Below are 114,281 nucleotides of genomic sequence, written 5' to 3' on the forward strand. Positions count from 1 at the left end.
GCAACGGGCGTCAGGACCACACGGTTTTGCCGTACGCCCGTCCACGCCATCGTCAGGCGTGAACCAGCGTCCACCGCATCCCGCCGCGCGTTCGTGACGTGCGCACGCCCCTCTTGTCGGGCGGGACGCGACGATTCAAACCGCTGATTTGCCCGACGAGGAAAGTGGAATTTTGCCCGACGGGTTAATTTGTCGCAGATCTCGCCGTCATTCCCCGATGCGCAATTGCGCATCTGAGGGATCGCGAAGCGAGAGAATCCATCGTGCGACAGTGCATGCGGCCTGATGGATTCCGGGCTCGCGCTGCGCGCGCCCCGGAATGACGAGGAGAGCCACGCATCATTCCGCCGACGACTCCCGCGGCGCTTCGCGCGGGATGATGATCTGGATTTTCGTGCCGGCGCCGGGTTTGGTTTCCAGATGAATCCGGCCGCCCAGACGATTGGTCACGATGTTGTGGACGATGTGCAGCCCGAGGCCGGTGTTGCCCTGGTCGCGCCGGGTCGTGAAGAACGGGTCGAACACCTGGCGCTTGACCTCCGGGCTCATGCCGCAGCCGTTGTCTGAAAACAGCACCTCGACATTGCCCTTGCCCGATGCCTGCGCCGCAATATGGACCGATCCCCCGCCACCGTCCGGGAAGGCGTGTGCCGCGGAATTGAGAACCAGGTTGGTGAGCACCTGGCCGTAAGGTCCGGGATAGCTGTTCATGACAAGATCGGGCTCGCATTCGACGGCGACCGTCAGGTTCTGACCTCGCAGCCCGAACCGTAATCCCCGGACGACCTGCTCGGTCACCTCGCCGAGATCGAAGCGCCTGCGGTCCGAAACGTTGCGATCGGCCGCAACCTGCTTGAACGACTGGATCAGCTCGACCGCGTTGCCAAGATTGAACATGATCTGCGACGCCGCCTCGCGGCTGGCCGCAATGAATTCCGAGAGCGTCGAGCGGCGCACGTCGCCCTTGGCGAAGTCGGCTTCAAATCGTTTGGTCTTGTTGATCAATGCCGAGGCCACGGTGAGGCTGGTGCCGACGGGCGTGTTGATCTCGTGCGCGACGCCCGCCACCAGCCGTCCCAGCGCGGCCAATTTCTCGGTCTGTACCAGACTGCCCTGCGCGGCGCGCAAATCGTCAAGCGATTGCGACAGCTGCCGGCTGCGTTCCTGCAACTCGGTGAACAGCCGCGTGTTCTCGATGGCGATGACCGCCTGACCGGCAAAGGTCTTCAGGAGCTCGACCTGCGCCTTGGGAAATAATTGCGGCTCCAGCCGCATCACCGCGATCGCGCCGATCGCGACCTCGTCGCGCAGCATCGGCACGATCAGGATGCTGCGATAGCCCGATGTCTTCTGCAGTTCGCTGTAGCCGCCGGAGACCAGCACATCCCGCTCATGCACGACGCGCCGCTCGCGGATCGCCACCGAGATCAGATTCTTGCTGGTGAGCGGCGCCGGGTAGGCTTTGTGCACCGCCGCCACCGATGCCGCGGAAAACTGATCGTGCGCGACCAGGTGGACGTGGTCCCCGTCCCGGCGGTAGACGGCGCTCAGCACGCTCTGGCAGAGCCGCGCTGCGTTCCTGACGATCCGGTCGAACACCGGCGCAAGATCGGTCGGCGCGTCGGCGATAAGGCTCAGGACCTCGGATGTCGCGGCCTGGCGCTCTCTGGCTTGCTGAAGTTCGAGGGCAAGTGTTTCGACTTCGGTTTGCGCCGGATTTTCGACGTCCGTTTTCGCTGACCTTAAGGCGCGCGCTACCTTTGGCGCAGTGCTGCGCTTTCGCGGCTTCGCCGTACGGCTTTGCGGCTTTTTTGATCCGCCGCCTGCTCCAGAACGTGGTGTCATTGCCTGCCCCGGGCCTCAAGATAAGCCATCGGATCGGCTTAGGCTAGTAACGGGAAACGGGGGGCGGTGGCTGCGCCGGATGAGACCTCACCGCGACATGGCTGGACTTGCCGCTGCATTGCCTTGCCGTGAATGACCCGTCGCAGGAACGAAATCAAACGAACTTGTACAGGTTTGCCTTGGCCGCTAGCTTTGGATCATGACGTGCTCCGTTCTTCTGGACCTCGACGGCACCTTGATCGATTCGTATCCCGGCATATTGGCAAGCTGCCTTGCGGCGCTGCGCGCCCTTGGACATGAACCGGGTGAAACCCTCGATATAAGACGCATCATCGGGCCGCCCCTCGAAGAGATCATGCAAACCCTGCTGCAGTCCTACGGAGACGACAGGGTCGGTGAAGCCGTCATTGCCTATCGTCAGCACTACGGTGAAAGCGGGTTTCTCGGCAGCGTGCCCTATCCGGGAATCGGCAAATCCCTTGCAGAGATGAAGCGATGCGGATTGCGGATCTATCTCGCGACCTCGAAGCGGGAGATTTTCGCGAGGCCCATTCTGGAGCATCTGGGGTTTGCCACCTACTTCGATGGCATCCATGGCTCAGTGCCGAGCGGCGAGCTGGATCACAAGCCCGAGCTGCTCGCCCATATTCTGTCCAGGCATGGTCTGTCGCCGTCTCACAGCCTGATGGTCGGAGATCGCCGGCATGATATTTCCGGCGCCCATGCTGTCGGAATGCGCGGTCTTGGCGTGCTCTGGGGTTATGGCACAAGGGACGAACTTGAGACGGCCGGCGCAGACCAGTTGGTGGATTGCCCCGTCGATCTCGCCGGTACGGTCCTCTCGATGGTCAATGGGAAGCAATCCCCGGGCTAGGGCCGCACCAGCAACCGCGGTGCAGGATGCCAGGATGATCGATGTAGTCTGGCTATGGATGCCCGCATCTCGTCAGGTCGTCCCGGCACGTCGGCTTTGTGCGCGATAGCGGACGTAGCTTAATTGGCTGCGTCCCGCTAGCCGCATGACGGCCACCACCGTTGCGTTTCCAATTCATGAATTGCGCGCAAAGTATCGAGGCTGCAGGGTTAAAGAACCGGTAAATACTCTATCTTAGGTTTAGGCGGCAAATTGCAGCGAGGCCAGCATGTCCGCCGACGGAATTCGACACCAGGCGCAGCCTGACAGCGACAGACTGTCGGACGAAGACATAACTCTTTACAGAGACCTCCTGCGCGACCGCGCCATGGTTCAGGGCTACGCAGATCGGCCGTTCGAGGGGCTGTCGTGGGACTACTTTCTTGCGGACGTCGAGTTGGAAGCGCGCGCGGCGCGCATCAAGATGCGCGATCAGACTGTAGGGTCAATCTGCGACACGATACAGGTGCTGCCTCCAACCGCCATCGTCCGCCTGCGGGCGGCTCGCTACGCTTACTTCTCGCCCTTGGCTCCCGAGAACGAGGCTCAGGTCGATGAAGTCTTGCAACTGCTGGACGCCGCTACTGTAAAGCTGATGAGGCAGCGGCGGCATGCCGTTCATGCCGTCCAAGCCATCGAAGCCAAGCAGGAAGAAGCCAGAAAGGAAACGGCGGCACGGGAAGCGGCGCTTCTAGCGGAATGGTACGCGTGTCCATATTCCAAGCTCAGTTCAGAGCCTGAAGACTTCCTCCGCTGGATCAAGGTTCAGACCCCCGACACCTGGCACGTCATTGTAGAGAGCTGGGACTACAACGGCGGCGATCGTGATGACGTGATCGAGTGGATTTTCGACCAGCCGAACTGCGACCTCGGCACAGCCGCTCAATTCTTCTTCACCGCCGGGCTCGCCAATGAAGAGCCTGAGAAGCTCAGTCCGCTCTATCGTCGCAGTTGGCACCTCATGAAGCGCATCGCGGACAACTGGCAAATCGGATTTTATGTGCGCAATGAACTGCAACACTCGGTGGAGCCTTCCGACATGACGCACTACGATGAGCTGGTTGCTCGCCGGGAGGCAGAGGGTCGTCCGCTTCGGTGGAAGGTGCCGGGTCCGAAAGCGCGCCGATTTGGCGCGCGACGACCAGTCTCGGCGTACTGGTATGAGCACGGCCATTTAAAGCTGGGTTTTGCCGCCTGGAAACGACAGCGCGAGCGCTCGGGGTGTGGCAAGGACTTTCCTTGTTGTTGCGCGGCATAGTCGCCACGCGTGATGCTGCTGAATGGAAGTCCGCCTGGGGTATCTGATGGATTGCAACCGCGGCCCGGCGAGTAACTAGCCTTTGCTCGGTGACCAGCCATAAGCCTTGGCGCAGGCACCGCCCATCAACATCGCGCGCTCGGTATCGCTGAGGCGATCCGTCTTGAGGAAGGGCGTGACGGCCTGCTCGTAATTGACGACGGCGAAGGCGCGGGTCCAGTCGGTGCCCCACAGGCAGCGGTCAAAACCCCAGGCGTCGAACACGCGGGCCAGCGGGTTCCAGATGTCAGAGAATGGATGCGGCTCCTTGGACAGCGTGCAGGCGCCGCTGACCTTGATCACCACGTTCTTGCGTTTGGCGAGCGCCAGCACCTTGGGCAGTTCGGCCCAAGGGGACCAGGGCTGCGCGGGCGCCGGCGGCGTGCGCGGCTGCAGGATGCCGAGATGGTCGAGGATGAAGCGCGTGTCGGGATGACGATCGACCAGCGCCGTGCCGGCGTCGAGATTATCCCAGCACAGCAGGTTGACCGGAAAGTCATGTTGAACGGCCGCGCGCGCAATGCGGTCGATGCCGGGGTGACCGGGCTCGCGCTTGTTCTCCCTGGTCAGCATGATCCGGATGCCGACCGCGCCCGGCGTCTTCTTCCAGTCGGCGACGACGTCGGCGACGTTGGGATCATCGGGGTCGACCGGCTTGACGATGGCGAGCCGGTTGGGATGAGCACGCGCCACTTCGACGGCATAGCTGGCGTCGTAGCGGTACATCGAAAAGGCCGAGATGAAGATCGCGCCGTCGACGCCGACCTTGTCCATCGCCGCCACCATCTCGTCACCGGTGACGTGATCGGGCCAGTTCGGCACCGTGGCCCAGGGCCGCTTCGCCGTGTTCGCCTCATAGGCATGAACCTGGGAATCGATAATCGCCATCGGGCAGTTCCTCCGTTTTGGCGATTTTGGACAGCGCAGCAGGTGCGTGTCCAGTGGGCCAAAGCGCGGGGAAGCGTTGCGCGGATTGCAGCCGGCGTCAGCGCTCCCGCGCCACCGCCTGCCAGCCGATGTCGCGGCGGCAGAAGCCTTCCGGCCAGTTGATGCGGCCGACGGCCGCATAGGCGCGGCTCTGCGCCTCGGTCACCGTCTTGCCCATGGCGCAGACGTTGAGCACGCGGCCGCCGCTGGCGAGAATTTTTCCGTCCTTCTCGACCGTGCCGGCGTGGAAGATTTCGACGCCCTCGATCTTCGCAGCGTCGTCGAGACCAGAGATCACCGAGCCCTTGCCATAGCTGCCGGGATAACCTTTGGTCGCCATGATCACGGTCAGCGCCACATCGTCGAACCAGCGCAGGCTGAAATTCTTCAATTGGCCGTCGGCGCTGGCGATCAGCGCCGGCAAGATATCCGACATCATCCGCATCACCAGCACCTGGGTTTCGGGGTCGCCGAAGCGGGCGTTGTATTCGACGAGTTTCGGGCCGTCTTTCGTCACCATCACGCCGGCAAAGAGCACGCCCTTGTAGGGCGATCCCATCGCTTTCATCGCGCGCAGCGTCGGATGGATCATCTCGTCCATGACGCGCGCGCACATCGCGTCCGTCATGACCGGCGCCGGCGAATAGGCGCCCATGCCGCCGGTGTTCGGGCCCTGGTCACCATCGAAGGCGCGCTTGTGGTCCTGTGCGGTCGCCAGCGGCAGCGCGTGCTCGCCGTCGCACAGCGCGAAGAACGAGGCTTCCTCGCCGACCATGAATTCCTCGACCACGACCTCGGCGCCCGCCTCGCCAAGACCGCCGCCGAACATCATGTCCACCGCATCAAGCGCTTCCTGCTCCGTCATCGCGACGACGACGCCCTTGCCGGCCGCGAGGCCGTCGGCCTTGATCACGATCGGCGCGCCCTGCTTGCGGATATAGGCTTTTGCCTTTTCGGCGTCGGTGAAATGCTCATAGGCCGCGGTCGGAATGTTGTTGTCGCGGCACAGCGTCTTGGTGAAGCTCTTCGAGCTCTCGAGCCGGCCTGCGGCCTGGGTCGGGCCGAACGCCTTGAAGCCGGCGGCGTTGAGATCGTCGACGATCCCGGCGGCGATCGGCGCATCCGGGCCGACCACGACGAAGCCCACCTTGTTGGCCTTGCAGAAATCGACCACGGCCGGGTGGTCGGTGATGTCGATCGCGACGCATTCGGCGTCCTGGGCGATGCCGGCATTGCCCGGCGCGCACCACAATTTGGTGAGCAGCGGGGACGCGGCGATCTTCCATGCCAGAGCATGTTCGCGGCCGCCGGAACCGAGCAGGAGGATGTTCATGTGTTTGGCCAGATGTGGGAACCGATGGCCAGTCGGTCGCACGAATCTCCCGCCGTCTGCAAGGGGATATCAACAGGCCTCGGTCGTCATTCCCCGATGCGCAATTGCGCATCTGAGGGCGCGCGCAGCGCGAGCCCGGAATCCATACTCCCGATGGTGGTTATGGATTCCGGGCCTGCGCCAAGCGGCGCATCCCGGAATGACGGACAGAGTTGGGCCTACCTTCCCGACCCCGCGATGATCTCCCGGAGCGTCGCGACGTGGCGGGCGAAGGCGCCGCGCCCGGCGGCGGTCGATGTCACCGTGGTCTGCGGCTTCTTGCCGACGAAGGCTTTGGTCACGGCGACGTAACCGGCCTTCGCCAGCGTCTCGATGTGGGCGCCCAGATTGCCGTCGGTGGCGCCGGTGAGCTTCTTCAGCTGGGTGAAATCAAGCCCCTGCCCGTCCGGCAGCGCGGTGAGCGCCGCCATGATCCGCAGCCGCAGCGGCTGGTGGATGACCTCGTCGAGCTCGGCCATGTCAGCTCCGCCGCATCCAGAGTCCGCCGACAATGAGTCCGCCGCCGTGCGCCACCGCCATCCACAGCAGGAAGGCCGCATCGATGTAGTAGTAGCCGATCAGCGTCAAGGCCGTCGTGCAGATCGCGATCGCGATGAACGCGTAACCGAACCACAGCCCGGCGATCGCATAGAACAGCATGCCATAGAGGGCCCAGAACACGATGGTTTGGCGCGGCCCGAAGTTGCCGAGCACGACCGAGCAGAAGATACCGAAGGCACCGATCAGCAGGAAGGTGATCAACGAGCGGATCGGAAAGGGCTTGCCGCCAGAGCGCATGTTCGTGAATACGCCAATGGCGATGGAGACGACGAGACCCGTGAGATTGGTTGCCGTCCAGATCGTGTAGCCCTGGCGCGGCCAAGTATAGTTGGCGATGTAGGCTGCAAACAACAGCACGCCCCACATGGCGACGATGAGGCCGGAAATCCGGTAGATCCGCGATTGGCGAACGCGCTGGACGACGTCGTTGATGTCGGCGAGCGCTTCCGAGGCTTGTTGGCTGTCGATCATGATCTCAGGTCTCACCGGGTTGCGATATCTTCGGATATCACGGAAACCGCCGCCGCCGTGCTGACGACATCCATGTGATTGGTGTTCTCGAGGATGCGGACATCGATGTTCGCCTTTGGCGAGCGACGGACCGTTTCCTCATACTTGCCCGACTGCATCAGTTCGTCATTGGCGCCGGCAATCAGCGTCAGCGGGCCCTTGGCCGCGTCGAGATCGACGCGATAGTCGCGATGCGTTCCGAAGTTGGCGAGCAGACGGAAGGAATATTCCGCCGTCAGGATGCGTGTCGTATTGGGCGGCACCGCAAAGGCAATCACCGGAAGCTGTTCGCAGCATGGCAGGCCAGCCGCATGCAGCAGGCTCAAGGCGATGATGCGCGGCATATTGGGACTGGCCCAGCCGGCGGCGTTCTCCCGGCTGGAGGCCGCCTTGGTGCCAAGATACGGCGACAGCAGCACTGTGCGCGTGAACAGGTTCTGGATCGGCGAACCCGCCACCCGCAATGCGAACGCGCCGCCCGACGAATGCCCGACCAATGTCAGCGGTGCGGATGGGATTGTCGTTCGGATGAATCCAACGAGGTCGGCCATGTCGTCTTCGAGTTGACCGATATAGCCGATGTCGCCGCGCGTGCCGGACGAACCGTGGCCGCGAATATCAGGCACGAAGCTTTCGACCCCGTGCGCCGCAAGGCTCTTGGCGAGCGGATGCACCGCGAGGCTGGAACCGGATGAGCCGTGGACCAGAATAGCCACGCGGCCTGTTGTCGGCTCGCGCGGAGCATAGCGGCGATACGCGAGCCGCGATCCGTCCCGGGCCTGGAACGTGAGAACGGGGGGAATGCCCTCGCGATCGCCGGCGCGTACCGTTTCGGAAATGAAGGCCAGGGTCGGCGGCTTTGTCACCGGCCGGGCAATCATGCCGACCAGCAGCAGCGAGACCAGGCCCGCGGCGGCGAGGCCCCAGACAACCAGCTTGAAAAATCTCGACATGATCGCAGCCGCCATGATGGGAACGCCCTCTGTTTACCTCATTACAGATTACTCTGTAATACAGAGTACTCTGATATGCAAGTCCTGATTTGCGGGGATGGCCGAAATCCCTACCTTGCGTGGAAGCTCCAAAAGCCTGATTCGATTGGACGAGATGCCCGCGACCGAACCCCTGCTCAACGCGCCCGAATACACCGTCTCGGAACTGTCCTCGTCGCTGAAGCGGACGGTGGAGGACGCCTATGGCCATGTCCGGGTCCGCGGCGAAATTTCGGGCTTCCGCGGGCCGCATTCCTCCGGGCACTGCTATTTCGCGCTGAAGGACGAGAGCGCCAAGATCGAGGCGGTGATCTGGAAGGGCGTGCATTCCCGAATGCGCTTCAAGCCGCAGGAAGGGCTCGAGATCATCGCGACCGGCAAGCTCACCACCTATCCGGGCTCGTCGAAATACCAGATCGTCATCGAGGCCATCGAGCCCGCCGGCATCGGCGCGCTGATGGCGCTGGTGGAAGAGCGCAAGAAGAAGCTCGGCGCCGAGGGCCTGTTCGACGAGGCGCGCAAGCAATTGCTGCCGTGGCTGCCGGAAGTGATCGGCATCGTGACGTCACCGACCGGTGCGGTGATTCGCGACATCCTGCACCGGCTGGAAGACCGCTTTCCGCGCCGCGTGCTGGTGTGGCCGGTGAAAGTCCAGGGCGAAGGCTCGGCCGAGCAGGTCGCGGCCGCGATCCGCGGTTTCAACGCGCTGCCCGAAGGCGGCAAAATTCCGCGGCCGGATCTGCTGATCGTCGCGCGCGGCGGCGGCTCATTGGAAGACCTCTGGTCGTTCAACGAGGAGATCGTGGTTCGCGCCGCCGCCGAAAGCATGATCCCGCTGATCTCGGCGGTCGGGCACGAGACCGACATCACGCTGATCGATTTCGCCGCCGACAAGCGCGCGCCGACGCCGACGGCGGCCGCCGAAATGGCGGTGCCGGTGCGCAGCGAATTGCTGGTCGAGGTCGCAGGGTTGGCGCGCCGCACCATGGTGTGCTGGCTGCGCGGCCAGGAAAGCCGCCGCAACGAATTGCGCGCCGCGGCCCGCGCCCTGCCCGCGGCCAGCGAATTATTGGCGATCCCGCGGCAGCGGCTGGACAGCGCAGGTAGCGCCCTGCCCCGCGGCTTGAAAGCCAACACCAACGCGCATCATCGCCGCTTCTCGCAGCTCAGCGCCGGCTTGACGCTAAAGGTGCTGCGCGGACAGGTCGCGCAGGCCGGGCACCGTCTCACCGTATCCGGCGAGCGCATCAGGCTTTCCGCGCGCGCGCTGCTGCGCAACCGCAGGGATCGCTTTGCCGGGCTTGAAGTCAGGCTGAAAGCCTCAAAACTTTCCAACGCGCAGGCGCAGCGAAACGCGATCGCGCGCGACCGCGAACGCACGCATCGCCTCGCCGAGCGCGCGCGCCGCGCGCTGCTGACCGCGATGACACGGCTCAACGCCCGCGTCGTCCATAGCGGCCAGTTGCTGTCGGCGCTGTCCTATCGCGGCGTGCTCGCGCGCGGGTTTGCTCTGGTGCGTGACGAACACGGTCACGCCGTGCATGCCGCCGCCTCGATCGGCCCGGGAGCGCCCCTGTCGATCGAGTTCGCCGATGGACGCGTCGCGGCAACGGCCGATGCCGACCGGCCGGCGGCGACATCAGCGCCGACCAGCCAGCCGACCCTTGCCCGGCGAGAAACCAAGACACTTGCGCCCAAGCGCGTGGTCAAGCCGGTCGATCAGGGCAGTTTGTTTTAGCCGAAAATCTCGCCGTCATGCCCGGGCTTGTCCCGGGCATCCACGACTTAGCGGTATCAAGAAAGAAGACGTGGATGGCCGGGACAAGCCCGGCCATGACGATGAATGTTGTCTGCGGCCTTCACCTTGCCAGCCATTCCGCCACGCGCTTTTGCGAATCGATGCGCGCCTCCGCGTCACCGCCGATGTGGCCGCGTTCCGGCTGGCCGGCGTCGCCGCCGCCGAGCGCGCGGAGCGGCAGGTTGGCGCGGTCGAAATCGTGCGGCGCGCCTGGATAGATTTCGATCCGCGCCAGCGCGCTGCGGCCGCGGGCGCCCTCCACCATCTGGCGGCAGGCCGATGGCGAACTGACATCGTCCTTGGCGCCGATCAGCAGCAGCGTCGGCATCCGCGCGCTCCAGCCGAGGCCAGCGGAAATCCGGCAGTCAGGATAGAACGCGACCGCCGAGCGGAAATCCGGCCCGTCGTGGCGCCAGGCTTGCGGACGCACCGCCCACAACAGGGCGCTGGCCCCGTTCGCCCATCCCATCAGGCTGACGCGATCCTGCGCGACCCAGGCCTGCTGCGCCAGCCATCGCCGCGTCGCCACGATATCGGCCACCCGCTCGCGGCGCGCCAGCACGCGGCGCTCCTTGTCGCGGCATTGCGGGCCGAGTTCGCGCGAGCCGTAACTGTCCGGCAGCACGACCGCGTGTCCCGCCTTCAATAGCTGTTCGACCCAGTCGCGGTAGCGCGGCAGCACCGGCTCGGAATGCCCGCCGAGCCCGCCGCAGCCATGCAGCGCGATCACGGTGGGAAACGGCCCGTCGCCGTCAGGCTTGTAGAGCTGGGCGTGCAAGTTGAGCTTTGGCGCGGGGATATCGACCTGTTTGGGGGCCGGCAGTGGCGCGGCGGAAGCGGCGTTCGGCACGGCCGCGCAGGCCGCGGCAAACAGCGTCAGGAATAGCAGCGTCGCAGACACCTTTCTTGCTGACAGAGGTCGCATCCGTGTTCGCCGGGTGGTTATGGCGCTTGGGGCAAAGCGTACCATAATCAGGAGGTTATCATGCGCAATCGGCGGAAATTCATCACAATCAAGTGGTTTTTTGCAGGTGGCTTTCGGGAGCGGACAGCCCAACCTATCTGTGATAGATCGAATTTGGAAAATACACTTTAGTCGGCCCTGTGAGTTGGCCGACCTGCCGGAGAGTTTACGGTGCTGAATAAATTCGGTCCCTCGGGACATGGCGAAGCGCAGGTGCAATATCTGGATGGCGATTTCCGCGTGGTCTCGCCGGGAACCTATGTGCGCTGCGCCATATCGGATGTGCGGATCCCGCTCGACGAGCTGAAATACTGGAGCGTCGATCTGCAGGAAGCCTATTCGGTGCCGACCGCGGTCTTGCAGCGGCATTTTCCCGGCGCGCTGAAGACTGAAGGTTAGGATCGTAGGGTGGGCAAAGGCGCACAGCGCCGTGCCCACCATCTATCGACACTGTTGTGCTTGAGTGGTGGGCACGCTTCGCTTTGCCCACCCTACGCGTTCAGCGGAATTTCTTCTCGCGCGCCTTGAACAGACGATCGGCGACGAACTTCCGCAAACCCGCGCCATCCTCAAACGCCAGCGTCACCGCGAACGGCACGATCGCTGTCGCCCAATCCGGCAATCCGCCGCCGACTCTCAGCCGCGCCAGATCCTTTTCCGTCGTCACCAGCGTCAGCGCGTCGCGGCCGGCCTCGGCGATCAGGCCGTCGATCTCGGCCCTGGAGAATGCGTGGTGATCGGCGAAGGCGTGCTGCCGGACCACGTCAACGCCGCTTGCCGTCAGCGTGCCGAAGAACCGTGCGGGATCGCCGATGCCGGCGAAGGCCAGCACGCGCTTGCCGCGCAGCGAAGCCACCGAATCCTGGTTCGGCACAAGGCGCGCGCGCAGCACCGGCCTGTCCTGCGCGGCGATATCGGCCGCGACGGCATCCGCTGCCTTGCCGTTGCCGACGATGATGAGCGCATCGGTGCGCGCCAGTTGCGGCTTTAGCGGCGCGCGCAACGGGCCGGCGGGAAACACCTGTCCGTTGCCGAGGCCGCGGCCGGCATCGATCACGATCAGCGAGGCGTCCTTGGCGACCGAGGGATTCTGGAAACCGTCATCCATCAGGATCACGGACGCCGCCAGCGAACGCGCCAATGGAACGCCGTCGGCGCGTTGCCGCGCGACCACCACCGGCAGCGTCGCCGCCAGCATCAGCGGCTCGTCGCCGACATCGGCGGCGGCATGCCGTTCCGGATCGACCCGCACCGGGCCGCGTAGTTCTCCGCCATAGCCGCGGCTGAGCACGACGGGCGTTTCGCCGAGCTCGCGGAGCAGTTTCGCCAGCGCCAGCACCGTTGGCGTCTTGCCGGCGCCGCCGACGTGGTAGTTGCCGATACAAATGACGGGGACGCCGGCATCCAGCCCCCCGCGCTGCATCCGTCTCGCGGCGATGGCGCCGTAGAGCGCGGCGAGCGGTGACAACAGGTTCGATGTAAGGGAAGGCGGGCCGTGCCAGAAGCGCGGCTCACGCATTCGCGGCTCCCATTTCGAGCCGCAGCTGCAACAAATACGGCTCCAGCGCGATCATCGTGCGATCGAGCGCACCGCCGAGCTGTTCGACCACGCGCTCGGAGGTGGCAAGCGATACTTCGCGCGCCCTGGGATCGGCGAGCAGCTGACCGAGCTGCTTGACCAGGGCTTCCTGGGTGTCGGCCTTTCGCGCGCCGCCGGCCCGATCGAGCGCCTCATAGACGTCGCTGAAATTGAACACGTGCGGGCCATGGACGATCGAGGCGCCGAGCTTGATCGCCTCGATCGGATTTTGCCCGCCATGCTCGACCAGCGATCCGCCCATGAACACGATTGGCGACAACCGGTAGAACAACCCGAGCTCGCCCATGGTGTCGGCGACATAGATGTCGGTCGCAGCGACAGGCAATTCCTCGCGCGAACGCAATGAAGCATGCAGGCCAGTCGCCTCGACCATGCGCGCGATCGCCTCGCCGCGGTCGGGATGCCGCGGCACGATCACGGTGAGCAGGTTCGGAAAGAATCCGGCGAGCGTCTTGTGCGCCTCCGCCAGCATCTCGTCCTCGCCGGGATGGGTGGAGGCGGCGATGACGACCGGACGGCCGCGCGTCATCGACATCAGCCGCTCCAGCTTGGCTTGATCCGCCGGAGGTGCGGGAACGTCGAGCTTCAGATTGCCTGTCGTCACGACGTTAGGACAGCCAAGCGTCGAAAACCTGTCGGCATCGGTTTCCGACTGCGCGAGGCACAGCTCGAACCGGCCGAGCAGCGCCGAGATGGTGCCGGAGACCCGCCGCCAGCGCGGAAACGAGCGAGGCGACATGCGGCCGTTGATCAGCACCATCGGCACCCGCCGCGCCGCGCTCGACAGGATCAAATTCGGCCACAGATCGGACTCGATGAACAGCGCCAGCGACGGACGCCAATGGTCGAGAAACCGCGCGACATAGCGCGGCGAGTCGTAGGGGACATATTGATGAATGACGTCGGGCGGAAACCGCTTGGCGACAACCGCCGCCGAGGTCACCGTGCCCGAGGTGAGGAGGATGCGCAGGTTCAGCGCCCGCAGCTGCTCGACCAGAGCAGCCGAGGCCAGCACCTCGCCGACGCTGGCGCCGTGAATCCATACCAGCGGCCCGACCGGGCGAACATCGCCGCTCACGCCGCGGCGCTCGCTGACGCGCGCCGGATCTTCCTTGCCGAGCTTCAGCCGCCGGTTGATGAACGCAGGCGCCAGCGGCACCATCGCGGACGACAGGCTCCGGTAGACGCGCAACGGCAGCGGCAGCGGCAGCGAATTAACCAAGGGCGGCCTCCGGACGTCCGACAGCCGCATAGGCGCGGCGAGTCGCTTCGTTCAGATAAGTCTCTACCTGTTGGCGCAGCTTTTCCATGGTTTCTGCGTCGGCGTCGGGCGGCACGAAAACCGCATCGATGCCTACCACGGCACCCCTGCCGAATGGCAAATTGATGGTGGAGGAGTCCCAGTTTTTCAACCGGATGAACCGGCTGGTCACCATCGCAAAGGGAAGAATCGGCCGCCCGGACTCCCGCGCCAGCATGATGAGGCCGAGCCCCACCACCCGCGCCCGCTTCGGCACGTCGGCGGTGGTCGCGACATTCCACCCCTGCTCCAGCGCCTGCACCATCTCCCGGAACGCGCCGACGCCGCCCTTGCGGTGGAACGCGCCGCCATGGTCGCCGGAACCTCTGATGGTTCCGATGCCGAGCCGTTCGGCCGCAATGGCGTTGAACTCGCCGTCGCGATGCCGCGAGATCAGGACCTTGGCGCGATGGCTCTCCTTGGTCTTGATGAACGGCGTGATGAAATGCTGGCCGTGCCAGAAGGCGAGGATCGCCGGCATGACGGGCTCGACCTTGTCGTAGACGTCAGCCGGTTCGTAGCTGAAGCGGTTGGTCAGCCAGACCAGCCGCAGATATTCGGCCGCAAGCACACCGAGCACGCGCTGAAGCCAGCTGCTGCGTAGCAAATCGCGAAGGAATCGTTTCAACGGGCAGGCTTCGCGTCTTGCTTGGTATCTTGCTTGGTGTCTTGCCCCGGATCGAGCAGCCGGTGGAGGTGGACCACGAAATAGCGCATATGGGCGTTGTCTACGGTCTGCTGCGCCTTCGCCTTCCAGGCCGCATGGGCCGTGGCGTAATTCGGGTACACGCCGACGATATCGACCTGGTCGAGATCCTTGAAGGTGATGTGTTCGAGATCGGTCAACTCGCCGCCGATGACGAGATGAAGCAGTTGCGGCGGGGCACTATCTGGCATGATGGTTGTTCCTAACGAGGTGCCCGGCAAGCAAGGTTGTTGAGGCGTATCGCATGATGAGTGGCGTGACGAACCGTGACGCAGGTCCGGCGTGTTCAGGGCAGCGGTCGGATTCGAAAATGCTCGACAATGCGTGCATGCCGATCACGTCCCGCAGCCACCAGCACCCCGTGCGTCACCTCCCGGCGATTATACTCAATCGTGTCCCCCGAGAGCGCTGTCATCCTACCATCGGCTTCGTGCACGATCAAATTCGCCGCCGCAAGGTCCCAATCGCGGCTCTGACCGCCCGCAAAAGCGGCGTCCAGGCCGCCGTCGGCGACCCGGCACAGCCGAAGCGCCAACGAGCCGATTCGCGGAAACAGTGTGATCTCATCGGATGACGGGCTCAGCCGCTGCACCAGCGGCTTGGGACCGGCCATGCGGGAAAAATCCAGATCCGTGCCTGCGGTCGCCAGCACGCGCTTGCCGTTGCGCGTGGCGCCCTGCCCGCGCATCGCGAAGAAGAATTCGTCGGTCGCCGGGGCGAACACCGCCGCCAGCACCGGCGTCGCATCGGCCACCAGCGCGATGCTCACGCACCAGTCCTCGCGGCCGGCCAGATAGGCGCGGGTGCCGTCGATGGGATCGACGATCCAGACCAGTTTCTTGCCGAGGCGCGTGTCGTCGTCGACGCTTTCTTCCGACAGCCAGCCATAATCAGGCGTTGCCGTGCGAAGCCGGCTTTCGACGAGATCGTTGACGGCGATGTCGGCTTCCGACACCGGCGACGAGGCGCCCTTGATCCAGTTCTTCAACTCAGTGCGAAACAACGACAGCGCCAGCGCCCCCGCCTCGCGCACCGTCTCCGTCAGCAGCGCGGCGTCGCGCGCCGTTGTCGTGCCCAGCGCATCAGCGTCCGCCAAGCGTCAAACCCTCGATGCGCACCGTCGGCGCATTGACGCCATAGCGGAATTCCAGATCGTTGGCTGCCGTCAGCGATTGGAAGATCGGCAAGAGATGGCCCGCGATCGTCACCTCGCTGACGGGATAGGTGATCTCGCCGTTCTCGATCCAGAAGCCGGACGCGCCGCGGCTGTAATCGCCGGTGACGCCGTTGACGCCGGAGCCGATCAGATCGGTGACGTAAAAGCCCTGCTTGATATCAGAGATCAGTTCGGCCGGCGTCGGCTCGCCCGCCTCCATGTGCAGATTGTACGATCCCGGCGACGGCGACGACGACACGCCGCGATGCGCATGGCCGGTCGTGACCAGTCCGAGTTCGCGCGCGGTCGCGGTGTCCAGCAGCCACGAGGTCAGCACGCCCTCGTCGATGATCGCGAGCTTCTTCACCGTGACGCCTTCGGCATCGAAGGTCTGCGAACGCAATCCGCGCACCCGCAGCGGATCGTCGATGATGCGGATGTTCCTGGCGAACAGTTGCTCGCCCATGCGGTCTTTCAGGAAACTGGTCTTGCGCGCGATCGAGGCGCCGTTGACGGCGCCGACGAGATGGCCGACCAGCGATCCCGAGACCCGCGGATCGAACACGACCGGCACCTTGCAGGTCTCGACCTTGCGCGGATTGGCGCGCGCCACCGTACGTTCGCCCGCCTTGCGGCCGACGCTTTCGGGCGCGGCGAGATCGGAGGCATGCGGCGCCGACGTGTAGTCGTAGTCGCGCTCCATCCCGGTGCCCTCGCCGGATATCGCGGTCATCGAGATGCCCTGGCTCGATCGCAAATACGAGCCGTGGAACCCGGTCGAAGTCACCAGCACCATGCCGCCGATGCCGCTCGATGCCGACGCGCCGCCGGATCGCGTCACGCCCTTGACCGCAAGCGCCGCGGCCTCCGCTTCTACGGCGCGGCGTTCGAGTTCGGAGGTCGAGGGAACCGTACGATCGAGCAGGTCGAGGTCGGCGAACTCGCGTGCAAGGAGTGAAGGATCGGCGAGACCGACATATTTGTCGTCGGGTGCAACCTTCGCCATCGCGACCGCGCGCTCGGCGAGTTTCGAAATGCCATCACCGCTGACGTCGTTGGTCGAGACCACGGCCTGGCGCTGTCCGACCAGCACGCGCAATCCGACATCGTCGCCTTCCGAGCGCTCGGATTCCTCGACGCGGCCATCGCGCACTTCGACGCCTTGTGAGACGCCGCGCACCGCGACCGCATCAGCCGCATCGGCGCCGGCGCGCCTGGCGGCCTCGACCAGCTGCTGCGCCAGTGTCGAGAGCGCCGACTGGTCGAACAGGTCGGAGGTCGCGGAAGATGAAGGCTTGGATGGTGAAGAGTTCACAAACAAAATCCCTGACATTGAAGCGAGTTGGGACGCAAATCAGCCGACCCATCAGATGTGCCTGATTCACGGGGATTTCAAGCATTTTGACGCCTCAAAAGCCAATCATTTTCGGCTTCAAAGCAAGGACTCGTCAATCATGCGCGCCAAGCTCTTGTCAATCATGCGGGCAGAAGCAACGCCGGTGACCTCGGGTTAACCAGCCTTTTTAAGCCAAAACGGAAACCGCTCGGCTAAGGTCTCACGCATCGACCGGGAACATAATTCCGGCGGGGAGACTAAAAGCCGTGAGGCGTCAAACAGCAACAAGCGGGATCAATCCCGCCGGGTCGGGCCGCGTATTGCGGCTCGACCCTCTTTCCCTTCCGCTCCGCTTCGATGCGCAGGACACCCGCGCCGACGGCGGTGTGCGGCAGATCGAACTTCATCGCGAACGCGTCGTGCTGCGCCGTGCCGTCAAGGGCATGCAGATGGCCGTCAATGTTCGCGTCAGCGATTTTCTCGGCGTGGCTTTGCGCGGTCTCGACGACGCGCAGATGCTGGTGCTGGTGCATCGCGATCCCTCGCTGAACATTCCGCTTGGCGTCAGCTCCGATGCCGAGGAGCTTTCTTCCGCCTGGCAGATGTGGAGCGATATCTTCGCGCTTCCGCTATTGCCGGAGGACAAGGCCCGCGAACCCGCTCCGCGCCGCCGCCGCCACAACGCGATCCGCGCCCGCCGCCCGAAATTTTTGGTGCGCAGGCGCTCGGGTGACCTGCTCAACCCGGCGAATATGCATCGGGGCGAGCGCGAGATCATCGCACGGGATTGAGGTCGTTCGATCTTGTAGGGTGGGCAAAGCGCAAGCGTGCCCACCATTTTCATTGAGACTCGGAGATGGATGGTGGGCACGGCGCAAGAGCGCCTTTGCCCACCCTACGAACGACGCTTCAGCGCATCACCGCATCGACCAGCAGTCCCGCAAACAGCAGCAGGCCCGCATCGCGGTTGGAGTGGAAGATGCGCTTGCACAGCGTGGGATCGCTGATGTCCAGGCGCCGGATTTGCCAGACCAGATGAACAGCGAACGCGACCAAGCCGATCCATGCCGGCCATCGCGCCCCGCCCAGCACCATCGCGACGCCGATCAGCACCACCGCCAGTGAATAGAACACGACCAGCGCCCGATGCGTCGCCGCGCCGAACAGACGCGCGGTCGATTTGACGCCGATCAGCGCGTCGTCCTCGGCGTCCTGATGCGCGTAGATGGTGTCGTAGCCGATCACCCAGGCGATCGAACCGGCATAGAGCACGAGCGCGGTGAGGTCGATGCGTCCGAGCGTGACCGCAAATCCCATCAAGGCGCCCCATGAGAAGGCGAGGCCGAGCACGACCTGCGGCCACCAGGTGATGCGCTTCATGAAGGGATAGACCGCGACGATGATCAGCGACGCGATGCCGGTCATGATCGCGAAGCGGTTGAACTGCAGCAATACGGCGAGCCCGATCAGCGCCTGCAGCACCAGCCACGCAAGTGCCTGCGGCACGCTCACCTGCCCGGCCGGAATCGGCCGCGACCGCGTCCGTTCGACCTTGGCATCGAGGTCGCGATCGGTGATGTCGTTCCAGGTGCACCCCGCCCCGCGCATCACGAAGGCGCCGATGAAGAACAGCACGATCACGAACAGCAATTGACTGGCGTCGCGCCCGATGCCGGCGGCCAGCGCCGCCGACCACCAGCACGGCATCAGCAACAGCCAGGAGCCGATCGGCCGGTCGAAACGGGAAAGGCGTAGATAGGGCCGCGACCAGGACGGCGCGCGCGTATCGACCCAGTTGCCGGTGGCGTCGGCAACGCGGGCCGTGACGTCGCTCATCGGGAGGCGGTCATCGGGTGAGAACGTTGCCGTTCAGCGTATCGAACGTGCTGCCGCCCTTTCGAACGGTTTGCGCCTCGGGCAGCGCCGCCGAAGAGCCGAGCGCTTCGCTCAGGCTCGGCGCGGCCGCGCGCTGCGCCTGTGCTCCCTGCTGGGCGACCGTGCAGACCTGCTTTTGCATTTTCTCGGTGTTCTTGTGGCCGTTCTTGAGCTGCTCGGCGATCTGCGGCGGAATTCCGCATTTCGCGGAATTGGTCTCGACATATTTGATCATCTTGAGTTCAGCCTGGCTGTAACTGCCGATCAGCTTGCAGGCCTCGTCCGGCGACGCCTTGCGATCGCTGGCGGCCTTGATCAGCTTGCCGCGCTTCTCGGCGTCCTCGCGCAAGGGAACGAAGCCCTTCATGCAGGCATCCGCCGCGCCGCTGGCTTGTGGCGGCGGACCACGGTCGAATGCCGAGCCCCCGCCCGGGGCGGCTCCCGCCGACGGGAACGGTGAAGGACCACCCACCGATGCCGCTGGCGCCGCGCCGTTCACCGGCGGGAACGGCGACGCGCTGCTTGCGGTTGCGGGTGCAGCCTGTCCGTTGGGCAGTGGCGCCGGAAATGGGGTCTGCGCAAGGGCCTGCCCCGCGTGAATGGTCACGACGGCAATCGTCAGGGGCACAATGAGACGGCGGATCATCAAAGGTGTTTCTCCGGCAAAGGTCCAGCAGGGCCCGGGCGACTTCCGATCGAAGCACAATTCCGACGGGGCTTTTTACGATTCCTGCCGGCCCTTAACAACCCGTGGATTTAGGCGGCAGCGCGGCGCTGGGCCGCACCGAATCATTAAATTGTCCCCGGATTCTAACCCTTTAGGCTAAAACCGGCGCGAAACGGAACAATCACAGATGCCTGAACTCGATTTTCGTGCCCCTCGCCTGTTCGTCGATGCCCCCTTGAGCCCGGGCGAAAAGGTCCCGCTGGAGCGCAACCAGAGCAATTATCTCGGCAATGTGCTGCGGCTATCGGCCGGCGAATCAATCCTGGTGTTCAACGGCCGCGACGGCGAATGGCAGGCGCAGATTATCGGGCGCAAGCGGCCCGACAGCCTTGAGATCCTCATCCAGAACCGGCCGCAGGATCGGCTCCCGGACATCGCCTACGTCTTTGCGCCGTTAAAACATGCCCGGCTCGACTACATGGTGCAGAAGGCGGTCGAGATGGGCGCCTCGAAGCTGCAGCCGGTGTTGACGCGTTTCACCCAGGTCTCGCGGGTCAATGGCGAGCGGATGCGCGCCAATGTCATCGAGGCCGCCGAGCAATGCGGTATCCTGAGCCTGGCCGATGTTGCCGAGCCGATGCCGCTCGATCGCTATTTGAGCCAGCGCCAGCCGGAGCGCCTCCTGGTTTTCTGCGACGAGGCGGCGGAAACCACCTCGCCGCTGCAGGCGCTGCAAGGCGGGTTAACGGCTGACGGCATCGACATCCTGATCGGTCCCGAAGGCGGATTTGCCGAGGAAGAGCGCGCGCTGCTGCTGCGCCAGCCGCGAACGCTGCGGCTTTCGCTCGGCCCCCGAATTTTGCGCGCCGATACGGCCGGCGTCGCGGCGCTGGCGCTGGTGCAGGCCGCGCTCGGCGACTGGGCCGGGCCGGGATAGGCAGCCGAGGCCGTTAAGCCTCATTGAACCCCGCGTTAAGCGACGACACCAATCTCTGTCGAAACCCTGCCCGGGCCATGCTAAGGCCTCCGCCAACAAACGCTTGATACCTCTTGGAACCCGTTTTTCGGGATATTTGGACGCGAAATGACCGTAACCGCCGCCATCGATGGTGCCGCCGGGTCCGCCACATGGGCGGACGCGCTGCTTTTGTCGTTTGCGCAGGCCGGCTACGTCCAGGCTGAACCGGCGATCCTGCAGCCGGCCGAGCCGTTCCTCGACCTTTCCGGCGAGGACATCCGCAAGAGCCTCTATCTGACATCAGACGCCAGCGGCGAGGAGCTCTGCCTTCGTCCCGATCTCACTATTCCGGTGGCGCGGGACTATCTGGCCTCGGGCCGCGCCGGCCAGCCCGCCGGCTTCAGCTATCTCGGGCCGGTGTTCCGTTATCGCGACGGCCAGCCGAGCCAGTTCCTGCAGGCCGGCATCGAATCCTTCGGCCGGCAGGATCGGGCCGCGGCGGATGCGGAAATGCTGGCGCTGGCGCTGGAGGCGACTTCGGCGTTCGGCCTGAGCGATGTCGAAATCCGCACCGGCGACGTCGCGCTGTTCACCGCGCTGATCGATGCGCTCGAGCTTTATCCGGTCTGGAAGCGGCGGCTGATCAAGGATTTCAACCGCAAGGTCAGCCTCACCCAGGACATCGAGCAGCTGACACTCGTGACCGCGCCCGGCCGCAACGAATATGAAGGCGTGCTGGCAGCCCTTGCCGGCTCCGACCGCAAGGCCGCGCTGGCACTGGTCACCGACCTGATGTCGATCGCCGGCACCACCAATGTCGGCGGCCGCACGGTTGCCGAAATCGCCGACCGCTTTCTCGAACAATCGACGCTCAAGAGCGGCGCGCTGCCGCGCGACGCGCTCACGACCATCAAGCGCTTTCTTGCCATCGCGGGCGATCCCGATGACGCGGTGGCGCAACTGCGCGCGCTGGCCGAGGACACCAAACTCAATTTGACGGCGGCGATCGATCAGCTCGAAAGCCGGGTCGGCTTCATGGCCGCGCGCGGCATCGACACCAGCCTGACGCGCTTTTCGACCGCCTTCGGACGCGGCCTCGACTACTACACCGGCTTCGAATTCGAACTGCACGCCAAAGGTCGCGCCAAGGACAACGGCGTCGAGCCGCTGGTGGCGGGCGGGCGCTATGACGGGCTGATGACCCAGCTCGGCTCGGCGGCGCCGATCCCGGCGGTCGGCTTCTCGGTCTGGATCGAAGCCCTGACGCAACTCCGCAAACCGGTCGGGAGCGCATCATGACCGCGCCCTTCGTTCTCGCCGTTCCCTCCAAGGGCCGCCTGCAGGAAGAAGCCCAGGCGTTCTTCTCGCGCGCCGGCCTCAGCCTCGCCAAGCCGCGCGGCGCGCGCGATTATCGCGGCACCATCACCGGGCTCGACAATGTCGAGATCGCCTATCTCTCGGCGAGCGAGATTGCCTCGCAGCTCGCCCGCGGCATGGTGCATCTCGGCGTGACCGGCGAAGATCTGCTGCGCGAAAGCATCGTCGACGCCGACAAGCGCGTGCTGTTGATCGACAATCTCGGCTTCGGCAGCGCCAATGTCGTGGTCGCGGTACCGCAGGCCTGGATCGACGTCCGCACCATGGCCGATCTCGACGACGTCACGACGGGTTTCCGCGCGCAGCATAACCGGCGCATGCGGGTCGCGACCAAATACATCAACCTGACCCGGAACTTCTTTGCCACCCATGGCGTGGTCGACTACCGCATCGTCGAGAGCGCCGGCGCCACCGAAGGCGCGCCCGCGGTCGGCACCGCCGAGATGATCGTCGATATCACGACTACGGGTGCGACCCTCGTCGCCAACGGCCTCAAGGTGCTCGACGACGGCGTGATCCTGCGCAGCCAGGCCAACCTCGTCGCCTCAAAGGATGCCGACTGGTCGAGCGGGGCGCGCGAGACCGCGCGCGTCATCCTCGATCACATCGCCGCACGTGCCCGCGCCAGCAAATATCGCGAAGTCCGCACCCGCTTTGCCGGCTGCAACGACAGGCTGCTGACCGAGGCGCATAACCGCTTCGGTGTCGTCGCCCCGTTCGGCGGCCCGACCTCGTCGGGCATGCTGACGCTGCACTGCCCGCCGTCGAAGCTCTACGCGCTCGGCAGCTTCCTGCGCGAGCACGGCGCCGACACGGTTTCGGTGGCTGCCCTCGACTATGTGCTCGACCGGGAAAACCCGCTGTTCGCCCGGCTCGAGGCGTTCTTGCGGCAATAAGGCGGATTTGGTTTCATTCATCGTAGCGACAGCTTGCGACGAGTAACATATGCTGTTGTCCATGATGGAACCTGATCGATGATGACGCTTGGCTCTGACGTTTCCGGCCTGTCCACCACCGCGGCGAGCGCCGCGGCGCGGGGGCTGTCGATTGTCGTGCCGGTCTATAACGAGGCCGCCGGGCTCGCGTTGCTGCACGAGCGGCTGATCGGCCTCGCCAGGACATTGCGGCAGCGTTACGGCCTCGCCAGCGAAGTGGTGTATGTCGACGACGGCAGCGCCGATACCACGCTCAGCATCGCGCGCACCCTGAAGGCCGACGCGCTCGACGTTCAGGTGGTGTCGCTGTCGCGCAATTTCGGCAAGGAAGCCGCCTTGATGGCGGGGCTCGACCATGCGCGGCGCGGCGCGGTGCTGTTCATGGACGGCGATGGCCAGCATCCGCCGACCCTGGTCGAGAAGCTGGTCGGCCACTGGATCGATGACGGCTACGACGTCGTCTATACGGCAAAAGCGCATCGCGACAATGAACCGTTTCTGCGGCGTCTTGCCGTGCACGGCTTCTACGCGCTGATCAATTACGGCGCACGGCAAAAAATCCCCGAAGATGCCGGCGACTTCCGCCTGTTGTCGCCGCGCGCCGCGGCAGCGCTCAAGCAGTTGCCCGAGCGCAATCGCTTCTTCAAGGGTCTGGCGAGCTGGATCGGCTTCCGCCAGATCCGCGTCGATTATGAGCCGGCGCCGCGCGCGCACGGCGTCACCACCTTCAGCGCCGGCCGGCTGGTGGGCCTGTCGATCGAAGGGCTGACCTCGTTCTCGGTAGCGCCGTTGCGCTTTGCCAGCCTGTTCGGCGTGCTGCTCGCAGTCGGCGCCTTTCTGTTCGGCCTGACTATTCTCTGGGAAGTCTTGACTACGGGCAAGCAGGTCCCCGGCTATCCCTCGCTCGTGATTGGCCTGATGACGATCGGCGGCGTGCAGTTGATCATGATCGGCATCGTCGGCGAATACATCGGCAAGATCCTGTCGGAGCTGAAAGCGCGTCCGATCTATTTCGTCGCCGAACACTCCGAGAAGCACGCGGACGAAACGACCACCGCAAGCGCCTCTGAACGGACCAGCCCCGAACGGACCGCCGCGGAATGAACGATGCCGCGCCGCCGCGCCGTATCTGGCTGTGCGCCGACGATTACGGGATCAGCGAGGGCGTCAATCGCGCCATTCGCGAGTTGATCGGCCAGGGCCGGCTTAATGCGACATCGGTGATGGTGGTCGGCCCGGCGATCGGCCGCGGCGAGGTCACGGCGCTGCAGGCCGCCGCCGCCGGCAGCCCGCGCTGCGCCATCGGCCTGCATGCGACGCTGACCGCGCCGTTCCGGCCGCTGACGATGCACTTCAGACCGACCGATGGCGGCATGTTTCTGCCGCTGCCGGCGATGCTGCGATCGGGCCTGTTGCGGCGGCTCGACCCTGAAATGATCCATGCCGAATTGATCGATCAGCTGGCGGCGTTTCAGGATCTGTTCGGCCGCCCGCCGGATTTCGTCGACGGCCATCAGCATGCGCAGCTCTTCCCGCAGGTGCGCGATGCGTTTCTGCGCGCGGTGAAGCAGGCCGCGCCCGCCGCCTGGGTTCGCCAGGGCGGACGCCTGCAGCCGCTGGCCAAACGGCTCGGCGCGCCCAAGGCGCTGCTGCTCGATGTGCTCAGCTCGCGGTTTCGCAAGCTCGCCACCCGGGCCGGTATCCCGTTCAATCCGGCCTTTGCCGGCGCCTATGATTTTTCGAAGACGCCCGATTTCGGCGTCCTGATGGGACAGTTCCTGCAGGGCATGCCGGAGGGCGGGCTCGTGATGTGTCATCCGGGCTTCGTCGACGAAACCCTCATCAGCCTCGATCCCCTGACCACCCAGCGCGAAAGCGAGCACGCGTTTCTCGCCGGCGCGCAAATGCCGCCGCTGTTGGCGCGGAACAATGTTACACTGGGTTGATATTGCTCAATAAACCGTCCGGTCGTTTTGTCGCATACAGAAATTTAATCTGCCCTCCCACTACTTGCGACACAAACCCCGCCCTACATCTGCCCCGCGCTTCGAGGCACTCGATGCGATGGAGAACGCCATGACACCGCAAGAACGCCAACTGATTGACGATCTTTTCGACCGCCTTGCCAAGCTGGAAAACACCCCGCGCGATCCCGAAGCCATGTCCGCGATCATGCAGGGCCTGCGTGGTGCGCCCAATGCCGTCTATGCGCTGGTGCAGACGGCGCTGGTGCAGGACGAGGCGCTGAAGCGCGCCAACGACCGCATCCAGCAACTGGAAGCCGGGCACGCGGGCGAACAGAATCAACCCGGCGGTTTCCTCGATTCGATGCGCGACACCATCTTCGGGCAAAGCCAGCCGCGCGGCTCGGTGCCCAACGTCCGCTCGCCCGGCATGGGCGGCCGCCCGGTATGGAACAGCGGCGAGGTGGTGCAGCAGACGCAAGGACAACAAGGACCCGGACAACAGGGTCCCGGACAATACGGCCAGCCCGGCTACGGACAGCAGCCGGCCTATGGTCAACCGTATGGTGGCGCGCAACAGCCGCCGCCGCTCGGCGGCGGAGGCGGCGGCTCGTTCCTCGGAACGGCAGCGGCAGCGGCGGCCGGCGTGGTCGGTGGATCGATGCTGCTCGGCGGCATCCGCTCGATGATGGGCGGCGGCGGCAACCAGCAGGCGGCCTTCGGCGGCGATTCCGGTGGTCATCGCGGCAGCGTGGAAGACCGGCGGCCGGGCGGCAGCGATCAATCCGGCGGCGATTTGGCGCGGGAGGCCGGTGCCAACGACATCGGCTCGTCGGGCAGTTCGCGCACCGGGCTGTTCGACGACAACAACAGCGGTGACAGCTCACGCAGCGGATACTCCGACAACGCATCGAACGACGACAATTATGACGACATGGATGACGGCTTCGATGGTGACGGCGGCGGCGACGACGATTAAGCCCCGGACGACATAACGGCAAAAAGGAAAACGGCCGCTCGATCGAGCGGCCGTTTTTTTGAGACCTGGTTTTGCTCAGATCACAACGACCTTGGCGCCGACGCCGACGCGGCCGTAGAGATCGATCACGTCTTCATTGCGCATCCGGATGCAGCCGGACGAAACGTTGGTGCCGATGGTCCAGGGCTCGTTGGAGCCGTGGATGCGATAGAGCGTCGATCCCAGATACATCGCGCGGGCGCCGAGCGGATTCTGCGGACCGCCTTCCATGTGCCGCGGCAGATCGGGACGCCGTGCCAGCATTTCCGGCGGCGGGGTCCAGGCCGGCCATTCCTTCTTCGCCGAGATCGTCTTGACGCCGGACCAGGTGAAGCCGGGACGGCCGACGCCGATGCCGTAGCGCAGCGCCTTGCCGTCGCCCTGCACCAGGAACAGGAACTTGTTGGGCGTATCGACGACGATGGTGCCGACACCTTCCTTGCCGTGATAGTCGACAACCTGCTTGTTGTACTTTGGATCGACCGGGCGCTGTGCCGGCTCGATCGCTTCTTCCTGCTGCTGACGCATCGATTGCTGCGGATCCATCGGCGGCAGGGTGCCGCGCCGTCCGCCATATCCGTAACCCGGCTGCTGCTGGTAATCCGGCTGCTGCTGATAGCGGCCGCCCTGCACCGGCCCATCGCCGAACAGGAATTCAATGAAGCCGCCGCCCATTTGCGAACGTTCGGCATAAGCGATGCGAACCGGCGCAGGTTGCGCGGGCTGATTGGCGTAGATCACGGTGGGCTCGGCGAGCGGGGAGGCGTCGATCGCCAACGCAGAATCGGAGAAGCCAAGGCACGACACGCCCGCAAGGAGCGCGAGAGACATTTTTCTGAACATCGACGTACTCTGTACTGTTTCGTCACTGTTAGATCTTGGCGACGCCTGAGCGGCGCCATTGCACGTGGTCAATAAAGGGTCAAAACCACATCGGTTTGGTAAACGGAAACGGCGTTTCGATTCACCACGTCGCCGATTGCGCGCTGATTTGTCCGGTAGCGTTTATTTTGAGTGAACGCCGCGCACACATGGTTAATCGCTGGTGTGCGCCCCGCGGAAGACTACGCCGCGATGTGTTCCCCGCGTGAACCTCACGTTAAATCGCATCTGTCTAAAACAGGTCACGGAGTAAGGGGTGGGAATAGACATGTCGGTTAATCGCAAACGTTTTCGTATCGAACAAGCCATTTTGGGCGATGTGCCAATGCCGGTGTCCGCGGTTGCCGAAGGCGGCGACATCGGCCCGATGCATCGCGAGATCATGAGCGAGCTGCGCTCGATCCGCGCCCAGATGGCCGCGGGCGGTCAAGGCCGTTCCGTCGTGACTGAATCGGCGGAAGCGTCGGTGGCGCGCGAGGTTGCCGAAGCCCAGGCGCTGCTGGAAACCTATCGTGCCCAGATCGAGCAGTGCGAAAAGCTCAAGGTCGAACTCGACCTCATTCACGACGCCATCAACCGCACCAAGCGCGAAATCGCAACGCTGCACGGCAAGAGCTTTGACGGCGGCGAAATGGCCAAGGTCAATGGTGAACTCGGCGCCGTCGTCGGCGGTACCGAGCAGGCCACGCAGCAGATTCTCGAAGCCACCGAGGCGATCGACCAGGCGGCGACCGCGCTGTCCAAGAACACTTCGCCGGACCAGCAGAAGCTGCTCAGCGAGGAAATCCAGGAACGCGTCATCGCGATCTTCGAAGCCTGCAATTTCCAGGATCTCACCGGTCAGCGCATCAGCAAGGTGATGACCACGATGAAGTTCATCGAGAACCACATCAACGTCATGATGGACATCTGGGGTGGCGTCGACGCGCTCAAGGCGCACGCGACCCCGATCGTCGACAGCCGTGAAGGCGACGCCAAGCTGCTCAACGGTCCGAAGCTCGACGGCGACGTCGGCCATGCCTCGCAGGACGACATCGACGCGCTGTTCGATTGATCGGGCTGGTTAACGCAGACCAAATAAAAACGCCGGCTAGACGCCGGCGTTTTTTGTTGGTCGCCCCTTGCTCCGCTGTCATCGTCCGCCCGAGTGCGCAATTGCGCACGGGGGGCGGACGATCCAGTATTCCAGAGACGTCAGCAATTTAGCCGAGAGGTCGCGGCGTACTGGATGCCCCGCCTTCGCGGGGCATGACGGCAAGGGAATGAAGTTCGGCTCAGGCGCGCGGCGCGCAGCGGACATAGACCATGTTGCCGTAACGGACCCCGGCATCCTTGTCGACAAAGCGGGTCACCAGCACGCGGCCGTCGAACGAGACGACCTCGCGGTCCTGCTCGCCCGGGGTCGGTCCGGCCGGGCCGATATAATTCTTGCCGCTCGGCGAGCCCTTGAGGCGCAGTTCCTGCGGGGTCGCCTGGTCGGCCAGATGCATGACCACGCCCCCGGAGGTGCCGGCGGTGATCACATAAGGCTGCCTGCACTGATCGCGGGCCATCTTTTCAGTGCGGGCCCGGTCGTTCGGATTCTGGTACGAGGCGAGACCCCAGCGGCCGACGATCTCGTCGGAGCGGATGGTCGCCGGCATGTCGGGAGCCACGCCCGGCTCGGGCGGAGGCGCGGAACTTGACGACAGCGACGGCAGGCTCATGCTGCTGCATGCTCCCAGGAGTATTGTGAGCGCTGAGGCGATCGCCAGATTGGCAACCACGCGCGCAGTACCGGACCCGATCATCGCATTCCCCCAAACAAGTTTTTTGGCCGCACCCGTCCTGCAGCCAACCGTAAAACACGTGCCGGAGCAATGACGTCCATCAAATTACGCCGCCGCTCCGATTTGGTTTCTCAGGGAGCATCCTATATTGGCCTCACCAAGGCCTTAACCTTTTTTGGGCCTTAACCCCCTTGCTTGACAGGATCGGCGCCAAGCCATATTCCCCGGGCCACACATTAGCACTCAAATGCGACGATTGCTAAGGCAAGTAAGGAGTTTGGCCGTCCCGCCCGGGACGGTGTCGAAAACCCGGCATTAGCAGCCATTTTGATGGCAATCAGACCCGAAACCAAACCTTCCAAAGAGGAAACCTCATGGCCAAATCCAAATTCCGCCCCCTGCACGACCGCGTCGTGGTCAAGCGTATCGACGCCGAAGAGAAGACCAAGGGCGGCATCATCATTCCCGACAGCGCCAAGGAAAAGCCCTCGCAGGGCGAAATCACGGCCGTCGGCCCGGGCGGCCGGGACGAAGCCGGCAAGCTGATCCCGATCGACCTCAAGGTCGGCGACCGCGTGCTGTTCGGCAAATGGTCGGGCACCGAGGTCAAGCTCGACGGTGAGGAACTCCTCATCATGAAGGAATCCGACATCATGGGCGTGCTGGTTTAAGCACCGCCCAACTGCCGCCCAACCCTCATTTGTCATGCCCGGGCTTGACCCGGGCATCCATCCGCTTCGGAAGAGTCTTGCCAGGATGATGGATTGCCGGGTCAAGCCCGGCAATGACGGCAAGGGAAACGCGGCGAGCGACCCGTCCAATCATTCAGGAGTTCATAAAATGGCTGCCAAAGACGTTAAATTCGCCGGAGACGCCCGCGATCGCATGCTGCGCGGCGTCGACATCCTCGCCAACGCCGTGAAGGTGACGCTCGGCCCGAAGGGCCGCAATGTCGTGATCGACAAGAGCTTCGGCGCCCCGCGCATCACCAAGGACGGCGTTACCGTCGCCAAGGAGATCGAACTCGAGGACAAGTTCGAGAACATGGGCGCGCAGATGCTGCGCGAAGTCGCCTCCAAGACCAACGACACCGCCGGTGACGGCACCACCACCGCGACCGTGCTCGCCCAGGCGATCGTGCGCGAAGGCGCCAAGTCGGTTGCCGCCGGCATGAACCCGATGGATCTGAAGCGCGGCATCGACATCGCGGTGCTGGCCGTGGTCAAGGACATCGAAAAGCGCGCCAAGCCGGTCGCCTCCTCCGCCGAAGTCGCCCAGGTCGGCACCATCTCGGCCAATGGCGATGCCGCCATCGGCAAGATGATCGCACAGGCGATGCAGAAGGTCGGCAATGAAGGCGTCATCACCGTCGAGGAAAACAAGTCGCTCGAGACCGAAGTCGACATCGTCGAGGGCATGAAGTTCGACCGCGGCTATCTGTCGCCCTACTTCATCACCAACGCCGAAAAGATGACCGCCGAGCTCGAGGACGTCTACGTGCTGCTGCACGAGAAGAAGCTCTCCGGCCTGCAGGCGATGCTGCCGGTGCTGGAAGCCGTGGTGCAGTCCGGCCGTCCGCTCTTGATCATCGCGGAAGACGTCGAGGGCGAGGCGCTGGCGACGCTGGTGGTCAACCGCCTGCGCGGCGGACTGAAGGTCGCCGCCGTCAAGGCGCCGGGCTTCGGCGATCGCCGCAAGGCGATGCTGGAAGACATCGCGATCCTGACCGGCGGTCAGCTGATCTCCGATGAGCTCGGCATGAAGCTGGAAAGCGTCACCGTCAACATGCTCGGCCGCGCCAAGAAGGTGGTGATCGACAAGGAGAACACCACCATCGTCAACGGCGCCGGCAAGAAGCCGGCGATCGAAGCCCGCGTCAACCAGATCAAGGCGCAGATCGAGGAAACTACCTCGGACTACGACCGCGAGAAGCTGCAGGAGCGCCTTGCCAAGCTCGCCGGCGGCGTCGCGGTGATCCGCGTCGGCGGTGCGACCGAGATCGAGGTCAAGGAGAAGAAGGACCGCGTCGAGGACGCGCTCAACGCAACCCGCGCGGCCGTGCAGGAAGGCATCGTGCCGGGCGGCGGCGTGGCGCTGCTGCGCGCCAAGAAGGCGGTCGGCCGCATCCAGAACGACAATTCCGACGTTCAGGCCGGCATCAACATCGTGCTGAAGGCGCTGGAAGCTCCGGTTCGCCAGATCTCGGAGAACGCCGGTGTCGAGGGCTCGATCGTGGTCGGCAAGATCCTCGAGAACAAGTCCGAGACCTTCGGCTTCGACGCCCAGACCGAGCAGTACGTCGACATGGTCGACAAGGGCATCATCGACCCGGCCAAGGTGGTGCGCACCGCCCTGCAGGACGCTTCCTCCGTCGCCGGCCTGCTGGTGACCACCGAAGCCATGGTCGCCGAACTGCCGAAGGAGCCGGCCCCGCCGATGCCCGGCGGTGGCGGCGGCATGGGTGGAATGGGCGGCATGGGCTTCTGAGCCCGACCAACCGGAATAGTGATCGAAGGCCGCCTCCGGGCGGCCTTCTTTTTTGGCGAATGATCAGGAGGTTTGCTACTTACGACGACGCTGATTCTCTCTTTCGAGGAATTCCCATGCGCGCGCTCCTGCTCTGCCTGTTCGGTCTGGTGACGGCCTCGGACCTCGCTCTCGCCCAGATGAAGCTCCCCTCCAAGGCAGCGCCAACACCCGGCGGCAGCGAAGTCAGGTATTTCACCTCGATCGACGGATTGATGAGCGGCAACGCCGACGTGGTCCTCAAGGAGATCCGCCAAGGCAAAACCGTCACCGCGGCCGTGCTCGACGTCTGCTACCCCGTCGAAAAGGGCTCCGAGCGCAAGGACCGCTTCGTCGCCAACCTCACCGTCAGCGGCCAGAACCTGACCGGCTCGACGCAAAGCCTCGGTGACAAGCTGCCGGTCACCGTGAACCTCGCGCGCAAGGCCAGCGCCGACGGCTTCGAATTCCGCGGCCGGATCACCATCGGCCAGGCGGTGACGGAAGTGGCCTCGACCGACAATTCCGATCTCAGCGAGAAGGAGTTCTTGGACAACCAGGCCACCGATGACGGCATCACGCCGGCGCCGAAGGATTTCACCGAGGTGTCGCCGGAATCCATCGGCGTGCGGATAAAGCTGGATGCGGCGCTGGATTTCCTCAAGGGCCTGAAGGGCCAGGAGGTGGAGCTCGGCCTGAGCAGCCTGTCGATTTCCTGCGACGCGCTCCGCGCCGGCGAGCAGACCATCAATCTCACCGCCGATCCGGAGCGGTCAGCGGCGCTGATCGCCAGGGCCAAGGCGACACCGGGCGTGGTCACCGCGGGATGGACCACCGGCATCGTCGAGATGGACCGCACCATCCGTTTTGCCGCCGCCGACTGGCGCGATGGCGACAGGATCAACAAGGACAAGATCGCCGCCGCGGTATCCGCGGTGCTGTCGAAGACGCTCGCGGCCAAGGCGGCGGGCTCGGCGTGGAACGCCAACACCGGCAAGCTGACACTGACCTTCAAGCGGCCGAGCGAGATCTATCCGGCGCTCGGCCTCACCGACAGCATCGAGGTCACCGCGCTCGTCTCGCCCGACAAACCCGGCGCATCGGACCGGCTGATGCTGTGGATCTCGAGCCCGGTGACGTCGACCATCGACGAAGGCGCAGGTCCCAAGCTGAACCTGTCCGAAGGCGCCGGCGGCGAGGAGGAAGGCGGCGAGCCGGAGGACGACAATGGTTCGGTCGAAGCCCTCGCCAGGGAGTTCAAGGGCCAGCGCTGGGACATCGACAAATCGGCCTGGAAATAGCGGTTTCCAGCCGTTCCCTTTCTCGATCCTTTCTAAATCCCTGAAGGCGGCTTTCCGCGCACTGCTCCATGCGGTCAGCGCATTTGACATGCCGCACCCGAGCGGCAATGAAACACCCTGATCTTGCAATGGCTTCCTCTTTTGTTTGACGCGTTTTCTTCACCCGAACCGGTACCCACTTCGCTTGAAAACGCTCTAAGGGCTCCACGCTGAATGACACGTTATGATGTCGTGATTGTCGGCGCTGGCCTTGGCGGCCTCACTGCCGGAGCGATCCTGGCGCGCGCCGGCCGCAAGGTGCTGGTGGTCGAGCGCAGCAATTCCGTCGGCGGTGCGGCGTCGAGCTACAAATCCGGCGAGCTCTTTGTCGAGGGATCGCTGCACGAGACCAGCGACCCGCACGACCCGCGCGACCCCAAACACGACGTGCTGACGCGGGCCGGCGTGATCGACGCCGTCAAATGGATTCCGTCCGGCGCGTTCTACCAGGCGCGCGGCGGCCCGCTCGATCAGCCCTTCCTGATGCCCGACGATTTCGACGCCGCGCGCCGTGCGTTGACCGAGCGCTTCCCGGAGGCCCGCGCCGGCATCGATCAACTGCTCGGCGAGATGCAACACATCGTCGGCGTCGCGAACCGGTTCGCGCACAGCGAGGACGCAAACGAAACCTCGCGCGACCATCTGGGCGCCCTGATCAGGCTTTTGCCTGACGCCGCGGATTGGCCGCTGTCGCTGTCGCAAAAGCTCGACCGCGTATTCGGCGACAATGAAGCCGTCAAATGCGCGCTCGCCGCCAACCTGTCCTATTTCCACGACGACCCCACCACGCTGTGGTGGATCTATTTCGCGATGGCGCAGGGCAGCTATCTGCAGAGCGGCGGCCGCTACGTGCAGGGCGGCTCGCAGCGGCTCTCCAGCGCGCTCGCCCGCGCCATCAAGGTGGCGGGCGGCGAGGTGCTGGTGCGCCGTGTCGTCAGCTCGATTGCGCTCGGCGACGACGCCAAATCCATCACCCACACCGCCAAGGACGGCAGCGATCCGAGGACCGTGCAATGCGCGCGGATCATCGGCAACGCCGCGCCCGCGGCACTCGAACCGCTGATGCAGGCGGACGCCGCCGCACAGCTGAACCAAACTTATGCCCGGCAGGCGCCCTCGGCATCGCTGTTCGCGCTGACGCTGGGCCTGAAAAAGCCGCCGCGCGAATTCGGGATCGCCGCCTACTCCACGCAATTGCTGCCGCCCTGGATGAAGCGGTTGACCGACTACGCGCAAGGCGCCGCGCTGATGGCGGAAGAGCCCGGCGAACGCATGCCGCCGATGTCCGTGGTCGACTATGCCGCGATCGATTCCGGCGTGCCGGCGCCGCCCTATGTGCTTTCGATCCTCGGCCCCGATTTGTTGTCGAACTGGGACGCCTCCGACATGGACGCCTATCGCGAGAAGCGCGGGCGCTGGCAGGAGGCGATCGTGCGCTATCTCTCCTCGATCTATCCGGGGCTCGGCGAAGCCGTCGTCGCGTCCTCGTTCAACAGCGCGCTGTCGGTGCGGCAGTATCTCAACGCGCCCGACGGCGCGGTTTACGGCTTTGCGCCGACCCCGCCACAGGCGAGCTGGAGCAATCCGTTCCGCTCGCCGCGCACGGCGGTATCGGGATTTTATCTGGCATCCGCCTATGCCGGTTTCGGCGGCTACACCGGCGTCGTGCAATCGGCCGGTGTCTGCGCCGACATGATTTTGCGAGAGGGCTAATTCTGCCGGCGAGACCCGGGCGCGGAGCTGCGCTAGCCTCCCGGCAACAACGAGATCAACAAGAGAACAAAAAAACCAGAGGGAATGCCAAAGTGTATGACACGATCATCGTAGGCGGCGGCTCGGCAGGTTCGGTCATGGCGCACCGGTTGTCGGCGAAAAGCAGTAATAAAGTCCTGCTGTGCGAAGCCGGCCAGGACACCCCGCCCGGCAACGAGCCGGCCGAAATCAGGGACAGCTATCCGGGCACCGCCTATTTCGATCCGCGCTTCCACTGGACCGAACTCAAGGTCACGACGCAGATCGTCAGCCATAACAATCCCAACGAGGGGCGTCCGCCCTTGCGCAAATACGAGCAGGCGCGGGTGCTGGGCGGCGGCTCCTCGATCAACGGCCAGATGGCCAACCGCGGCGCACCGACCGACTACGATGAATGGGAAGCGCGGGGCGCCACCGGCTGGAGCTGGAAGGACGTGCTGCCCTACTTCAAGAAGGTCGAGCGCGACCTTGACTTCGACGGACCGTACCATGGCAAGGACGGCCGCATTCCGGTGCGACGCATCCCCAGGGAGCACTGGACGAAGCATTCGCAGGCGTTCGCTGACGCCTTCCAGCAGGCCGGCCATCAATTCCTGCCGGACCAGAACGGCGAGTTCGTCGACGGCTATTTCCCCGTGACGCACTCCAACCAGGCCGAGCAACGCGTCTCGGCCGCGATGGGCTATCTCGATCGCGAAACGCGCAAGCGCGCCAATCTCACGATCTCCACCAACACGCAGGTCAGGGAATTGCTGTTCGAAGGCACGCAGTGCGTCGGCGTGAAGGCCCTCGTCGACGGCAAGGAGCAGGAATTCCGCGGCCGCGAGATCATTCTGTGCAGCGGCGCCATCCATTCGCCGGCGCATCTGCTGCGCGCCGGCATCGGCCCGGTCGGTCATCTCAAGGACATGGGCATTCCCGTGCTGATGGGACTTGAAGGTGTCGGCCAGCGCCTGATGGATCATCCCTCGATTTCGCTGTCCTCTTTTGTCCGCCGCGGCGCGCGCATGAACGGGCATACCAGGCGTCACATGCAGGTCGGCTTGCGTTATTCGTCCGGACTGCCTGGTGTGCCGAAGGGCGACATGTTCGTCGTGGTGCTCAGCAAATCGGCCTGGCATGCGGTCGGCGAGCAAATCGGCTCGGCCCTGACGTTCGTCAACAAGACCTATTCCGAAACCGGACAGGTCAAGCTCGCCTCGCGCGACCCGGCGGCTGAACCGATCGTCGAGTTCAATTTGTTGTCCGACCGGCGCGACCTCGATCGGCTGATGAGCGGTTTCCGCAAGATGGCGGCGGTGCAAATGAGCGACGCCGTCAGGGCGGTCACCGACAAGCCATTCCCCGCCTCCTATACCGACCGCGTGCGCAAGATCGGCGTGGTCAACAACAAGAACAGGATTCTTACCAAAATCGCCGCCACCCTGATGGACGGCCCGGCGGCGCTGCGCCATTACATGATCGACAATTTCGTGGTCGAAGGATTTTCGTTCGACGACGTGATCAACGACGACGAGGCGCTGGAGAGCTTCGTGCGCAAGGGAACCATCGGCGTGTGGCACGCCTCGTGCTCGTGCCGGATGGGCCGGCCGGAGGACCCGATGTCGGTCGTCGACACCGAGGGCCGCGTCAAGGGTGTGCAGGGCCTGCGCGTGGTCGACGCCTCGATCTTCCCGGTCGTGCCCTGCGCCAACACCAATTTTCCGGTGCTGATGTCGGCGGAGAAGATTGCGGCCTCGATGCAGTGAAACTTTCGGATTTGGTTTTCAAACAGCCAGGGCGTCATTGCGAGCCTACGGGTCGCAATGACGGCGCCCAAATTCCAGATACGATTTCGCGATCTCGCGACGCAAAGCGCCCGAGTGGTTGATGCTGTTTCTCCCAAAACAAGGGAGCAGGGAATGCCGGATGCGCGCTGCACCCGCGGTCTCATGTGCGAATAGTGCAAAGAACACTGCACACGAGCATACAGGGCAGCGGAGAACATCCGACATTCCCTGCGCAATGGCTTTACGGCTTATAACGCGCTCTCCCCGGTGAGACGGCCTCTATTGCCACCGTCGCCTCGCAGATCGCTCCGCAAGACTTGACGCCGTTACGGGCGCCAGGACCACACGCTTTCGCCGTACGCCTCCGCTGCGCCCGTCAAGCGCAACATCGGCGTCCACCGCAGCCCACCCCACGTCCGTGACGATCGCGATACGCCCCTCGTGAAGGGATGAGACGAAACCGATATATTCTGATTTGGCGAATCTGTCAAGCGCAATTTCCGTAAATCGGAAACTATTTGGGAGGCGGACGAAGCAGCCCAGTGGGGGCTGGTCAGCGGACTTGTCCGCCCGAGCTCAAGGAGCGAAGGCAGAAGGCGTAATGCGCCCCTTTGTCTTCGGTTCGGACGGCGGACTACACTGTCGCTAGTACAGCCTTACACGCGCTATCTTGCCGTCCATGTCTTCACGTCAATTACCTCGACGTTGAATTTTTTCATAGCTTTCCGATAGGTCATCAACGGACCCAAATCGAACGCGTAGGTCGCACCTGGGCCGATGTTACGTGTACTTGCAGGCCAGCCGTCGGTAGTATCAACGACGTTTCCCTTTCCGTCCTCTGCGGTAATCTTGATTTGAGCACCAGCGGCAACGGCGCAATTGTTTTTCAATTTTCCGGTTAGCTTCAGAACGGGGCAGGACGACTGCTTGCAGTCGTCAAAAACCTTTGGCGCAAACCCCTCAATCGCAAAATCGGAGACAGAGCATTTTTGAGCAAATGCAGGCGGCGGCGCCCCACCGGCAGTAGCGACCAACAGTAACAATACTAGGAATGCCTTGTGCATACTGGACCGCCCGTCGTTGAGCTTTCGTGCTCGCTTCTAGTCGATATGCTGCTCCATGATCCGCATCATTCGCAAACGGATCGTGCCACGCGGGCGGTAGCCGATGGATAGGTCCGGAGCCGACCACGCGCTGAGCGAAGCCGAATTGCTGCGGTCAGTCCTGCCACTCGCCGACAACGACATGATAGAGCGGCGTATTGAAAAACGGGAATAGACGCAGATGAACGATCACAAATCTTTCACCGCTTGCGAGGATGAACTTGTTGTAGCTGAGTGAGAATAAATCTGCGGCAGGAGGCGGGGCGGCCGGTTCGCAGCCTATCCAACGAAGTCCAACATTCAATTCTTGCGTGCGGCACAAGATTAAGTCGAGAAGGAAGGGCCGAAAACTTCCTAACCCCAGTTCAGCAACTGCGTAGGAATGGGCTATTTTTGCTGCCATCCTGAGAAAGGCCATTGGATTTATCAAAGTAGATTCGATCGCGCCGTGCTGGCGACAGAATTCAATAGCTCGGTCGTCCATTCGATGGATGTTTACACGGTATTCAATATCAGCTGCCGGGTCTCGGCCCTCCAAAATTCCGGCCGCGGGAAACGTGAACGACGGAAGCATTATGATGTCGGTAGGATCGATCTCAAGTGTCTTGATGTCATCAACGCGCGACCGGTCGTCACTCAGGCGGCCCGCTCGCACCGAGATGGTTTTAGGGCGCTCCTTCGGTCTGCGAGTAGGCGCCCCGATTGCGATCCGAAAATTTCCAAACATGCCGCGCAAACAATGCTGCTCTATCTTGCCTGTGATTTTCGCGCATTTCTGACAACTCGATAAGGGCAACACGACGCTATCTGCAGCCAGGCCGAACGGTACAACGTGCTCGTCTGTAAGTTTGCCTTTCGGGTCGGGGCAATAGATACATTTGCCAACGGGATCGTATATCCTGTTCGGCGTTATGATCTGAATGGGAAATTCAATCGTCGTCATGACCGCAAAGATGATCGATATACCGAATAAGAAGCACAACGTCGCTTGATGGCATCGTTAAGGGACAGTGAATAGGTCGCCCGGCCACTCAACACATGACTCGGAAGGGGTTGCGGCGCAAGTGAAGAAGGTCCGTAGGACCTCCTATCCGCATCAAGGTGTGGAGAGTTCGGACGGCGGATTACGCTGTCGCTAATCCGCCCGACGCGCTGAATATCAGCAGATACTTGCCGCTGCCGTCAGGAGAAGCTGGTGGCTGACGCTCAGGCATACAGCTGCAGGAACTTGCCAGATTGATGCGAGCCGTCACAGCAGCTACTCTTGTTTGCCATGGTAACCCCCGAGCCAACGCCACAGCGATCGGATGCAAAAGCTTGACAAGCGAGCGTCGGGTCCTGCTTTGGATGTGCCTTCTCGTTGGTGTGAACCAGCTTGGCTTCGGCGCGATGGTGCCGTCACTGCCGCTGTATGCGAACTCATTCGGTGTCTCGGCTTCAGCCATCGGCATTGCCGTCGCCGTCTATGGTCTCGCGCGGTTTTTGGCGGTGTTGCCGGGAGGACAATTTGCTGACCGCTGGGGCCGACGGCCCGTGCTCGCCATCGGCGGCATCATTTCGGCGGTCGGAAGCTTCTGGTGCGCCGGCGCGCATAGTTTCGTCGAATTCAACCTGGCGCGAATTGTTGCAGGTGCCGGTGCGGGCATCATTCTGACGGTTGGCCAGATCGTCCTCGCCGACATTAGTTCGCCCGACCGGCGCGGGCGAAACATCGCGACGTATCAGGCTGCGTTTCTCTTTGGTTTCGGCATCGGCCCTTTCCCCGGTGGATTGCTCGCTGGCGCCTACGGCCTGGCCGCGCCATTTTGGATGACGGGCGTGGCGAGTGTTCTGACGACGGCGATTGCGTGGTTTCTGGTCAGCGAGACCCGATCCACCAGAACGAGCGCGACAGCCTCCGGCAAGGCAGCTGAGATCCCCTTCGTCCGGCAGATGCTGCGGCTGTTGTCTCATCGGGGCTTTCTGCTGGTCAGCCTGATTTCGCTGATGAACGCGGTCGTTCGCACGGGCGGGTTGTTTGCACTGATCCCGCTGCTTGCGACAGCCACGCTGGGCCTTTCGGTCGCCGAGATCGGCTTCGCGATGATGGTGTCCGGCGTATGCGGCTTTGCCGCCGCCTATCCAGCCGGCGCGCTCGCCGACCTCGTCGGCCGCAAGGCGGTCATTGTCCCGTCAACCGTGCTGACGGGGTTGTCGATGGTGCTGTTCTGCTATGCGCCTTCGTACGCGTGGTTTATCGCCGCTTCCGTCGTCTGGAGTGTTTCAACCTCCATCAGCAGTTCCGCGCCGGCAGCCTACGCCGCCGATTCAGCGCCAGCCGGAATGAACGCTTCGGCAATGAGCGCCTATCGGATGACGGCGGACGCGGGCTATGTTCTCGGGCCGCCGGGGTTAGGCCTGCTCGCCGACCTCACCAGTCCGGCCGTTGCCATTATCTCGGCATCAGTCGTTCTCGTCATCATCGGGGCCATGTTTGCAGTCACGCCGACGGAGAAGCGGAGTCTGGAGCAGAGCTAGGTTGAGGGGGTGAACGAAGGGCCGTAGGGCGGATTGAGCCGAAGGCGTAATCCGCCGTTTTGTCTTCGGTTCGGATGGCGGATTACGCTATCGCTAATCCGCCCTACCCGCGTGAAAATCGCCTATAAGAGCGAGCCATTGGGAGGCATGACAATGATCTCACGGCGTTTGTTCATCGCCACCGCAGCCGCCCTCACCGGCGCCCGCTCGACATGGGCGCAGTCGACCTATCCCGATCACACCATGCGCATTCTCGTCGGCTATCCGGCCGGCGGCGGCGTCGATCTTGTGGCGCGGCTCGTGGTCGATCCGATGCGGGAGGTGTTGGGGCAGCCCGCGATCGTCGAGAACCGCGCTGGCGCGGCCGCGATGATCGCGGCCCAGGCGGTCGCCAAGGCGGGCAATGACGGCCACACGCTGCTGATGGCGGCTTCGGGCGAGATCGCGGTCAACAAACATCTCTACAAGGAAAAGATGACCTATCAGCCCGAGACCGAGCTGGTGCCGATCGCGCTCGCCGGGATAGTGCCCTGTGTGGTCGTCGTGGCCGACGCCTCGCCGGTGCGGACGCCGGCAGACCTGATCGCCTACGCCAAGGCCAACAAGGGCAAGCTGAGCTATTCGTCCTCGGGCGTCGGAAATCCCCAGCATCTCGCCGGTGAATTGATGAACAAGATGGCCGGCACCGATGTCCAGCACATCCCCTATCGCGGCTCGGCGCCGGCGGTGACCGACGTCGCGGTCGGCGCCGTCACCATGAGCTTCTCCAGTCTCGCCGCCGCGCTGCCGCTGATCCAGGCCGGCAAGATCCGCGCGGTCGCCGTCACCTCGCGCGAGCGCATGCCGCAACTGCCCGATGTCGCGCCGCTCAGCGACGCGCCGGGACTGGCCGGCTACGAGCTCCTCAACTGGTTTGCGATGTTCGCGCCCGCCAGTTCGTCGCCGCCGATCCTCGCCCGTCTCGCCGAGGTGATGCCGCAGATCATGCAACGGGCCGACATCAAGGAGAAACTGGCGATCCAGGGCATCGTGTCCCGCAGCATGACTGATGCCGAGCTGCGCGCCTTCGTCGCTTCCGAATCGGACAAATTCGCAGGGATCATTCGGGAAGCCAACATCACGCTCGGCAATTGAGGCGGCGTCGCACTTCGGCCTACCGATATCCTGATCGGAAAGCACGGCCGGAAAGAATTGCAAAGGGGTCTAGACCACCCCAACTACATTGAAATGCCTTCAAAAATCAAAGGTTATGCGCAACTGATTTTTCCACTCCTGGCCCTCCCGAGAGCGACCCGGATGCACGCTGATCTACCTCTCTCGGGCAAGTCCACCAGCCCGATTTCGCATGGACAGCCGGCTAACTCCCGTAGAAGTTAAGCCAGGCTTGCGAGCGTAACGCCTCGAAAGCATGGAGGGGACGCCATGAATCCCTTGCTCAAGGAGATCCGCCACAATCCCCTGCTCTGGTTGCTGGCCTTTGTGCCCGTGTTGTTCGCCGCCCAGAAGCTGAAGCCGGAAGCTCACACGCTGCTGTTTGTGCTCTCCGTCATGGCGGTCGTGCCGTTGGCAGCGCTGCTCAGCCACGCCACCGAATCCGTGGCGGCCAAGACCGGCGATACCGTCGGCGGCCTGCTCAACGCCACGCTCGGAAACCTGACCGAGCTTGTCATCGCGCTGACCGCGTTGCATGCGGGGCAGTATATGCTGGTGAAGGCATCCATCGCCGGGGCGATCGTCACCAACACGCTGTTCATGCTGGGCGCGTCGTTTCTGCTCGGCGGGCTCAAGCACCGCGTGCAGGAATACAACAGGGCCAGCGCCCGGCTGCAAGCGGGCCTGCTGTTTTTGGCCACGGTCGCGATCCTGATTCCGTCGGCAGTCACGGAAGCCGATTCCGTGGCGGGCTCGGCGTACACCGCGACGCTGAGCGTCGGCCTGTCAGTGCTGCTCATTGCCGCCTACGGATTGGGCCTGTTGTTCTCACTCAAGACCCATCGCGAATTTTTTGCCGGCGCGGAACATGCGGAGGCGGGCGAGGCGCCATGGCCGTTGGGCCTGGCGCTGGCCACACTGGCAGGCGTCACGGTGCTGGTCGCACTGGTCAGCGAAGTGTTCGTCGAGTCGGTGCAACACGCCGCGGTCGCCTTCGGGATGACCCCCGCATTCGTGGGTTTTATCGTCGTGGCGCTGGTGGGTGGTGCGGCGGAAATGGCTTCGGCGTTTTCCGCCGCCCGCAAGAACCGGCTGGACCTGAGCGTGGGCATCGCGCTGGGAAGCGCATCCCAGATCGCGCTGTTCGTCGCCCCGGTGCTGGTCCTGCTCAGTTATGTCATAGGCCCGGCGCCGATGACCCTTCAGTTCTGGCCGGGCGCCGTCGTCATGATGCTGATCGCCGCCATGACCGCTTCGCTGGTGACCAACAGCGGGCGCTCGGCATGGTTCATCGGCGTGCTGGTATTGATGGTGTACCTGATTTTCGCCATGACGCTTTACCTGTTGCCGCCCAAATCAGCCAGCGAAGGCGCAACACCGCACAAGACAACTGAACGGGCAATTCAGCGCGCGCATGATGAGGGCAAGTTCACGTCACTTGACGCCACCGCGCCGGAGCGATCCTTATGCTGCGCCAATTTCTCGTAAGCATAGCGGTCAGCGCGGGCAACATCGCGATCCACGCAATTGTGATGGCCGTCGTCCTGTGGGTGGCGCGCATCGCGGAAGAGCGCGCCACGTCGCACCAATCACTTCGACTGGTCGGCGTCATGATTGCGACCGTATCGGTCTTGATGGTCGCGCATATCGCTGAAGTAGCCGTTTGGGCATTGGCCTACAGGATCGTTGGGGCGGCACCGCCTGGCGCTGATCTCATCTATTTTGCCTTCGTAAATTATACCACGCTCGGTTACGGCGACGTGACGCCGGTTGAACGCTGGCAGTTACTCGGGCCAATGACGGCTATGAACGGCGTGCTGCTGTTCGGCTGGTCGACCGCCGTGATTTTTGCGGTGCTCCGGGTTGCAATGACGAGCCAAGCCGAAAACGGCATGCGCAAGAAAGGTGCGCCTCCGGAGTAATTGGTTTTGCGGCAATACACCTCCGGGGAATGACGCGGCGGCATTTCTCGCGGCGATCTGGCACCCAATGCGGCCTTTCCGGTGATTTGAAGCTTACAGCCCCTAGCTGCGGCCCGAGCGGCATGCTTTGGTCTCCCGGGGACTAAATCGCCGGGTTGAGGGCTTCTTGACCGGCGAGCGCGTAAGGCGCGGCGGGAGCCGGGCTGTGGCGGCCCACATTTCTTTTGTTTTGGGTCGCGCGGCTGAAGTATCGTCCGGGGCATGTCAATTACGGCGAAAACGCATTTTTCCTGGCTGATTGCCCTGTTCGGCGTGTCGTTGATGACATCGTCCGCCGTGACATCGTCGGCCGTGGCCGAAGGCACCATGAAGGGGGCGGACTTTGTCCGGGTCGTCCCTGATCAAATGCATCAGCTGGAGGTCGCGAAGGTTGAGACGTTTGCGTTTCGCCCGCAAAGATCAGCGATCGGCCAGATCGGGTACAATGAAGATGCCTCCACGATCGTCCTGACGCCGTTCTCCGGCCGGGTGACCCGTCTGGTTGCCAAGCTCGGCGATCGGGTCAAGAAGGGCGATCCGCTGCTGGAAATCGACAGCCCCGAGCAACTGGTCCCGCAGAACGACTTCATCGCCGCCCAGGCCGCAAGACGCAAGGCAGGCTCCCAGCACAATCTGGCTGTTATCGCCGAGAAGCGCGTTCGCGACCTCCATGAAGGCAAGGCTGCGCCGTCCAAGGACCTGCAGCAGGCCGAAGCGCAGCTTGCCGCCGCCGAACATGACCTGCGGTCGGCGGAGACGGCGTTCGAGGCCGCCCGCGTCCGCCTGCGGATTTTGGGCCGGACCGATGCGGAAATTTCCAAACTCGAGCAGGACAGCATGCTGAGCCGCGTGACCACGATCACCGCGCCGATCGATGGCACCGTCGTCGCGCGCAAGGTCGGACCGGGGCAATATGTCAAAGCCGATTCCGGCGAGGCGCTGTACACGATCGCCGACCTTTCGACGGTGTGGCTGAAGGCGCAGATCTTCGAGCAGGATATCGCGCAGGTGCGGATCGGCCAGGAGATCGAGGCCAGGGTTTCCGCCGTGCCGAACCGGGTCTTCAAGGCCCGCATCAACGCCATCAACGCGACGTCGGACCTGACGACGCGCCGTGTCGTGGTCCGGTCCGAGATCGAGAATGCGGATCATGCGCTCAAATCCGAGATGTTCGCGATGTTCAAGATCAGCATCGGCGAAACATCGCGGAATCCCGCGGTGCCGACCGACGCTGTGATCCGAGAGGGCGATACGGCCACCGTCTGGGTCGAGACCGAACCGCTGCTCTTCAAGCGCCGTCCGGTCGAGATCGGAATCCAGCAGGACGGCTTGACGCAAATTCGCAGCGGCCTCGAGGCCGGCGAAAAAGTGCTCGCGCGCGGCGCGATCTTCGTCGACAACGAGTGGCGTCAATGATTCTGATAGCGTTTTCAAGCGAAGTGGATACCGGTTCGCGTCAAGAAAACGCGTCAAATAAAGAGTCCGGGGCCACGGATGCTGCGTAGTCTGATTGCGTTTTGCCTGTCGCGGCGGCTCTTGGTGATGGTCGCGTTCGCGGCCTTTCTCGGTCTCGGCTACGTCACCTTCCTGATGCTGAACATCGAGGCCTATCCCGACCCGGCGCCGCCGATCGTCGAGATCATCGCCCAGCAGGCGGGCCAGTCGCCGGAGGAAGTCGAGCGCTACATCACGATCCCGATCGAGATCGCGGTCGCCTCGACGCCGGGGTTAAAGTTCATCCGCTCCAACACCGTCTACGGGCTCGGTTTCGTCCGCCTGCAGTTCGAATACGGCCGCGACTATCATTTCGTGCGCCAGCAGACCCTCAACCGGCTGAAGGATGCGGTGCTGCCGGCCGGCGTGCTGCCGGTGATCTCGCCCGCCGGCGGCATCAGCGAGATCTTCCGCTACGAGCTGGTCGGTCCGCCCGGCATGGACGTGATGAAGCTCAAGGCGCTGCAGGACTGGGTGGTCGAGCGCAAGCTGCGCATCGTGCCCGGCGTTGCCGACGTCGCGGTGCTCGGCGGAAAGACCAAGGAATTCCAGGCCGAGATCAACCTCGACCGCATGATGGCCTATGGGCTGACGCTGCCGCAGATCATGACGGCGATCTCGGGCAGCAATTCCAATGTCGGCGGCCGCACCATCTCGATCGGCGAACAGTCGGTCAATGTCCGCAGCATCGGCGTCATCAGTTCGATGGACGATATCGGCAACATCGTGCTGACCCAGCAGGGCGGCGTCCCGGTGCTGGTATCCGACGTCGCCAAGGTCCAGATCGGTTTCGCGCCCCGGCTCGGCCTCGCCGGCCGCGACGACAAGACCGACGTCGTGACCGGCATCGTGCTGATGCAGAAGCTCGAACGCACCATGGACGTGGTCAAGCGCGTGCGCGCGGCGGTGGAGAAGATCAACACCGACGGATCGCTGCCGTCGGGCGTCAAGATCGTGCCGTTCTATGATCGCGGCGATCTCGTTGCGATCACGGTGCAGACCGTGCTGCATAACCTGTTGTTCGGGATCGCGCTGATCTTTCTGATCCAGTGGGTGTTTCTCGGCGACCTGCGCTGCGCGGTCATCGTCGCGGCGAACATTCCGGTGGCGCTGTTCCTGGCCGTCATGATCACGGTGATGCGCGGCGAGTCCGCCAATTTGTTGTCGGTCGGCGCCATCGACCTCGGCATTATCGTCGACGGCACCGTGATCATGGTGGAGAACATCTTCCGCCATATCGCCCACCACACGCCGGGGGTGGCCCCGGACAAGCGGGCGCGGCTCAGCGACAAGCTGCACCGGATCCTGACCGGCGCCATCGAGGTCGACAAGGCGATCTTCTTCTCGGTGATCATCACGATCGCGGCCTTCCTGCCGTTGTTCACGATGCAGGGCGTCGAAGGCCAGATCTTCGGGCCGATGGCGCGCACCTATGCGTATGCGCTGCTCGGCGCGGTCATCGCCACCTTCACCGTGACGCCGGTGCTGGCCTCGATCCTGCTGCCGTCCCATGTCCGGGAAGTCGAGACCTTCGTGGTCCGTCACATCCGCCGCGTCTACCAGGCCATTCTGGTGCCCGCGGTCCGCAACTATCGAAGGTCCGCTGTGATCGCCGCGGTGTTTCTCGCGCTGTGCCTCAGTTTGAGCTTCCGGCTCGGCACCGAATTCCTGCCCAAGCTGGAGGAAGGCAATCTCTGGATCCGCGCCGTGATGCCGCCGACCATCACGCTCGAAGCGGGCATGGAAACGGTGACCAAGATCCGCGCCATCATATCGAGCTATCCGCCGGTCCAGACCGTGTTTTCCGAACAGGGCCGCGGCGAGGAAGGCACCGATCCCGATGGATCGTTCCTCGCGGAGTTCTTTGTCCCGCTCAAGCCGGCCGACACCTGGCCGGCGGGGCTGACCAAGGAGCAGATGGTCAAGCAGATGAGCGAGAAGCTCAACCGCGAATTCGTCGGCATCGATTTCAACTTCTCGCAATACATCCAGGACAATATCGAGGAAGCCGTTTCCGGCGTGAAAGGCGAGAACTCGATCAAGATCTTCGGCAAGGATCTCAACGAGCTGGAGCGGCTGTCCAAATCGGTGAAATCAGAACTCTCCGGCGTGCGCGGCGTCGCCGACCCCGCCAGTTTCAATCTGCTCGGACAACCCAACCTGGTCGTCCAGATCGATCGCGCCAAGGCCGCGCGCTACGGCTTCTCGATCAGCGACATCAATTCCGTGGTCCAGGCCGCGATCGGCGGCCAGGAAGTTTCCAAAGTCTATGAAGGCGAGATGATCTTCGCGCTGACGGTGCGCCTGGCGCCCGAATTCCGCAGGGACGTCGATGCCATCCGCGCGATCCCGGTGGCGCTGCCGAACTCGGATCCGAAGACGCCGACCGCCTATATCCGGTTAGGGGATCTCGGCGAGGTCAAGCTCGTCAGTGGCGCGGCCTATATCTACCGCGAGAACAGCCAGCGCTTCATCCCGCTGAAGTACAGCGTTCGCGACCGCGATCTCGGCTCGACCGTGGTCGAGGCGCAGGACCGGGTCGGAAAGAAAGTCCCGCTTCCGCAGGGCTACTCGATGGAATGGTCCGGCGAATACGGCGCGCTGGTCGACGCCAAGAAGCGGCTCGCGCTGATCGTGCCGCTCAGCCTGCTGTTGATCCTGATGCTGCTGTACAGCCTGTTCAATTCCATTCGCGACAGTCTGCTGGCCTTGTCGGGCATCCCCTTTGCGGTGGCCGGCGGCATTTTGGGACTTTACATTGGCGGCCTGAATTTCAGCGTCTCGGCCGCGGTCGGATTCATCTCGCTGTTCGGCGTCTCCGCCATGGATGGCATTCTCCTGATGTCCTATATCCGGCGCGAAATCGACGAAGGCATGGGAACCGAGGACGCGATCATCAGCGCGGCCGAAACAAGGATGCGGCAAATCTTCATGACCGGGTTGTCGGCCTCTATCGGCCTGGTTCCGGCAGCGATCTCGACCGGGATCGGCTCGCAGGTTCAGCAGCCGCTGGCTTGCGTCATCGTCGGCGGAATGTTGTTGTCCCCGATCTGCAGCCTGCTGGTGATCCCGGTGCTGGCACGGCTGTGGATGCCGACGATACAGGAAACCGGATTGGCGCATGAATCGGCGCCCCACTGACAGGCGAACGCATCTCGTTGCAGAAATCTAAAGCAGGATGACTTTTGATTGAATCGGTCTGGCCGCGAACTCGCTGCACCTCTCCCGCTTGCGGGGGAGGTCGACGCGCGAAGCGCGGCGGGTGGGGGTCCATCCACTTGGGGAGCGCGTCGAGTGGATAGACCCCCACCCCAGCCCTCCCCCGCAAGCGGGAGAGGGAGCGCAGTCCCTTCGCCGCTACTACTCGACCTAATCTCGCCGCGCGTAAGGAAATAGACCGCATGACTTTGCCGATGAACTGGAACGAATGGGCGCAGCACGACGGCGTGGCGCTGGCGGAGCGCGTCAGGAAGGGCGAACTGACGGCGCAGGAATTGGCAAGCCAGGCAGCCGCAGCCATCGCAAAAGTCGACCCGGCGCTGTCTGCCGTGGTCGAGGTATTTGAAGACGCGATCGACGATCCCGCCAGGGCCGGCGCCAATCTTGCGGGGCCATTCGCCGGCCTGCCGTTCCTGATGAAGGATCTCGGCCCGACCATGCAGGGGCGTCTGCAGGAAATGGGCTCGCTGCTGATGCGCGGCAACCGCGCCACGTCAGACACGTTCCTGACGTCGAAGATGCGCCAGGCCGGGCTCAATTTGATCGGACGGACCACCACGCCGGAGTTTGGCGTTTGCAGTTCGGCGGATAATCCCGCCGTCTACGTCACGCGCAACCCCTGGAATACCGACTACACCACCTGCGGATCGTCGGCCGGCAGCGCCGCGATGGTCGCGGCGGGCGCGGTGCCGATCGCGCATGCCACCGATGGCGGCGGTTCGATCCGCATCCCGGCCGGCGTCAACGGCAACATCGGTCTGAAGGTTTCACGCGGCGTGTTCTCGCTGGCGCCGCACCTTTCGGACTTGTCGGGGCTGGTGTCGATCCAGGGCTGCCAGTCGCGCACCGTGCGCGATACCGCCGCCTTCGTCGACGCCTGCCGCGGTCCCGCGCCCGGCGAGTTGATGCCGTTCTGGACCGCGCCGGAGCCGTACCAGGACATGATCAAGCGCGATCCGGGTCGGCTCAAGATCGCGCTCTCGCACCAATGGGGTGACTACCAGGCGACACCGCAGATCGCGTCCGAGCTGAAAAAAGCCGGACAATTCCTCGAAGGCCTGGGCCATCACGTCGATTACGCGTTGCCCGCGGTCGACTATCGCGCCGCCTTCGAGGCCCAGACCACCTGCTACATCAGCAATTTTGCGGTGGTCATCAGCAACATGCTCGCCGCCCGCGGGCTCGAAAAGCCACCGGCGGATCTGATCGAACCGGTCAACATCCGGATCTGGGAAGCCGGCCGGCACACGACATATGCCGAGCGGGCGCGCATGCAGGCCGTTTTCAACACGACCTCGCGCGGCTTCGGCGCATTCTTCGAGGATTGGGACATCATCCTGACGCCGATCACTGCGCTGCCGACGCCGAAGGTCGGCACCACGGAATATCTGACCATCTCCGACAATCCGTCGGTGCTGGACTGGTTCGGCAATCTGTGGCGCAATTTTGCGTTCACGCCGCTGGCCAATCTGTGCGGGATTCCCGCGATCTCGCTGCCGATGGCACAGCATGAGCACGGCTTGCCGCTGGGCATTCAGGCCCAGGCCAGGCAGGCCAATGACGGGCTGCTGCTGCAGCTGGCGGCGCAGATCGAGCGCGCGCTCGGCGGCCAATGGAACTCGGGACGGAAGCCCGGCGTGCACGCGACGAACGGCTGAGCCGTCTTTGGCTCATCCATCAATATGGGCTAGAACGTCCGTATGTCCGAAGCATCAAAAGTCGACACGCCGCTGCCGTTTGACGAACTGGCCGACGCCATCAAGAGCCACCGCTCCGTCTATGGGCACATCAGCGGACTTCAGCTCGACCGTGCCGCCCCTGGCGAAGCCTGGTCGAGCCTGCCCTACCGCCCCGTTTTCGTCGGCGACACCGGGACCGGCGTGCTTCACGGCGGCGTCGTCACCGCGATGCTCGACGAGAGCTGCGGCATGGCGGTCCAGCTCGCGCTCGACGGCACCCGCGCGATCGCAACCCTCGACCTGCGCATCGACTATTTGAAGCCGGCAACGCCCGGCCTCGACATCAGGGCGCATGCGATCTGCTACCGCGTCACCCGCTCGATCGCCTTCGTGCGCGCGACCGCCTATCAGGAGACCGAGGACGATCCGGTCGCCACCGCGACGGCCTGCTTCATGGTCGGCGCCAACCGCACCAACATGCTCAAGGGCCGCTCGAGGGAGGATCTCGCTCTGCCGACGCTTGAAGCGCCGGAAGATCCGGCCGGCCCCTTCGCCCAAAGCCCGTTCGCGCGCGCGCTCGGCATCCGCGTCAGCGAGGACGGCACGCTGGTGATGCCGTTCTCACCAACGATCATCGGCAATCCGATCCTGCCCGCGATCCATGGCGGCATGACCGGCGCCTTTCTCGAAACCACCGCCATCGTCGGCGTGACGCGCGAACTCGGCGTGTCGCTGCCGAAACCGATCGGGCTGACGATCAACTATCTGCGCTCCGGCCGCGCGCTGGACACCTTCGCCAACGTCTCGATCGTCAAGCAGGGCCGCCGCGTCGTCGCCTTCGAGGCGCAGGCCTGGCAGGACGACCGGACCAAACCGATCGCCTCGGCGTTCGGTCATTTCATGCTGAGGCCAGCGCCGGGCGCGGACGAGGAATAGGCGTATCCTAACCGTTAAGCTTACGATCCAAGCAGTCATCGACAAGCGGCTACCGCCGGGCTTAAATCTGTCAGGTGCCGACCGCGGCCACACGGGCATTAACGGGATGTTGATGCTCTCGCTGTTGTCTCGCCATGGTTGATGGTGGAACATTGGCGCATAGAGCGCACTGATTTTTGAGGGAACGGTATTGCTGGATCCAAAATGGGATGAGCGATTTATGCTCCTGGCGCATCATCTTGCCTCCTGGAGTATCGAGAAAGGGCGGCGCGTCGGCGCCGTGATCGTCGGGCCGGATCATGAAATCCGCTCCACCGGCTTCAACGGACTGCCGCGCGGCGTTCGCGATGATCTCGAGGAGCGCCATTCCCGCATCACCGGCGCCAAATATATCTGGAGCTGCCACGCCGAACAGAATGCGATCTTCAATGCGGCTCGCATTGGCGTCGCACTCAAGGGCTGCACCATCTACGTTCCCTGGTTTCCCTGCGTGGAGTGCACCAAGGCCATCATCCAATGCGGCATCACGGCGCTCGTCGCCTACGCACCCGACCGGCCGAACTCGAACTGGGCCGAGGACTTTTCCATCTCCGGCCAGATGCTGAACGAAGCCAACATCGAGGTTCGGCTGATTCCCCGGCTCGCCGAACTACCCGACGCCACCGAAGAGTGAGGCGTAAGGCAAAGCCCACTAACCCGTAGCCCTTGAAGCCGCTGCGGCGAAGATCGCGTCGACATTGTCGGGTGCAAAAAATTCGGTCGGCGATATCGTGCCGGCGTTCAGGCGCGCAAATCCGTCCATGGCCGCCTGGTTGCCGTGAACTGCCCCGAGCAGCTGTTGCAGCTCGGGCGGCGGAGGTTCCAGCGTTGCGAGTTCGCAGGTGAAGTCGTACATCGCCCCGACTTGCGCGTCCCGGGTACGCTGATATTCACCCATGGCATCCTCGAATGGCCGCGCGCCCGAGAACGACTGGTCGAGCGCCCTCGCGCAGAGTTCAGCGTCGCGGAACGCATCGAGAATGCCTTGAGCGGTAATGAAATCCCTGTTGTAGCCGGCGTCGCCCACGAGGGCCCAACCGGGACCGTAGGGCTTGCGAAAATAGTTCGGCACCGCCGCGCCGGCAAATGGCGCCTCGCGCTTCGCGCTGCGCAAGCGCTGGGCAAAGGCCGGCGCGAGATCGATCGTCTTCAGGTAGCTTCCCTCGATGTCCTGCTTGTTCCTGGCAAACTCCGCGTAAGGCCATCCGGCGATCACAAGCGTCAGATCGTCGTGGGTCGGCACCGCCGCGAACGCGCGCAGATCGCGGCTATAGATCTCAAGCCGGCCGTCCATCGGCAACCCGCTCCAATAGCTGTAGTAACCCGCCAGCAAGGGCGGCTTCTCGCGGTACTGCTCCGGCTGAACCGCCTCACTCACCATCGAATGCCGGCCGTCGGCCCCGACGATGATGACGGCGTGCTCCGTGATGGACCCGCCCTGCTTTGATCGCCCCTTGATGCCGACCGCACGCCCGCCTTCGATCATGATCTCCTCGACCGTGAAGCCCTGACGGATCTCCGCGCCGGATTCGGCCGCGGCATCGACCAGCAGCTGGTCGAGGATCGTCCGCCGCGGACAATAGGCGAGAGGATGCTGGTCGGTGCCCGGTGCGCCGGCAATCGTGAACGGGCCGAAGTCGAAGGCGTAGGTGTGGATCGGAGGACATCCGGTCGCCATGAGGCGGTCGAGCAGCCCCCATCGCGAGACGGCAGCCACCCCAAGAGGGTGCAGAATATGCGTTGAGACGGTGTCGCTCGGGAATGATGCACGGTCGACCGCGAGCACCCGGTAGCCTTTGCGGGCCAGCAGCATCGCGGTTGGGGAACCGGCGCAGCGCGCACCCACGACGATCACATCGAATGCCTTGCCCATCGAAATCTCCCTCAGTGCTTGCGCGCGGGCCGTTTGCCGCATGGCTAACTGGCAGCGACGCTGACCTTTAAGGGGTTCAAGATTACAGAGCTTCAAATTCCAAACTTTGCCGGAAATCCGTGCTTCTTTGCTTGGCAGTGAAGGTTCCGTCCTCGGCCGGAGCAAGCAAATGGATGCCTTATCGGAAGCCCTTGCGTCGGTGCGCATGACCGGCGCGATCTTCTATCACGCGGAGTGCACCGCGCCCTGGGGCTTCAGCGTGCCGCATTTGCGGGACGTCGCCCACGTGCTTGCCCCCGGGACCGAGCGCCTGGTCAGCTATCACCTGGTCACCGATGGGAAAGCGGTGGTGAGCTTCCCGGGTGAAGAGCACATCGCCGTCACGGCGGGCGACATCCTGATCATCGCCCACGGTAATGCCCACACGGTTTCGAACGGCTCGCCGTCGACCTTCCTCGACAGCGGAGCTTCGCTCGACAAGTTCCTGGTGGGTAGTCTGACCACGATGCGCTTGGGCGGCGGCGGCGAGATGACCCGATTTGTCTGCGGCTATTTCGGCTGCGAGCGGCATGCGGATCGGCTTTTCCTTGCCGGCCTGCCGCTGATGATCAAGGTCAATCTTCGCGGCGACCCGGCCGGCGAATGGCTGGAGAGTTCGGTTCGTCACCTGGTGTCCCAGGCCGGATCGGCGCGGCCGGGACAATCGGTGCTCCTCTCCAAGATGGCAGAGGCGCTCTTCATCGAAACCATTCGCCGCTATATGGAGGCATTGCCGCCGGAGCAGACCGGCTGGCTTGCGGGCGCGCGGGATGCGGTCGTCGGCGGCGCGCTGGCGCTTTTGCACCGCAAGCCCCGGCATCATTGGACGCTGGACGAACTTGCCACCGAGGTCGCGACCTCGCGCTCGGTTCTCACCGAGAGGTTCTCCCGCTTTCTCGGCGAGCCGCCACTGACTTACCTCGCGCGCTGGCGATTGCAGCTGGCCGCAAGGATGCTGCAGACGACGCGCGACGCCGTGCTCCAGGTGGCGTCGGAGGTCGGGTATGATTCAGAGGCGGCCTTCAATCGCGCATTCAAGCGCGAATTCGGCGTTCCACCGGGGCAATTTCGACGGTCGGTCTCCCGATCGCATCAACGGCGTTCCGGTGACGCCAACCCAACTCGGCCCCCATCCGACGCGGCTATATGAACTTCATCACTAAGGCAAACCCGCAAAAATCGCGCAAACTAGACCAGCCCGTCACCAATCCTTGAAGGTCGGCTCGGTGCACCCGCCGCAAACCCAGGGAAAGGTCCAATCGGCAATCCGTCTGGCGCTGTCGGGAAGATATCTGCTCCAGACCGAAGCCTTGATCGGGCTGATTGACCGCCAGACCACGTCATAACTTCCGGAAGCTTCGAGCTTGCCGATCATGGCGGGCTTGGAGAGCAGATGATTGGTGTTCATCACAACCTCAAAACCGCTCGGCGCCCTGACGCGCTGGCCGTACATCGCTTGCCGGACCGCATTGACGTCGGCGGTGCCGGCCTGGCTGACGGCCTGCGCCCACATCCGAAAGCCGATCAAGGTCGCCTCCATCGCATCGTTTGTGGCCTTGTCCCGCTGCTCGTTGAAGTCCGCCCACATCTTGATGAACGCGTCGTTCTCTGCCGACTTGACGGACTGGAAGTAGTTTCGCGCGGCCATGTGCCCGGCGAACTTGCCGAGGTCCACGCTGCGCAGCTCACGTTCGCTGACGGAGAGCGCCATGAACGGCATCTTGCTGACGTCGACCTGTTGCTTGACCAACTCGGCGTACAAATGAACGTTCGAGTCCCCGGTGACGGTCGAGATCACCGCGGTCTTTCTTCCTGATGCGGCAAACGCCTTCACGCGTTCGACGATCTCCCGCCAGTCGGACTGGGTCGGCGCGCCATAGATCGTCGTCATGTCCTCCAAGGACACGCCCTCGGCCGCAAGATAGGCGCTCAAAATCTGGTTGGTCTTGCGCGGATAAAGATAATCGGTCCCGAGCAGAACCCATCGGCGAACGTCGCCGCCTTCCTTGCTCATCAGGTACCGAACAGCGGGAATGGCCTGCTGGTTCGGTGCTGCGCCCAGATAAAAGATGTTGCGGGAGCTCTCTTCACCTTCGTATTGAACGGGATAGTAAAGCAGCCCGTTCATTTGCTCGAAGATGGGAAGAGCCGCCTTTCGCGCAAGGGAGGTCCAGCCGCCAAATACCACCGCGACCTTGTCCCTGGTCAGCAACTCGCCGGCTTTTTCCGCAAAGGCATCCCAGTCCGACTCGGGGTCGGCGATGACAGGCTCCAGTTTCTTTCCGAGCAGTCCTCCCTTCTTGTTTTGGTCCGCAACAAGCATCAGCACGGTGTCCTTCAGAACGGACTCGCTGATTGCCATGGTGCCGGAAAGAGAGTGCAGAATGCCGACCTTGATCGTGTCTTCAGCGGCGTTAACGGTAGAAGCTGTGAAATTCAGACAAAGCATGAGCAGCGTCGACACGATGCCGCGAGAGATCGGCGTTCCGTTCATGTCGATGCTCCCGTAAGTTCAAAAATCCGGGTTTCCTTAGTCATGCCCTTGGCAACCACGGCATCGAGCGCCCTGAATGTGAAGAGATCACCAACCCGCCGGTACACATCCTCACTGACCAGGACCGTTGTCCCGGTCTGCTTGTTTAGACCCTCGAGACGCGCCGCCAGATTAACGTTGTTGCCGAGCGCGGTGTAATTCATGCGCTCGGTCGATCCGACATTGCCGACCACGGCCTCGCCGACATGAATGCCGAACCTTGTAATGAACGGCTGCAATCCGCCGGCCTCGAATTCTGCGTTAAGGCGCTCACCGGCAGCCTTGGCTGCCAGCACCGCACGGCAAGCGCGCGCCACATGGTCGGGTTGCGGATTGGGAGCATTCCAGAACACCATCACGGCGTCGCCGATGAACTTGTCGACCGTGCCCCCTTCGGCGAGAAACGCCTCTGTCATCACGGAGAAGTACCGCGACGTCTGCCGCATCAGGACGTCAGGATCGGCCGACTCCGCAATGGTGGTAAAACCCTGGACGTCGGTAAACACCAGCGTGATGTCCTGCTTTACGCCGCCGAGTTCGGTCGAGATGGAATTGTCGATCAACCCGCGAACGATCTCCTTGGGCACGAAGTGCGCGAACGACCATATCGCCCGCTGCGCGAGATTCATGTTGCGGCCCAGCGCGTGGATTTCCTTGATGTAGGACGTCACCGGCACGAGTTCGGGTTCAGCCAGGGTCTGCAACTCGCGAGCCTGCGCGGTAATGCGCTGGATGGCACGGGACATCTGGCTGCCGAACAACCAGACGACCGGAATGAAGCCCGCGCCGACCACGATCGCGAGAACCAGCCCATTGAACTGAAGCTCGCGGACGTTCTGGACGAAGTCATCCTGGGCCGCCAGCAACAATATGTTGCCGCTGTAACGCTCGCCGAGTGCGAACTTCGTCACCCTGAAGAGGAAGCCTTTCTCGGTTTCGTCCTCGATGGTTCCTTCATAATTGTCCTTGTTGTACGCGCCGCGAATCACCGAGGCAACAATTCCCGTATTGAGCTCGTCGATGCTGGGCAATGACGATCGGGCCGGGTGCGTCATTGCGTTCGTCACCAGATCCGAAAATTCCGGGTGGGCGATCAGCGATCCCGCCTGATCGAAGATCATCACCGTGCCATGCTGTCCCGGACGCTGGGCCTGAACAAATGCGCTGAACGTATCGAGCTTGAGATCGGCGGCGATCACGCCCGGCACCTTGCCGCGCAGCGGCGCGCTGACGGTGATGACCGGCGCGCCGATGCTGAATGAGAGATAGGGTTCGGAAACATACGGCCGGTCCGCCTGCATCGTCGCCCAGTACCAGGAACGCTTGCGGGCGTCGTAGCCATACTTCCAGAGATCGATTTCATCGACCTCGTTGCCTTGCTTGTCCTGGAAGATTCGCCGCAGCGGCAGCTCGCCGCCCGCGGTGGGGCGAATGAGACTGATCGCAATGTCTGCGTTGGAGGGCGCACGCAGGCGCTCGCGCTGCTCTTCGCTGAGGTCGCTGATGCGACGCACCTGCAGCCAGGCGCCGTTCTCGAAGCCGGCATAGATGCTGTCCATCTGCGGCAATTCCTGCAGCGCGGCCTTGAACAGCGGAATGGCGCGGCCGGTCTCGCTGCGTTCGTCGGAATCGGCCACGCTTGAACTGGTAGCCAGCACATTGACCAGCGATGAAATCGCGGAGAGCTCGCCGCGAAGCCGTCCAAGCACCTTGGTGCTGGTTGCGTCCATGTAGGCGGATGCGGCTTCGTGGGTGGCAAAGCGCAGAGACCGGAGTTGAATGGCGATCAACAGCACGGTCAGCGCGACCACAAATGCCATGACAGCAAACGTGATGGAGGTCCGGAATGTGAACATCAGCGTTCCGACTCCCAGGCCACCGCGGATCGCGCCGAGCAAACGTTGCGGCGCAAAAGGCATTCGTACATGGCCGACGCAACCGGCCTGTCGCCACCTTGCGGGTGGCATCATCATCCCTGGCAACGCTGCTGTCTATCGCATAGGTCTATTGCGCGGCGGTCTACCCCAAATAGGTTACGGTATGCGGGTCCCGTACGGTCGCTTCGGCCGGAGGTTCAAACGCGCCGGCGTTGATGCCCGCCGCCTCCGGAGAGCAAGGCATTTAAGGCAAATACCACTGTGCGAAATTATCGTGATTTCCGCGCGGCTCGCTACGTCGCCCCTTCGTCCGGAATATTCAGCACCACACCACACGCCTTGCAGTGCACGGCATCGCTGTCATGGCGCTGCAGGCCGCAGGACGGGCACGGAAAACGCACCTTGCTCGGAGACAGCAGCGCGCGGGCGAGATTGAAGAACAGCGTCACGCCGAAGATCATGATCACGACCGTAATCATGCGGCCGAGCGTTCCGCGCAGGGTGATGTCGCCGAAGCCGGTCGTGGTCAGCGCCGTGACGGTGAAATACAGCGCGTCGGCGTAATTCGTGATCTGGTCGTTGCGAAATTTCTGGGTCTCGTAGACGATCGCGGTCATCACGAAAATGAAGACCGCAAGGTTGGTGACGGCAAAGATCACTTCCTCGTTGCGCCGGAAGAACGAGCTGTCGCCGCGCAGCCGGGTCAGCATCTGAACCTCGCGCAGCAGCCGCAGGGTGCGCAGGATGCGTAAGAATCCGCCGGCTTCTCCCGCCAGCGGGGCAAGGAACGAGGCGATCGCGATCAGGTCGGTCCAGGTCGAAATGCGGGTAAATGCCCGCAACGGACGACGGTTAATGAACAGGCGCGCGGCGAAATCGGCCAGGATCACCACGCCGAACAATATGTCGAACGTTTCAACGACCTCGTTGGAGGGCAGAAACGACGTCGCGACGATGAACAGCACGGTCACGATATCGAACGCCAGCAGCGCGTAGCGAAAGCGGACGCCGGTTGGCGTGTCGCCTTCGTAAAGCTCGCGAATGCTTCTTTTGAGGGAGCCGAGGGTCATGACCGCATGTTCACAGGTTTGCCTGCATCATTGCAAGCTATGAACGGCGCCACGCCGCTAACATCAGGCCGCCGCCCGCGCGCGCATTTCGTCGCTGGGCTTGACGTCCCGCGAGCGGCTGTAGATCGCAACGGCCAGGATCAGCACCACGGTGAGCACGCCGAACAGGGCGCGGTAGGCGGTCTCGGAGCGGGCGCCATCGGCGAGAGGCTCGAACCCGCCGACGATGAGGCCCGACAAGGTCTGCATGCAGGCGACGCCCAGCATCACGGCGGTGTTGATGGTCGCAATGCCGCGCCCGATCAGCCGGTCCGGGAAGATGCCGCGGCCATGCGTCATCACCATGGTGCTGGAGGCGCTGAAGAAACCGATGGCGACGATGGCGCCGACGGGCACCCAGACGGGCGGGCGGGAAGCGAGCGCCAGCGTCGCAAGCATGGATATGGTCACCATGGTGCCGCCGATGGCGATCCATTTGCGCGTGTCGAGCACGCGGTCGAGGGGGCCGAAGGCGACGATGCCAAGCTGGTAGGTGATCACGGCTGCCAGCAGCACGTTGCCGGCCTCGATCGGGCTCATGCCATACACCTCGCGCAGGAACGAACCACCCCACAAGCCCTGAACGGTGAAGGTGCAGGCATAGTTGCAGAAATTCATCGCCAGGATCGGCCGGAGGCGCGGGTTGCCCAGCACCTCGATCAGGCCTTGCAGCATCTGGCGTGGCGGCTCCGGGGTACGGTCGAGAAACGGATGGCCGGGCGGCGCGTCGCGCACCACCAGCCACACGGCGATGGTGGCGAGCGCGATGAAGACGACGACGGCGCCGAACACGGCGCGCCAGCCGACGGCCCCCGAGGCCCATGCCAGCGGCGTGGTGGCGAAGAGATTGCCGAGCAGTCCGATCGACAGCACCATGGCGGTGAGCGTGGAAAAACGATCCGGTGGAAACCAGCGCGAGATCACCACCATGCTGCCGATCAGCATGACGCCGAAGCCGGCGCCCATCAGGACGCGGCCGGTGAGCAGAACCGGCCAGCTCGGCGCCAGCGTAAAGATCGCGGCGCCTGTCGTGGCGAGGATCAGCATGCTGGCTACGGTGCGCCGCGGGCCGAAATGGTCGAACAGAAGGCCGCAGGGGATCTGCATCGCGGCGAAGCCGAAGAAGAATGCGCCGGTCAGCGCGCCCAACGCTTCCGGTCCGATGGCGAGGTCGCGCATCAGGTCGAGGCCGATGGTGACATTGGCGGCGCGGAAGAAATGACTGGCGACATAGGCCATGGCCAAGGTCGCGACGATGATCAGGCCCCGGCGGTGGGCAAAAGGGCGCCGCAACGCGGAGCTCATCGACTGGGGGGTATCCCTCTTGTTGTTTGTTGCCTGGCAGGCGCTTCCAATCACCGAGCCTATGCGGCCTTGGCAGGCAGTTCAAGGTCAGGCCGATGGTTGGCCGTCATCCACGGCTCCGCGCCGGGCTTGCGGTGAAATGAGGCCACCCATAAGAACGTGGATCGACATCGCTGGAGGGAGGCAATCTGGTGCTTAGGCTCTCACATCGTCGCAATGTCATGAAGGCCACCCTTGCATCAGCCATCGCCTTCGCAGGCCCGCTGGTGGCAAGCGCGGTCGTGCATGCCGCCGAGTTTCCAGCGCGCAGCATCACGCTCATTGTCCCCTACCCGGCCGGCGGCGGCGTCGACGCCATGGCACGCGTGGTGGCGCAAAAACTGTCGGACGCGTTCCGCCAGACCGTGACGGTCGACAACCGCGGCGGTGGCGGAGGAACCATCGGTACCCGCGCCGTGGCGCGCGCCGCGCCTGATGGCTACACGCTGCTGCTGGGCCACACCGGCACCCTCTCCATCAACCCCAGCCTCTACACCAAGCTCGGCATGGACCCGCGCAAGGATTTTGCGCCGATCGGTCTCGTCGCGTCGATGCCGGTTGCCCTGCTCGCGCACCCGTCGTTCTCAGCCAAGACGGTTGCTGAAACGATCGCGCTCGCAAAAAAGGAGCCGGGCAAACTCAATATCGGCACATCGCCGGTCGGCACCGGCGGCTACATGTGCGCGGAACTGTTCAAGGCCGAATCCGGTATCGATGCCGCGATCATTCCCTACAAGGGCACTGCGCCCGTCATGAACGACCTGCTCGGCGGCCATGTGCCTGTCGCGTTCGGCGTGCTGCCGCCGGCGCTCGGCAATATCGCAGCCGGCCAGTTGCGCGCCATCGCCGTCACCAGCAAGGCGCGCTTCTCGCTACTACCTGACGTGCCGACATTCGACGAGTCGGGGATGCCTGGCTTCGAAGCCGTGCTGCATTACGGGCTGCTCGCGCCGTCAGGCACGCCGCCTGAGATCGTCGAACTCCTCAGCGCCGAGCTGCGCAAACTTGTCAGCGATCCGGAGGTGCAGAAACGCATCCGCCTCGAAGGCGGCGATCCCCTGGCCTCGACGCCGGCCGAATACGCCGACGACATCGACAAGGAAGAGAAGAAGTGGAGCAAGCTCGTTCACCAGCTCGGGCTGAAGGTGGAGTAGCGGCGGGCTCTGGAGCGGGATGAGCTTAGGGCAGCAACCGCGAAGGAAGTGCGCTCCCTCTCCCGCTCTTGCGGGGGAGGGTTGGGGTGGGGGCTCTCTCCGCGAGTCATCGTGTGGAGAGAGCCCCCACCCGGCGCTTCGCGCCGACCTCCCCCGCAAGCGGGAGAGGTGCAGCGAGCCCGACGCTAGACCGTCTCACCGACCACCCATCAAATATTGGGATTCCACATCACCGGAATCTCCCGATAACCGCTGCCGACTTTCTCGACATGCGCCAGCGACGGGAACGGGTAGTGAAAGCCCTGCACCCGCATCTTGTCGGCCGCCAGCATGTCGTAAACCTTGCGGCGGGTCGCTTCCGCCATCGCCGGGTCCTGATCGTAGAAGACGTGCCAGTCGGGATGCCGGACGAACAGGAACGGCACGTGGGTGACATCGGATTGCACGTAGACGGAATCCGAGCCTGAAGCGATCACGAACGAGCTATGGCCGGGCGAGTGCCCGGGCGTACCCTGCGCGGTGACGCCGGGAATCACTTCCTTGCCTCCCTCATAGGTTCTCACACGCTTCAAAGCCTCCGGTGTGAAGACCCGCCGCGCATTCTTGAAGACGCCCTCGATACGGCCCTTGGGGGCGCGACTCATTTCGCCGTCGTCCATCCAGTACTGGTGCTCCCTGGCGGGCACCAGGATCTCGGCGTTCGGATAGGTCAGTGAATTGTCGTCCATCAGGAGGCCGTTCACGTGGTCGCCGTGATAGTGCGAGATGATCACGACGTCGACAGCGTTGCGGTCGATGCCCGCGGCCGCAAGGTTGGTCACGAACTGGCCGGCGGTGCCATTGCTCTTCTTGTAATTGCTCTCGCCGGTGCCGGTATCGATGATGGCCAGCTTCGATCCGGTGTTGATGGCGATCGGGTTGTACGGCGTGGTCATGTCCTTTTCCATGAAGACCTCGGCGAGCGCGGCGTTCACCACATCCTTCTTGATGTTGGTGACGTGATCCTCCGCCATCTTGAAGCGGTTGACGCCGTCGGTCGCCACCGTCACCTCGATGCTGCCGATCTTGTAGCGGTACCAGCCGGCGGTCTGCTTGCCCGCTGGCGGCGTGGCGGCGCGAACTGGCTGATTGAACGGCAGGCTCGTGGCTGCTGCCGCGCCTGCGGCAGCCGACAACAGATCGCGGCGCGTGAAAGCCGTCATTGGCGTCTCCCCTCAATTATTTATCCCGGGATTTGGCTCCCGAATTGGCGTGAATACTCCTGATTTTTGGGACCTTCCGCAAGCCGAAGCCGGAGCGAAATCTTCGAAGCCGGCCGGTGCGGGAGCTACCCGGCCCCGCATTTCCTCGCCCGCCCCCGCCTGTCACCTGGGGAACAGCGCACCGGCGCGGCAGCAGGCATTGTTCTCCTCACCGGACAGCGGACGCGATGGTCGCGCCGCCCGGAGCAAAGGGAGATACTGCGATGAATACCAGGATCAGGAATGCCGGTACCCTCGACACGCGCGCACTTGCCGACCACGAACTCGAAGCCGTCACCGGCGGCAAGGCCACCTACTACCAAATGGGCGGCCATTGGTACATTGTCGGCCACAACAAGTACGGCCAGTCCACCGGTGTGACCCGGGTTACCTGATGGACCCTGCCGGATCTGCAAAGCAAACCGGCAATGCAAAGGGCGGCCGCAAGGTCGCCCTTTCTTCGTTTCGGATCGCTGCGACGGATAGCGCGTCAGTCGTTGGCGCCGTGGATGGAGGCGACGACCGCGGCCGTGACCTCGTTGGTCCTCGCCTTGCCGCCGAGGTCCGGCGTGTGAAAGCGGGGATCGGCCGTGACACGCTCGACCGCCTGCATCAACCGCGTCGCAGCCGCTGGCTCGCCGAGATGCTCCAGCATCATCACCGATGACCAGAACGTCCCGACGGGATTGGCGATGCCTTTGCCGATGATGTCGAAGGCCGAGCCGTGTATAGGCTCGAACATCGAGGGATAGGTCCGCTCCGGATTGAGGTTCGCGGTCGGCGCGATGCCGAGCGAGCCGGCGAGCGCGGCCGCGAGATCCGACAGCACGTCGGCGTGCAAATTGGTGGCCACCACGGTATCGATCGTCTCCGGCTTCATGACCATGCGCATGGTCATCGCATCGACCAGCATCTTGTCCCAGGTCACGTCCTTGAACTCGGCCGCGATCTCGGTCGCGATCTCGTCCCACATCACCATGGCGTGGCGCTGGGCGTTGGATTTGGTCACGACGGTGAGCAGCTTGCGCGGCCGCGACTGTGCGAGCTTGAAGGCGAAGCGCATGATGCGCTCGACGCCGGACCGGGTCAGGATCGAGACGTCGGTTGCGACTTCGAGCGGCAAGCCCTTGTGGACGCGGCCGCCGACGCCGGCATATTCGCCTTCCGAGTTTTCGCGGACGATCACCCAGTCGAGCTCCTTGCCGTGCACGTTGCGCAGCGGGCTGGTGATGCCGGGCAGGATCCGCGTCGGGCGGACGTTGGCGTATTGATCGAACGGCTGGCAGATGGCGAGCCGCAGGCCCCACAGCGTGATGTGATCAGGCACATCGGGCGCGCCGGCCGAGCCGAACAGGATCGCGTCGTGATTCCTGATCTGGTCGCGGCCATCCTCCGGCATCATGATGCCGTGCTTCTTGTAGTACTCAGATCCCCAGTCGAAATGATCGACCTTGAACTTGAAGTTGCCGTCGCGCTGGGCCAGCGCGTGCAGCACCTCGACACCTGCGGCAATGACTTCGGTGCCGATCCCGTCGCCCGGGATGGCTGCTATGGCGTACGTCTTCATCGATTGGTCTCCGGATTGCGAATGTCGTTGTCAGCTTTGGGTGACCGCACGCTTGCGGCGGCGGGTTCAATTTCCTTTGGCACCTGCAGCCTTGATCACGGCACCCCAGCGCGGCACTTCGGCTGTCAGATGCGCCTTGAGCGCCGCCGGCGTCGCCAGCTCCGCCGCGACCGGCTCGGTGCCGAGATTGGCAAACCGCTCGATCACCTTGGGGTCTTTCAGCGCGGCCTGAAGGGCTGCCACGAGCTTGTCGGTGGCGTCTTTGGGCAATCCCTTCGGGGCCCACAAGGCGTGCCAGGCCGAGGCCTCGAAACCCTTGACGGCGCCACTATCGAGCGTCGGCAGGTCGGGCAATGACGAGACCTTGGCTTTGGTCGTGACCGCAAAGCCCTTGATCTTGCCTTCCTTGATCTGGTTGGTGGTGTTGGTGGTCTGGTCGCACATCACGTCGAACTGGCCGCTGAGCAGGTCGTTCATGGCCGGCCCGGTGCCGCGATAGGGAATCCCGTTCATCTGCACGCCGAGCTCCTTCATCAGCATCAGCATGCAAAGATGCGAGGCGGAACCGATGCCGGCATGTCCGTAGACGGCCTTTTCGCCGCTCGCGCGAATCCACGCCACGTACTCGGTCACATTGTTGGCAGCAAGTGTCGGCTTCGACACCAGGGTCATCGGCACGTCGGTGATGCGGCCGAGGTGGTCGAAATCGTCGACGACATCATATTTGAGGGAGTCGTAGAGCGCGGGCGCGGTGGCGTGCGCGATGTGCCAGATCGCGAGCGTGTAACCGTCGGCGGCCGACTTCGACACGCGCGCCATGCCGAGCGTACCACCGGCGCCGCCGATATTTTCGACCAGGATGGTCTGGCCGAGGCTTCGGCCCATCGATTCCGCGATGAGGCGGGCCACGGTGTCGGTCGGCCCTCCGGCCGCCGCCGGAACGATGATGGTGATCGGTTTTGTCGGAAAGGCTGTCTGCCCGAAAGCGGGGTGTGACGCCCATAGCGACGCGGCCGCGAGGGCGCCGGAAAGGATCGTGCGACGATTGAACCGCATTGGGTCGCTCCCTGAAGAATTCGTTGATCGGCTGATTTCAGCCCTTCCGGACAAGGTACGGCCAAGTGTCACGCGCCTTCAATCGGCATACGATTATACAAATATTTGATATAATCTGCCGGGGGAGGACGAAATATGGAACTGCACCAGCTTCGCTGCTTCGTGGCGGCGGCCGAGGAATTGCATTTCGGGCGTGCGGCGCAGCGGCTGGAAATGCTGCCCTCCGCGCTCGGGCGTTACATCCGCCTGCTCGAAGACGATCTCGGCACAAGGCTGATGACGCGAACGACGCGCAGCGTGACGCTGACCGATGACGGCGTCGTCCTGCTCAAGGAGGCCCGCGCCTTGCTGGCGCAGGCGGACAATCTGGCGGTCAAATTCCAGGCGCGGGGCCGCAAGCAGGGCGCGATCATCCGCGTCGGCGCGATCGACAGCGCAGCGGCGGGACTGCTGCCGATGCTGCTTTCCGATTTTCGCGAACAGAGGCCGGATGTCACGGTGAGATTGACGGAAGACAAGACGATCCGGCTATTGCCGGCGCTGCTCTCCGGCCGGCTCGACATCGCCCTGGTGCGCCCTCCCCAGAAACCCGACAAGCGGCTGGAATTTCTGTTTCTGCTGCACGAGACGGCCGTCGTCGCGGTGCCGGACCATCATCGCCTCGCGTCGAGAAAACGGGTGACCGTCGCCGATCTTGCCGAACAGCCGCTGATCGTACCCGAGCGTCGCTCGCGCCCGCATAGCCACGATCTGACCATGAAACTGTTTGCGCAGGCCGGGCTGCAGGCGCGAATCATCCAGATTGCCAATGAAAAGCAGACCATCGTGAATCTCGTCGCGGCCGAACTTGGCGTTGCCATCGTGCCGCGATGGACATCGCGAATGGCGGCGCGCGGCGTTCGGTTTGTTCGGCTCGCGGGGTCGGACATGAACCGCTTGCCGCTCGCAGCCGCCTGGACCCGCGGCACGCGCGATCTCATCCGGGACGAAATGCTCGGGATTCTCAAAGCTTCGCTTAAGCGCTACGCGCGGGAAGCCTGAAGCCGGTCGATCGTCTGGACGAGCGGGCTGCCGCCTGACGGCACGTCGGCGTGCGTGACCTGGATCACAAACAAGTCGGGCCGGAGAAGGCAATGTCCCGTTCGTCGCAGCGTTGTGCTGCGCCTAACCAAGGAAAACAACCATGACCGATTTCACCCCCGTCAAAGCCGAAACATTGACTTCCGATGAACTCGATCGTGTTTCGGGTGGCATCATCATCGTGAGCGGATTGCAGCGCCAGCTTACCTCCAGGCTGGACTGGGTCGCGCTCAATCCGCAGCCGCTGCCGCCGAAGGTTTTCTTCTCATTCGGCCGCTGATCGCGGCCGCAGCCTCCGGCATGACGAACTCGCTCTCTAGTTCGTGTTAAGCCGGAAGCGCAGCGTCCTGGTGCCGATGAAGGAGATCGCATCGCCCTGCCGCTTCCAGGTCGCGGCGTCGGTCAGTGCGGCAATCAGTTCGTCGTCGGCCTGGGCGCGATTGGCCGGACAATTGCGGTTCTCCATCGCGCCGGCGACGAAGATCACGGTGTTGCCCGCCACCGAAAACTGGCCCTTGCCGCCCTTGCACCAGAGTTCGAGCACCACCTCGCCGCGGTCGCCGATTTCCAGATTGGGTATCCGCTTGGAGCCGGGCTGCGGCGGGACATCCATGGTCATTTCCATTCCGAACGGAAAGCCGTTGTCGGCCTGGGCCTGAGCCGCATTGGGGACGGCGGAAACCAGCAGCACCGCAGCAACGCCTGCGAGCTTCACCATGCGCGCGAATGAAATCATGCAACCTCTCGAAATATCTCAAACCCGATAGCGCGCCGTTCTATTGAACAAGTATGTCGTTGGCTAGAGCTGGTGCGCAAAATGCCGCACCAAAGAAAACCCGCGGCCTGCGCCGCGGGAATTTGATTGACCGATCCGGGTCTTGCTGCGCAATCCCGCTCAGTCGAATTTTGCCTGCGCCGTCTTTCCATCAGGGCCGGTCAGTTGAACGACGCCTTTTGGCTGAACCGGCAATGCGACGCTGGCGGTGCCGGAAAGCAGCGCGCTCCCGGCAGGCTGCAGCAGGATTCGCTGGGATTTGCCGTCGACAACGAGGATCGCAATCGCCTTGAAGCCGGTGGCCGGAATCGATTTCTGGTTCTCGTCGCTGACGAACAGTTCGAGCTTGTCGGATTTCGAAACCAGTTCGACGTGATACGATCCGGCATGGGCGACCCAGCCGCCATTCGTTCCCTTCTCGTCGTGCGCCGAGGCGCAAGTCGACCAGGCCAGCATGGCCACAACCATCACAAATTTCGCATTCACCGTCATTCTCCGCATGTTGATGTCAAAAGGCTTCGGCGGCTGAATTTGCCGGGGCCGTTCCCGCCTTGCCCTCGGCGCCTCGCCGCAGCCGCTCCAGAGGCGCTTCGCCATAGCGAAGGAACAGAACGGGCGTCAGCAGCGTGTCGAGCAGGGTCGCGCTGAGCAGGCCGCCGAAAATCGTCACCGCCACCGGATGCAGGATTTCCTTGCCGGGCGTTGCCGCGTCGATCAGCAGCGGCACCAGCGCCACGCCGGCCGCCATCGCCGTCATCAAGACCGGCGTCAGCCGCTCGACGCTGCCGCAAATCACGAGGTCGTGGCCGAACGGCATTCCTTCCTTCAGCGCCAGGTTGATGTAGTGGCTGATCTTCAGGATGCCGTTGCGAACCGCAATGCCGGTCAGCGTGACAAATCCAACCATCGACGCAACCGAGAGCGGCTGGCCCGCCAGCCAAAGCGCCGCGACCGACCCGATCAGCGCCAGCGGGACGTTACCCATGATGATGAAGGCGAGCACGCTCGAGCGGTAGCGGCTGTAGAGAATGGCAAACACCAGCAACAGCGACAGCAGCGAGAGTACGCCGATGGTCCGGCTTGCTTCCTCCTGGGCCTGGAACGTTCCCTCCAGGCGAACGTAAAAGCCATCGGGCAGTTTTGTCGAAGCGGTTACTTTTCGGATCGCTTCGACAATGTCGGTCATGTCGGCGCCCCCTTTAGTGTTCGCGAACACCACCACGCGGCGGCGGCCGTTCTCGCGCAGGATCTGGTTGGGGCCTTCGGTCTCCTTGACGTCGGCGATCTGCCGCGCCGGGATCCATCCGGCCGGCGTTTCGATCAAGAGGTCGCCCAGGGTTTGCGTGGTGCGAAGCCGATCCGGCAGCCGCATCGTGACGTCGAACCGCCGATAACCGTCCACCACCCGTGAAATGACGCGGCCGTTCGAGAGCCGGCTGAGTTGCTCGATCACGGCGGCCGGCTGGACGCCGTAGAGCGCGGCACGGCGATAATCAACACGGATTTCCAGCTGCGGAATCAGCACCTGCTTTTCGACCTGAAGGTCGGTGAGACCAGGAATATCCGCCAGCTTGCCGCGCAGCATTTCAGCGGTTGCGCGCAGGCTGTTCAGATCGTCGCCGAACACTTTCAGCGCAATTTCGGCCCGAACGCCCGAAAGCAGGTGGTCGAGCCGGTGCGAAATCGGCTGGCCTACGTTGATCGCAGCGGGAAGCACGGCGAGCCGGGCCCTTATATCCGCGACGATTTCGGTCTTTGGCCGTTTCGATGGCTTGAGATTGACCTCGAGGTCCGACGAATGGACGCCCTCGGCATGCTCGTCGAGCTCCGCCCGCCCGGTTCGCCGGCCAACGGTCTTGACCTCGGGCACCTCAAGGACGAGGCGCTCGGCAATCAACCCGACGCGATGGGATTCGGCGAGCGAAATTCCCGGATTGAACAGCATGTTGATCGTGAAGGTGCCTTCGTTGAAGGGCGGCAGGAATGCGCGGGGAAGATAGAATGCGCTAACCGCCGCAATGACGACCGCCGCGAGGGCGGCAGCCATCAAGGCGCGCTGATAGTGGAAGACACGTTCCAGCAAGGCCGCATTGGCACGCTTGAGCATCGCGACCAGAGCGCTGTCGCCGTGATCGAGGCGCTTGAGATGCGGAAGCATATAGTAAGCCATCACCGGGGTCAGGGTGATGGAGACCGCAAGGCTGGCGAGAATGGAGATGATGTAGGCCTGACCAAGCGGCGCAAACAACTTGCCTTCTATACCCGACAGCGCGAACAGCGGCACGAACACCAGCACGATGATCGCGGTCGCATAGACGATGCCGGACCGGACCTCCTGCGATGCCGACACAATGACATCGAATGCCGGGAGCGGATGCTCCAATGTCCGATTTTCGCGCAACCGCCGGAAGATGTTTTCGACGTCGACGACGGCGTCATCGACCAGCTCTCCGATGGCGATGGCAATGCCGCCAAGGGTCATCGTGTTGATCGACAGGCCGGCAAAATAGAACACGACCGCGGTCGTCAGGATCGACACCGGGATCGCAGCCAGCGAGATCGCCGTCGTCCGCCAGTTCATCAGGAACAGAAACAGCACGATGGCGACGACCGCGCCGGCCTCGAGCAGGACACGCTCGACATTGCGGATCGAGGTTTCGATGAAATTGGCCTGGCGGAAGATGATCTGGTCGGCTTTCATGCCCGTCGGCAGCGAGGCCGTGATCTCCTTCAGGGCCTGCTCGATCTCGCGCGTGAGCTTGATCGTATCGACGTTCGGCTGCTTCTCGACCGAGACGACGACGGCGGGCTTGCCCATATAGCCGGCGTCGCCACGCTTGACCTTGGGTGCAAACTCGACGGTGGCGACCTGCTTCAGATAGACCGGCCCGCCATTGACCTGCGCCACCACCACGTTGCGAAGGTCGTCCAGATTGGTGGTCCGCCCGATGTTGCGGATCAGATATTCGCGGGCATGCTGATCGGTAAATCCGCCGCCGGTATTGACGCCGAACTGGTTCAAGGCCAGTTCGACCTGCTCATAGGTGACGCCCAGGCTGCGAAGCGCGGGCGGATTGGGGGAAATTCGATACTGCCGAACCTCACCGCCCATCGGAATCACCTGCGCTACGCCGGGGATCGTGAGCAGCCGCGGCCGCACCACAAAGTCCGCGGTCTCGCGGACTTCCATTGCCGAAGCCCGCTCGCTGGTCACCGCAACCAGCAGCACCTGGCCCATGATGGAGTTGATCGGTCCCAGTTGCGGAACGGTGTTGGGCGGCAACTGGGTCCGGATCAGATTGAGGCGTTCGGCGATCTGCTGCCGGTTACGATAGATGTCGGTGCCCCAGTCGAATTCGACATAGACGATCGAAAGGCCGATTCCGGAAACCGAGCGGACCCGCGTCACGCCGGGAACACCGTTCATCTGCGTTTCGATCGGAAAGCTGACGAGCTGTTCGACCTCGGGGGGCGCGAGCCCGTCCGACTCGGTCATGATCGTGACCGTCGGCTTGTTCAGGTCGGGAAACACGTCCACCGGCAGCCGGCCAGCGCTGAAGATGCCGAGCAACACCAGGGCCAGCGCGGCCGCCATGACCAGGAGGCTGTTGCGCAGCGACTGTGTGACGAGAAAGCGAAACATCTGTCCTGCTCCTCAACGCACTTGGTCGAGCAGTTCGGCGCCCTGCACGACGAGGCGCTTGCCTCCGGCAAGGCCCGTGGCGATGAATACGCGGTCACCGTCGAGCGGCTCTACCCGCACCGGATGTTGTTCGAAACGCTCGGGCGTGACGTGTTCGTAGACGACTTCCTGGCCGTTCATGTTGCGCACCAGACTGGCCCGCGGCACCGCAAGGCCGACTTTTTCCTCATTGGTGGTGGCAAGGACCGTGACGAACTGCCCGGCGCGAAGGCCGGAAAGGTCGCCCTGAATCGCAAACTGGACCGGAATGGATTGATTGCGGTCCGCAAAGCCGGAGCCTTGGTAGGTGAGCGTAACGATGCGATCGTTCCCTGCATTCGCGGTCGCGCTGCGAACGCCAGCCAGCGCATCGAAACTGCGGGCTTCGACCCACAGACGAGTCGGGTCGATGATGTGGAAGATCACGGCATTGGACTGGGCGATCTGCCCGGCCACCGGCGTGCCTTCGGCAATCACACCGTCGACCGGCGCCAGCAGCGCTTCGGGCTCACGGCGCGCCCGATCGAGCGATCCGCGGCGGTCCTTCAATCCCTGCAGCTCGGACCTCGTGTCTTCGAGCTGGGAGCGGGCAATGGCGCCGCTCGGCACCAGCGTTTCATAGCGGGCGAGCCGGCGCTCCACGATGGAAATCTGCTGGTCGAGTTCGCCCTGGCGCTGGCGCATATCCGACACGTCGATGGCCTGCAGCGGCGGGTCGACATAAGCGACGATGTCGCCCTTTTTGACCGGCGTCCCCAGCTTTGGAAATCCGCCTGGCGGCGCCGATAGGCGGCCGCCCACCGAGGCTTGCACGAAGCCGCTGGCGTTCGGATCGGGAATGATTCGGCCTGGCAGCTCGATGGCGCGCGGGTGCGCGCGGGATTCAGTCATCACGGTGCGGATTGCGAGAATGCGTTGCGTGCTCTTTGGCACGAACACCCCGCCGTCCGGGAGACGCTGGGCCTGGTCGCGAACCGATTGCATCGGCGCGGCTTGAGCGGTGTGATCGTGACCGTCATGGGAGCGGGACGGGCTGTTGAACAGGACGACCGCGCCGGCGACGACGAGAACCATTGCCGCTCTGCGACGCCGCCGCATCAACACCAGACGCCGCCGAATCAACACCGTGAGGCCGATCCCGGCGGCAAGCCCCCCCAGCATGGCCAAAAACAACGCCGGGCGCTCATGATTGTAGTGGTGCCGAATCTCCCCCGCGATGGCGGAAGCCGAGAACCATGATGTTGGTCCGGCTGTGCCGCCCGGAACATCCGGAATCACGAGCCGGGCGGGCAACACGTCCACATTGCCGTCTTTCGTGACCGTAAAGATCAGGTCGTAGGCTCCCCGCTTGCTGGACCAGGGCGCGTCGAGACGATAGGGCTCGCCCGGCCTGGCTTCGGCCTTCTGCGGCCCGGCGGGCGTTTCGATTTCGATTTCGGCGCCATCCACCGGCTCGTTGGTTGCGAACCGGTCGAGATAGATGATGAGGACGCCTTCGCGCGCAATCGCAACCAGTTCGTGCGCGTCCGAGTCAGTCTCGGCACGCGGCGCGAGACTGGCGCTCGGCGCCGGAGCGGGCGCGCCATGATCGTGGCCTTCGTGCGCCAGCACCGGGCCTGCCATGAGCAGGAATAACATAGCCGCCACGCACCGCGCGGCACGGAACAAAAAAGACATCTGAATGACTCACCTGAGAAGAAGCGTGTTCTCGCTCGCGCGGCCGGCACATCGTGCCGCCGCGATATCGTTGCTCAGGTGAACGCTCGGGGGGGTTTGCGCAGGCTTGCAGGCTTTATGCCCGAAGCAAGTACGGCACCGGTGATATCAAGACGGTGCGAATGAACCGCGGGAGGCAAACATTGCGAGGCAGCGACCAAAGCGGCCCCGCCGCAGCACCCCATGCCCGCCCCGCAACAACCGTCCACGCATCCGTCCGCATCGATCGGCGCTGCGCCCGGCGGCCGACTTGCGGTCAGGACAAGCGCGTGCGGGATAGAATCGTCGGTTTTGGTGAAGGCGGCCTCGGCAAGGACGTCGTTGGTGAACGCAGCCTTGGTGAGGTGATGCGCCACCGGCGCATGGGCGCCGTGAGGCACCGCATGATGATGAACGTGGACGTGTCCCTGCAGGCGGTGGGCCTGGTCGGCATGGGCGCGGGCCAAGGCAGGCGCAAATTGAACGGCGATCAGGACGATCACCGCACAAATAAACTGCCAAAGCTTTGGGTTCGCGTTCATCATGCTCACAATATCACAGGGCTCTCGGCACTGCATAGGTCAGGTTAAAGATGGCTAACACATGCTGCGAGCCATTTGTCTTCCAGTCGTCTTGCATCTTTCTGTCGTCTTCAGGCCAGCAACGGTTCACGAGGCTTTGATGAACGGGGCCGCCGGTCCAGACAGGGTGTATATCCACGCTCGAAACTGAATACTATTACGGTCGGCATCCCGTTCAGGGCACCCCATCAGCTTCAGTTGAATTTGGCTTGCACGGTTTTTCCATCGGGTGAGGTCAGTTGCACCACCCCCTTCGGCTGGGCCGACAGCGCGTCGGTGGCGGTTCCGGAAAGCCGCGCGCTTCCGGCAGGTTCCATCGCAACGCGCTGGGCCTTGCCATTGACGACAAAGATGCCGATGGCCTTGAAGCCGGTTGCGGCGATCGGCTTCTGGTTCGCATCGCTGATGTAGAGATCGACCTTTTCGGATTTCGAAACCAGCTCGACATGATACGCGCCGGCATCCTCGACCCTGCCGCCATTCGTGCCCTGGTGATCGTGCGCCCAGGCGCTGGCGGACGAAGCCACGAGCGCAGCAACCATTAGAAACTTCTTCATTGTCATACTCCAGATCTTCGGTTGCCGACAGGCGTCGGAGGGACGTGATCAAAGTGGATCAACAGCGATCCAGCCGAGGTGGTAAGCCGGCCGACGGCGTCGGCCGGCTTTTTGTCGTTAGTGGTGGTGGTGGTGACCGTGGTGGTGATGATGGCCGTGGTGATGGTGATGGCCATGATGATGATGGTGCCGGCGCCAATGCCAGTAATGGCCATGATGGTGATGACCATGATGGTGATGCCAGCCGTGGTGATGATGACCATGATGGTGATGCCAATGCCCCGCGCTGCTTGCGGAGACGCCGGCGACCAGGATGGCGGTTGCAGCGAACGCGGAGAGGATTGCTTTACGAAACGACATGGTAGGGTAGCTCCTTGGGTTCTGGTAGCAGGGGATCTGCTCCGTAGTTCGAACCCTATGATCGTTGTCTGCGGCTGAACGTGAGCTGAAACACGTTGGTGCACTCGCCTCTTCCTGAAGCGTGGACCTGCAAGCGAATTCGCAAGGCAAATCAGACACGAACAGCGCATTCATCTCGGCGTGCGCCACAATGACGCGCGTCGAAATTGCTTCGTCGTCGATCGTGTCAATGTGTCTAGCCGTGTGCATGGCTGTTTGACGCGCGCGTCATTCACATCGTTCATGGAAAATTTCTGAACAGTTGTTCAGATGTCCGCTCGGCGATGAAGGGAAAGACGATCGCCAGCACGTATTGAAGATCGCAACCAGCGCCGCGACGCGGCGCAATTCGTTGCTGCTCACTTGCGCCGTCGGCCGCAGTGAAATTCGGGCTCGGCAAATAGCTGGTTCGGCTCGATGGAGAACCAGGCAATTGGGTGTTGTGATGGAAGCTGATCTGACCGCCTTGAAAGGCTGGTACAGTTGGGTGGGTTCGAACCACCGACCTCCTGTTCCACAGACAGGCGCTCTAACCAACTGAGCTACAACTGCATCCTGCGCGAAGCCCTTGGGTAGGATTGCTTCGACCATCCGTACCTACAGCAGGCACCATCGACTGAATGTGAGTTACCGCACACAGTGGATCGGCCGGCGAAAATGACAATCCAGCTTCGTCATTGCGAGCGCAGCGACTTGTCCGCCGTAGCTCAACGAGCGTAGGCGGAAGCAATCCATGGCACCACTTGCGGAGGCATGGATTGCTTCGTCGCTGTCGCTCCCTTGCGCAAACGCTTCGCGTTTGTCGCAGGCAATGACGACGTAGCGAGAGTGGCTGCGACAAATTAACCCGACGGGCAAAATTCCGCTTCCCTCGTCGGGCAAATCAGCGGTTTGAATCATCGCGTCCCGCCCGACAAGAGGGGCGTGCGCACGTCACGAACGCGCGGCGGGATGCGGTGGACGTTTGTTGCGCCTGACGACGGCGTATACAGGCGTACGGCAAAACCGTGTGGTCCTGGCGCCCGTTGCCGGCGTCAAGCTGTCGGAGAAGCGTGAGCGGAAACGATAGCGACGGAGTCAACCAAGAACTCGTCTCCGGGGAGATCACGGCATAAGCCGTAAAGCCATTGCGCAGGGAAGGCCGGGTGTTCTCCGCTGCCCTGTATGCTCGTGTGCACTTTGTTTTGTGCAAACCGCACACGGGACCGCGGGTGCAGCGCGCACCCGGTCTTCCCTGCGCCCTCTGTTTGGAGGGCGGGAAGTTTCTGGCAAAGCTCGGGCGCAATGCGTCGCGAGAATGCGAAGGTGTGTTCAGCACAGTGCAACAACAAACACGCTGTCGTCCCGGCCTTGAGCCGGGACCCATACGCCGCGGCCCATCGGTGAGCGCGCAGACGTTAGATACCTTTCGCAAAACGAGCGCCGCGGAGTATGGGTCCCTGCGTTCGCAGGGACGACATCTTCTCCGTAGGTTCAGTTGCGCCCTACTGCAGGACCATCAACGTGAACGGATAGACGTAAGCCTGCAGTGTCACCAGTCCGCCGACCAGACACGCCAGCACGATCGAATGCAGAAACACGTAACGAAGGATCGAGCCTTCGTGGCCGTACCAGTTGGTCGCCGTCGAGGCGACGACGATCGATTGCGCGTCGATCATCTTGCCCATGACGCCGCCGGAGGAATTGGCCGCGGCCATCAGGATCGGCGGCAGGCCCAACTGCTCGGACGTGATCTTTTGCAGATTGCCGAACAGCACGTTGGAAGCGGTGTCCGATCCCGTCAGCGCCACGCCGAGCCAGCCGAGCAAGGTGCCGAAGAAAGGATAGAGCACGCCGGTTGCGGCGAAGGCGAGGCCGAGCGTGGCATCGACGCCGGATAGCCGCGTCAGCGTGCCGATCGCCAGCATCGCCGAGATCGTGATCAGCGAGATCGCGCACAGTTTGATGGTGCGGCCGTATTCCGCAATCATCCTCGCCGGCGAGAAGCTCATCAGGAAACCGGAAATGATCGCGGCGATCAGCATGCCGGTGCCGGTGAACGACAGATAGGTGAAGTCGAACAGCGCGGCTTCCGGTGTCGGCCTGGCGGCGACCGGGGGCACCTTGTTGATCAGGTTGTGCAGTTCGGGGACCTGATATTTCCAGACGAAGCTGGCGTTCGCCCAGCTCTTGAACCCGCCATTGCCCCAGATCAGCATCACCACACAGACGATGATCCATGGCAGCAGCGCGCTCCACAATTCGCCTTGCGTGAGCGGCGTCCTGTCCATCGGCTTCGGCGTCGTCATGGTCGCGGCCGATTCATCCTTGCCGCGCAAGGCGGGCGACAACCAAAGCTCCTTGGGCTGCCACACTTTCAGGAACAGGATCAGGCATCCCATCGAAATCAGCGAGGCGCCGATGTCGACGATCCAGGGGTTGATGTAGTTCGAGATCACGAATTGCGGGATCGCGAACGAGACGCCGGTGACCAGGATAGCCGGCCACACGTCCTTCATGCCTTTCCAGCCGGCAAAGGCCCACACCACCCAGAACGGCACGATCAGCGAGAACAGCGGCAATTGCCGGCCGACCATCGCGCCGAGAATATAGGGATCGAGGCCGGTGACCTGGGCCAGGCCCTGGATCGGCGTGCCCAGCGCGCCATAGGCAACGGGTGCGGTGTTGGCGATCAGCGACAGGCCGGAGGCCGCCAGCGGCGAGAAGCCGAGCCCGATCAGAACCGCGCCTGTGATCGCGACCGGCGTGCCGAAACCGGACGCGCCCTCAAAAAATGCGCCGAAGGCGAACGCGATCAGGAGCAGTTGCAGGCGACGGTCGTTGGTGACCCCGCCGATGGCGCGTTTCAACAATTCGAAGCGGCCGGTTTCGACCGTAATGCGGTAGAGGAAAATGACATTGAGGACGATCCAGCCGATCGGGAAGAAGCCGACCACCACGCCGAGCAGCGATGCCCGGACCGACATGCCCGCGGGCATATGGTAGATGGCAATGGTGACGATGTTGGCGACGATCAACGCAATGATGGCCGCGATGTGCGCCTTGACCTTGCCGCTGGCGATCAGCACCAGGAGCGTGACCACCGGCACGGCAGCGGCGAGCGTCGACAAGGTCGCGTTGCCCAGCGGATTGTAGACTTGATCCCACATGTTCGGATTCTCCCCGGATTATTATTGGGCACCCGGCCGTGTGGACGGTCCGGTGTGCCTGGCGCCTGCGGAAACGTGCTCTCATCCGCAAGATCGACTGCTGGTTCGGCAGTTCGCCGAAACCCGCTCACAACCTCGCGAAGTTCAGAGGTCCCCCGCCCCTCGCCGTGACAGCCATGCTAGGGTCTGCCTGGCCCCCGCGACAAGTCGCCGCAGGTCGAAAAATCTACGACTTTAGTCCAACGTCAAATTCTTCCATTCTTTCAGCCCTTTAAGGGCCCCTCCCCGGAGACCATCGTGAAGAACATCCGCTCGACGCTCGCGACCGTATGGCGGATCGCCGCGCCCTATTTCCGTTCCGAGGACAAATGGGCCGGCCGCGCGCTGCTCGCGGCTGTCATCACGATCCAACTGCTGCTGGTCGCGATCGACGTCCTCGTGAACCAGTGGCAGAATCGCTTCTTCAACGCGCTGCAGGAATACAATTGGGACGTCTTCGTCCGGGAGATCGGCGTCTTTTGCGTGCTGGCGAGCTGCGCCGTCGTGCTTGCCGTCTACCAGCTCTACCTCAATCAATGGCTGCAGATTCGCTGGCGGCGCTGGCTGACCCGGCACTATCTCGGCGAATGGATGCACGGCGCCAATCACTACCGCATGCAATTGCAGGGCGACGCCGCCGACAATCCGGACCAGCGCATTGCCGACGACGTCAGGCTGTTCGTCGAGCGGACGCTGGATATCGGGCTGAGCCTTCTGAATTCGGTGGTGACGCTGCTTTCCTTCGTCATCATCCTGTGGGGCCTGTCGGCAGCCGCCCCCTTGCACCTGTTCGGCAAGGAGTACGCCATCCCGGGCTACCTGGTCTGGGGCGCGCTGATCTACGCCGTCCTCGGCACGGCGCTAACGCAATGGATCGGCTCGCCTTTGGTGCGGCTTGATTTCAAGCAGCAGCAATTCGAGGCCGACTTTCGCTTCAACCTGGTTCGGGCACGGGAGAACTCCGAGCAGATCGCGCTGTTGCAGGGCGAACGCGCGGAGCGCATGGGGCTTTGGGCGCGTTTCCACCATGTGATCGAAAACTGGTACGGCATCATGGGCCGGACCAAGCGGCTGACCACGTTCACCGCGAGCTATTCGCAGGCCGCGGTGATCTTTCCCTACATCCTGGTGGCACCGGCCTTCTTCGAAAAGAAGGTCCAGCTTGGCGGCCTGACCCAGACCGCGTCCGCGTTCGGCAGCGTGCAGTCGTCGCTGTCGATCTTCGTCACGATCTACCGCACGCTGGCCGACTGGCGCGCCATCGTCGCCCGTCTCGACGGGTTTGAAGCCGCCATCGCGAGCGCCACGGCGCTGGAGAAATCGAGCGAATCGATCGACGTCGTCGCATCAGAGGGCGGCACGGCGATCGACCTGCGCGAGCTCACGCTGCGCCTGCCCAACGGCACGCCGTTGGTCTCGGCCGATGCCTTAAGCCTTCGCGGCGGCGAACGTACGCTGCTCACCGGCCCGTCGGGCTCCGGCAAGTCGACCCTGTTCCGGGCCATCGCCGGCATCTGGCCGTTCGGCAGCGGCTCGATCGCCATCCCCGCCGGCGCGTCGGTCATGATGCTGCCGCAGCGGCCTTACTTTCCGATCGGATCGCTGCATGGGGCGATCGCCTATCCCGGCGCAACCGAAACCTTCAGCGCCGATCGGGTCAGGGAAGCGCTCACCCAGGTCGGCCTGCCAAAGCTTGCCGGGCGGCTGGAGGAGGAATCGCACTGGAACCGGATGCTCTCGCTTGGCGAGCAGCAGCGCCTCGCCCTGGCGCGCGCGCTGTTGCACGCGCCGCAATATTTGTTCCTCGACGAGGCGACCGCCTCGCTCGACGAACCCTCGGAAGCCGCGCTGTACGATTTGCTTGGCTCGGAACTGCCGCAAACCACCATCGTCTCGATCGGCCACCGCTCGACGCTCGAGGCCTTCCACCAGCGCCACGTCGCCATGGTCCGCGACGGCGACCGGTTCACGCTGCGGGAAGCGGTCAGCGCCCAGCCGGCGTAAGCCTGATTAGCAACCATGGCGCTGACGACATGGCCGCCGATCAGCCCGTGCGGCTGCGGCCGGCTCCGCTTGCGGTGATAGATCGCGCGCGCGGTGCGCCGCCAATCCCATTGCCTCGGAGCCGCCCCAAAAGCAAAGGGGCGGCAGATTGCTCTGCCGCCCCCGGATCTTCGCGAGGAAGATATTACTTCAGGTTGGTCAGCGCGGTCAGGTCAGCCGAGAGCTTGACGATGCCGGCTGCGCCGCACCAGTTCGAACCCACGCCGGACGGATTGATCGCAGTGACGTTGGTTCCGGTAAAGGCGTTGAGTTCGCCGCGAGCGGTGAAGTCGCTGGTGAAGGCGTTGCAATCGCCCTTCGACAGGTTGGTGTCGGAGTAACGGAAGTCCAGCGTGAACACCTTGTAGGTGAAGCCGATGCCGATATTCCAGGTGTTGTAGTCGGCGTAGTTGATGCCATTCGGGAACGCGAGGGTGCCGTAGAACGAGTCCGACGTGCCCAGCCACTGGCGGCCGAACTCACCCGACACGTACATGCCGAGGCCGCTGGTGCCGAACCAGGCGCTCGGCGCGATCGCCTTGCCGACGATCGAAGCATAGGTGCCTTCGGCGCCGCTGTTGAGGAAGCTCGGCGTATAATAAGCGGTGCCGCCCAGCGAGAAGTTGTCGTTGAAGGTGTAGTTCACCTTGCCGTAGACCTCGAAGAAGCTGACGTCCTTCTTGAGCACGTTGAGATTGAGCAGGGTGTTCGCCTGGCATTCAGCGCTGAGCGGAACGCCGGCGAAATCGGCGACGGCGCCGCCGCCGTATTGGCAGGTTCCACCCGGATAGATGTAGCCCCAGGCGCCGACATCGAAGGCAAAGGCGCCAACGGTCAGGCGGGCACCGCCGTAGGCGTCGACTTCAGCGGCGGCACGGTTGGGGAACGAGATGCTGGCAGCGCCCAGGCCGACATACAGCTGGAAGTCCTTGGTGACGTTGTAGCGCGGCTCGAAATAGGCGTTGACCGACGGCTTGTGGTTGGACTGGGTGATGCCGCGGAAGATGTAATCGTTGGTGATGCCGGCGCCGAAGGCGATATCCCAGGGATCGAACACGACAGGCGGCGGGGCCTTCACAGCCTTGACGCGCAAGTCTGCCGCGAGAGCCGAACCCGATACCATTGCCAGCGCCGTTGCTAACAAAGCCAGTTTCTTCATGACGATCCCCATCACCTTCTAGAACAGTCCCGTTCCGGTGGCCCCCAGGGCAAGCGATAACCGACTGCAACCAAATTCTGATTGCAATCTGGGACTTGCCGTCATGGGCGTGAAGCAAAAAAGACAATCATCTGCCGCCTTTTTAGGCGTTCTACCCGTTTCGGAAAATGTTGTCCGCGGGTGTTGCATTCCCACAACAAGTTTGGCGGCCCTCGTGTCCGTCAGGCGACATCTGGAACCGGCAAAACAAGGGGTCAGCTGCCCGCTTGCCTGAACAGCGGCCGAATCAACTGCCTCCGTAGAAATCCGTGGTGAAATTGATCAGCCGGCCGGCCTCAAGGAAAAAGCCGCAGCGGTGGACGCTGCGGCTTTCCGATCAATCAACCTTGGCGGGTCGCGGACGACCTAGTGCTGATCGCCGCCATTGGACGAGCCGGAGCCCCATGACGGGGTCGATGACTCCGAACTCGGCGTTGCCCAGCTCGGAGCGGGCGCAGCTTCGGGCTCTGGCGCCGGAGCCGCCGCCGGGGCTGCCGGCTTGGACGCAGCAGGCTTGGCGGCGGCTTTCTTTTTCTTCGCCGGGCTCTTCGCCACAGCTTTCTTGGCGGCTTTCTTGGCAGCCTTCTTGGGCGCTGCCTTCTTGGCGGATTTCTTTGCGCTCTTCTTCGAAGCCTTCTTGGCGGATTTCTTTGCCGACTTCTTGGCGGCCTTCTTCGACGACTTCTTGGCAGATTTCTTCTTCGCCGCTACCGCCTTCTTGGCCTTTTTAGCCTTCTTGCTTTTCTTGCTCTTCTTCGCTTTAGCCATCGTGGTCCTCCTGTTGCCGCTGGTCGTGTCAGTCGAGCGCTCGAATAGTCGGCCGATCGATTAGTTCAATGCCGGCCTCAGTCCAGACCCCTTCAATTCAGGTTTTGGACCTCCTGTCGCCCAATCGAGAAGCTCAATCGTGTGCACCACAGGAACTGACGTACCGCCGGCAATCTGCACCATGCACCCAATATTGCCCGCAGCGATCATGTCCGGTTTGACTGTCGCAATATTGGCGATCTTGCGATCGCGCAATCTGCTCGCAATGTCAGGCTGGAGAATGTTGTAGGTCCCCGCCGAACCGCAACACAAATGGCTCTCGGGTACATCTTTCACCACGAATCCATTCTTGGAAAGCAATTCTTTCGGCGCGTGCGTGATTTTCTGTCCGTGCTGCAGCGAACAAGCCGAGTGATAGGCGATGGTGACGTCGCCTTGCTGGCTCGATGGATGCAGATCGATGCCGGCGAGATACTCGGTGATATCCTTTGTCAGCGCGGATATTCGCGCAGCGGGGCCGGCGAATTCGCGGTCCTCGCGCAGCATGAAACCATAGTCCTTGATGACCGTGCCGCAGCCCGACGCCGTCACCAGGATGGCGTCGAGGCCACCTTGGTCTGCTTCGCTTTGCCAGACCGTGACGTTGGCGCGGGCCCGCGCCAGTGCGTCGCCGTCCTGCCCGAGGTGATGGGTGAGCGCGCCGCAGCATTGTTCGTCCCTGACCAGCACCACCTCGATGCCGTGGCGCGTCAGGAGATTGATGGCGGCCTGGTTGATGCGCGGCGCCAGCACCTGCTGGGCACAGCCTTGCAGCAGCGCCACCCGCCCCCGCTTGTCGCCAACGGCCGGAAAGACACTGCCGGCGGCAGGTCCCGGCGCCGGCAGGCTGCCGGGCGCAAGCGCCAGCATCGCCTTGATCCGCCGCAGCAGGGTGGGCGTCGCCGATGCGGTCTTCGGTGTCGGCAACAGGCCCGCGAACGGCCGGCCCAGCCGCGCCATGATCATGCTGGCGCGGAACAGACCCGGCCGCGGCAGCACAAAGGCCAGCACCGCGCGCAAGGCCCGCTCGCCCAGCGGCCTGGAATAATCCCGCTCGATCCTGACCCGCGCCTGATCGACCAGGTGCATGTAGTTCACGCCCGAGGGGCAGGTCGTCATGCAGGCGAGGCAGGACAGGCAGCGGTCGATATGCTTGACCACCTCCTTGGTCGGCGGGCGGTCCTTCTCCAGCATCTCCTTGATGAGATAGATCCGGCCACGCGGGCTATCGAGTTCGTCGCCGAGCAGCACGTAAGTCGGGCAGGTCGCGGTGCAGAACCCGCAATGCACGCAGGCCCGCAGGATCTTGTCGGCTTCGGCGATGTCAGGATCGGCCAGTTGGGCGAGTGAGAATTCGGTTTTCATGTCGCGACCGCCCGCAGCAAGCGGCCCCGGTTGAGGATGTTCCTGGGATCGAAGCTCAGGCGGACGCGCTCGCTCAGGGCGGCCACGCCGCCGGATTGCGGATGGAACACGTCGACATTGCGCCGCACCAGTTCGGACGCCCGAACCAGCATCGCATGGCCGCCGGCGGCATCGACGCGCGCCCGCAGCAGCGCCGCCTGCGCGTCCGGCTTGGGCGGCAACGCCGCCCAGATCAGCCCGCCGCCCCAATCGTAGATCACGTCGCCGCCGGTGTCGCGCGCAAGCTGCTGCCCGAGCGCGCCGCCGGACGCCGGCGGACACACGATCCGCCACACCGGCCACGCCCCCAGCGCGCCTTGGGCGGCAAACGGCAGGACATCGCGGATCGAACTCCAGATCGCGGCCGAAACAGCGTCTTGCAGGACCTCCACGGCGCCGAACGGCGCCAGCGTCTTGCCGAGCGAGCCGGCGCGGTCGGCGGCGGAAGCCGCGATGCCTTCCAGCCGCAGCAGGGTCGCCGCCTGCCCCGGCGCTCCGAGCCCGGCCAAGGCGCCGACCGCGGGCCGGAACGCCTGATACGACAGATGCGCCGCACCCGACACGTCGTAGGGCGAGCCCAGTGCCGCGGTCATCGCCCGGTTGGCGGTGACATCGTCGAGCCCGCGCAGCACCAGCGTGCGATCGCTTTCGGGTTTCGGCATCACCTTCAGCGTCACTTCCGTCATGACCGCCAGCGTGCCCCACGACCCCGCCAGCAATTTGCAGAGATCGTAACCGGTGACGTTCTTCACCACCTTACCCCCGGTTTTGAAACTGTCGCCGAAGCCGGACACCGCATGCGCCCCCAAAAGGTGGTCGCGGGCGCCGCCGGCCCTGATGCGGCGCGGGCCGGCCAGGCCTGCGCCGATCATGCCGCCGATGGTGCCGGCGCCGGAGACGCCGAGCAGCGCCGAAGTGTCCATCGGTTCGAACGCGAATTGCTGGTTCTTGGAGTCGATCAGCGACAGCACATCGGCTAGCGGCGCGCCCGCCTGGACCGTGATGATCAGCTCGTTCGGCTCATACGCGGTGACTGCGTTCAGCGCCGACAGTTCGAGCACGGCGTTGGTCGCCATCGGCTGGCCGACCAGGCGTCTGGAACCATGGCCAACGATCTCCAGCGGCTGCTCGCTGGCGATCGCCGCCCGCACCACCTGCTCGACGTCCTTGGCATCACGTACTTTGAGAGTGTCCACGCCTTAGCGGGTAGCCAAATTCGCGACCGAAATCAAATTCGCGCCCCGAACAAGTCCCTGAATGCTGCGATGCCGTCCTCGGTGATTTCGACCGATCGGCCCTGAGGCCGCCGGCGTATCCAGTCCCGCGCAAAGGCGAGATTTGCGATCGATGCGCCAACCCGTCCCGCCAAATGCGGCCGCCGTTCGCTCCAGTCGAGACAGGGCCGGCAGAACGCTCGCCGGCCGCGGCCGGGCGAATTGAGATCGATACCGAGGCCGGCCAGGAACGTCGATCCCTGCGCGGTCAGTTCGCCGGCGTCGGCTTCAAGCGTGAGATGCCCGCGTTCGATCATGCTGTCGGTGAGCGTGACGCCAAGTTCGCCCGCCAGATGATCGTAGCAGGTTCGCGCCCTGCGCATCTGATCGTCGATTTTTGACGGCGGCCGGAATCGCGGCGGCCCGGTCACGGCCACATTCATCATCCCTTCCAGCATCCGCGCCACGAGTGGCGTCGCCAGCCGATAGAACCGGCGCGGCCCGCGTTTTTCGACCGTCAAGAGCTCGCGTTCGACGAGCTTCGCGAGGTGCGAACTCGTCGTTTGCGGGGTGACCCCGGCGACGGCAGCCAATTCACCCGCAGTGAGCGCGCGCCCATCCATCAGCGCCGACAGAATATTGGCGCGACCGGGGTCCGCCGCCAGTTGGGCGATTTCGGCGAGTTGCGGGACGATGGTCGCCATTGCTGCCTCCAGGTTCGGTCGGGCACCAACGCGCTCTTTCGCACGCCGTTCCACCTGAACGCTTCGATTACGATCGAACTATATCTTACGTGAGTACTTCGACCGCGGCCGAATTGAATCCTGCGAACCATCGATGCAAGGTCGCGTTGGTCGGCGACCGACAACAATCGATGGAGCAAATCATGCAGAGTTCGAATGTCACGCGGCGCGAACCGCCGCTCACCGAAATGCTTAGCCGACGATCGGTAATCGGAACATTCGGTGCAGTGATGGCGATCGTCAACTTCTCGCCTTTCGCCATTTCATCATCTCGATCCGAGCAAAACCAGGGAGCGATGAACGTGAGTCAATATGCAATGGACAAGGAGACCGTCAGTGAGGCCATCAGCGGCGGTGGTTTGCTGGTGGTTGCACAATGGGAAACCAAAGAAGGCCAGGCGGACAAGGTGGCCGATATTCTGCAGCGCTTCCTGCCTGATGCTCAGCGCGATCTCGGCGTAAAGCTGTTCCTGATCGGACGCGGCAGGGAAAACCCGGCGCAGTTTTTGTTCTACGAACTGTTCCGTGACGAGGCCGCGTTCGATGCGCATCAGGAAAGTGTGTACTTCAACACCTACATCGCCCGCGAAGCACTGCCGCTTCTCGCCAAGCGTGAGCGCATGCAATACACCTTGCTGTAGGCTTGCGACGCACCATCACTTCGACCGTGATCGAATTGATCGGCGGAAACTGATACCGGCGAGGCGCGTTGGTTGTCTGGACCTTCACGCGCCTGCCGGATGTTTCCGAAGCAAGTTCCATCAGCGCAAATCGTGGTCAGGTAATCGCATGACGGATGTTTCGGCCGCGCCAAAACTCGACCCCCGGGAACAGCATTTCCGGCTTCCTGGCCCGCGCGAGGGATTGTCGCTGTTCCTTCGCTTCCTGCCTGTTCCAAATAGCGAATCCCGGCCGCGTCGCGTCGTGCTCTACGTCCATGGCGCGACCTTTCCATCCGCGCTTTCCATCGCGCACAGATTTGACGGCAAATCCTGGCGCGATGCGCTGACGGAGGCCGGCTTCGATGTCTGGGGACTGGACTTCTACGGCTTCGGGCACTCCGGCCGTTATCCGGAAATGGATCAGCCGGCGGGAGACAGCGCTCCGCTTTGCGTAGCCCAGGATGCGGCGAAGCAACTGGAAGCGGCAGTCCGCTTCATCCTCGGCCACCAGAATGTCGACAAACTTTCGCTGATCTCACACTCCTGGGGTTCGATGCCTGCGAGCCTGCTCGCATCGGCCCATCCGGCGCTGATTGACCGGCTCGTGCTGTTCGCGCCGATCGGGCGACGCGAGCCGCGGCGCTATGAAACTCCAGCAGCGCTCCCTGCGTGGCGCATCGTGACCACGGAGGATCAGTGGAACAGGTTCATCGAAGATGTGCCCGCGCATGAGCCGCCGGTGCTTTCGCGCGTTCACTTCGACCAATGGAGCCAATCGTATCTCGACAGCGATCCGGAGGGCCGCTCACGCGATCCTGCCGGCGTCAAGACACCCCTCGGTCCGTTCAGTGAGATTATCAAGGCGTGGCACGGCCAGCTTGGCTACGACCCGACCCAGGTCAAATCGCCGGTCGCAATCATCCGCGGCGAATGGGATGGGCTGATGCTGGATAATGATGCGCGGTGGCTATTCAACGCGTTCACGCAAGCACCCGTGAAGCGCGACATCAAGATCAGCCGAGGCACCCATTTGATGCATCTGGAAGCCATGCGTCCGGCGCTTTGGCGGGAAAGCATCAATTTCTTGCACGGCAACGACGTCGCACCGATTCCAGCCTGAACACCAACGGACAGGAAAGGAGCATTTTCTCCGTGCTGACGCACCGAAGGCGAGCACCACGTCGCCTTTTCCGTTCCGATGGAATCTGAACGGGGCTCTATCTTTTTGTTTTGACGCGTTTTCTTACACGCGAACCGGTATCCACTTCGCTTGAAAACGCTCTGGATCGAAAGCCGGAATATCCGGCTAGAACCGCGGCAAATCAGGAAACGCCAGTCTGCCGCCGTGCACATGCACGCGGCCGAGCTCGGCGCAGCGGTGCAGGGTCGGAAACACCTTGCCGGGATTGAGCAGGCCCTGGGCGTCGAACGCGCATTTCAGCCGCTGCTGCTGGTTGAGGTCGATCTCGCTGAACATTTCCGGCATCAGATCGCGTTTCTCGATGCCGACGCCGTGCTCGCCGGTCAGCACGCCGCCGAGTTCGACGCAGCAGCGCAGGATGTCGGCGCCGAACGCCTCGGCCCGCTCCATCTCGCCGGGCTGGTTGGCATCGTAGAGGATCAAAGGATGCAGATTGCCGTCGCCGGCATGAAATACATTGGCGACACGCAGATCGTATTTGGCCGAGAGGTCGCGGATGCGCGCTAAGGCCTTGGGCAGCGCGCCGCGCGGAATGGTGCCGTCCATGCAGAGATAATCAGGGGAAATCCGGCCCACGGCCGGAAACGCCGCCTTGCGGCCGGCCCAGAACAGGTTGCGCTCGGCTTCAGACGTGGAAATCTGCAGCGTGGTGGAGCCGCAGCCCTTGGCGATGGCCTCGACGCGGCCGATCAGTTCATCGACTTCGACGCCGGGACCATCGAGTTCGATGATCAGGAGCGCCTCGACATCGAGCGGGTAGCCGGCATGGACGAAGGCTTCGGCGGCGTGGATCGCCGGCTTGTCCATCATCTCCATGCCGCCCGGGATGATGCCGGCGCCGATGATGCGGGCCACGCATTCGCCGGCGGCCTCGACCTCGGCGAAGCCGACCATCAGCGCGCGGGCGGTTTCCGGCTTCTGCAGGATCCGCACCGTGATCTCGGTGATGACGCCAAGCAGGCCCTCGGAGCCGGTGATGATCCCCATCAGGTCGTAGCCTGCGTTCTCGGCCGACTTGCCGCCAATGCGCAGGATTTCCCCTGACATCAGCACGATCTCGCAGCCCAGCACGTTGTTGGTGGTCATGCCGTATTTCAGGCAGTGCACGCCGCCGGAATTTTCCGCGACATTGCCCCCGATCGAGCAAGCGATCTGCGACGAGGGATCGGGCGCGTAATAGAACCCGGCATGCGCCACCGCCTGGCTGATGGCGAGATTGGTCACGCCGGGCTCGGTCACCACCACGCGGTTGTCGAAATCGATCTCGCGGATCCGCTTGAATTTGCCGAGGCCCAGCAACACGCCATCGGCCAGCGGCAGCGCGCCGCCGGACAGCGAGGTGCCCGAGCCGCGCGGCACCACCTTGATGCCCTGCTCGAAGCAATATTTCAGGACTTTGGAGACCTGCTCCGTCGTGTCGGGCAACACCACGACCATCGGCGGCTGCCGATAGGCCATCAGGCCGTCGGACTCGTAAGGGATCATTTCGGCTGCGCTGTCGATCACGCCCTCGCCCGGCACGATCCCCCGCAGGGCGGCCACAATGGCGTCGCGGCGGTCCAGAACGGCCTGATCGGAAGCCGGCATCATAATGGCCATGCGTTTCCTCCAGGGCCTAGTGCGTGATCGATTTGTCGCGGTAAATCAAGCACGTCTCGACGCGCTTGGGTAGGCTGCGTAAGGCCAATGGACATCCGGAGCGTCCGCGATGGACCGGAAAAGGCCGGCCGTGGTGAAACCCGTCAAGCTCTCGTGGCTTGTCCATTCGAAACGGGCCGTGCCACAAGCAACCCGCTGCGAAAAGTGCCTACAACGGGAGTCCCTACCACTGATAGCGAACGACGCCCTTGCCGGCGTAGGATCGGCTCACGTCGGAGAACTCACCCTCGAACGTCGCGGCGGCGGACCAGCCGTTGATCCATTTCACTTCGGCGGACGCTGTCGTGAGCGCCTTGTTGTGCGACGGCGCCGCGCCGTTGACGACGAAGGATGCGCCGGGCAGCGTCTGGGAAGTCGCGCCGATCGAGCGGTCGGTATTATAGTCATAGGCCCACGCCAGCCGGCCGCGCAGCGTGAGGATCGCGTTCTGCATCGCCCAGGACTTGTCGGTGCGCACACCAATCTCGCTGCGCGGGGCCGTGACGCTCTTCGCGCCGTACGCGAGTGCAAACGTATTGGCGCCGGACAGAACCTGTTCGGCATAGGCGGGCAGCTCGAAGGTGGTGAATTGTCCGGCGGCATAGGGCGTGATGCCGATGCCGCCGATCCATGGGCCGACAAAACGATAGCCGCCCTCGGCGCGGCCGGAGAAGGCATTGGCCTTGAACTCGGCGCGCAACCGGTCGATGCCGGCGATGGTCACGGTGCGATCGGTCGTGACGTCCTGCCAGCCATAGGCCAGCGCTGCCGTCAGATACGCCGGGCCAACATTGTGCCGCACGAACGCTCCGGCCTGGAACAGATCAGAGCGGCCGCTTCCCATTCCGTTGACGGCAAAACTGGTGCCGCCGCCGGCCAGCGCAAAGCCGGCGATCGTGAACGGCGAGAAGCGATAGTCGGCGCCCACCGCCGTGCCGGCAATGCGCGAAGTCGCGGTGTTGGAGCCGAGCGCAGCATTGCCGTCTGATGTCTGCGAGCCGCCATAGCCCGCCGCCCACACGCTCCAGCGCGGCCCCCACCCTAGCCCTCCCCCGCTTGCGGGGGAGGGTTGGGAGGGGGACGCCGCCTTGGTGAACATCGCATAGGCGTCACGGGCGGCAGGCTTTTGCGTCGACGCGTAACCGTTGGCGGTACTGGTGCCGCCCGCGCCTGGACCATCGCCGCGGCCATCGATAAAGGGATCGGTCAGCAGACCCATGAACTGGTTCATGGCATTGAACGTGGTCGCTTGCGAACCGGTCGCGGACTCGCCCGACGCTTGGGACAGGCTCCCCGCCGACAGCGTCGCGAACGTCAACGGAATGCCGCCGTTGCTGTTGAAGGAATTGATCAGCGCGTTGGCGACGTTGTTCTGGTTGCCGTTGAGGGTGCCGGACGCGGGCGTCGTGAAACTCAGGATCAGGTTGAGGTAAGCGTGGGTGGCATCGTAGCTCAGCGTATCGTGAAAGTTCGCCGGCAGATTGGTGTTGGCGACGGTCGGATTAAACGTTCCGCTCACGCTGCCGGCGGTCAGGATGGTGTACTGCTTGGCGATATAGCTGCCGGTCGCAAAGTTGGCATTCACGGTCGCGCCGCCGAGCGTGGCCACGCCCGAGACGTTGGCTAACGACGATGTCGTTGGATTGATGTTGATGGCATAGGCCGCCGCCGCATTGAAGCCGAGCGTGCCGCTGACCGTCATCGATGACCCGGGCGTGCCCGAACCCGGCGCGAAGGTGCCGCCGGAAACCAACGTGTTGCCAACCGTGCCGGTGCCGCTGAGCGTGCCGCCGCTCACGGTGAAAGCCGCGTTGCTCAGGCTGCCATTCACCGCCAGCGTGCCGCCGCTGACGGCGAATGTGCCGATGCCGGCGTTGGTGCCGGTGAGCGTCCAGCTGCCGCTGCCGGTCTTCTCGCCGGCCTCGAACGAGGAGAGCTGACCGACATTGAAGCTGCCCGATCCGGTGCCGCTCAGCCCCAGCGTGTCGGTGCCGAGGCCGCCGAGCACGTTGCCGTTGATGACGGCGCCGGTCACCAGTTCGAGGCGGTTGGCGAAGGCGCCCGCCTGGTCGAAGTTGATGGCGCCGCTGGCGCCGCCGTTCACCGTGCCGGCCACCGTGACGGTCGCAGGGCGGCCGAGAGCCTGGATGCCAAAGCCACTGGTGCCGCTCACGGTGCCGGCGGCGGCGACGGTGACGGCGAGCGCGCCGGTGCCGTTGGTGCGCGCAAAAATGCCGTTGGTGCTGCCGCTCACCGTTGCGCCGGCTGCGGTGGTCACGCTGAGATTGGTGCCCGCGCCGGAATTGTATGCGAAGATGCCGTTATCATTGGTGCCGGTGACATTGCCGTTGGCGGTGATGGTCAGCGCGCCCGTGCCTTGGTTGTCCGCAAAAATGCCGATGTTGCCGCCGCTCACCGCGGTGCCGGCGCCGGTGGTCACGGTGAGATTGGTGCCCGCGCCGGAACTGTATGCGTTGATGCCGCGATTAGAGGTGCCGGTGACATTGCCGTTGGCGGTGATGGTCAGCGCGCCCGTGCCGTAGTTCTGCGCAAAAATGCCGTTGGCGCCGCTGACCGTCGTGCCGGCGCCGGTGGTCACGGTGAGAGTGGTGCCGGCGCCGGTGTTCCGCGCGTCGATGCCGACACCACTGGTGGCGGTGACATCGCCGTTGGCGGCGATGGTCAGCGCGCCCGTGCCGTAGTGGCGCGCAAAAATGCCGTTGGTGCCGCTGACCGTTGTGCCGGCGCCGGTGGTCACGGTGAGAGTGGTGCCGGCGCCGATGTTCCGCGCGTCGATGCCGTTACCAGCGGTGCCGGTGACATCGCCGTTGGCGGCGATGGTCAGCGCGCCCGTGCCGTAGTGGCGCGCATTAATGCCGTTGGTGCCGCCGCTGACCGTCGTGCCGGCGCCGGTGGTCACCGTGAGATCGGTGCCCGCGCCGAAATTGTATGCGTTGATGCCGCGATTAGAGGTGCCGGTGACATCGCCGTTGGCAGTGACGGTCAGCGCGCCCGTGCCGCTGTTGATCGCAGAAATGCCGAAGCCGCCGCCGCTGACCGTGGTGCCCGCGCCGGTGGTCACGCTGAGATCGGTGCCGGCGAAGTTCCGCGCGTAGATGCCTAAACCAGTGGTGCTGGTGACATCGCCATTGGCGGTGACACTCAGCGCGCCCGTGCCGTAGTTGCGCGCAAGAATGCCGGAGGTGCCGCCGCTGACCGTCGTGCCGGCGCCGGTGGTCACGCTGAAAGTGGTGCCGGTGCTGTTGTTCCGCGCGAAGATACCGTAAGTGCCGGTGCCGGTGACGTCGCCATTGGCGGTGACGGTCAGCGCGCCCGTGCCGTCGTTGGCCGCATAAATGCCAAGGGTGGCGCCGCTGACCGTCGTGCCGGCGCTGGAGGTCACGCTGAGAGCGGTGCCGGTGCCGCTGTTCCTCGCGTAGATGCCGTTACCATTGGTGCCGGTGACATCGCCATTGGCGGTGATGGTGAGCGCGCCCGTGCCGTAGTTCTGCGCAAAAATGCCGTTGGTACTGCCGCTGACCGTCGTGCCGGCGCCGGTGGTCATGGTGAGATCGGTGCCGGTGTTCCGCGCGTAGATGCCGTTAACACTGGTGCCGGTGACATTGCCGCTTGCGGTGATGGTCAGCGCGCCCGTGCCGAAGTTGCGCGCAAGAATGCCGAAGTTGCCGCTGACCGTCGTGCCGGCGCCGGTGGTTACGCTGAGAGCGGTGCCGGAGTTGTTCTGCGCGTAGATGCCGTTAACACTGGTGCCGGTGACATCGCCGTTGGCGGTGACGGTCAGCGCGCCCGTGCCGAAGTTGCGCGCCCGGATGCCGAAGCCGCCGCTGACCGTGGTGCCGGCGCCGGTGGTCACGGTGAGAGCGGTGCCGGAGTTGTTCTGCGCGAAGATGCCGTTACCACCGGCGCCGGTGACATTGCCGTTGGCGGTGATGGTCAGCGCCCCCGTGCCGTTGTTTTGCCCAACAATGCCGGCGGCGCCGCTGAGCGCGCCATTGGTGGCGATGGTGACGCTGCCGGGCGTGCCGGCAAAGTCGCCGTTGGAGCGAACATTAAGAGCGTAGCCCGCCGCAGCGGTAAGCGACGAGGCGTTGGTGTCGGTATAGGACAGGGCGCCGTCGCCGGTAATCGTAATCGCATGGCCGGCGGCGGTGTTGACGCTGAACCCGGCGACGGTGGAGACGCTGGCGTTGTTGGCGTTGATCGTCTGCGTGGTGACTTCGGCGCCCGAGCACTGGTAGGTCGAGCCGCCGGAGTTCACGCAAGCGCCATAGGCGCGACGGCCATAGCCGACGACCGCCGCCGCCAGCATGGTGCCCGACAGCAGAACCCGCCGGCGCAACGCGCCTGCATGACCAGAATTCAAGACCCCAACTCCCGTCGCCTGGGCCGTACTCTTATGCTCTGCAGCACAAGCGGCCGTACGCCCCACCCGGCGGCGGTTCCTCGCCAGACTACTGGACCGGCGTCGGCCCATCAATGCGAGTCTGGACTTTCATGGCGATTACGTTCCGCGATTTTCTGAAATTATTCTGATATTTGAGTTTCCGCGCCGATTTCATACGTCATTGCAGTTCGCGGCGCGATTCGCACGGTGCGGCGGCAGGATAGACTGCTAGGATGCGTTGGGATCGGCAGGAGCGAAGGCATGAGCGAGCGGGAGTTGTCATCCGCGTTGGACGACGAGGAAAGGCCGGCACCAGCCGCCCCTCCGGCGAGCACGGAGATCGCGCCCGCCGGGCAAGAGACCAAGGCCGCCGAGCCGCAGTCGACGCCGGCCGAAGAGCGCGTCACCTATTCGATGTCGCCGGGCCTGCCCGGCTTCCTCGCCGCGCAGCGGATCGCGCTCGCGGTCTCGTCCTATCAGTCGGGCAAGTTCTACCTGTTGGGGCAGAACGTCGATGGCGGGCTCATGGTCGACGAGCGCTTCTTCCGCAAGGCGATGGGGATTTGCGTTCCCGACAAGGACACCCTGCTGCTGGCGACGCTGTTCCAGATCGTGCGGTTCAAGAACGTGCTGAACCCAGGCGAGCAGATCAACAATGTGTTCGATGCCTGCTATGTGCCGCGCGAAACCTATGTCACCGGCGAGATCGACGCGCACGACGTCGGCGTTCTCAAGGACGGGCGCGTGGTGTTCGTCAACACGCTTTACAACTGCCTCGCCACGCCGTCCGAGCGCCACAGCTTCACGCCGCTGTGGAAGCCGCCGTTCATCTCGGGAATCGTCAAGGAGGACCGCTGCCACCTGAACGGCCTCGCCATGGCGGACGGCGTGCCGCGCTACGTCACCGCCGTGAGCAGGTCCGACACCATCGACGGCTGGCGTGACCGGCGTGCCAGCGGCGGTGTCGTCATCGACGTGCAATCGGGCGAGATCGTCATCGGCGGCCTGTCGATGCCGCATTCGCCGCGGATCTATCGCGACCGCCTCTGGCTGCTGAACTCGGGCACCGGCGAACTCGGCTGGATCGAGCCGGGATCAGGCGGCGGCGCGGCCAAATTCCACGTGCTGGCGTTCTGCCCCGGCTTTTTGCGCGGGCTCGCCTTCCACGGCAACCACGCCTTCGTCGGGCTGTCGAAGCCGCGCTATCAGCGCTTCGAGGGACTGGCGCTCGATCAGAAGCTCGCGGACGCCGATTCCGAGCCGTGGTGCGGCGTGCAGGTGATCGATCTCGACAGCGGGGCCTGCGTGCACTGGTTCCGCCTCGACGGCGCGGTGGCGGAGCTCTACGACCTTGCGGTCGTGCCCGGCGCGATGCGTCCGATGTCGCTCGGCTTCGCCAGCGACGAAATCCTCGGGCTGATCACGCACGATCCGCTCGCCGACGGCGCGCTGCCGAGCTGAGCGACAGCGGGGTAAATAACAAAGCCCCGGGTTTGCGCGCGGGGCTTTGTCGTTCGCGGATGTCTCAATCGAGATTACGGTGCGCTTAACTCTCATTGTGACTATCATCCACTCGAAGCGCTCGGCGGATCAATTGAGTGCACTGGACCGTAATTGCGCCGGACAACGAGGTGCCGGAGCCGCGCGGCACCACCTTGATGCCCTGCTCGAAGCAATATTTCAGGACGTTGGAGACCTGCTCGGTCGTGTCGGGCAGCACCACGACCATCGGCGGCTGCCGGTACGCCATCAGGCTCGGACTCGTAAGGGACCATTTCCGCTGCGCTGTCGATCACGCCCTCACCCGGCAGGATCCCCCGCAATGCGGCCACAATGGCGTCGCGGCGGTCCAGAACGGCCTGATCGGAAGCCGGCATCATAATGGCCATGCGTTTCCTCCAGGGCCTAGCCCGTTATCGATTTGTCGCGGTAAATCAAGCACGTCTGGGCGCATTTGGGTAGGCCATCACACCAATGTCGGATCGCCTCCCCCAAATCGTGAGTTCGCTCTCGGGCAAGCCTGCGATGCCGGAACCTGTCAAAGTTTCGTGGCTTGTCCAATCGGAACGAGCCTGCCAAAAGCAATCGACCTCTAGGGAAAGAGACGAAGAGCACCACATGAAAACACCGATCTTGGGTACGCTGGTTGTTGTCACCTCATTGATGGCCGTGTCGGGCGCGCTGGCGCAGGACGTCACCGCCGGCAAATCCTCGTTCAACAAATGCATGGCCTGCCATGCGATCGGCGAAGGCGCCAAGAACAAGGTCGGGCCGGAGCTGAATGGGCTCGACGGCCGCAAATCCGGCACCACGGCAGGTTACTCCTATTCGGAGGCCAACAAGAACTCCGGCATTACCTGGGGCAAGGATGTGTTCCTCGAATACATCAAGGAGCCGAAGGCGAAGATTCCCGGCACCAAGATGGTGTTCGCCGGCATCAAGAACGAGAAGGAGGCGGGCGACCTCTGGGCGTTCCTTGTGCAATACGACAAGGACGGCAAGACCAAGTAGCGGCTGTCAATATCGCCATTCCAGAGCTTCGGTTCTGATTGAAGCAGAGCCGAAGCTCCCGCTTCTGGTTTGACGCGTTTTCTTGACGCAAAGCGCTATCCGCCCTTGGCGATCAGCTCCCAGGGCATGCTCGCTCACAAGCGTTTCAGTTCGCTGCGGCCGCGGTGTTCTGCGCCATTTTGCCTATCATCGCTTCGATCTCGGAGATTACGAGATCGGCACCGCGTTCTGCACCATGTGACCGAGGCCGGGCAGCACGATCAATTTGACGTTGGGCGCGGTCGCCGCCAGCGGCCGCGAATGGATGTTGGTCGACACCGTCTTGTCGACATCGCCGGTGACGATCGTGATCGGCGCTTTGATACTGGCATAGCGCGGCGACTGCTCGGCGACGGCCGCCTTCAGCGTCACCAGATCGCGCGCATTGGCGAGAAACTCGCGCGGGCGCAGCAGCAGCGAGCTTGCGGTGTTTTCGACATATCCGTCCGGGACCGGTTGCGGCAGGAACACGCCGCGGACGCCGGAATTGATGAGGAGTTTACCCAGCGGCAGCGTAATCGTATGGGCCAGCAACGGGCCGATCACGGGCGTCGCAACGATCTGGTTGTAGCGTCCGACGCCGCCCGGCCACGGATAGGCCACCGGCGCCAGCATCACCATGCCGGCGACGCGCTCCGGATAATCCAGCGCCATGCGCGCGCCGAGCGCGCCCGCCCAGGAATGCACCACCAGGATCGCACGCCCGATGCCGAGCTTGGCCAGCGCCTCGTCAATCATCCGTCCCTGAATTTCGGGCGTAGAGTCCTCAAGATTGGCGCGCGTGCTCCAGCCGTGGCCTGGACGATCGATCAGGATCACCCGATGGCTTTTCGCAAGCCGATCACCCACCGGCTGGCGCATCACCTCCAGGTTCGAACTGGCGCCATGCAGCATCACGATCGGAGGGCTGGCCGAATCGCGCGGGCCGATATCGACGATATGAAGGGTCGCGCCGGCTACCTCGACCATCTTGCCCTGGGCGGGATGGGCCCGCTGCGTCAGCCACACCCCTCCCTGCGTGACCAACGCCAGGATCATCAGCGCCGCCACGACAATCGCTACCACCATTGAAAATGTCCGAATGATCTTGGGCACCAACGAGATACGGCCGGAATGGGTGCGGGTTTCGGGAGTTCTCCACAGTCCGCCCAACCCTGTGGATAGCGGGGTCATACTGCCGTCACTGGGCTTTTTATACATTCACGCTAACACTTTCGCCATGTGTCGACGTGTTTGATCGAGGTGTGGCCGCAACCTGAAACTTGTACCCAAAATTCACAGGAACGCAGGCGAAGACCACACATTGTTCCACGGTACAATCGGAGGACTATCCATGATTTCCGACGCAAGCGAAGCGGCCATCGACCAGATCGTAGCGACCTGCAATGGCGACATGCGCGGCGCGCTGAAGGCGCTGCTGCTGGTCAATGAACAGCTGGAAGCGGAGCTGGCGCAGTTCTACGCGGCGGCAGGCCTCGACGGCATGGCGCGCGGCAGCAACGTGCTGCACTAGGACGTTACGCGAAACGGTATCCACCCCCGGATCCAGGTCCGAGGGCATGCTTGGCTTGAAAACGCTCCAGCCTGATTTGGTCCGACTTGTTCAGTCCGACTTGTCCTCATCCCCCGCATCGGAGGAAGGCTGTTCTACCTTCGGGCAAGCGCTGAGGGTCGTGCGTGCGAGTTTGGCATCGTCGAGTGATCGATAGGGCCCGCTGCCGAACCAGATATTTCCGCCGACCTGCGCGTTGATCACTGGATTGCTGGTGACGATCTCGCATTTGTTGGCCGCGCGGTCGCCGACCACCCAATAGTCTGCGCCGAAAGCGCTCGTGCCGGCAGTGACAATCACCGCGCCGGCCAGCAGCAATGATTTCATGGCTTCGCTCCTGACAAGCTGACGGCCGATAATAATGCGTTGGCGGGAAACGTTCCGGCCTGTCCGGAAACAGGGTTAACCGCGACGGACCACAGCGCTTCTGATTGAATCAGATATCGCGGCCCTCGACCTTTTCCGTCAGCGTCTTGACCAGTTCCGGCACCTTTTCGAGGTACGGGTTGACCGCGAGCGCCTTGCGGAACGCTTCCAGCGCCCGCTTTTCCTCGCCGATGTCCTGCATGATCATGCCGAGCCCGGCCAGCGCGCCGAAATGGCGGGGTTCGCGGACCAGCACCTGCCGGATGTCCTCGAGCGAATGGGCGTAGTCGTTCTTCAGATAATACAGCGTCGCGCGCCGATTCCAGGCTTCGACATAATCGGGTCGCAGCTTGACCACGGCATCCAGCAGCTTCAGCGCGACGTCGGCCTTCTGCGCGTCCATGGCCGCCTTGGCGCGCACCATCAACAGCGCCGCGGTATCGCTCGGGGTCTGCATCCACAGCGCCCAGATCCGCGCCTCGACATGCTTGGCGCTGGCCTCATCGGGCGCAGCCTTCAGCGCACCGAACAGGAAATCCAGACCGCGCGTCCGATCGGCGCCGACCTTCGGCAGTTTGCTCGGCGCTTCCGGCAGCTTCTTCTGTTGCTTGGGCGGCGGGATGATCCGGGGATCGTTCTGGGCAAACGCCATCACCGGCACGGCTGTCATGACAGCGGCGACAAGGATCGCGATCCGGCAGTTAGGAGCTTGCAGGAATCTCAAAGCCATGGGGCAAGTCTAGACGCACAAAAACGCGCTGCAAAGCAGCACGTCGTCAAAGACCTGTGAAGCGTGACGGAATCTAAGGGCGAAAAGCCGACCTCAGCCCTGACGGGCCTTGAAGCGGCGCTGCACCTTGTTGATCACGTAGACCCGGCCCTTGCGGCGGACCAGACGGTTGTTGCGGTGGCGACCGCGCAACGATTTCAGCGAGTTACGGACCTTCATGGGACAATCCTGATGCGTTGAAAGGCCGTGATGGAGGCCGAACCTGCGCTACCCGAAAGTGGCAAAATGAGATTTTTCCCGCCAGCGGCCATACCGCCCGGGACGGGGCGGTTTCTAAGCCATCGCAGGGGAGAATGTCAATCAACCCTGCGAAATCCGGTCCATCTGCCTCGGGAGGCTGCTAGCCAGCTGATTCTCCAGCGATTTTTCTCGGGAATCCAGCGTCAATTAGCCCCAGATTTTGGACCCCGGTGCCAGCGCGAACCGTATAAGAGGAATCGCTCCCTTGCGCCGCCGACGGCGCCTCCCCGCAGAATGGAACTAGCCTCCTTATGACGACCGCTCCCCGGCCGACCGTCAAGACTGCGGTGCTGACCCCTGACGCCCCGATTAACCTGCCCCCAGGCGCCAGGCTGCTGCTGCCGGCCGGCGTGCTGCCGTATCAGCTCAACTGGCCCTACATTCTGGGGATCGGCGCCTACCACGCCCTGGCGCTGCTGGCGTTGCTGCCAGGCTATTTCAGCTGGAGCGGCCTGATCGTCGCCATCGTGGGCACGCATCTGTGCGGGCTGTTCGGCATCAACCTTTGCTACCACCGGCTGCTCACCCATCGCGGCCTGAAATGCCCGAAATGGCTGGAGCACGCGATGGTTGTCATCGCGATGTCCTGCCTGCAGGAAACGCCGGCGCGCTGGGTCGCGATCCACCGCCGGCACCATCAATTCGCCGACCAGCAGCCGGACCCGCACAGCCCGCTGGCAAGTTTCTTCTGGGCCCATATCGGCTGGATCCTGGTGCATCAGCCGGAGCTGTCGCGGCTCGGGATCTATGAGCGCTACGCCAAGGACATTTTGCGCGATCGCTTCTATGTCGCGCTGGAACGCCATCACTGGCTGATCTGGATCAATCTCATCCAGATGCCGCTGTTCTTCGCCGCCGGATTCGCCGTGGCCTGGCTGCTTGGCGCAACGCCGGCCGACGCAACGCAGACCGGCCTCGGCATTCTCCTGTTCGGCGTCTTCGTCCGCACCGTGCTGGTCTGGCACATCACCTGGGCGGTCAATTCGGTGACGCATGTCTGGGGCTACCGGAATTATGAGACCGACGAGGACAGCCGCAACAATATGATCGTCGGCCTGATCTCCAACGGCGAAGGCTGGCACAACAACCACCACGCCGACCCCCGTTCGGCGCGCCATGGTCATCGCTGGTGGGAGATGGACAACACCTGGCTCACCATTCGCTTTCTGGCATGGCTCGGATTGGCCACCGACGTGGTGCCGCCGAGCGCGCATCTGGCAAAGCAGCCTGCCGGGAGCAAACTGACGACGCGCGGCTCGACCGGCGTCCCAGCCGAGTAGAGGGTCCACTCAACGCGGCTTTTGCTTCCAACCGAAAATATCGAAAACAACCCCATGCAAAGAAACAAGGGGTGTCGCCGATGTGGATGCTTTGCCCGCGAAACATTTGACGCGTCGGGCAAATCACCGGCACTATTTTAACATTGCGCAACTTCAAGACCGCTCATGGCCCTGCCAAACGGCTGTTTGCGCGTGCAGGCAACTTGTAGCCAGTACAGCCATTAACCGTTCCGCCGATCGGAGATCGGATCAATGGTTCACGCGCCGGCGAGCCTGCAACTTCCGGCTAGGCGGTAACGTCGAGATTGCCGCCGACGCCGGGGCCAGGATCGGCGGGCGAAGACTGCCCGGCCAAAAGCGCCTGGGCCGCGATTTTCTCCGCATCTGCCTTGGCGGTGGATCTCAGGACGGTGGTCGCGATTTGCAGCTGCTTACTCTCATCCTGAGTGGCGAGAATGCCGCTGACCATGGTCGAGATATCCATACGCAACGCTCCAACGCGGGGCAGACTACGGGCGGAGGTCGCAGACTACCTGGCGGAGGTTAATGTCGCGTGTCTCGGACGCGGACCGGAAAGCTGCGGCCTGTCGCTATCGCGCCGGAACCGGCTTGTCGCCACTGTGGTCGTAGAAGCCGCGTTGGGTCTTGCTGCCGAGCCGACCGGCCCAGGCACCGTGGTTTATGGCAACGCCTTGGATACCGAGATTCGACGTCAACACGGATCATGCGGCCGCGTCGTCCGGAAACTCGACCATCGCCTCGCCGCTCGCGACCTTCTCGCCCGTCTGGTTGCGCACCATGACGTCGATCAGCACCCAGCGCGAGTTCTTGGTCACCCGCTTCGACTTGACCATTCCCTTCGGCTGGATGGTGTCGCCGGACTTCATCGGCTTGACCCATCGCGTTTCCAGCCGCCGGTGGATAGCGTCAGCTGAATAGGCCCAGTCGGTCAGCATCCGCGAGATCGGCCCGAAATTGTTCATGCCGTGCATCATGATGCCGCCGAAATTGGTCTTACCCTGCGCGCGCGACCAACTGAGGCTTCAGCGGGTCGGGTTCTTGACCAGCGCGCACTTGCTCTCGGACAGCGGCCACACCGTCTCCTCGGGCGGAATCGAGCGAACGATCTCGAGATAGTCCCAAGGGTAGCGGGATTCCTCGGGCTTCTTTACCCGCGCGAGATACATCGTGCGTGTGACGCGGCCATCGTCGCGGATCTGCGCGTTCTCCGAGAAGGCGTCCTCGACCGGTATGGTGCGCATCTCCGCGGCGACCTTGTCGGCATCGTCGGTGCCGGCCTTGGCGACCGCCTTGAGATAGTGGCGAACCGCGCCGTAGACGCCGGCATGCAGCATCGAGGGCATCATCCCGGTCCGTGCCATGAACGCCTTCGACCAGCTGCGGGTCGCTTCATTCGTGTCCCAGTAGGAGGCGGTGGTGAGATAGGTGCCCTGTGTCGCCTTCAAGCCGAGGGCATGGACGTCCTGAAGGAAGAAGATCAGCGCCGCGAGGTTCTGACCGCCCTGCACTAGTCCGAACTCTCCGGCCTGCTTCATCGTGTTGGTGGTGTCGTTGCCCGCGTTGGCGATGCCGATGACCTTGGCGCCGGAGGACTGCGCGCGAAGCAGAAAGGAGGAAAAATCCGCCGTGTTGAGTGGATGGCGCAGCGCGCCCACGACCTTGCCGCCGGCGGCTTCGATCACTTTGGTCGCATCGGCCTGGAGCTGGTGCCCGAATGCATAGTCCGAGGCGAGGATAAACCAGGACGTTCCGCCCGCCTTCACAACTGCCGAGGCCGTCCCGTGCGACACCGCGTAGGTGTCATAGGTCCAGTGGAATCCGTAAGGCGAGCACTGTTCGTTGGTGAGCGCGGTGGTGCCGGCGCCGGAATAAAGCGCGATCCGCTTCTTCTCGCGCGCCGCATTCTGCACCGCGAGCGCGACGCCCGAGTTCGGCACGTCGACGATCGCATCGACGCCCTCCACGTCGAACCAGCGTCGCGCGATCGAGAGGCCGATGTCGGCCTTGTGCTGATGGTCCGCCGAGATCACCTGCACGGGCTTGCCGAGCACGGTGCCGCCGATTTCCTCGACCGCCATTTCGGCGGCAGCAACCGATCCCTTGCCGGTGATATCGGCCGTCACGCCGGCAAGATCGGTGAGAACGCCGAGCTTGACGACATCGCCGCTGATCTGGGCTTGCGCCGCGGCCGGCAGCAATGCGGTCAGGAGTGCAACGCCGAGTACATTCAGCCTCATCCTGGATTTCCTCCCCGTAAGCGTTTTCTGGTGGTCTTTTCTGGCGGTTTGCGTCAGCAACCGCTGACGTCGAGCCAGTCGAGAACCATCGCGGCGAGTTCGTCGCTGTTGTCCTCGATCATCATCATGTGACCGTTGCCGCGGATGCCGCGCTCCGGCAGCCATACGAACTCCGCGCCGAGATAGCTGGCCGTCGCCTCGTCCACCTCGCGGGGGTGGCGCGCGTCGTGATCGCCGGTCACGATCAGAATCCGGTGCTCCTTGAGACTGGCCGGATCGCTGATCCTCAAGCCGCGTCCGCCGATGTTGAATCGCTCGTTGAGGATGCGCGCGCTCTCCGGGACGATCGAACGGCGGTAGTTCTCGAAGGCTTGGCTCGGAAAGCGCGGCGCGTTCGCCCAATAGGCGGCGGCGAATTCGGCGCCGAACCACACCGGCCTGTTTTCCTCGGAATAGACCGGGCAGCCCGCGCGCGCGTCGTCGCGCAGCTGCAGAATGGCGGCTGGATCGTCGGGCAGGTCTGCAAGCAGGTTCGCGGGCGGTCCCGGCGCGATGGCGACGACCGCCACCACCAGATCGGGGCGCTGCTCCACCATCCACCACGCCATCGGTCCGCTGGCCGAATGCACCAGCAGCACCGCGGGTCCGACCCGCTCCAGAAGTCCGAGCAGCGCGCTTGCGACATCTTGCGTGCCAAGCCTTGCAAAGTCCGGCCCCATCGGCGAGCGGCCGTGGCCCGGCCAGTCAGGCACAAAGACGCTGCGGCCCGCGGCGGCGAAGCGCGGCGCCCAGCCCGGCCGCAAGTCCGGCGTCGCCAGATAGCAGGCGCCGGTATGGCCGCCCCCATGCACCATGACGACGGGCGCCTTGCGGGGCACGCGTTCAGTCGGACGGACGTGATCGACATAGATGGGATGGGCCGCAGCTCCCGCGTAGAAGGCAGGCGGCACATTGTCCCATGACCCAGGCATGAATTCCCGCTGGGCCGGCACGGCGTCCATGCCACCCTCCCTGTCGCTCGCATTGATCTTTCTTGTTGTCCGGCGATGCTAAGGTGGCACCGATTCTGATGCAAGATGAAAGTCACAGATGAGACTAAAAAAGTCACATATAAGACTATCTAGACCGAAGGCCGCACCGGCCCGCACCGCGCGTCAGGGTGCGGCCGGCGCGATCGCCGACGTGCTCGGCGGCACCGAGATCAAGATCGCCTACAAGATGGGTTACGTGCTGAACTTCTACCGCGAGCCTTCATTCCGGAAGATCGAGATGGAGTTCGGCCTGACCCGCCCCGAGATCGTCACGCTGATCTTCCTGAATTTTCGCGAGGCCGTGACCGCAAGCGACATCTGCGAATATACCGGCCACCTCAAGGCGAATATCAGCCGCGGGATCATCGCGCTCGAGAAGAAAAAGCTGTTGCGCCGCGAAGCCGACAGCACCGACAACCGGCGCCAGATTCTGTTCATCACACCGGCCGGCCGCGCGCTCTATGCGCAGTACATTCCGGCGCTGCGCGAGCGCGAGCGCAACATGCTTGCCTGCCTGACCCAGCCGGAGCGCAAGGCGTTCGAACGCCTGCTCGACAAACTCGCCGGCCATGTGCCGCTCTGGGCGGCGCTCGGTGAATTGTAAGGCGGCGCGCCGGTGCAGCACCCAGAGCCTTTTCCGTTTCGATTGAATCGGAACGGGGCTCTAGATTCACTTCGCTGGAAAACGCTCTAGGACGCGGACGGCGGCCGCGGACCGCCGAACCGATGACGTCCGTTTTTGGGAGCAGAGCGACCTCGCCAATGCAGGCGCTGACTTCCGCAAATGACTTAAAACGGACTTGCTGCGCCTCCGCACACCGGAGATCAAATAAGCCATTGCCCGGGCCGTGAAACAATGCTGCAATCCGGATGAAGTCGTTTTCTATGTCTTGCGAACTCGTCCCGAAACCGACCCGTGGTCTCGCTCGACCTGCGGTCACACAACGGAGGTCCGCCATGGCCAAGATCAGGAAGCAAAACGAGGAAGCGAAAACAACCAAAGCTCCCGACCTGGAAACGGCAGACCTGACCACCGCCGAACTCGACGCGGTGAATGGCGGTACGAGAATAACGGAAAAGTATAACGAATCGGCTCGGAAGGTAATTGACAAGCTTCGTGGATGACGGATCGAGGGTGCCATCGTGCACCTCGATCGAAATCGTCGGAAGTCAGACTTGGTACTGATGGTCGTTTGACTGTTTCAGGTTTTGAATTTGGAAGCCGCCTTCGGGCGGTTTTTCGTTGTGCAAGACTGCATCCGCTATGTCAGACCGACAGAACGGCGGTTTTGACCCCCTTGCGGAAGCGGTCGGCTTTAAGGGCGAGCGCCATAAACCTTCGTATAGTTCAGCGACCCGTTGGGATACCCGACGCTTACCTACGTCCAATTGAGCCGCCGATCGCGATCATCTTAGCTAGGGGGGTGCGGTAGCGCCCCTTGCGCTATCGCTGCCCTCTTTGGGCGTTTCCTCCCTAGACTTGGGCCGCTTGCGCCAACGCAGGCGGCCTTTCTTTTTGTGTTTGCCGTCACGTCCGCAACAATGCCGCGCCAGCACTGATTCCAACCACAACGCTCCTGCCGCTTCGGCAAGCAAAGCAAGACGTGAGCGAGGAGGAAATGATCCGGCAGCGCCTCGCCGACTTCGAACGGACGCGCAGGTTGCCTTGAGGACTTCCTGAAGCAGGGTGCGAATGATCGAGGGCGCGGGAGACCTCGGCGTGTGATGCTGGTCACCTATTGGCTGTTACCGGGGGAACAGCGCATCATTGCAAGGTGGGGCATTTTCCCGGCATCGACGGAACGGGGCGAATGATCGCGCCGGTCGAGCTAGAGGGAGAATGTGCCATGTCTAACGGGAATCGGAACGATCTTCGCGACCTCACCGAGAACGACCTCGCCGCCGTCACGGGAGGCGGATATATCCATCTGCATCCGACTGGCTTTGGCGTCAGGGCCGACTTCATGATCGCTCAGAAGCAGCTGATGGAGAGCAACTATCGCGGCGCAATCGAAGTCCCGACAATTCGGCTGTGAGTGAAACGGTCACCTCGACCAAAAGTCGCCCCCGGTCGGCGTGACCGACCTGGGGCGGATGGTCTCGACCAAGCCGGTCTAGCCAGCAGCCAGATTGCCTTGGCCACAGGCGGAGATCCGACACGGCATCATCGCGCTCGAGAAGAAAACGCTGTTGCGCCGCGAAGCCGACAGCTCCGACGACCGGCGCCAAATCCTGTTTCATCACACCATCACGGCATGCCGGCCCGCAGGCTTCTGCAATCTGTCGGAACGCGGTATGGCGCCGTCAGGGGACAGGCTTTCGAGCGGGGGGAGATTTCGCCAGGTATTTCACGAGATTTTGCGCATGCGGAGACAGCGATGCCAGCTTTCGCACGCACAGGGTGAGGTGGCGGAGAGCCCAGACTTCGTCCAGCGGAATGATGCGCAGCTTGCTGGTCCAGCGCCGGGCAACAGGTTCGGGAACGATGGCAAGCCCGATCCGGTTTTCAACCACGCGGCAAATTGAATCGAAACCGTCCAGCCGCACACGCAGTTTCAGCCTCTTGCCGGCTCGCGTTGCCTGTTCATTCAGAAAGTCCTGCCAGGCCGTCTCAGCTCGAAGGCCCACCAGATCGTAATCAAGCACTTCCTTGAACGGTATTTTACGGCAGCGCGCGAGCTCATGCCTGAGCGGCACGACAAGTACAAACCGGTATTCGCCGACTGGCATGGTCTCAAGCTCGGCAGCGGCTTCGAGCCCCTCGGCAACGATACCGATTTCCACTTTTCCAGCGGCAACCGCCCTCACAATGTCGCGACTTCTGCCCTCTTCCAGATCCACGTCGATGTTCGGATGGGCCGAGAGAAAGCGTGCCAGGCGCGCGGGGAGAAATACCGAAATGCCCATCGTGTTGGAGCGAACATGAATCTGCGCCCGCAGTCCCTTCGCATAATCGTTCAATTCTCCACGCATGTGCTCGAGCTGCTGTATGACAAGACGGGCATGATGAAGGAGCGCCGTTCCCGCCGCCGTCAGTTCGACGCCTCGGCGCTTTCTCACCAGCAGCGGCGTGCCAAGATCGACCTCCATGTCGCGGATTCGCTCGCTGGCGGAAGCCAGAGTCATGTTGGCGCGAAGGGCCCCGTGGGTGATGTTCGAGGCATCCGCCACGTGCAGGAACAAGCGAAGGTCAGTGAGATCAAATCGCTCAGCCATAGGATCGGAGCCTTCAGCCTAGCCTGAGGCTACCTTAGCGCCTTCCGCATTGTGAGTCCCGCGCAACGCATCATGCTGAGCGGAGAGACGCCGTCCTGCGCGGAGGCCGCCATGAAACAATATGCGTTGGAGCTGTTCGGATATTGTGTGGGCTTCCTCAGCTTGTTGCCGAAGCCACGGAGCCCGGAGGAGCCGATCCACCCAATATTTTCCAGCTCCGGCCCTTGTCCCGTTGATCGATATGAAACAGGTTCAGATCACAGACCGGTCGCCGGGCATCTCGTCCAAATTGGAGTCATCGCGCTCGACTACCGCCCGAACCTGCCAGGAGCGCACGCACCGATCGCTTCCGGCGGACGCCGCCCGCTGGGACCGGTGCGCATTATCGCCTCGGTAGGGTGACCATAACGGACCCGCCGAGTGCGCCGATCTAGCCGCAACGACCTCAAGCGCGGCACAAGCCGCCCGCCGAGAAGATTTATGGTTCGCGACCTGATCACATCCCGCTTTAGTTCGGAAACTCGACCATCGCCTCGCCGGTCGCGACCTTCTCGCCCGCCTGGTTGCGCACCATGACGTCGATCAGCACCCAGCGCGAGTTCTTGGTCACCTGCTTCGACTTGACGATCCCCGTCGGCTGGATGGTGTCGCCGGGCTTCACCGGCTTGACCCAGCGGGTTTCCAGCCTCCGGTGGATGGCGCCCGCCGGATAGGCCCAGTCGGTCAGCATCCGCGAGATCAACCCGAAATTGTTCATGCCATGCATGATGATGCCGCCGAAATTGGTCTTGCCGAAATTACCCTTCATGTAGTCGTCGTCGAGATGCAGCGGGTTGTAGTCGAGCGAGGCATCGCAAAACAGCCGGATCGATTCGCGTGACACCGCGAATTTCGGTCCGTCGATGGCATCGCCGGCATTCAGGTTTTCGAAGCTGGTCGTCATGATCGCTCTCCGCTCATTCGGGCCGGATGGTCCAGCCACGGCCGGAACAGATCACGTCGCCATGCTGGTTGAAGAAGACGTTGTCGTGCACCACGAACAGACGCTCGCGCTTGATGAACTTGTCGAGCGCGCGGGCCTGCAATGTGATGACGTCGTTCGGCCGCGCCGGAATGTTGTAGCTCCAGGATTGCCCGGCGTTGACGGTGCCGGGCGAGCGCATCCAGTCGTCCGCCGGCGTACAGGAAAACATCAGCAGGATGTGGATCGAGGGCGGCGCGATCAGCCCGCCATAGCGGGTGGTTTTCGCGTAGGCCTCGTCGAAATAGATCGGGTGATCCTCGCCGACCGATCTGCAGTACAGCTCGATCGCCTCTTTGGTCAGCGTGTAGGGGATGGTCTTGCGCGGCGCGCCCGGCACGATGTCGTCCCAGGCCTTGCGCAAATTGGCGTCTTTCCAGAAATCGGTCTCGAAGGCTTCCGCCTGAGCCATGCCATCCTCCTCGTTTCTTGCCTGTTTTTCCGCGATCTTTGATTCTGCCGCCTTGCGGAATTTGTTATATAGTATAATCAATTTCCCAGACCGAAAAATCAAGCCACCGGGAACCCCAAATGGCCAAGCTCAAGCTGCCCAATATCGACGACGTCGTGGCGATCGACATCCACACCCACGCCGAAGAGCCCTGCGGCATGCACGGCGACGACGGCTATGACGATTTCCAGGCGCAGATGGCCGACTATTTCAAGTCGCCGCACAAGCACCCACCGACGGTGCCGGAAACCGCGGCCTATTACCGCTCCAAGAAAATCGCGGCCGTGATCTTCCCGGTCGACGCCGAGCGCGAGACCGGTTTCCGCCGCTACAACAATTACGAGATGCTGGAAGTCGCCTCCGACCATCTCGACGTCCTGATCCCGTTCGTCAGCATCGATCCCCACAAGGGCAAGCTCGGCGTGCGCGAGGCGCGCAAGCTGATCGAGGAATACGGCGTCCGCGGCTTCAAATTCCACCCGACCATGCAGGGCTTCTATGCCAACGACCGCATGGCCTACCCGCTCTATGAGGCGATCAACGAGGGCGGCGCGATCGCGCTGTTCCACACCGGCCAGACCGGCGTCGGCTCCGGCATGCCCGGCGGCATGGGGATGCGGCTGAAATATTCCAACCCGATGTACATGGACGACGTCGCGGCTGATTTTCCCGACCTGAAGATCATCCTCGCTCACCCGTCGTTTCCCTGGCAGGAAGAGGCGCTGTCGGTCGCGACCCACAAGCCGAACGTCTATATCGACCTCTCCGGATGGTCGCCGAAATATTTCCCGCCGATCCTGGTGCGCTACATCAACTCGATCCTGCAGGACAAGATGCTGTTCGGCTCCGACTGGCCTGTGATCACGCCGGACCGCTGGCTGGCGGATTTTGCCAAGCTCGACATCCGCGACGAGATCCGGCCCAAGGTCCTGAAGGCCAACGCGCGGAAGATTTTGGGTATATAAAGGGGCGTTCGCTTCGCAGGCGGACGGTTGAACGAGATGGTGGCCAGTGACCCAACTTGCCAAAATCGCTGTCCTCGTCACCGCGATCTCGACGGCAAGCATCGTTCAATGCTTCGCAGCTGAATCGCCGCCGATCGCCGTCGAGATCGAGAGCCCGCTCGCCAGTTCGCATCCGCTGCAGGGTTACCTGCGGCAAACAAGCAGCGTGAGCCCCTCGCCCGCCGTCGTGTTGCTGCATAGCTGCTACGGGAATTGGGGGCGGCTGGACGCGCGCTGGGGAAAGCGGATCGCATCCTGGGGCTATGTGACGCTCACCGTCGACAGCTTCGGCCCGCGCGGCCTGAAGAACTGCGGCGAACATCCCCCGCAGGATCTGATCCTGGATGCCTACCGGGCTCTGAAGTTTCTGGTGCGCCATCCATCGGTCGATCCTGCGCGTGTTGCGGTGCTGGGTTTTGCCAATGGCGGTCGGGTTGCTCTCACGTCCGTCGAGCACGGCTTCCTGGAACAGGCTTCGCCAAACAAGTTTCATGCCGCCATCGCCTTCTATCCGCCCTGCCGTAGTTTCAAGGGCGCCATGACGGTGCCCACGCTGATCCTGATCGGCGAACGCGATGACCTGACACCTGCCGAAGAGTGCCGCAACATGGTGGACGGCCGGGACGCCTTGGGGATCTCAAGGCAGAAGGATCGGGGCACGCCGATCAAACTCATCGTCTATCCCGACGCCTATCACGCCTTTGACGCACCCAACGTCACGACACCGGCCAAGCTTTCGGGGCACCGTCTCGAATTCAACCAGACAGCAACGGACCAATCGATCGTCGCGCTCCGCGAATTCCTCGACGCAACGATTGGCAGGAGAGAGTAAGTCACGTGAATATCAAAGCCGTCGTGTTCGATGCCTATGGCACGCTCTACGATGTCCAGTCGGTGGCAGATATCACCGAGGACGCGTTTCCCGGCTATGGCGAGATCATCACGCAGGTCTGGCGCATCAAGCAGCTGGAATATACCTGGCTGCGCTCGCTGATGCGACGCTATGAGGATTTCTCCGAAGTGACGCGCGACTCGCTGGCCTACACGCTTGCCAGCCTCGGGCTCAAGTATGGCGACGACACCTTCGCGCGCATCATCGACAAATATCTGCATCTCGATCTCTATCCGGACGCGCTTGCGGCATTGTCGGCGATAAAGGATCGCAAGCTCGCGATTCTCTCCAACGGCAGCCCCGACATGCTCGAGGGACTGGTGTGCAACAGCGGGCTCGACCGCGTGCTCGATGCGGTCATCAGCGTCGACGCCAGGAAGACCTTCAAGCCCAGTCCCGAAGCGTACATGCTGATTGAGGAACTACTGCATGTGCCGCCCGCCGAGGTACTGTTCATCTCATCTAATCCATGGGACGTCTGCGGCGCCAAGGCGTTCGGGCTCAACGTCGCCTGGATCGAGCGGGTGACGCCGGAAGCGATGGCGCTGGCCTGTCTCGAAAGCGAGACGCTGCCGCCCTTGACGATGTTCAAGATATTGCGCACCCAGATGGACGAGCTCGGCGTTGCGCCCGATCATCGCATCCATGGTCTCGCCGAGCTTCCCGCCCTGGTGTCTGCCCAAAGGTCCTGAAATGAGTCTTGCCTCCGTTCGCGCCTTCTTCGCCGAGAAGGCGCCCGACATTACCGTGATCGAATCATCGATGAGTTCAGCTACCGTGACGCTGGCCGCCGAAGCCTATGGCGTCGAGCCGGCGCGGATCGCCAAGACGCTTTCCCTGCGGATCGGCGAACGCGTGGTGTTGATCGTAGCCGCCGGCACCTCGCGGATGGACAACAAGAAGGTGAAGGCGCTGTTCGGGGGCAAGCCGAAGATGCTCGGGCTCGACGAGGTCGCCGAGATCACCGGCCATGAAGTCGGCGGGGTCTGTCCGTTCGGATTGAAGACGCCGCTGCCGGTCTATTGCGATGTGTCGCTAAAGGCGTTCGATATCGTGGTTCCGGCGGCGGGCTCGACGCACAGCGCGGTGCGCATCACACCCGCGCGCATGGCGGAACTGACCTCGGCCGAATGGGTCGATGTCTGCGAGGTCAGAACCGAAAGCCAAGCGACGGCCTAATCGTCGTCTTGATAGTAGGGTCTCGGCGGCAACGGCTGGGGCTGTACCAGTGGTGCTGCGCGGCCGCGCGGCGCCATTTGCTGCTGTGGCGCCCGGCCGGCCGATGGCTGTTGCGCATTCGCCTGCGACTCGAACACGGCGCGGCAATTGTTTGACAGTTGCGGCGTGTTCTGCCGCAAACACGTCACGATCCGGCTGACATCCGGAACCTGATCACTGCAGAGACGCCATACGTCGGGCGTGCAGGCCATCTGTTGTTCCCAGGTTCCTCTGTACTCTTGAGATGACGCGGGGGCGATAACGGCCGCAATGCCGGCGGCGATCGCAAGGCTCAGGACAATCCGCTGCGTGCGCATGGATGGGTCCCCTTCGTTCGATTCCAGAGATAACGCGGAGGTTCCGCGCGGCGTCGGGACGAAAGCTGTCAAACGAATGCGGCCAAGCAACGTTCGCGCAGACAAGAAAATGTGAATGGAGTTCCCTGCTCCGCCTTGCCGATCTTCCTTGCCGATCTTCAGCGCCATCGCCTCGCGAAGCGCGCCATGAGCGCCCGCCCGAACGACGTCGCATCGCCGCGTGGAGCTACTCGTTCTCCGGGCGCCGCATTTTCGCGTCCAGAGGCGTCATGCCAAAACGCCGACGAAACGACCGGTGAAAATACGAGACATCGTTGAAGCCGGAGAGATAGGCGATATCGCTGATCTTGCTCACCCGGCGCATCGGATCGCGCAGCAGCCGCACCGCGCGCATCAGCCGCTGCTCCAGCACGAATTCCGAAAACGTGGTACCAGCGCGCTCGAACAGCATCTGGATGGAGCGCGGGCTGGCGCGGTGGCGCTGCGCGAGGTCGGCGAGCGTGAGCCTGCCGTCGCCGAGGCGCGACAGAATGTCGGCCTTGATCGCTTCCAGCCGAGCCGCCGCAAGGCCGCGGTCTTTTGCGAGTTCGGTCTCGTCGCGCCCTGTCCCCAGCATCAGGACCACCAGGTCCAGAAGATGCTGCGAGACGGCGCTCTGCGCCAGTGCGTCGAGACCCGGGGCATGCTGAAGCACGAGGTCATAATATTGGTGCAGCATCGCCGCGAGCGCGGGGTTTTGCGCGAGCGGCCGCGCAATGCGATCTTCCGCATCGGGACAATGAGCGAGCAGCGTCCGACGTTCGATGAACAGTGACTTGAAGCGCCCTTCGGCCAGTTGCGAGACGTCGGCGCCTTCATGGGCCGCATCGGCAAGGCCGGTACCCATCGGTTCGAGGTCGACCGACCGGCCGCCGACCTTGATGCGCATCGGCGCGGCCGTGGCCAGCACGAAGGCGAGCGCGCTGTCGCGGTCGGCGCCGGTCGCGACAAATTGCATCGGCGAGCCTGCGGCCCCCGACATCATCAGGCCCGGCAGCGGCACCGCGGTCACGTCGCATCGCACGGGCCCGGCGGCGAGTGGCGCCACATCGCCGCACATCACGCGGCGGCAAAACTCCTCCCGCCAGGCGTCATAGGTTGGCCCATGCGGGTCGCCGGCATAGCCGAGGCGCGGCGCGCCGCGGGTCGATTGGCTGTCGGCCGCCATAAGCGCGCGCGTCTCCAGGCTCGTGTAACGGAACACCAATATCGCGTTGGCGGCCCGGCGCAACGTCTTCCAGCACAATTGCGCGCCAGGCCATGACAATTTGCGCTGTAGTCCAATTGGTGCGGCAACCCGTCGCGCCGTCGGTCCGCCGTCCGTGGCAGCGCCGCAACAGGCCGGCACAAACCGCCGCCCTGCGCTTTCGGCCACAATGCGTTTCGCTCGGCTCCAAGAAGCGCCACGACGTTCCCGCTAGCAGTTCGGATGCTGCAACGAAGGAATCGTCGATGCCAACCGGAATACAGGCCCGCGCCCGAAACGCCGTGAAGCCGAAAGACTTGCGCAACAGGCTGCTCGTCAGCACCGCGCTGGCGCCGCTCATGTTTGGGGGACTGCTTGCGCTGGCACCCGGCCCGGCGCGCGCCGCCTGCACGGTGGCCGGCACCGGTACCATCGGCGCGCTCGACTCCGGCGACGTGGCGACCTGCACGGGTGCGGGCAATACCAACACAATCCATGCCTCAGGCAGCGCTGGCGTCACGGTCAACATCGGGGATGGCGCCACGGCTACGACCGTCACTCCGACGGCAGGCGCGCTGGGCATTCACCTCGACGCTTCACCGGGGGCAGCCGTAACGATCACCAACAACGCGCAGCTTGTTTCGAACGGTAATAACGCCATTTTTCTGTCAGCGGCCAGCGACAATGCCACGATCAGCATCACGGCTGGAGGGCTTGTCGATGCCCTTGGCGGCGCCCCCGCGATACGTTTGTTCGGCACTGTTGGCGACTCACTCACCGGCCTCAATTTGACGATCAACGGCACGGTGAACGCGGCAGGATCGGCGGTCTACACTGCCTACGTAACCGGCGGGCAATTTACGGTCGGAGCAACTGCCGCGCTCAACGCAGGCTTTCACTTTGCGGACGGTTCGAACAACAATACGATCTCGATGGCCGCCGGATCATCGGTGCAGAGTTCCTTGCTTGGCGCCTCGATGGTTACCTTAACGAATGCGAACAACAACACCCTCAATCTCGGTGGTGCGATCGCTGCCCCCAACCTGGGCAGCGTTGGCATAGATGTCACTGGTACATCGACAGGGAACATCATCAACATTCTTTCGACCGGCACGGTCCAGGGCGGAAACACTGCCGTGTTATTTGGCGCTGGTGGAAACACGTTGAACAACGCGGGCGTCATCACCGGCACCAACAACCCCGCGATCAGCGGCTCGAACGGCACCGATACCGTCTTCAATTCCGGAACGATCACGGCTAACTCGATCGCCATCAGCCTCAATGACGGCGCGGATTCTCTGACGCTGGCGCCGGGATCAATCATCAACGGATGGGTCCATGGCGGCAACGGAACCGACACGCTGGGATTTGGCGGCACCGGAAGCGCCACGTTCAACCTCAATAGTCTCGGCGCCGGCCAGCAATATCGGGAATTCGAACTGCTGCAAAAGACCGGCACCTCGGTCTGGACGCTGACCGGCACCACCGCCTTCAACGGCGCGACGACGGTGGAAGCCGGCGGCCTGATCGTAAACGGCACATTGCCATCGGTCGTCACGGTCAATGGCGGCTATCTCGGCGGCACCGGCACGGTCGGCGGCCTCGTCGTCAACAATGGCGGCACCGTCGCGCCTGGCAATTCGATCGGCACCACCAACGTCAACGGCAACGTCACCTTCAACGCCGGCTCGACCTACCAGGTCGAAATCAACGCCGCCGGACAATCCGACAAGATCGCGGCGATCGGCACTGCGACCCTCAATGGCGGCACCGTGCAGATCGTGCCGCTCGGCACCGGTTTTCTCGCCAACACGCAGTACACGATCGTCACCGCGGCCGGCGGCGTCACCGGCACCTTCGCATCGCTGGCGCCGCTGAACGCGCCGCTGGTTTCAGGGCAGCTCAGCTACGACGCCAACAATGCGTATTTCACGCTGCAGCAGATCGCAGGCTTCGGAACGCTGTCGCTGTCGATGTCTGGTTTGACGCCGAACCAGGCCGCCGTGGCTGGCGCGCTGGACACGGCACAGCTCGGCGGCGTGTCCGGGCCACTCTCCACCGCCATCAACACGCTTGCCGCGCTCAACACGCCCGGTATCAAGGCCGGCCTCGACGATCTCGCCGGACAGATTCACGCCGACGGGCGCCGTTTCATCACCGATCAAGCCGGCGCCTTCCAGAACTTCATGTGGAACGCCGGTACCCAGTCGCGCGGCGAGACCGTGCGGATGTCGGCCTCGTCCTACGCGCCGGAGCCTAACGACCCGATCAGCAAGGCGCTTCGAGCGCGCCGCGCCGCGCCAGTGCAGAGCGTGTGGTTCGGCGGCTATGGCAATTGGGACAAGGTAGCGACGACCGACATCGCCTACGGCACCAACACCAGCATCGGCGGCGCCGCGCTCGGTGTCGATCTGTGGAACAGCCCCGGTGCCACAGTCGGCCTCGCAGTCGGCGCATCGACCGGTAAGATCCGGTCGGCAAGTCGCGCCGACCGGATCGACGCCAATGCCGGCCACGCCGGGTTCTACGCACGCGGCGAGAGCTACGGATTCAACGTCGCATCGGCCATCAGCTATTCCCTCGCGGCGCTCGAATCCTCGCGCACGATCGCGTTCCTGGGAGAAACCGCCACCGGCCAGTCCCGCGCCAACACGTTTGCCGCCACGTTCGGCATCGCTCGGCCGTTCCAGTTCGGCGGCTTCAAGGCCGAGCCCTTTGCCAACCTCGACTGGTACGCGACGCGGCAAAACGGCTTCAGCGAAACCGGCGCCCCCGGCGTCAACCAGATTGTACAGGCCGGCAACTTCGACGCGCTGTTCGGCACCGCGGGCCTGCGCCTGATGCATCAGACCGTGATGGCCAATGGCCTTCCGGCGCAGTTCGGCGTCACGGTCGGCGCGCGCCATGAATTCTCCGGCAACGCGCCAGGCATGCTTGCGGCCTTCGAAGGCGCGCCGGGAATCCAATTCGCGATCGCCGGCGTCGAACGCGCCCGTACCACGGCGCTCACCGGCCTCGAGGCGCGGTGGGATCTGACGGCGACGACGTCGTTCAAGGCCTCCTACGAGGGCGCGTTCGCGCCGGGCCTCGACCGGCACACATTGCGGGGCGCAATCCGCAGCGAATTCTGAGGCAGGCCCCTACTCCACCTTGCCGATCTTCTTCACCGCGGCGACCAGCCGCGCGCTGTCGTCGGCGACGAACTTTGCAAATTCCGGCGCGTCCATGTAGGCGACCGGGCTGCCCGCGGTCTCGAAGGTCCTGATCACCTCGGGCGCCTTCACCGCCTGGGCCATCGCGCCGCGCAACTGCGTCATGATCGGCGCCGGCAACGCGCTCTGCGCGAACAATCCCGCCCAGATGTAGAACTCGACGTCCTTGTAGCCAAGCTCCTGGAAGGTCGGCAGATCGGGAAAGCTCGCGATGCGTGATGCGCCCCAATTCGCGAGCACGCGCATCTTGCCGTCGTCGACCTGCTGCTTCAGCGTGCCCGGCGCAGAGGCTACCGCCTGCACCGTGCCGCTGAGCAGCGCGGTCAGCGCGGGTGCGGCGCCGCGGAACGGCACGTGCAGCAGCTTGATGCCGGCGCTCGCGGCGAACATTTCCATCGCGACATG

Annotated in this window: 102 protein-coding genes, 1 tRNA gene and 4 pseudogenes (1 of these 107 running past the window's edge); 48 read left to right on the forward strand and 59 right to left on the reverse strand. The window is 63.5% G+C overall.

The annotated features are described in order from the left end of the window. Window positions 1–339: 339 nt before the first annotated feature. Both JQ641_RS38805 and JQ641_RS38810 read right to left on the reverse strand, forming a co-directional pair. Window positions 340–1,137, reverse strand: a pseudogene (locus JQ641_RS38805) (sensor histidine kinase); the annotation flags it as partial. A 63-nt stretch (window positions 1,138–1,200) separates the two neighbouring features. Beyond that, a pseudogene (locus tag JQ641_RS38810) lies at window positions 1,201–1,845 on the reverse strand (GAF domain-containing protein); the annotation flags it as partial. 199 nt (window positions 1,846–2,044) lie between these two features. On the opposite strand from JQ641_RS38810, the gene JQ641_RS00010 reads away from it, so the two are divergent. Together JQ641_RS00010 and JQ641_RS00015 are read left to right on the forward strand one after the other, a co-directional pair. Beyond that, window positions 2,045–2,719, forward strand: coding sequence for an HAD hydrolase-like protein (locus tag JQ641_RS00010; protein WP_211993591.1), 675 nt, complete (start codon window positions 2,045–2,047; stop codon window positions 2,717–2,719). A gap of 268 nt (window positions 2,720–2,987) precedes the next feature. Next, a complete protein-coding gene (locus JQ641_RS00015; protein WP_211993593.1) occupies window positions 2,988–4,016 on the forward strand; it encodes a DUF4274 domain-containing protein in 1,029 nt (342 codons plus the stop codon). Window positions 4,017–4,091: 75 nt separating this feature from the next. Here JQ641_RS00015 and JQ641_RS00020 read toward each other — a convergent pair whose 3' ends face one another. The 5 genes from JQ641_RS00020 to JQ641_RS00040 all read right to left on the reverse strand — a co-directional run bounded on the left by JQ641_RS00020 (window position 4,092) and on the right by JQ641_RS00040 (window position 8,378). Next, complete coding sequence (locus JQ641_RS00020; protein ID WP_211993594.1) at window positions 4,092–4,943, reverse strand: amidohydrolase family protein; 852 nt, start codon at window positions 4,941–4,943, stop codon at window positions 4,092–4,094. Between the two features lie 97 nt (window positions 4,944–5,040). Beyond that, window positions 5,041–6,315, reverse strand: a complete 1,275-nt coding sequence (gene purD / locus JQ641_RS00025) for a phosphoribosylamine--glycine ligase (RefSeq protein WP_211993595.1) — start codon at window positions 6,313–6,315, stop codon at window positions 5,041–5,043. Window positions 6,316–6,533: 218 nt separating this feature from the next. Next, window positions 6,534–6,833, reverse strand: a complete 300-nt coding sequence (locus tag JQ641_RS00030) for a winged helix-turn-helix domain-containing protein (RefSeq protein WP_211993597.1) — start codon at window positions 6,831–6,833, stop codon at window positions 6,534–6,536. Window position 6,834: 1 nt separating this feature from the next. Next, window positions 6,835–7,386 (reverse strand): hypothetical protein, encoded by a 552-nt coding sequence (locus JQ641_RS00035; RefSeq protein WP_211993599.1) that lies wholly within the window; start codon window positions 7,384–7,386, stop codon window positions 6,835–6,837. A gap of 11 nt (window positions 7,387–7,397) precedes the next feature. Then, on the reverse strand, window positions 7,398–8,378 hold the full coding sequence (locus JQ641_RS00040; RefSeq protein ID WP_249150114.1) for an alpha/beta hydrolase: 981 nt from the start codon (window positions 8,376–8,378) through the stop codon (window positions 7,398–7,400). A 154-nt stretch (window positions 8,379–8,532) separates the two neighbouring features. Here JQ641_RS00040 and xseA point away from each other — a divergent pair, with 154 nt between their 5' ends. Further along, window positions 8,533–10,155, forward strand: a complete 1,623-nt coding sequence (gene xseA / locus JQ641_RS00045) for an exodeoxyribonuclease VII large subunit (protein WP_211993602.1) — start codon at window positions 8,533–8,535, stop codon at window positions 10,153–10,155. 121 nt (window positions 10,156–10,276) lie between these two features. Here the strand turns inward: xseA and JQ641_RS00050 are convergent, their stop codons facing one another. Then, the gene (locus JQ641_RS00050; protein ID WP_211993603.1) at window positions 10,277–11,140 is read right to left on the reverse strand and encodes a dienelactone hydrolase family protein; all 864 of its coding nucleotides are present in this window, start codon (window positions 11,138–11,140) and stop codon (window positions 10,277–10,279) included. Window positions 11,141–11,350: 210 nt separating this feature from the next. Here JQ641_RS00050 and JQ641_RS00055 point away from each other — a divergent pair, with 210 nt between their 5' ends. Further along, window positions 11,351–11,578, forward strand: a complete 228-nt coding sequence (locus tag JQ641_RS00055; protein ID WP_211993604.1) for a DUF2093 domain-containing protein — start codon at window positions 11,351–11,353, stop codon at window positions 11,576–11,578. A gap of 100 nt (window positions 11,579–11,678) precedes the next feature. On the opposite strand, the gene lpxK is transcribed toward JQ641_RS00055, so the two are convergent. The 6 genes from lpxK to JQ641_RS00085 form a co-directional block, all read right to left on the reverse strand. Further along, a complete protein-coding gene (gene lpxK, locus JQ641_RS00060) occupies window positions 11,679–12,698 on the reverse strand; it encodes a tetraacyldisaccharide 4'-kinase (protein ID WP_211993611.1) in 1,020 nt (339 codons plus the stop codon). Further along, complete coding sequence (locus JQ641_RS00065) at window positions 12,691–14,031, reverse strand: 3-deoxy-D-manno-octulosonic acid transferase (protein WP_211993613.1); 1,341 nt, start codon at window positions 14,029–14,031, stop codon at window positions 12,691–12,693. Before JQ641_RS00065 ends, lpxK begins: the two co-directional genes overlap by 8 nt. Beyond that, window positions 13,994–14,707, reverse strand: coding sequence for a lysophospholipid acyltransferase family protein (locus JQ641_RS00070; RefSeq protein WP_211993615.1), 714 nt, complete (start codon window positions 14,705–14,707; stop codon window positions 13,994–13,996). The genes JQ641_RS00065 and JQ641_RS00070 overlap by 38 nt, the downstream gene beginning before the upstream one ends. Beyond that, window positions 14,704–14,976, reverse strand: coding sequence for a DUF4170 domain-containing protein (locus tag JQ641_RS00075; RefSeq protein ID WP_211993617.1), 273 nt, complete (start codon window positions 14,974–14,976; stop codon window positions 14,704–14,706). The genes JQ641_RS00070 and JQ641_RS00075 overlap by 4 nt, the downstream gene beginning before the upstream one ends. A gap of 95 nt (window positions 14,977–15,071) precedes the next feature. Next, the gene (locus JQ641_RS00080; RefSeq protein ID WP_211993619.1) at window positions 15,072–15,881 is read right to left on the reverse strand and encodes an inositol monophosphatase family protein; all 810 of its coding nucleotides are present in this window, start codon (window positions 15,879–15,881) and stop codon (window positions 15,072–15,074) included. Further along, window positions 15,868–17,274 carry a TldD/PmbA family protein gene (locus JQ641_RS00085; RefSeq protein ID WP_211993621.1) on the reverse strand — a complete coding sequence of 469 codons (1,407 nt, stop codon included), beginning with the start codon at window positions 17,272–17,274 and terminating at the stop codon, window positions 15,868–15,870. The genes JQ641_RS00080 and JQ641_RS00085 overlap by 14 nt, the downstream gene beginning before the upstream one ends. Between JQ641_RS00085 and JQ641_RS00090 the strand changes: the two genes are divergently transcribed. Together JQ641_RS00090 and JQ641_RS00095 are read left to right on the forward strand one after the other, a co-directional pair. Continuing rightward, window positions 17,237–17,455: a hypothetical protein gene (locus JQ641_RS00090; protein ID WP_211994287.1), complete on the forward strand. Its 219-nt coding sequence runs from the start codon at window positions 17,237–17,239 to the stop codon at window positions 17,453–17,455. The genes JQ641_RS00085 and JQ641_RS00090 overlap by 38 nt on opposite strands. Before the next feature lie 88 nt (window positions 17,456–17,543). Then, a complete protein-coding gene (locus tag JQ641_RS00095) occupies window positions 17,544–18,068 on the forward strand; it encodes a DUF6101 family protein (RefSeq protein WP_211993623.1) in 525 nt (174 codons plus the stop codon). Window positions 18,069–18,186: 118 nt separating this feature from the next. Here the strand turns inward: JQ641_RS00095 and ubiA are convergent, their stop codons facing one another. Both ubiA and JQ641_RS00105 read right to left on the reverse strand, forming a co-directional pair. Continuing rightward, entirely contained in the window at window positions 18,187–19,113 is a 927-nt protein-coding gene (ubiA, locus tag JQ641_RS00100; RefSeq protein ID WP_211993625.1) for a 4-hydroxybenzoate octaprenyltransferase, read from the reverse strand. 10 nt (window positions 19,114–19,123) lie between these two features. Continuing rightward, a complete protein-coding gene (locus tag JQ641_RS00105) occupies window positions 19,124–19,798 on the reverse strand; it encodes a hypothetical protein (protein WP_211993627.1) in 675 nt (224 codons plus the stop codon). Window positions 19,799–20,006: 208 nt separating this feature from the next. On the opposite strand from JQ641_RS00105, the gene JQ641_RS00110 reads away from it, so the two are divergent. The 6 genes from JQ641_RS00110 to JQ641_RS00135 all read left to right on the forward strand — a co-directional run bounded on the left by JQ641_RS00110 (window position 20,007) and on the right by JQ641_RS00135 (window position 26,032). Further along, entirely contained in the window at window positions 20,007–20,756 is a 750-nt protein-coding gene (locus tag JQ641_RS00110; RefSeq protein ID WP_211993629.1) for a 16S rRNA (uracil(1498)-N(3))-methyltransferase, read from the forward strand. Between the two features lie 147 nt (window positions 20,757–20,903). Beyond that, complete coding sequence (locus JQ641_RS00115; RefSeq protein WP_211993631.1) at window positions 20,904–22,076, forward strand: ATP phosphoribosyltransferase regulatory subunit; 1,173 nt, start codon at window positions 20,904–20,906, stop codon at window positions 22,074–22,076. Beyond that, window positions 22,073–23,050 (forward strand): ATP phosphoribosyltransferase, encoded by a 978-nt coding sequence (gene hisG, locus JQ641_RS00120; protein WP_192738874.1) that lies wholly within the window; start codon window positions 22,073–22,075, stop codon window positions 23,048–23,050. The genes JQ641_RS00115 and hisG overlap by 4 nt, the downstream gene beginning before the upstream one ends. A gap of 81 nt (window positions 23,051–23,131) precedes the next feature. Then, window positions 23,132–24,193, forward strand: coding sequence for a glycosyltransferase family 2 protein (locus JQ641_RS00125; protein ID WP_211994249.1), 1,062 nt, complete (start codon window positions 23,132–23,134; stop codon window positions 24,191–24,193). Continuing rightward, on the forward strand, window positions 24,190–25,035 hold the full coding sequence (locus tag JQ641_RS00130; protein WP_211993633.1) for a ChbG/HpnK family deacetylase: 846 nt from the start codon (window positions 24,190–24,192) through the stop codon (window positions 25,033–25,035). The genes JQ641_RS00125 and JQ641_RS00130 overlap by 4 nt, the downstream gene beginning before the upstream one ends. 130 nt (window positions 25,036–25,165) lie before the next feature. Then, window positions 25,166–26,032 carry a DUF2076 domain-containing protein gene (locus JQ641_RS00135; RefSeq protein WP_211993635.1) on the forward strand — a complete coding sequence of 289 codons (867 nt, stop codon included), beginning with the start codon at window positions 25,166–25,168 and terminating at the stop codon, window positions 26,030–26,032. Between the two features lie 75 nt (window positions 26,033–26,107). On the opposite strand, the gene JQ641_RS00140 is transcribed toward JQ641_RS00135, so the two are convergent. Next, the gene (locus tag JQ641_RS00140) at window positions 26,108–26,914 is read right to left on the reverse strand and encodes a L,D-transpeptidase (protein WP_192738878.1); all 807 of its coding nucleotides are present in this window, start codon (window positions 26,912–26,914) and stop codon (window positions 26,108–26,110) included. Window positions 26,915–27,221: 307 nt separating this feature from the next. Here JQ641_RS00140 and JQ641_RS00145 point away from each other — a divergent pair, with 307 nt between their 5' ends. Next, window positions 27,222–28,007 (forward strand): protein phosphatase CheZ, encoded by a 786-nt coding sequence (locus JQ641_RS00145; RefSeq protein ID WP_211993636.1) that lies wholly within the window; start codon window positions 27,222–27,224, stop codon window positions 28,005–28,007. 220 nt (window positions 28,008–28,227) lie between these two features. Here JQ641_RS00145 and JQ641_RS00150 read toward each other — a convergent pair whose 3' ends face one another. Then, window positions 28,228–28,743, reverse strand: a complete 516-nt coding sequence (locus JQ641_RS00150) for a hypothetical protein (protein WP_211993638.1) — start codon at window positions 28,741–28,743, stop codon at window positions 28,228–28,230. A gap of 353 nt (window positions 28,744–29,096) precedes the next feature. Between JQ641_RS00150 and JQ641_RS00155 the strand changes: the two genes are divergently transcribed. The 5 genes from JQ641_RS00155 to JQ641_RS00175 all read left to right on the forward strand — a co-directional run bounded on the left by JQ641_RS00155 (window position 29,097) and on the right by JQ641_RS00175 (window position 36,067). After that, on the forward strand, window positions 29,097–29,393 hold the full coding sequence (locus tag JQ641_RS00155) for a co-chaperone GroES (RefSeq protein ID WP_192738881.1): 297 nt from the start codon (window positions 29,097–29,099) through the stop codon (window positions 29,391–29,393). Between the two features lie 169 nt (window positions 29,394–29,562). Continuing rightward, complete coding sequence (gene groL, locus JQ641_RS00160) at window positions 29,563–31,209, forward strand: chaperonin GroEL (protein WP_211993641.1); 1,647 nt, start codon at window positions 29,563–29,565, stop codon at window positions 31,207–31,209. Window positions 31,210–31,325: 116 nt separating this feature from the next. After that, window positions 31,326–32,528: a hypothetical protein gene (locus JQ641_RS00165; RefSeq protein ID WP_211993642.1), complete on the forward strand. Its 1,203-nt coding sequence runs from the start codon at window positions 31,326–31,328 to the stop codon at window positions 32,526–32,528. A gap of 213 nt (window positions 32,529–32,741) precedes the next feature. Continuing rightward, window positions 32,742–34,280, forward strand: coding sequence for a phytoene desaturase family protein (locus JQ641_RS00170; protein WP_211993643.1), 1,539 nt, complete (start codon window positions 32,742–32,744; stop codon window positions 34,278–34,280). 92 nt (window positions 34,281–34,372) lie between these two features. Further along, window positions 34,373–36,067, forward strand: coding sequence for a GMC family oxidoreductase (locus JQ641_RS00175; RefSeq protein WP_211993644.1), 1,695 nt, complete (start codon window positions 34,373–34,375; stop codon window positions 36,065–36,067). A gap of 686 nt (window positions 36,068–36,753) precedes the next feature. Here the strand turns inward: JQ641_RS00175 and JQ641_RS00180 are convergent. Next, a complete protein-coding gene (locus tag JQ641_RS00180; RefSeq protein WP_211993645.1) occupies window positions 36,754–37,152 on the reverse strand; it encodes a hypothetical protein in 399 nt (132 codons plus the stop codon). A 154-nt stretch (window positions 37,153–37,306) separates the two neighbouring features. Next, entirely contained in the window at window positions 37,307–38,134 is an 828-nt protein-coding gene (locus JQ641_RS00185) for a hypothetical protein (RefSeq protein ID WP_211993648.1), read from the reverse strand. A gap of 374 nt (window positions 38,135–38,508) precedes the next feature. Between JQ641_RS00185 and JQ641_RS00190 the strand changes: the two genes are divergently transcribed. The 9 genes from JQ641_RS00190 (at window position 38,509) to JQ641_RS00230 (ending at window position 50,822) form a co-directional block, all read left to right on the forward strand. Next, window positions 38,509–39,708: an MFS transporter gene (locus tag JQ641_RS00190; protein ID WP_211993649.1), complete on the forward strand. Its 1,200-nt coding sequence runs from the start codon at window positions 38,509–38,511 to the stop codon at window positions 39,706–39,708. Window positions 39,709–39,861: 153 nt separating this feature from the next. Beyond that, complete coding sequence (locus JQ641_RS00195; RefSeq protein WP_211993650.1) at window positions 39,862–40,842, forward strand: Bug family tripartite tricarboxylate transporter substrate binding protein; 981 nt, start codon at window positions 39,862–39,864, stop codon at window positions 40,840–40,842. A 288-nt stretch (window positions 40,843–41,130) separates the two neighbouring features. Beyond that, window positions 41,131–42,348, forward strand: coding sequence for a calcium/proton exchanger (gene cax / locus JQ641_RS00200; RefSeq protein WP_211993651.1), 1,218 nt, complete (start codon window positions 41,131–41,133; stop codon window positions 42,346–42,348). Further along, complete coding sequence (locus tag JQ641_RS00205; RefSeq protein ID WP_211993652.1) at window positions 42,327–42,782, forward strand: potassium channel family protein; 456 nt, start codon at window positions 42,327–42,329, stop codon at window positions 42,780–42,782. The genes cax and JQ641_RS00205 overlap by 22 nt, the downstream gene beginning before the upstream one ends. 261 nt (window positions 42,783–43,043) lie before the next feature. Further along, the gene (locus tag JQ641_RS00210; RefSeq protein ID WP_211993653.1) at window positions 43,044–44,237 is read left to right on the forward strand and encodes an efflux RND transporter periplasmic adaptor subunit; all 1,194 of its coding nucleotides are present in this window, start codon (window positions 43,044–43,046) and stop codon (window positions 44,235–44,237) included. 78 nt (window positions 44,238–44,315) lie between these two features. Then, window positions 44,316–47,456: an efflux RND transporter permease subunit gene (locus JQ641_RS00215; RefSeq protein WP_211993660.1), complete on the forward strand. Its 3,141-nt coding sequence runs from the start codon at window positions 44,316–44,318 to the stop codon at window positions 47,454–47,456. A gap of 260 nt (window positions 47,457–47,716) precedes the next feature. Then, window positions 47,717–49,192, forward strand: coding sequence for an amidase (locus tag JQ641_RS00220; RefSeq protein WP_211993662.1), 1,476 nt, complete (start codon window positions 47,717–47,719; stop codon window positions 49,190–49,192). Window positions 49,193–49,234: 42 nt separating this feature from the next. Further along, window positions 49,235–50,149 (forward strand): PaaI family thioesterase, encoded by a 915-nt coding sequence (locus JQ641_RS00225; RefSeq protein WP_211993665.1) that lies wholly within the window; start codon window positions 49,235–49,237, stop codon window positions 50,147–50,149. Window positions 50,150–50,339: 190 nt separating this feature from the next. Further along, window positions 50,340–50,822, forward strand: a complete 483-nt coding sequence (locus JQ641_RS00230) for a deoxycytidylate deaminase (protein ID WP_283813793.1) — start codon at window positions 50,340–50,342, stop codon at window positions 50,820–50,822. 18 nt (window positions 50,823–50,840) lie between these two features. On the opposite strand, the gene JQ641_RS00235 is transcribed toward JQ641_RS00230, so the two are convergent. Then, window positions 50,841–52,061 (reverse strand): NAD(P)/FAD-dependent oxidoreductase, encoded by a 1,221-nt coding sequence (locus JQ641_RS00235; protein ID WP_211993669.1) that lies wholly within the window; start codon window positions 52,059–52,061, stop codon window positions 50,841–50,843. Between the two features lie 169 nt (window positions 52,062–52,230). Here JQ641_RS00235 and JQ641_RS00240 point away from each other — a divergent pair, with 169 nt between their 5' ends. Then, window positions 52,231–53,250, forward strand: a complete 1,020-nt coding sequence (locus JQ641_RS00240; protein ID WP_211993671.1) for an AraC family transcriptional regulator — start codon at window positions 52,231–52,233, stop codon at window positions 53,248–53,250. A gap of 51 nt (window positions 53,251–53,301) precedes the next feature. Here JQ641_RS00240 and JQ641_RS00245 read toward each other — a convergent pair whose 3' ends face one another. The 4 genes from JQ641_RS00245 to JQ641_RS00260 all read right to left on the reverse strand — a co-directional run bounded on the left by JQ641_RS00245 (window position 53,302) and on the right by JQ641_RS00260 (window position 58,924). Further along, the gene (locus tag JQ641_RS00245) at window positions 53,302–54,594 is read right to left on the reverse strand and encodes an ABC transporter substrate-binding protein (RefSeq protein WP_249150115.1); all 1,293 of its coding nucleotides are present in this window, start codon (window positions 54,592–54,594) and stop codon (window positions 53,302–53,304) included. After that, window positions 54,591–56,489 carry an adenylate/guanylate cyclase domain-containing protein gene (locus JQ641_RS00250; protein WP_211993678.1) on the reverse strand — a complete coding sequence of 633 codons (1,899 nt, stop codon included), beginning with the start codon at window positions 56,487–56,489 and terminating at the stop codon, window positions 54,591–54,593. Before JQ641_RS00250 ends, JQ641_RS00245 begins: the two co-directional genes overlap by 4 nt. Before the next feature lie 314 nt (window positions 56,490–56,803). Then, on the reverse strand, window positions 56,804–57,580 hold the full coding sequence (locus JQ641_RS00255; RefSeq protein ID WP_211993679.1) for a potassium channel family protein: 777 nt from the start codon (window positions 57,578–57,580) through the stop codon (window positions 56,804–56,806). Between the two features lie 63 nt (window positions 57,581–57,643). Then, window positions 57,644–58,924, reverse strand: coding sequence for an MFS transporter (locus tag JQ641_RS00260; RefSeq protein WP_211993683.1), 1,281 nt, complete (start codon window positions 58,922–58,924; stop codon window positions 57,644–57,646). A 191-nt stretch (window positions 58,925–59,115) separates the two neighbouring features. Here JQ641_RS00260 and JQ641_RS00265 point away from each other — a divergent pair, with 191 nt between their 5' ends. Further along, entirely contained in the window at window positions 59,116–60,117 is a 1,002-nt protein-coding gene (locus tag JQ641_RS00265) for a Bug family tripartite tricarboxylate transporter substrate binding protein (protein WP_211993685.1), read from the forward strand. A gap of 209 nt (window positions 60,118–60,326) precedes the next feature. Here JQ641_RS00265 and JQ641_RS00270 read toward each other — a convergent pair whose 3' ends face one another. Continuing rightward, complete coding sequence (locus JQ641_RS00270; RefSeq protein WP_211993687.1) at window positions 60,327–61,319, reverse strand: MBL fold metallo-hydrolase; 993 nt, start codon at window positions 61,317–61,319, stop codon at window positions 60,327–60,329. 263 nt (window positions 61,320–61,582) lie between these two features. On the opposite strand from JQ641_RS00270, the gene JQ641_RS00275 reads away from it, so the two are divergent. Then, window positions 61,583–61,753 carry a hypothetical protein gene (locus tag JQ641_RS00275; protein ID WP_192738899.1) on the forward strand — a complete coding sequence of 57 codons (171 nt, stop codon included), beginning with the start codon at window positions 61,583–61,585 and terminating at the stop codon, window positions 61,751–61,753. Window positions 61,754–61,848: 95 nt separating this feature from the next. On the opposite strand, the gene JQ641_RS00280 is transcribed toward JQ641_RS00275, so the two are convergent. Beyond that, window positions 61,849–62,925, reverse strand: a complete 1,077-nt coding sequence (locus tag JQ641_RS00280; protein WP_211993689.1) for a tartrate dehydrogenase — start codon at window positions 62,923–62,925, stop codon at window positions 61,849–61,851. A 66-nt stretch (window positions 62,926–62,991) separates the two neighbouring features. After that, window positions 62,992–63,981, reverse strand: coding sequence for a tripartite tricarboxylate transporter substrate-binding protein (locus JQ641_RS00285; protein WP_211993690.1), 990 nt, complete (start codon window positions 63,979–63,981; stop codon window positions 62,992–62,994). 135 nt (window positions 63,982–64,116) lie between these two features. Between JQ641_RS00285 and JQ641_RS00290 the strand changes: the two genes are divergently transcribed. Next, complete coding sequence (locus tag JQ641_RS00290) at window positions 64,117–65,022, forward strand: LysR family transcriptional regulator (protein WP_211993691.1); 906 nt, start codon at window positions 64,117–64,119, stop codon at window positions 65,020–65,022. 142 nt (window positions 65,023–65,164) lie between these two features. After that, window positions 65,165–65,341, forward strand: a complete 177-nt coding sequence (locus tag JQ641_RS00295; protein ID WP_211993692.1) for a hypothetical protein — start codon at window positions 65,165–65,167, stop codon at window positions 65,339–65,341. Between the two features lie 36 nt (window positions 65,342–65,377). Here the strand turns inward: JQ641_RS00295 and JQ641_RS00300 are convergent, their stop codons facing one another. From JQ641_RS00300 to JQ641_RS00345, 10 genes are all read right to left on the reverse strand, one after another. Further along, the gene (locus JQ641_RS00300) at window positions 65,378–65,797 is read right to left on the reverse strand and encodes an META domain-containing protein (protein WP_211993693.1); all 420 of its coding nucleotides are present in this window, start codon (window positions 65,795–65,797) and stop codon (window positions 65,378–65,380) included. A gap of 159 nt (window positions 65,798–65,956) precedes the next feature. Continuing rightward, window positions 65,957–66,322: a hypothetical protein gene (locus JQ641_RS00305; RefSeq protein WP_349628470.1), complete on the reverse strand. Its 366-nt coding sequence runs from the start codon at window positions 66,320–66,322 to the stop codon at window positions 65,957–65,959. A gap of 22 nt (window positions 66,323–66,344) precedes the next feature. After that, the gene (locus JQ641_RS00310) at window positions 66,345–69,479 is read right to left on the reverse strand and encodes an efflux RND transporter permease subunit (protein ID WP_211993695.1); all 3,135 of its coding nucleotides are present in this window, start codon (window positions 69,477–69,479) and stop codon (window positions 66,345–66,347) included. Window positions 69,480–69,491: 12 nt separating this feature from the next. After that, on the reverse strand, window positions 69,492–71,195 hold the full coding sequence (locus JQ641_RS00315; RefSeq protein WP_211993697.1) for an efflux RND transporter periplasmic adaptor subunit: 1,704 nt from the start codon (window positions 71,193–71,195) through the stop codon (window positions 69,492–69,494). A gap of 74 nt (window positions 71,196–71,269) precedes the next feature. Further along, the gene (locus tag JQ641_RS00320) at window positions 71,270–71,758 is read right to left on the reverse strand and encodes a hypothetical protein (protein WP_211993699.1); all 489 of its coding nucleotides are present in this window, start codon (window positions 71,756–71,758) and stop codon (window positions 71,270–71,272) included. 230 nt (window positions 71,759–71,988) lie between these two features. Beyond that, window positions 71,989–72,351, reverse strand: coding sequence for a hypothetical protein (locus tag JQ641_RS00325; protein WP_349628471.1), 363 nt, complete (start codon window positions 72,349–72,351; stop codon window positions 71,989–71,991). 2 nt (window positions 72,352–72,353) lie between these two features. Next, window positions 72,354–72,614 (reverse strand): hypothetical protein, encoded by a 261-nt coding sequence (locus JQ641_RS00330; RefSeq protein ID WP_211993702.1) that lies wholly within the window; start codon window positions 72,612–72,614, stop codon window positions 72,354–72,356. Between the two features lie 377 nt (window positions 72,615–72,991). Beyond that, window positions 72,992–73,252, reverse strand: a complete 261-nt coding sequence (locus JQ641_RS00335) for a hypothetical protein (protein WP_211993705.1) — start codon at window positions 73,250–73,252, stop codon at window positions 72,992–72,994. Continuing rightward, window positions 73,226–73,302: transfer RNA gene (locus JQ641_RS00340), tRNA-His, on the reverse strand. The genes JQ641_RS00335 and JQ641_RS00340 overlap by 27 nt, the downstream gene beginning before the upstream one ends. 932 nt (window positions 73,303–74,234) lie before the next feature. Beyond that, window positions 74,235–75,899, reverse strand: a complete 1,665-nt coding sequence (locus JQ641_RS00345; RefSeq protein WP_211993706.1) for an L-lactate permease — start codon at window positions 75,897–75,899, stop codon at window positions 74,235–74,237. Window positions 75,900–76,196: 297 nt separating this feature from the next. Here JQ641_RS00345 and JQ641_RS00350 point away from each other — a divergent pair, with 297 nt between their 5' ends. Next, on the forward strand, window positions 76,197–77,942 hold the full coding sequence (locus tag JQ641_RS00350; protein WP_211993707.1) for an ABC transporter ATP-binding protein/permease: 1,746 nt from the start codon (window positions 76,197–76,199) through the stop codon (window positions 77,940–77,942). A gap of 184 nt (window positions 77,943–78,126) precedes the next feature. Here the strand turns inward: JQ641_RS00350 and JQ641_RS00355 are convergent, their stop codons facing one another. Next, window positions 78,127–79,140, reverse strand: a complete 1,014-nt coding sequence (locus JQ641_RS00355) for a TorF family putative porin (protein WP_211993711.1) — start codon at window positions 79,138–79,140, stop codon at window positions 78,127–78,129. Window positions 79,141–79,564: 424 nt separating this feature from the next. On the opposite strand from JQ641_RS00355, the gene JQ641_RS00360 reads away from it, so the two are divergent. After that, a complete protein-coding gene (locus JQ641_RS00360; RefSeq protein WP_211993713.1) occupies window positions 79,565–80,011 on the forward strand; it encodes a hypothetical protein in 447 nt (148 codons plus the stop codon). Here JQ641_RS00360 and glcF read toward each other — a convergent pair. The 3 genes from glcF to JQ641_RS00375 are packed head-to-tail and all read right to left on the reverse strand — an operon-like array spanning window position 80,008 to window position 83,308. Next, the gene (glcF, locus tag JQ641_RS00365; protein WP_211993714.1) at window positions 80,008–81,351 is read right to left on the reverse strand and encodes a glycolate oxidase subunit GlcF; all 1,344 of its coding nucleotides are present in this window, start codon (window positions 81,349–81,351) and stop codon (window positions 80,008–80,010) included. The two genes, JQ641_RS00360 and glcF, sit on opposite strands and share 4 nt — an antisense overlap. Continuing rightward, a complete protein-coding gene (locus JQ641_RS00370) occupies window positions 81,348–82,586 on the reverse strand; it encodes an FAD-binding protein (protein ID WP_211993716.1) in 1,239 nt (412 codons plus the stop codon). The genes glcF and JQ641_RS00370 overlap by 4 nt, the downstream gene beginning before the upstream one ends. 32 nt (window positions 82,587–82,618) lie before the next feature. Next, complete coding sequence (locus JQ641_RS00375; RefSeq protein WP_192738957.1) at window positions 82,619–83,308, reverse strand: ArsR/SmtB family transcription factor; 690 nt, start codon at window positions 83,306–83,308, stop codon at window positions 82,619–82,621. A gap of 182 nt (window positions 83,309–83,490) precedes the next feature. Here JQ641_RS00375 and JQ641_RS00380 point away from each other — a divergent pair, with 182 nt between their 5' ends. Both JQ641_RS00380 and JQ641_RS00385 read left to right on the forward strand, forming a co-directional pair. Beyond that, the gene (locus JQ641_RS00380; RefSeq protein WP_249150116.1) at window positions 83,491–83,988 is read left to right on the forward strand and encodes a putative quinol monooxygenase; all 498 of its coding nucleotides are present in this window, start codon (window positions 83,491–83,493) and stop codon (window positions 83,986–83,988) included. Then, the gene (locus JQ641_RS00385; protein WP_211993718.1) at window positions 83,891–85,129 is read left to right on the forward strand and encodes an alpha/beta hydrolase; all 1,239 of its coding nucleotides are present in this window, start codon (window positions 83,891–83,893) and stop codon (window positions 85,127–85,129) included. The genes JQ641_RS00380 and JQ641_RS00385 overlap by 98 nt, the downstream gene beginning before the upstream one ends. Window positions 85,130–85,315: 186 nt before the next feature. Here JQ641_RS00385 and JQ641_RS00390 read toward each other — a convergent pair whose 3' ends face one another. Together JQ641_RS00390 and JQ641_RS00395 are read right to left on the reverse strand one after the other, a co-directional pair. After that, window positions 85,316–86,809 carry an FAD-linked oxidase C-terminal domain-containing protein gene (locus JQ641_RS00390; protein ID WP_211993728.1) on the reverse strand — a complete coding sequence of 498 codons (1,494 nt, stop codon included), beginning with the start codon at window positions 86,807–86,809 and terminating at the stop codon, window positions 85,316–85,318. A gap of 223 nt (window positions 86,810–87,032) precedes the next feature. After that, a complete protein-coding gene (locus JQ641_RS00395; RefSeq protein ID WP_249150117.1) occupies window positions 87,033–91,232 on the reverse strand; it encodes an autotransporter domain-containing protein in 4,200 nt (1,399 codons plus the stop codon). A gap of 282 nt (window positions 91,233–91,514) precedes the next feature. On the opposite strand from JQ641_RS00395, the gene JQ641_RS00400 reads away from it, so the two are divergent. Beyond that, window positions 91,515–92,714: a TIGR03032 family protein gene (locus JQ641_RS00400; RefSeq protein WP_211993730.1), complete on the forward strand. Its 1,200-nt coding sequence runs from the start codon at window positions 91,515–91,517 to the stop codon at window positions 92,712–92,714. 157 nt (window positions 92,715–92,871) lie between these two features. Here JQ641_RS00400 and JQ641_RS00405 read toward each other — a convergent pair. After that, window positions 92,872–93,142 (reverse strand): annotated as a pseudogene (locus JQ641_RS00405) (FAD-binding oxidoreductase); the annotation flags it as partial. A 229-nt stretch (window positions 93,143–93,371) separates the two neighbouring features. On the opposite strand from JQ641_RS00405, the gene JQ641_RS00410 reads away from it, so the two are divergent. After that, window positions 93,372–93,764 carry a c-type cytochrome gene (locus JQ641_RS00410; RefSeq protein WP_211993731.1) on the forward strand — a complete coding sequence of 131 codons (393 nt, stop codon included), beginning with the start codon at window positions 93,372–93,374 and terminating at the stop codon, window positions 93,762–93,764. A gap of 145 nt (window positions 93,765–93,909) precedes the next feature. On the opposite strand, the pseudogene JQ641_RS00415 reads toward JQ641_RS00410, so the two are convergent. Further along, window positions 93,910–94,871, reverse strand: a pseudogene (locus JQ641_RS00415) (alpha/beta fold hydrolase). Window positions 94,872–95,136: 265 nt separating this feature from the next. Between JQ641_RS00415 and JQ641_RS00420 the strand changes: the two are divergent. Beyond that, window positions 95,137–95,316 (forward strand): hypothetical protein, encoded by a 180-nt coding sequence (locus tag JQ641_RS00420; RefSeq protein ID WP_211993733.1) that lies wholly within the window; start codon window positions 95,137–95,139, stop codon window positions 95,314–95,316. A 90-nt stretch (window positions 95,317–95,406) separates the two neighbouring features. Here the strand turns inward: JQ641_RS00420 and JQ641_RS00425 are convergent, their stop codons facing one another. The 3 genes from JQ641_RS00425 to ykgO form a co-directional block, all read right to left on the reverse strand. Continuing rightward, the gene (locus JQ641_RS00425; RefSeq protein ID WP_192738963.1) at window positions 95,407–95,682 is read right to left on the reverse strand and encodes a hypothetical protein; all 276 of its coding nucleotides are present in this window, start codon (window positions 95,680–95,682) and stop codon (window positions 95,407–95,409) included. 109 nt (window positions 95,683–95,791) lie between these two features. Further along, window positions 95,792–96,451, reverse strand: coding sequence for a tetratricopeptide repeat protein (locus JQ641_RS00430; RefSeq protein ID WP_192738964.1), 660 nt, complete (start codon window positions 96,449–96,451; stop codon window positions 95,792–95,794). A gap of 93 nt (window positions 96,452–96,544) precedes the next feature. Continuing rightward, a complete protein-coding gene (gene ykgO / locus JQ641_RS00435) occupies window positions 96,545–96,670 on the reverse strand; it encodes a type B 50S ribosomal protein L36 (protein ID WP_002718645.1) in 126 nt (41 codons plus the stop codon). Between the two features lie 332 nt (window positions 96,671–97,002). Here ykgO and JQ641_RS00440 point away from each other — a divergent pair, with 332 nt between their 5' ends. Further along, the gene (locus JQ641_RS00440; protein WP_211993734.1) at window positions 97,003–98,031 is read left to right on the forward strand and encodes an acyl-CoA desaturase; all 1,029 of its coding nucleotides are present in this window, start codon (window positions 97,003–97,005) and stop codon (window positions 98,029–98,031) included. Window positions 98,032–98,317: 286 nt separating this feature from the next. On the opposite strand, the gene JQ641_RS00445 is transcribed toward JQ641_RS00440, so the two are convergent. The 4 genes from JQ641_RS00445 to JQ641_RS00460 form a co-directional block, all read right to left on the reverse strand. After that, window positions 98,318–98,515 (reverse strand): hypothetical protein, encoded by a 198-nt coding sequence (locus JQ641_RS00445; protein WP_211993735.1) that lies wholly within the window; start codon window positions 98,513–98,515, stop codon window positions 98,318–98,320. A 238-nt stretch (window positions 98,516–98,753) separates the two neighbouring features. After that, window positions 98,754–99,014: a MaoC family dehydratase gene (locus JQ641_RS00450; RefSeq protein ID WP_249150118.1), complete on the reverse strand. Its 261-nt coding sequence runs from the start codon at window positions 99,012–99,014 to the stop codon at window positions 98,754–98,756. Between the two features lie 60 nt (window positions 99,015–99,074). Further along, entirely contained in the window at window positions 99,075–100,289 is a 1,215-nt protein-coding gene (locus tag JQ641_RS00455) for an ABC transporter substrate-binding protein (protein ID WP_211993737.1), read from the reverse strand. Window positions 100,290–100,342: 53 nt separating this feature from the next. After that, complete coding sequence (locus JQ641_RS00460) at window positions 100,343–101,290, reverse strand: alpha/beta fold hydrolase (protein ID WP_211993739.1); 948 nt, start codon at window positions 101,288–101,290, stop codon at window positions 100,343–100,345. An 88-nt stretch (window positions 101,291–101,378) separates the two neighbouring features. Here JQ641_RS00460 and JQ641_RS00465 point away from each other — a divergent pair, with 88 nt between their 5' ends. The 3 genes from JQ641_RS00465 to JQ641_RS00475 all read left to right on the forward strand — a co-directional run bounded on the left by JQ641_RS00465 (window position 101,379) and on the right by JQ641_RS00475 (window position 103,356). Beyond that, window positions 101,379–101,924 carry a MarR family winged helix-turn-helix transcriptional regulator gene (locus JQ641_RS00465; RefSeq protein ID WP_249150119.1) on the forward strand — a complete coding sequence of 182 codons (546 nt, stop codon included), beginning with the start codon at window positions 101,379–101,381 and terminating at the stop codon, window positions 101,922–101,924. 353 nt (window positions 101,925–102,277) lie between these two features. Further along, window positions 102,278–102,445 carry a hypothetical protein gene (locus JQ641_RS00470; RefSeq protein WP_192738968.1) on the forward strand — a complete coding sequence of 56 codons (168 nt, stop codon included), beginning with the start codon at window positions 102,278–102,280 and terminating at the stop codon, window positions 102,443–102,445. 722 nt (window positions 102,446–103,167) lie between these two features. Continuing rightward, on the forward strand, window positions 103,168–103,356 hold the full coding sequence (locus JQ641_RS00475; protein WP_211993741.1) for a hypothetical protein: 189 nt from the start codon (window positions 103,168–103,170) through the stop codon (window positions 103,354–103,356). A gap of 268 nt (window positions 103,357–103,624) precedes the next feature. On the opposite strand, the gene JQ641_RS00480 is transcribed toward JQ641_RS00475, so the two are convergent. The 3 genes from JQ641_RS00480 to JQ641_RS00490 form a co-directional block, all read right to left on the reverse strand. Further along, window positions 103,625–104,536, reverse strand: coding sequence for a LysR family transcriptional regulator (locus JQ641_RS00480; RefSeq protein WP_211993743.1), 912 nt, complete (start codon window positions 104,534–104,536; stop codon window positions 103,625–103,627). Between the two features lie 508 nt (window positions 104,537–105,044). Then, window positions 105,045–105,479 (reverse strand): MaoC family dehydratase, encoded by a 435-nt coding sequence (locus tag JQ641_RS00485; RefSeq protein ID WP_211993745.1) that lies wholly within the window; start codon window positions 105,477–105,479, stop codon window positions 105,045–105,047. 13 nt (window positions 105,480–105,492) lie between these two features. Then, window positions 105,493–105,969: a MaoC family dehydratase gene (locus JQ641_RS00490; RefSeq protein ID WP_211993746.1), complete on the reverse strand. Its 477-nt coding sequence runs from the start codon at window positions 105,967–105,969 to the stop codon at window positions 105,493–105,495. Window positions 105,970–106,088: 119 nt separating this feature from the next. Between JQ641_RS00490 and JQ641_RS00495 the strand changes: the two genes are divergently transcribed. From JQ641_RS00495 to JQ641_RS00510, 4 genes are read left to right on the forward strand one after another with little or no spacing between them, the layout of a single operon-like run. Beyond that, complete coding sequence (locus JQ641_RS00495) at window positions 106,089–106,973, forward strand: amidohydrolase family protein (RefSeq protein ID WP_192738974.1); 885 nt, start codon at window positions 106,089–106,091, stop codon at window positions 106,971–106,973. Between the two features lie 46 nt (window positions 106,974–107,019). Then, entirely contained in the window at window positions 107,020–107,844 is an 825-nt protein-coding gene (locus JQ641_RS00500) for a dienelactone hydrolase family protein (RefSeq protein ID WP_211993747.1), read from the forward strand. A 5-nt stretch (window positions 107,845–107,849) separates the two neighbouring features. Next, the gene (locus JQ641_RS00505; RefSeq protein WP_211993748.1) at window positions 107,850–108,596 is read left to right on the forward strand and encodes a haloacid dehalogenase type II; all 747 of its coding nucleotides are present in this window, start codon (window positions 107,850–107,852) and stop codon (window positions 108,594–108,596) included. A gap of 1 nt (window position 108,597) precedes the next feature. Beyond that, a complete protein-coding gene (locus JQ641_RS00510) occupies window positions 108,598–109,083 on the forward strand; it encodes a YbaK/EbsC family protein (RefSeq protein ID WP_211993753.1) in 486 nt (161 codons plus the stop codon). On the opposite strand, the gene JQ641_RS00515 is transcribed toward JQ641_RS00510, so the two are convergent. Both JQ641_RS00515 and JQ641_RS00520 read right to left on the reverse strand, forming a co-directional pair. Beyond that, window positions 109,080–109,439 carry a hypothetical protein gene (locus JQ641_RS00515; protein ID WP_211994255.1) on the reverse strand — a complete coding sequence of 120 codons (360 nt, stop codon included), beginning with the start codon at window positions 109,437–109,439 and terminating at the stop codon, window positions 109,080–109,082. The genes JQ641_RS00510 and JQ641_RS00515 overlap by 4 nt on opposite strands. Window positions 109,440–109,665: 226 nt before the next feature. Further along, a complete protein-coding gene (locus JQ641_RS00520; RefSeq protein WP_249150120.1) occupies window positions 109,666–110,745 on the reverse strand; it encodes a helix-turn-helix transcriptional regulator in 1,080 nt (359 codons plus the stop codon). 185 nt (window positions 110,746–110,930) lie between these two features. Here JQ641_RS00520 and JQ641_RS00525 point away from each other — a divergent pair, with 185 nt between their 5' ends. Continuing rightward, the gene (locus tag JQ641_RS00525; protein WP_211993755.1) at window positions 110,931–113,795 is read left to right on the forward strand and encodes an autotransporter outer membrane beta-barrel domain-containing protein; all 2,865 of its coding nucleotides are present in this window, start codon (window positions 110,931–110,933) and stop codon (window positions 113,793–113,795) included. A 9-nt stretch (window positions 113,796–113,804) separates the two neighbouring features. On the opposite strand, the gene JQ641_RS00530 is transcribed toward JQ641_RS00525, so the two are convergent. Next, window positions 113,805–114,281: the end of a Bug family tripartite tricarboxylate transporter substrate binding protein gene (locus JQ641_RS00530; protein WP_211993757.1), read on the reverse strand. 513 nt of this gene lie beyond the right edge of the window; 477 of the gene's 990 nt are visible here — the last part of the coding sequence; the start codon falls outside the window, past its right edge; it ends in the stop codon at window positions 113,805–113,807.

It is taken from the genome of Bradyrhizobium sp. JYMT SZCCT0180, assembly GCF_018130165.1.
Taxonomy (GTDB): domain Bacteria; phylum Pseudomonadota; class Alphaproteobacteria; order Rhizobiales; family Xanthobacteraceae; genus Bradyrhizobium.

Excerpts from the sequence above, each read along its gene's own strand:
- JQ641_RS00285 (WP_211993690.1), bottom strand. The coding sequence starts at position 63,981 with ATGCGGTTCAATCGTCGCACGATCCTTTCCGGCGCCCTCGCGGCCGCG.
- JQ641_RS00410 (WP_211993731.1), top strand. The coding sequence starts at position 93,372 with ATGAAAACACCGATCTTGGGTACGCTGGTTGTTGTCACCTCATTGATG.
- ubiA (WP_211993625.1), bottom strand. The coding sequence starts at position 19,113 with ATGAGCGACGTCACGGCCCGCGTTGCCGACGCCACCGGCAACTGGGTC.
- JQ641_RS00355 (WP_211993711.1), bottom strand. The coding sequence starts at position 79,140 with ATGAAGAAACTGGCTTTGTTAGCAACGGCGCTGGCAATGGTATCGGGT.
- JQ641_RS00295 (WP_211993692.1), top strand. The coding sequence starts at position 65,165 with ATGACCGATTTCACCCCCGTCAAAGCCGAAACATTGACTTCCGATGAA.
- JQ641_RS00310 (WP_211993695.1), bottom strand. The coding sequence starts at position 69,479 with ATGTTTCGCTTTCTCGTCACACAGTCGCTGCGCAACAGCCTCCTGGTC.
- ykgO (WP_002718645.1), bottom strand. The coding sequence starts at position 96,670 with ATGAAGGTCCGTAACTCGCTGAAATCGTTGCGCGGTCGCCACCGCAAC.
- JQ641_RS00280 (WP_211993689.1), bottom strand. The coding sequence starts at position 62,925 with ATGAAGACGTACGCCATAGCAGCCATCCCGGGCGACGGGATCGGCACC.
- JQ641_RS00475 (WP_211993741.1), top strand. The coding sequence starts at position 103,168 with ATGTCTAACGGGAATCGGAACGATCTTCGCGACCTCACCGAGAACGAC.
- JQ641_RS00030 (WP_211993597.1), bottom strand. The coding sequence starts at position 6,833 with ATGGCCGAGCTCGACGAGGTCATCCACCAGCCGCTGCGGCTGCGGATC.
- JQ641_RS00235 (WP_211993669.1), bottom strand. The coding sequence starts at position 52,061 with ATGGGCAAGGCATTCGATGTGATCGTCGTGGGTGCGCGCTGCGCCGGT.
- JQ641_RS00085 (WP_211993621.1), bottom strand. The coding sequence starts at position 17,274 with ATGTCAGGGATTTTGTTTGTGAACTCTTCACCATCCAAGCCTTCATCT.
- JQ641_RS00165 (WP_211993642.1), top strand. The coding sequence starts at position 31,326 with ATGCGCGCGCTCCTGCTCTGCCTGTTCGGTCTGGTGACGGCCTCGGAC.
- JQ641_RS00425 (WP_192738963.1), bottom strand. The coding sequence starts at position 95,682 with ATGAAATCATTGCTGCTGGCCGGCGCGGTGATTGTCACTGCCGGCACG.
- JQ641_RS00450 (WP_249150118.1), bottom strand. The coding sequence starts at position 99,014 with ATGAACAATTTCGGGCCGATCTCGCGGATGCTGACCGACTGGGCCTAT.
- JQ641_RS00115 (WP_211993631.1), top strand. The coding sequence starts at position 20,904 with ATGACCGTAACCGCCGCCATCGATGGTGCCGCCGGGTCCGCCACATGG.
- JQ641_RS00440 (WP_211993734.1), top strand. The coding sequence starts at position 97,003 with ATGACGACCGCTCCCCGGCCGACCGTCAAGACTGCGGTGCTGACCCCT.
- JQ641_RS00455 (WP_211993737.1), bottom strand. The coding sequence starts at position 100,289 with ATGAGGCTGAATGTACTCGGCGTTGCACTCCTGACCGCATTGCTGCCG.
- JQ641_RS00245 (WP_249150115.1), bottom strand. The coding sequence starts at position 54,594 with ATGAACGGAACGCCGATCTCTCGCGGCATCGTGTCGACGCTGCTCATG.
- JQ641_RS00460 (WP_211993739.1), bottom strand. The coding sequence starts at position 101,290 with ATGGACGCCGTGCCGGCCCAGCGGGAATTCATGCCTGGGTCATGGGAC.
- JQ641_RS00135 (WP_211993635.1), top strand. The coding sequence starts at position 25,166 with ATGACACCGCAAGAACGCCAACTGATTGACGATCTTTTCGACCGCCTT.
- JQ641_RS00125 (WP_211994249.1), top strand. The coding sequence starts at position 23,132 with ATGACGCTTGGCTCTGACGTTTCCGGCCTGTCCACCACCGCGGCGAGC.
- JQ641_RS00290 (WP_211993691.1), top strand. The coding sequence starts at position 64,117 with ATGGAACTGCACCAGCTTCGCTGCTTCGTGGCGGCGGCCGAGGAATTG.
- JQ641_RS00255 (WP_211993679.1), bottom strand. The coding sequence starts at position 57,580 with ATGACCCTCGGCTCCCTCAAAAGAAGCATTCGCGAGCTTTACGAAGGC.
- JQ641_RS00525 (WP_211993755.1), top strand. The coding sequence starts at position 110,931 with ATGCCAACCGGAATACAGGCCCGCGCCCGAAACGCCGTGAAGCCGAAA.
- JQ641_RS00430 (WP_192738964.1), bottom strand. The coding sequence starts at position 96,451 with ATGGCTTTGAGATTCCTGCAAGCTCCTAACTGCCGGATCGCGATCCTT.
- JQ641_RS00390 (WP_211993728.1), bottom strand. The coding sequence starts at position 86,809 with ATGGCCATTATGATGCCGGCTTCCGATCAGGCCGTTCTGGACCGCCGC.
- JQ641_RS00225 (WP_211993665.1), top strand. The coding sequence starts at position 49,235 with ATGTCCGAAGCATCAAAAGTCGACACGCCGCTGCCGTTTGACGAACTG.
- JQ641_RS00320 (WP_211993699.1), bottom strand. The coding sequence starts at position 71,758 with ATGATGAACGCGAACCCAAAGCTTTGGCAGTTTATTTGTGCGGTGATC.
- JQ641_RS00050 (WP_211993603.1), bottom strand. The coding sequence starts at position 11,140 with ATGCGACCTCTGTCAGCAAGAAAGGTGTCTGCGACGCTGCTATTCCTG.
- JQ641_RS00240 (WP_211993671.1), top strand. The coding sequence starts at position 52,231 with ATGGATGCCTTATCGGAAGCCCTTGCGTCGGTGCGCATGACCGGCGCG.
- JQ641_RS00150 (WP_211993638.1), bottom strand. The coding sequence starts at position 28,743 with ATGATCGGGTCCGGTACTGCGCGCGTGGTTGCCAATCTGGCGATCGCC.
- JQ641_RS00400 (WP_211993730.1), top strand. The coding sequence starts at position 91,515 with ATGAGCGAGCGGGAGTTGTCATCCGCGTTGGACGACGAGGAAAGGCCG.
- JQ641_RS00065 (WP_211993613.1), bottom strand. The coding sequence starts at position 14,031 with ATGCGGCTGTCGGACGTCCGGAGGCCGCCCTTGGTTAATTCGCTGCCG.
- purD (WP_211993595.1), bottom strand. The coding sequence starts at position 6,315 with ATGAACATCCTCCTGCTCGGTTCCGGCGGCCGCGAACATGCTCTGGCA.
- JQ641_RS00105 (WP_211993627.1), bottom strand. The coding sequence starts at position 19,798 with ATGATCCGCCGTCTCATTGTGCCCCTGACGATTGCCGTCGTGACCATT.
- JQ641_RS00275 (WP_192738899.1), top strand. The coding sequence starts at position 61,583 with ATGAATACCAGGATCAGGAATGCCGGTACCCTCGACACGCGCGCACTT.
- cax (WP_211993651.1), top strand. The coding sequence starts at position 41,131 with ATGAATCCCTTGCTCAAGGAGATCCGCCACAATCCCCTGCTCTGGTTG.
- JQ641_RS00145 (WP_211993636.1), top strand. The coding sequence starts at position 27,222 with ATGTCGGTTAATCGCAAACGTTTTCGTATCGAACAAGCCATTTTGGGC.
- JQ641_RS00420 (WP_211993733.1), top strand. The coding sequence starts at position 95,137 with ATGATTTCCGACGCAAGCGAAGCGGCCATCGACCAGATCGTAGCGACC.
- JQ641_RS00205 (WP_211993652.1), top strand. The coding sequence starts at position 42,327 with ATGCTGCGCCAATTTCTCGTAAGCATAGCGGTCAGCGCGGGCAACATC.
- xseA (WP_211993602.1), top strand. The coding sequence starts at position 8,533 with ATGCCCGCGACCGAACCCCTGCTCAACGCGCCCGAATACACCGTCTCG.
- JQ641_RS00015 (WP_211993593.1), top strand. The coding sequence starts at position 2,988 with ATGTCCGCCGACGGAATTCGACACCAGGCGCAGCCTGACAGCGACAGA.
- JQ641_RS00040 (WP_249150114.1), bottom strand. The coding sequence starts at position 8,378 with ATGTCGAGATTTTTCAAGCTGGTTGTCTGGGGCCTCGCCGCCGCGGGC.
- JQ641_RS00345 (WP_211993706.1), bottom strand. The coding sequence starts at position 75,899 with ATGTGGGATCAAGTCTACAATCCGCTGGGCAACGCGACCTTGTCGACG.
- JQ641_RS00465 (WP_249150119.1), top strand. The coding sequence starts at position 101,379 with ATGAGACTAAAAAAGTCACATATAAGACTATCTAGACCGAAGGCCGCA.
- JQ641_RS00185 (WP_211993648.1), bottom strand. The coding sequence starts at position 38,134 with ATGACGACGATTGAATTTCCCATTCAGATCATAACGCCGAACAGGATA.
- JQ641_RS00515 (WP_211994255.1), bottom strand. The coding sequence starts at position 109,439 with ATGCGCACGCAGCGGATTGTCCTGAGCCTTGCGATCGCCGCCGGCATT.
- JQ641_RS00445 (WP_211993735.1), bottom strand. The coding sequence starts at position 98,515 with ATGGATATCTCGACCATGGTCAGCGGCATTCTCGCCACTCAGGATGAG.
- JQ641_RS00325 (WP_349628471.1), bottom strand. The coding sequence starts at position 72,351 with ATGAAGAAGTTTCTAATGGTTGCTGCGCTCGTGGCTTCGTCCGCCAGC.
- JQ641_RS00220 (WP_211993662.1), top strand. The coding sequence starts at position 47,717 with ATGACTTTGCCGATGAACTGGAACGAATGGGCGCAGCACGACGGCGTG.
- JQ641_RS00010 (WP_211993591.1), top strand. The coding sequence starts at position 2,045 with ATGACGTGCTCCGTTCTTCTGGACCTCGACGGCACCTTGATCGATTCG.
- JQ641_RS00195 (WP_211993650.1), top strand. The coding sequence starts at position 39,862 with ATGATCTCACGGCGTTTGTTCATCGCCACCGCAGCCGCCCTCACCGGC.
- JQ641_RS00035 (WP_211993599.1), bottom strand. The coding sequence starts at position 7,386 with ATGATCGACAGCCAACAAGCCTCGGAAGCGCTCGCCGACATCAACGAC.
- JQ641_RS00385 (WP_211993718.1), top strand. The coding sequence starts at position 83,891 with ATGCGCATCAGGAAAGTGTGTACTTCAACACCTACATCGCCCGCGAAG.
- JQ641_RS00485 (WP_211993745.1), bottom strand. The coding sequence starts at position 105,479 with ATGACGACCAGCTTCGAAAACCTGAATGCCGGCGATGCCATCGACGGA.
- JQ641_RS00075 (WP_211993617.1), bottom strand. The coding sequence starts at position 14,976 with ATGCCAGATAGTGCCCCGCCGCAACTGCTTCATCTCGTCATCGGCGGC.
- JQ641_RS00480 (WP_211993743.1), bottom strand. The coding sequence starts at position 104,536 with ATGGCTGAGCGATTTGATCTCACTGACCTTCGCTTGTTCCTGCACGTG.
- JQ641_RS00330 (WP_211993702.1), bottom strand. The coding sequence starts at position 72,614 with ATGGTCATCATCACCACGGCTGGCATCACCATCATGGTCATCACCATC.
- JQ641_RS00510 (WP_211993753.1), top strand. The coding sequence starts at position 108,598 with ATGAGTCTTGCCTCCGTTCGCGCCTTCTTCGCCGAGAAGGCGCCCGAC.
- JQ641_RS00260 (WP_211993683.1), bottom strand. The coding sequence starts at position 58,924 with ATGAGCTCCGCGTTGCGGCGCCCTTTTGCCCACCGCCGGGGCCTGATC.
- JQ641_RS00375 (WP_192738957.1), bottom strand. The coding sequence starts at position 83,308 with ATGGCGACCATCGTCCCGCAACTCGCCGAAATCGCCCAACTGGCGGCG.
- JQ641_RS00140 (WP_192738878.1), bottom strand. The coding sequence starts at position 26,914 with ATGTTCAGAAAAATGTCTCTCGCGCTCCTTGCGGGCGTGTCGTGCCTT.
- JQ641_RS00180 (WP_211993645.1), bottom strand. The coding sequence starts at position 37,152 with ATGCACAAGGCATTCCTAGTATTGTTACTGTTGGTCGCTACTGCCGGT.
- JQ641_RS00495 (WP_192738974.1), top strand. The coding sequence starts at position 106,089 with ATGGCCAAGCTCAAGCTGCCCAATATCGACGACGTCGTGGCGATCGAC.
- JQ641_RS00380 (WP_249150116.1), top strand. The coding sequence starts at position 83,491 with ATGCAGAGTTCGAATGTCACGCGGCGCGAACCGCCGCTCACCGAAATG.
- JQ641_RS00130 (WP_211993633.1), top strand. The coding sequence starts at position 24,190 with ATGAACGATGCCGCGCCGCCGCGCCGTATCTGGCTGTGCGCCGACGAT.
- JQ641_RS00300 (WP_211993693.1), bottom strand. The coding sequence starts at position 65,797 with ATGATTTCATTCGCGCGCATGGTGAAGCTCGCAGGCGTTGCTGCGGTG.
- glcF (WP_211993714.1), bottom strand. The coding sequence starts at position 81,351 with ATGAAAACCGAATTCTCACTCGCCCAACTGGCCGATCCTGACATCGCC.
- JQ641_RS00215 (WP_211993660.1), top strand. The coding sequence starts at position 44,316 with ATGCTGCGTAGTCTGATTGCGTTTTGCCTGTCGCGGCGGCTCTTGGTG.
- JQ641_RS00170 (WP_211993643.1), top strand. The coding sequence starts at position 32,742 with ATGACACGTTATGATGTCGTGATTGTCGGCGCTGGCCTTGGCGGCCTC.
- lpxK (WP_211993611.1), bottom strand. The coding sequence starts at position 12,698 with ATGCGTGAGCCGCGCTTCTGGCACGGCCCGCCTTCCCTTACATCGAAC.
- JQ641_RS00270 (WP_211993687.1), bottom strand. The coding sequence starts at position 61,319 with ATGACGGCTTTCACGCGCCGCGATCTGTTGTCGGCTGCCGCAGGCGCG.
- JQ641_RS00315 (WP_211993697.1), bottom strand. The coding sequence starts at position 71,195 with ATGTCTTTTTTGTTCCGTGCCGCGCGGTGCGTGGCGGCTATGTTATTC.
- JQ641_RS00490 (WP_211993746.1), bottom strand. The coding sequence starts at position 105,969 with ATGGCTCAGGCGGAAGCCTTCGAGACCGATTTCTGGAAAGACGCCAAT.
- JQ641_RS00110 (WP_211993629.1), top strand. The coding sequence starts at position 20,007 with ATGCCTGAACTCGATTTTCGTGCCCCTCGCCTGTTCGTCGATGCCCCC.
- JQ641_RS00470 (WP_192738968.1), top strand. The coding sequence starts at position 102,278 with ATGGCCAAGATCAGGAAGCAAAACGAGGAAGCGAAAACAACCAAAGCT.
- JQ641_RS00020 (WP_211993594.1), bottom strand. The coding sequence starts at position 4,943 with ATGGCGATTATCGATTCCCAGGTTCATGCCTATGAGGCGAACACGGCG.
- JQ641_RS00155 (WP_192738881.1), top strand. The coding sequence starts at position 29,097 with ATGGCCAAATCCAAATTCCGCCCCCTGCACGACCGCGTCGTGGTCAAG.
- JQ641_RS00210 (WP_211993653.1), top strand. The coding sequence starts at position 43,044 with ATGTCAATTACGGCGAAAACGCATTTTTCCTGGCTGATTGCCCTGTTC.
- JQ641_RS00250 (WP_211993678.1), bottom strand. The coding sequence starts at position 56,489 with ATGTTCACATTCCGGACCTCCATCACGTTTGCTGTCATGGCATTTGTG.
- hisG (WP_192738874.1), top strand. The coding sequence starts at position 22,073 with ATGACCGCGCCCTTCGTTCTCGCCGTTCCCTCCAAGGGCCGCCTGCAG.
- groL (WP_211993641.1), top strand. The coding sequence starts at position 29,563 with ATGGCTGCCAAAGACGTTAAATTCGCCGGAGACGCCCGCGATCGCATG.